This is a genomic window from Stenotrophomonas sp. TWI587, from assembly GCF_039674145.1.
Classification (GTDB): Bacteria; Pseudomonadota; Gammaproteobacteria; order Xanthomonadales; family Xanthomonadaceae; genus Stenotrophomonas; species Stenotrophomonas maltophilia_AY.
This window is the reverse complement of sequence record NZ_JBDJMW010000012.1, coordinates 1-111660: the sequence shown is the minus strand read 5'-3', so window position 1 is coordinate 111660 and position 111660 is coordinate 1. Positions and strand designations below refer to the sequence as shown.

The 111660-nt window shown below is 65.6% G+C and carries 101 protein-coding genes, 2 rRNA genes and 1 pseudogene; 63 read left to right on the top strand and 41 right to left on the bottom strand.

All coding sequences use genetic code 11. From position 1 onward, the window contains the following. Together rrf (ABE464_RS17380) and rrf (ABE464_RS17375) are read left to right on the top strand one after the other, a co-directional pair. Positions 1–103: ribosomal RNA gene (gene rrf / locus ABE464_RS17380) — 5S ribosomal RNA — on the top strand; the annotation flags it as partial. A gap of 131 nt (positions 104–234) precedes the next feature. After that, positions 235–349: ribosomal RNA gene (gene rrf, locus ABE464_RS17375) — 5S ribosomal RNA — on the top strand. Positions 350–783: 434 nt separating this feature from the next. On the opposite strand, the gene ABE464_RS17370 is transcribed toward rrf (ABE464_RS17375), so the two are convergent. Together ABE464_RS17370 and ABE464_RS17365 are read right to left on the bottom strand one after the other, a co-directional pair. After that, positions 784–2514 (bottom strand): M28 family metallopeptidase, encoded by a 1731-nt coding sequence (locus ABE464_RS17370; RefSeq protein ID WP_346472951.1) that lies wholly within the window; start codon positions 2512–2514, stop codon positions 784–786. Positions 2515–2568: 54 nt separating this feature from the next. Next, positions 2569–3231: a hypothetical protein gene (locus ABE464_RS17365; RefSeq protein WP_346472950.1), complete on the bottom strand. Its 663-nt coding sequence runs from the start codon at positions 3229–3231 to the stop codon at positions 2569–2571. Here ABE464_RS17365 and ABE464_RS17360 point away from each other — a divergent pair. After that, on the top strand, positions 3230–4654 hold the full coding sequence (locus ABE464_RS17360) for a peptidoglycan DD-metalloendopeptidase family protein (protein ID WP_346472949.1): 1425 nt from the start codon (positions 3230–3232) through the stop codon (positions 4652–4654). The two genes, ABE464_RS17365 and ABE464_RS17360, sit on opposite strands and share 2 nt — an antisense overlap. A gap of 126 nt (positions 4655–4780) precedes the next feature. Beyond that, positions 4781–6265: a S41 family peptidase gene (locus tag ABE464_RS17355; RefSeq protein ID WP_346472948.1), complete on the top strand. Its 1485-nt coding sequence runs from the start codon at positions 4781–4783 to the stop codon at positions 6263–6265. 94 nt (positions 6266–6359) lie between these two features. On the opposite strand, the gene ABE464_RS17350 is transcribed toward ABE464_RS17355, so the two are convergent. Then, positions 6360–7052, bottom strand: a complete 693-nt coding sequence (locus tag ABE464_RS17350; protein WP_019186003.1) for a rhomboid family intramembrane serine protease — start codon at positions 7050–7052, stop codon at positions 6360–6362. 225 nt (positions 7053–7277) lie between these two features. Here ABE464_RS17350 and ABE464_RS17345 point away from each other — a divergent pair, with 225 nt between their 5' ends. The 3 genes from ABE464_RS17345 (at position 7278) to ABE464_RS17335 (ending at position 10066) form a co-directional block, all read left to right on the top strand. Continuing rightward, the gene (locus tag ABE464_RS17345; RefSeq protein WP_346472947.1) at positions 7278–8621 is read left to right on the top strand and encodes an outer membrane protein transport protein; all 1344 of its coding nucleotides are present in this window, start codon (positions 7278–7280) and stop codon (positions 8619–8621) included. Positions 8622–8819: 198 nt separating this feature from the next. Beyond that, complete coding sequence (locus tag ABE464_RS17340) at positions 8820–9344, top strand: Rossmann fold nucleotide-binding protein (RefSeq protein ID WP_346472946.1); 525 nt, start codon at positions 8820–8822, stop codon at positions 9342–9344. Positions 9345–9433: 89 nt separating this feature from the next. Continuing rightward, positions 9434–10066 carry a hypothetical protein gene (locus tag ABE464_RS17335; RefSeq protein ID WP_346472945.1) on the top strand — a complete coding sequence of 211 codons (633 nt, stop codon included), beginning with the start codon at positions 9434–9436 and terminating at the stop codon, positions 10064–10066. Between the two features lie 55 nt (positions 10067–10121). Here the strand turns inward: ABE464_RS17335 and putA are convergent, their stop codons facing one another. Then, entirely contained in the window at positions 10122–13346 is a 3225-nt protein-coding gene (gene putA, locus ABE464_RS17330; protein WP_346472944.1) for a bifunctional proline dehydrogenase/L-glutamate gamma-semialdehyde dehydrogenase PutA, read from the bottom strand. 276 nt (positions 13347–13622) lie between these two features. Here putA and ABE464_RS17325 point away from each other — a divergent pair, with 276 nt between their 5' ends. From ABE464_RS17325 to ABE464_RS17300, 6 genes are all read left to right on the top strand, one after another. Next, entirely contained in the window at positions 13623–14099 is a 477-nt protein-coding gene (locus ABE464_RS17325) for a DUF2244 domain-containing protein (protein WP_070426473.1), read from the top strand. Positions 14100–14110: 11 nt separating this feature from the next. Next, entirely contained in the window at positions 14111–15058 is a 948-nt protein-coding gene (gene coxB, locus ABE464_RS17320) for a cytochrome c oxidase subunit II (RefSeq protein ID WP_346472943.1), read from the top strand. 64 nt (positions 15059–15122) lie between these two features. Continuing rightward, positions 15123–16733 (top strand): cytochrome c oxidase subunit I, encoded by a 1611-nt coding sequence (ctaD, locus tag ABE464_RS17315; RefSeq protein ID WP_265309792.1) that lies wholly within the window; start codon positions 15123–15125, stop codon positions 16731–16733. Between the two features lie 8 nt (positions 16734–16741). Then, a complete protein-coding gene (locus ABE464_RS17310; protein ID WP_259462181.1) occupies positions 16742–16876 on the top strand; it encodes a hypothetical protein in 135 nt (44 codons plus the stop codon). After that, complete coding sequence (locus ABE464_RS17305; RefSeq protein ID WP_346472942.1) at positions 16873–17460, top strand: cytochrome c oxidase assembly protein; 588 nt, start codon at positions 16873–16875, stop codon at positions 17458–17460. Before ABE464_RS17310 ends, ABE464_RS17305 begins: the two co-directional genes overlap by 4 nt. Before the next feature lie 20 nt (positions 17461–17480). Beyond that, complete coding sequence (locus ABE464_RS17300) at positions 17481–18356, top strand: cytochrome c oxidase subunit 3 (RefSeq protein WP_123731374.1); 876 nt, start codon at positions 17481–17483, stop codon at positions 18354–18356. Between the two features lie 40 nt (positions 18357–18396). On the opposite strand, the gene ABE464_RS17295 is transcribed toward ABE464_RS17300, so the two are convergent. Continuing rightward, positions 18397–18615 (bottom strand): twin transmembrane helix small protein, encoded by a 219-nt coding sequence (locus ABE464_RS17295; protein ID WP_019185993.1) that lies wholly within the window; start codon positions 18613–18615, stop codon positions 18397–18399. Between the two features lie 57 nt (positions 18616–18672). Here ABE464_RS17295 and ABE464_RS17290 point away from each other — a divergent pair, with 57 nt between their 5' ends. The 5 genes from ABE464_RS17290 (at position 18673) to ABE464_RS17270 (ending at position 23016) form a co-directional block, all read left to right on the top strand. Next, positions 18673–19407: an SURF1 family protein gene (locus tag ABE464_RS17290; RefSeq protein ID WP_102788906.1), complete on the top strand. Its 735-nt coding sequence runs from the start codon at positions 18673–18675 to the stop codon at positions 19405–19407. A 27-nt stretch (positions 19408–19434) separates the two neighbouring features. Further along, complete coding sequence (locus ABE464_RS17285; protein WP_102788907.1) at positions 19435–20010, top strand: hypothetical protein; 576 nt, start codon at positions 19435–19437, stop codon at positions 20008–20010. An 11-nt stretch (positions 20011–20021) separates the two neighbouring features. Then, complete coding sequence (locus ABE464_RS17280; RefSeq protein ID WP_346472941.1) at positions 20022–21233, top strand: COX15/CtaA family protein; 1212 nt, start codon at positions 20022–20024, stop codon at positions 21231–21233. 4 nt (positions 21234–21237) lie between these two features. Continuing rightward, the gene (cyoE, locus tag ABE464_RS17275; protein ID WP_346472940.1) at positions 21238–22131 is read left to right on the top strand and encodes a heme o synthase; all 894 of its coding nucleotides are present in this window, start codon (positions 21238–21240) and stop codon (positions 22129–22131) included. Positions 22132–22230: 99 nt separating this feature from the next. Continuing rightward, entirely contained in the window at positions 22231–23016 is a 786-nt protein-coding gene (locus ABE464_RS17270; protein WP_346472953.1) for a calcium-binding protein, read from the top strand. A 42-nt stretch (positions 23017–23058) separates the two neighbouring features. Here the strand turns inward: ABE464_RS17270 and ABE464_RS17265 are convergent, their stop codons facing one another. The 3 genes from ABE464_RS17265 to ABE464_RS17255 form a co-directional block, all read right to left on the bottom strand. Then, a complete protein-coding gene (locus ABE464_RS17265; protein ID WP_346472939.1) occupies positions 23059–24057 on the bottom strand; it encodes a bile acid:sodium symporter family protein in 999 nt (332 codons plus the stop codon). Between the two features lie 100 nt (positions 24058–24157). After that, complete coding sequence (gene dnaG / locus ABE464_RS17260; RefSeq protein ID WP_346472938.1) at positions 24158–25888, bottom strand: DNA primase; 1731 nt, start codon at positions 25886–25888, stop codon at positions 24158–24160. A 63-nt stretch (positions 25889–25951) separates the two neighbouring features. After that, positions 25952–26866 (bottom strand): YihY/virulence factor BrkB family protein, encoded by a 915-nt coding sequence (locus ABE464_RS17255; RefSeq protein WP_346472937.1) that lies wholly within the window; start codon positions 26864–26866, stop codon positions 25952–25954. Between the two features lie 146 nt (positions 26867–27012). Between ABE464_RS17255 and ABE464_RS17250 the strand changes: the two genes are divergently transcribed. After that, entirely contained in the window at positions 27013–27948 is a 936-nt protein-coding gene (locus tag ABE464_RS17250; RefSeq protein ID WP_346472936.1) for a hypothetical protein, read from the top strand. A 69-nt stretch (positions 27949–28017) separates the two neighbouring features. Here the strand turns inward: ABE464_RS17250 and ABE464_RS17245 are convergent, their stop codons facing one another. After that, complete coding sequence (locus tag ABE464_RS17245; protein ID WP_123731364.1) at positions 28018–28464, bottom strand: GatB/YqeY domain-containing protein; 447 nt, start codon at positions 28462–28464, stop codon at positions 28018–28020. 135 nt (positions 28465–28599) lie between these two features. After that, entirely contained in the window at positions 28600–28815 is a 216-nt protein-coding gene (gene rpsU / locus ABE464_RS17240) for a 30S ribosomal protein S21 (RefSeq protein WP_002808376.1), read from the bottom strand. Between the two features lie 167 nt (positions 28816–28982). On the opposite strand from rpsU, the gene tsaD reads away from it, so the two are divergent. From tsaD to ABE464_RS17215, 5 genes are all read left to right on the top strand, one after another. After that, on the top strand, positions 28983–30008 hold the full coding sequence (tsaD, locus tag ABE464_RS17235; protein ID WP_346472935.1) for a tRNA (adenosine(37)-N6)-threonylcarbamoyltransferase complex transferase subunit TsaD: 1026 nt from the start codon (positions 28983–28985) through the stop codon (positions 30006–30008). A gap of 589 nt (positions 30009–30597) precedes the next feature. Next, positions 30598–30966 carry a dihydroneopterin aldolase gene (gene folB / locus ABE464_RS17230; RefSeq protein ID WP_088434566.1) on the top strand — a complete coding sequence of 123 codons (369 nt, stop codon included), beginning with the start codon at positions 30598–30600 and terminating at the stop codon, positions 30964–30966. Positions 30967–30992: 26 nt separating this feature from the next. Then, positions 30993–32267, top strand: coding sequence for a mechanosensitive ion channel domain-containing protein (locus ABE464_RS17225; RefSeq protein ID WP_346472934.1), 1275 nt, complete (start codon positions 30993–30995; stop codon positions 32265–32267). A gap of 137 nt (positions 32268–32404) precedes the next feature. Then, positions 32405–34579 (top strand): glycoside hydrolase family 3 N-terminal domain-containing protein, encoded by a 2175-nt coding sequence (locus ABE464_RS17220; protein ID WP_346472933.1) that lies wholly within the window; start codon positions 32405–32407, stop codon positions 34577–34579. 115 nt (positions 34580–34694) lie between these two features. Continuing rightward, entirely contained in the window at positions 34695–35354 is a 660-nt protein-coding gene (locus tag ABE464_RS17215) for a hypothetical protein (RefSeq protein WP_346472932.1), read from the top strand. A 68-nt stretch (positions 35355–35422) separates the two neighbouring features. On the opposite strand, the gene ABE464_RS17210 is transcribed toward ABE464_RS17215, so the two are convergent. The 7 genes from ABE464_RS17210 to ABE464_RS17180 all read right to left on the bottom strand — a co-directional run bounded on the left by ABE464_RS17210 (position 35423) and on the right by ABE464_RS17180 (position 42585). Then, positions 35423–36577, bottom strand: coding sequence for a PQQ-dependent sugar dehydrogenase (locus tag ABE464_RS17210; protein ID WP_346472931.1), 1155 nt, complete (start codon positions 36575–36577; stop codon positions 35423–35425). Between the two features lie 147 nt (positions 36578–36724). Further along, positions 36725–37072, bottom strand: coding sequence for a hypothetical protein (locus tag ABE464_RS17205; RefSeq protein WP_070471533.1), 348 nt, complete (start codon positions 37070–37072; stop codon positions 36725–36727). Positions 37073–37177: 105 nt separating this feature from the next. Further along, on the bottom strand, positions 37178–38479 hold the full coding sequence (locus ABE464_RS17200) for an amino acid permease (RefSeq protein WP_346472930.1): 1302 nt from the start codon (positions 38477–38479) through the stop codon (positions 37178–37180). Beyond that, on the bottom strand, positions 38476–39234 hold the full coding sequence (locus ABE464_RS17195; RefSeq protein WP_346472929.1) for a L,D-transpeptidase family protein: 759 nt from the start codon (positions 39232–39234) through the stop codon (positions 38476–38478). Before ABE464_RS17195 ends, ABE464_RS17200 begins: the two co-directional genes overlap by 4 nt. Before the next feature lie 17 nt (positions 39235–39251). Further along, the gene (locus tag ABE464_RS17190) at positions 39252–40100 is read right to left on the bottom strand and encodes a MurR/RpiR family transcriptional regulator (protein ID WP_346472928.1); all 849 of its coding nucleotides are present in this window, start codon (positions 40098–40100) and stop codon (positions 39252–39254) included. A gap of 10 nt (positions 40101–40110) precedes the next feature. Continuing rightward, on the bottom strand, positions 40111–41220 hold the full coding sequence (locus tag ABE464_RS17185) for a dipeptide epimerase (RefSeq protein WP_346472927.1): 1110 nt from the start codon (positions 41218–41220) through the stop codon (positions 40111–40113). After that, positions 41221–42585: an SH3 domain-containing protein gene (locus ABE464_RS17180; protein WP_346472952.1), complete on the bottom strand. Its 1365-nt coding sequence runs from the start codon at positions 42583–42585 to the stop codon at positions 41221–41223. Between the two features lie 215 nt (positions 42586–42800). On the opposite strand from ABE464_RS17180, the gene ABE464_RS17175 reads away from it, so the two are divergent. The 9 genes from ABE464_RS17175 to ABE464_RS17135 all read left to right on the top strand — a co-directional run bounded on the left by ABE464_RS17175 (position 42801) and on the right by ABE464_RS17135 (position 53696). Continuing rightward, the gene (locus tag ABE464_RS17175) at positions 42801–44285 is read left to right on the top strand and encodes a transglutaminase domain-containing protein (RefSeq protein WP_346472926.1); all 1485 of its coding nucleotides are present in this window, start codon (positions 42801–42803) and stop codon (positions 44283–44285) included. A 43-nt stretch (positions 44286–44328) separates the two neighbouring features. Continuing rightward, positions 44329–47355 (top strand): TonB-dependent receptor, encoded by a 3027-nt coding sequence (locus tag ABE464_RS17170; protein ID WP_346472925.1) that lies wholly within the window; start codon positions 44329–44331, stop codon positions 47353–47355. A 138-nt stretch (positions 47356–47493) separates the two neighbouring features. After that, positions 47494–49071, top strand: coding sequence for a serine hydrolase domain-containing protein (locus ABE464_RS17165; protein ID WP_346472924.1), 1578 nt, complete (start codon positions 47494–47496; stop codon positions 49069–49071). Beyond that, positions 49025–49762 (top strand): M15 family metallopeptidase, encoded by a 738-nt coding sequence (locus ABE464_RS17160; protein WP_346472923.1) that lies wholly within the window; start codon positions 49025–49027, stop codon positions 49760–49762. The genes ABE464_RS17165 and ABE464_RS17160 overlap by 47 nt, the downstream gene beginning before the upstream one ends. Positions 49763–49805: 43 nt before the next feature. Continuing rightward, a complete protein-coding gene (locus ABE464_RS17155; protein WP_070471525.1) occupies positions 49806–50183 on the top strand; it encodes a hypothetical protein in 378 nt (125 codons plus the stop codon). Positions 50184–50402: 219 nt separating this feature from the next. Beyond that, positions 50403–50819: an EF-hand domain-containing protein gene (locus tag ABE464_RS17150; protein WP_070471524.1), complete on the top strand. Its 417-nt coding sequence runs from the start codon at positions 50403–50405 to the stop codon at positions 50817–50819. A gap of 108 nt (positions 50820–50927) precedes the next feature. Continuing rightward, the gene (locus tag ABE464_RS17145; protein WP_346472922.1) at positions 50928–51680 is read left to right on the top strand and encodes an HAD family hydrolase; all 753 of its coding nucleotides are present in this window, start codon (positions 50928–50930) and stop codon (positions 51678–51680) included. Beyond that, positions 51677–52225 (top strand): hypothetical protein, encoded by a 549-nt coding sequence (locus ABE464_RS17140; RefSeq protein WP_346472921.1) that lies wholly within the window; start codon positions 51677–51679, stop codon positions 52223–52225. The genes ABE464_RS17145 and ABE464_RS17140 overlap by 4 nt, the downstream gene beginning before the upstream one ends. Positions 52226–52322: 97 nt before the next feature. Further along, a complete protein-coding gene (locus ABE464_RS17135; RefSeq protein WP_346472920.1) occupies positions 52323–53696 on the top strand; it encodes a VOC family protein in 1374 nt (457 codons plus the stop codon). 102 nt (positions 53697–53798) lie between these two features. Here ABE464_RS17135 and ABE464_RS17130 read toward each other — a convergent pair whose 3' ends face one another. Next, the gene (locus ABE464_RS17130; protein ID WP_346472919.1) at positions 53799–55313 is read right to left on the bottom strand and encodes an acetyl-CoA hydrolase/transferase family protein; all 1515 of its coding nucleotides are present in this window, start codon (positions 55311–55313) and stop codon (positions 53799–53801) included. 319 nt (positions 55314–55632) lie between these two features. Here ABE464_RS17130 and glnE point away from each other — a divergent pair, with 319 nt between their 5' ends. Next, positions 55633–58473: a bifunctional [glutamate--ammonia ligase]-adenylyl-L-tyrosine phosphorylase/[glutamate--ammonia-ligase] adenylyltransferase gene (gene glnE / locus ABE464_RS17125; protein ID WP_346472918.1), complete on the top strand. Its 2841-nt coding sequence runs from the start codon at positions 55633–55635 to the stop codon at positions 58471–58473. A 66-nt stretch (positions 58474–58539) separates the two neighbouring features. Here the strand turns inward: glnE and ABE464_RS17120 are convergent, their stop codons facing one another. From ABE464_RS17120 to ABE464_RS17100, 5 genes are all read right to left on the bottom strand, one after another. Continuing rightward, complete coding sequence (locus ABE464_RS17120; RefSeq protein WP_346472917.1) at positions 58540–59094, bottom strand: queuosine precursor transporter; 555 nt, start codon at positions 59092–59094, stop codon at positions 58540–58542. Between the two features lie 74 nt (positions 59095–59168). Then, positions 59169–59693 (bottom strand): hypothetical protein, encoded by a 525-nt coding sequence (locus ABE464_RS17115; RefSeq protein WP_070471517.1) that lies wholly within the window; start codon positions 59691–59693, stop codon positions 59169–59171. 42 nt (positions 59694–59735) lie between these two features. Then, entirely contained in the window at positions 59736–60239 is a 504-nt protein-coding gene (locus ABE464_RS17110) for a hypothetical protein (RefSeq protein ID WP_070471516.1), read from the bottom strand. A gap of 35 nt (positions 60240–60274) precedes the next feature. Further along, a complete protein-coding gene (locus ABE464_RS17105; RefSeq protein ID WP_070471515.1) occupies positions 60275–61138 on the bottom strand; it encodes a DUF2145 domain-containing protein in 864 nt (287 codons plus the stop codon). Positions 61139–61195: 57 nt separating this feature from the next. Then, positions 61196–62167, bottom strand: a complete 972-nt coding sequence (locus ABE464_RS17100; protein WP_346472916.1) for a mitochondrial fission ELM1 family protein — start codon at positions 62165–62167, stop codon at positions 61196–61198. A 129-nt stretch (positions 62168–62296) separates the two neighbouring features. On the opposite strand from ABE464_RS17100, the gene ABE464_RS17095 reads away from it, so the two are divergent. Continuing rightward, positions 62297–62887, top strand: coding sequence for a malonic semialdehyde reductase (locus ABE464_RS17095; RefSeq protein ID WP_070471513.1), 591 nt, complete (start codon positions 62297–62299; stop codon positions 62885–62887). An 85-nt stretch (positions 62888–62972) separates the two neighbouring features. Next, a complete protein-coding gene (locus tag ABE464_RS17090; protein ID WP_346472915.1) occupies positions 62973–63674 on the top strand; it encodes a YceI family protein in 702 nt (233 codons plus the stop codon). A 96-nt stretch (positions 63675–63770) separates the two neighbouring features. Here ABE464_RS17090 and ABE464_RS17085 read toward each other — a convergent pair whose 3' ends face one another. The 3 genes from ABE464_RS17085 to ABE464_RS17075 all read right to left on the bottom strand — a co-directional run bounded on the left by ABE464_RS17085 (position 63771) and on the right by ABE464_RS17075 (position 65657). Continuing rightward, the gene (locus tag ABE464_RS17085) at positions 63771–64208 is read right to left on the bottom strand and encodes a hypothetical protein (protein WP_346472914.1); all 438 of its coding nucleotides are present in this window, start codon (positions 64206–64208) and stop codon (positions 63771–63773) included. A gap of 57 nt (positions 64209–64265) precedes the next feature. Then, a complete protein-coding gene (locus tag ABE464_RS17080) occupies positions 64266–65063 on the bottom strand; it encodes a siderophore-interacting protein (protein WP_346472913.1) in 798 nt (265 codons plus the stop codon). A 90-nt stretch (positions 65064–65153) separates the two neighbouring features. Further along, positions 65154–65657, bottom strand: a complete 504-nt coding sequence (locus ABE464_RS17075) for a PadR family transcriptional regulator (RefSeq protein WP_346472912.1) — start codon at positions 65655–65657, stop codon at positions 65154–65156. Positions 65658–66126: 469 nt separating this feature from the next. On the opposite strand from ABE464_RS17075, the gene aceE reads away from it, so the two are divergent. From aceE to ABE464_RS17040, 7 genes are all read left to right on the top strand, one after another. Beyond that, a complete protein-coding gene (gene aceE / locus ABE464_RS17070) occupies positions 66127–68814 on the top strand; it encodes a pyruvate dehydrogenase (acetyl-transferring), homodimeric type (protein ID WP_346472911.1) in 2688 nt (895 codons plus the stop codon). Positions 68815–69075: 261 nt separating this feature from the next. Continuing rightward, positions 69076–69672, top strand: coding sequence for a hypothetical protein (locus ABE464_RS17065; protein WP_346472910.1), 597 nt, complete (start codon positions 69076–69078; stop codon positions 69670–69672). A 169-nt stretch (positions 69673–69841) separates the two neighbouring features. After that, the gene (locus tag ABE464_RS17060) at positions 69842–70561 is read left to right on the top strand and encodes a DEAD/DEAH box helicase (protein WP_346472909.1); all 720 of its coding nucleotides are present in this window, start codon (positions 69842–69844) and stop codon (positions 70559–70561) included. Next, entirely contained in the window at positions 70558–71943 is a 1386-nt protein-coding gene (locus ABE464_RS17055; protein ID WP_346472908.1) for a hypothetical protein, read from the top strand. The genes ABE464_RS17060 and ABE464_RS17055 overlap by 4 nt, the downstream gene beginning before the upstream one ends. 55 nt (positions 71944–71998) lie before the next feature. Next, complete coding sequence (locus ABE464_RS17050; protein WP_346472907.1) at positions 71999–73873, top strand: hypothetical protein; 1875 nt, start codon at positions 71999–72001, stop codon at positions 73871–73873. Next, a complete protein-coding gene (locus ABE464_RS17045; protein WP_346472906.1) occupies positions 73870–74709 on the top strand; it encodes a hypothetical protein in 840 nt (279 codons plus the stop codon). Before ABE464_RS17050 ends, ABE464_RS17045 begins: the two co-directional genes overlap by 4 nt. After that, positions 74709–75446, top strand: coding sequence for a DUF6339 family protein (locus ABE464_RS17040; RefSeq protein WP_346472905.1), 738 nt, complete (start codon positions 74709–74711; stop codon positions 75444–75446). Before ABE464_RS17045 ends, ABE464_RS17040 begins: the two co-directional genes overlap by 1 nt. Positions 75447–75597: 151 nt before the next feature. On the opposite strand, the gene ABE464_RS17035 is transcribed toward ABE464_RS17040, so the two are convergent. From ABE464_RS17035 to dcm, 3 genes are read right to left on the bottom strand one after another with little or no spacing between them, the layout of a single operon-like run. Further along, a complete protein-coding gene (locus ABE464_RS17035) occupies positions 75598–76935 on the bottom strand; it encodes a type II restriction endonuclease (RefSeq protein WP_346472904.1) in 1338 nt (445 codons plus the stop codon). Between the two features lie 19 nt (positions 76936–76954). Next, complete coding sequence (locus tag ABE464_RS17030; protein ID WP_346472903.1) at positions 76955–77386, bottom strand: very short patch repair endonuclease; 432 nt, start codon at positions 77384–77386, stop codon at positions 76955–76957. A gap of 2 nt (positions 77387–77388) precedes the next feature. Beyond that, on the bottom strand, positions 77389–78639 hold the full coding sequence (dcm, locus tag ABE464_RS17025; protein ID WP_346472902.1) for a DNA (cytosine-5-)-methyltransferase: 1251 nt from the start codon (positions 78637–78639) through the stop codon (positions 77389–77391). A 295-nt stretch (positions 78640–78934) separates the two neighbouring features. Here dcm and ABE464_RS17020 point away from each other — a divergent pair, with 295 nt between their 5' ends. Beyond that, the gene (locus tag ABE464_RS17020; protein ID WP_346472901.1) at positions 78935–79234 is read left to right on the top strand and encodes a SymE family type I addiction module toxin; all 300 of its coding nucleotides are present in this window, start codon (positions 78935–78937) and stop codon (positions 79232–79234) included. Positions 79235–79560: 326 nt separating this feature from the next. Then, entirely contained in the window at positions 79561–80700 is a 1140-nt protein-coding gene (locus ABE464_RS17015) for a YncE family protein (protein ID WP_346472900.1), read from the top strand. A 130-nt stretch (positions 80701–80830) separates the two neighbouring features. Here the strand turns inward: ABE464_RS17015 and ABE464_RS17010 are convergent, their stop codons facing one another. From ABE464_RS17010 to ABE464_RS17000, 3 genes are all read right to left on the bottom strand, one after another. Then, the gene (locus ABE464_RS17010; protein WP_346472899.1) at positions 80831–82408 is read right to left on the bottom strand and encodes a serine hydrolase domain-containing protein; all 1578 of its coding nucleotides are present in this window, start codon (positions 82406–82408) and stop codon (positions 80831–80833) included. Between the two features lie 156 nt (positions 82409–82564). Next, positions 82565–84121, bottom strand: a complete 1557-nt coding sequence (locus ABE464_RS17005) for a M56 family metallopeptidase (protein WP_346472898.1) — start codon at positions 84119–84121, stop codon at positions 82565–82567. Next, complete coding sequence (locus ABE464_RS17000) at positions 84118–84513, bottom strand: BlaI/MecI/CopY family transcriptional regulator (protein WP_346472897.1); 396 nt, start codon at positions 84511–84513, stop codon at positions 84118–84120. Before ABE464_RS17000 ends, ABE464_RS17005 begins: the two co-directional genes overlap by 4 nt. Before the next feature lie 569 nt (positions 84514–85082). Here ABE464_RS17000 and ABE464_RS16995 point away from each other — a divergent pair. Together ABE464_RS16995 and ABE464_RS16990 are read left to right on the top strand one after the other, a co-directional pair. Then, positions 85083–85895 (top strand): alpha/beta hydrolase, encoded by an 813-nt coding sequence (locus ABE464_RS16995; protein ID WP_346472896.1) that lies wholly within the window; start codon positions 85083–85085, stop codon positions 85893–85895. A 114-nt stretch (positions 85896–86009) separates the two neighbouring features. Further along, a complete protein-coding gene (locus ABE464_RS16990; protein ID WP_019185714.1) occupies positions 86010–86186 on the top strand; it encodes a hypothetical protein in 177 nt (58 codons plus the stop codon). A gap of 12 nt (positions 86187–86198) precedes the next feature. Here ABE464_RS16990 and ABE464_RS16985 read toward each other — a convergent pair whose 3' ends face one another. Next, positions 86199–87041, bottom strand: coding sequence for an MnmC family methyltransferase (locus ABE464_RS16985; RefSeq protein ID WP_346472895.1), 843 nt, complete (start codon positions 87039–87041; stop codon positions 86199–86201). A gap of 193 nt (positions 87042–87234) precedes the next feature. On the opposite strand from ABE464_RS16985, the gene ABE464_RS16980 reads away from it, so the two are divergent. Beyond that, positions 87235–87720 (top strand): transposase, encoded by a 486-nt coding sequence (locus ABE464_RS16980; protein WP_346472894.1) that lies wholly within the window; start codon positions 87235–87237, stop codon positions 87718–87720. Between the two features lie 146 nt (positions 87721–87866). On the opposite strand, the gene ABE464_RS16975 is transcribed toward ABE464_RS16980, so the two are convergent. Beyond that, entirely contained in the window at positions 87867–88298 is a 432-nt protein-coding gene (locus ABE464_RS16975; protein ID WP_346472892.1) for a hypothetical protein, read from the bottom strand. Between the two features lie 113 nt (positions 88299–88411). Between ABE464_RS16975 and ABE464_RS16970 the strand changes: the two genes are divergently transcribed. Beyond that, positions 88412–88744, top strand: a complete 333-nt coding sequence (locus ABE464_RS16970; RefSeq protein ID WP_346472891.1) for a hypothetical protein — start codon at positions 88412–88414, stop codon at positions 88742–88744. Between the two features lie 67 nt (positions 88745–88811). Here the strand turns inward: ABE464_RS16970 and dmeF are convergent, their stop codons facing one another. Then, positions 88812–89822: a CDF family Co(II)/Ni(II) efflux transporter DmeF gene (gene dmeF / locus ABE464_RS16965; RefSeq protein WP_346472890.1), complete on the bottom strand. Its 1011-nt coding sequence runs from the start codon at positions 89820–89822 to the stop codon at positions 88812–88814. Positions 89823–89873: 51 nt separating this feature from the next. Between dmeF and ABE464_RS16960 the strand changes: the two genes are divergently transcribed. Continuing rightward, a complete protein-coding gene (locus ABE464_RS16960; protein WP_088434604.1) occupies positions 89874–90149 on the top strand; it encodes a metal-sensing transcriptional repressor in 276 nt (91 codons plus the stop codon). Between the two features lie 19 nt (positions 90150–90168). On the opposite strand, the gene ABE464_RS16955 is transcribed toward ABE464_RS16960, so the two are convergent. Next, entirely contained in the window at positions 90169–90540 is a 372-nt protein-coding gene (locus ABE464_RS16955; protein WP_346472889.1) for a MerC domain-containing protein, read from the bottom strand. 68 nt (positions 90541–90608) lie between these two features. Between ABE464_RS16955 and ABE464_RS16950 the strand changes: the two genes are divergently transcribed. After that, positions 90609–91940 (top strand): GTP-binding protein, encoded by a 1332-nt coding sequence (locus ABE464_RS16950; protein WP_346472888.1) that lies wholly within the window; start codon positions 90609–90611, stop codon positions 91938–91940. Between the two features lie 9 nt (positions 91941–91949). Here ABE464_RS16950 and ABE464_RS16945 read toward each other — a convergent pair whose 3' ends face one another. After that, on the bottom strand, positions 91950–93560 hold the full coding sequence (locus ABE464_RS16945; RefSeq protein ID WP_346472887.1) for an ABC-F family ATP-binding cassette domain-containing protein: 1611 nt from the start codon (positions 93558–93560) through the stop codon (positions 91950–91952). Positions 93561–93735: 175 nt separating this feature from the next. Further along, complete coding sequence (locus ABE464_RS16940; protein WP_346472886.1) at positions 93736–94638, bottom strand: LysR family transcriptional regulator; 903 nt, start codon at positions 94636–94638, stop codon at positions 93736–93738. Positions 94639–94944: 306 nt separating this feature from the next. On the opposite strand from ABE464_RS16940, the gene ABE464_RS16935 reads away from it, so the two are divergent. Both ABE464_RS16935 and ABE464_RS16930 read left to right on the top strand, forming a co-directional pair. Then, positions 94945–96147 (top strand): MFS transporter, encoded by a 1203-nt coding sequence (locus tag ABE464_RS16935; protein WP_346472885.1) that lies wholly within the window; start codon positions 94945–94947, stop codon positions 96145–96147. Between the two features lie 79 nt (positions 96148–96226). Next, positions 96227–97201, top strand: a complete 975-nt coding sequence (locus tag ABE464_RS16930; protein WP_346472884.1) for a polysaccharide deacetylase family protein — start codon at positions 96227–96229, stop codon at positions 97199–97201. Between the two features lie 9 nt (positions 97202–97210). On the opposite strand, the pseudogene ABE464_RS16925 reads toward ABE464_RS16930, so the two are convergent. Then, positions 97211–98814, bottom strand: a pseudogene (locus tag ABE464_RS16925) (EAL domain-containing protein). A gap of 280 nt (positions 98815–99094) precedes the next feature. On the opposite strand from ABE464_RS16925, the gene ABE464_RS16920 reads away from it, so the two are divergent. Together ABE464_RS16920 and ABE464_RS16915 are read left to right on the top strand one after the other, a co-directional pair. Next, positions 99095–99868, top strand: a complete 774-nt coding sequence (locus tag ABE464_RS16920) for a lytic transglycosylase domain-containing protein (protein ID WP_346472883.1) — start codon at positions 99095–99097, stop codon at positions 99866–99868. A 160-nt stretch (positions 99869–100028) separates the two neighbouring features. Beyond that, positions 100029–102107, top strand: coding sequence for an NHL repeat-containing protein (locus ABE464_RS16915; RefSeq protein ID WP_346472881.1), 2079 nt, complete (start codon positions 100029–100031; stop codon positions 102105–102107). A gap of 6 nt (positions 102108–102113) precedes the next feature. Here ABE464_RS16915 and ABE464_RS16910 read toward each other — a convergent pair whose 3' ends face one another. After that, positions 102114–102488 (bottom strand): YciI family protein, encoded by a 375-nt coding sequence (locus tag ABE464_RS16910; RefSeq protein WP_346472880.1) that lies wholly within the window; start codon positions 102486–102488, stop codon positions 102114–102116. Positions 102489–102677: 189 nt separating this feature from the next. Between ABE464_RS16910 and ABE464_RS16905 the strand changes: the two genes are divergently transcribed. The 7 genes from ABE464_RS16905 (at position 102678) to ABE464_RS16875 (ending at position 109235) form a co-directional block, all read left to right on the top strand. Further along, complete coding sequence (locus ABE464_RS16905) at positions 102678–103097, top strand: YciI family protein (RefSeq protein ID WP_346472879.1); 420 nt, start codon at positions 102678–102680, stop codon at positions 103095–103097. Positions 103098–103124: 27 nt separating this feature from the next. Next, positions 103125–103547, top strand: coding sequence for a VOC family protein (locus ABE464_RS16900; RefSeq protein ID WP_346472878.1), 423 nt, complete (start codon positions 103125–103127; stop codon positions 103545–103547). 71 nt (positions 103548–103618) lie between these two features. Then, positions 103619–104872, top strand: a complete 1254-nt coding sequence (locus ABE464_RS16895) for a sigma-70 family RNA polymerase sigma factor (RefSeq protein WP_346472877.1) — start codon at positions 103619–103621, stop codon at positions 104870–104872. Between the two features lie 69 nt (positions 104873–104941). Continuing rightward, positions 104942–106591 carry a M28 family metallopeptidase gene (locus tag ABE464_RS16890; protein WP_346472876.1) on the top strand — a complete coding sequence of 550 codons (1650 nt, stop codon included), beginning with the start codon at positions 104942–104944 and terminating at the stop codon, positions 106589–106591. Between the two features lie 247 nt (positions 106592–106838). Next, entirely contained in the window at positions 106839–108098 is a 1260-nt protein-coding gene (locus tag ABE464_RS16885) for a histidine kinase (RefSeq protein WP_346472875.1), read from the top strand. Beyond that, positions 108088–108861 carry a LytTR family DNA-binding domain-containing protein gene (locus ABE464_RS16880; RefSeq protein WP_346472874.1) on the top strand — a complete coding sequence of 258 codons (774 nt, stop codon included), beginning with the start codon at positions 108088–108090 and terminating at the stop codon, positions 108859–108861. The genes ABE464_RS16885 and ABE464_RS16880 overlap by 11 nt, the downstream gene beginning before the upstream one ends. Positions 108862–108890: 29 nt before the next feature. Then, entirely contained in the window at positions 108891–109235 is a 345-nt protein-coding gene (locus tag ABE464_RS16875; RefSeq protein ID WP_346472873.1) for a hypothetical protein, read from the top strand. 39 nt (positions 109236–109274) lie between these two features. On the opposite strand, the gene ABE464_RS16870 is transcribed toward ABE464_RS16875, so the two are convergent. Next, on the bottom strand, positions 109275–109889 hold the full coding sequence (locus ABE464_RS16870; RefSeq protein ID WP_346472872.1) for a hypothetical protein: 615 nt from the start codon (positions 109887–109889) through the stop codon (positions 109275–109277). Between the two features lie 317 nt (positions 109890–110206). Here ABE464_RS16870 and ABE464_RS16865 point away from each other — a divergent pair, with 317 nt between their 5' ends. Then, positions 110207–111124 carry an oxygenase MpaB family protein gene (locus tag ABE464_RS16865; protein WP_346472871.1) on the top strand — a complete coding sequence of 306 codons (918 nt, stop codon included), beginning with the start codon at positions 110207–110209 and terminating at the stop codon, positions 111122–111124. Positions 111125–111660 lie beyond the last annotated feature (536 nt).

Here is a 111660-nt window from a genome sequence, read left to right as displayed (position 1 = left end):
AGCGCTGTGGAACCACCCGATCCCATCCCGAACTCGGAAGTGAAACGCAGCTGCGCCGATGGTAGTGTGGCCTAAGCCATGCGAGAGTAGGTCATCGCCAGGGTTTTTACCCCGAAAACCCCGCTGCTCACGCAGCGGGGTTTTCTTTTTTTGCAGGCACCTGGTTTTTACAGGTATCTGTTTCTCGGAAGAGACCTCTGCTGAGCTGGCGCAATGCGCTGCTCCAACCGTCTCCCTGGTGAAATTAGCGCTGTGGCACCACCCGATCCCATCCCGAACTCGGAAGTGAAACGCAGCTGCGCCGATGGTAGTGTGGCCTAAGCCATGCGAGAGTAGGTCATCGCCAGGGTTTACACCCAAAACCCCGCTGCTCACGCAGCGGGGTTTTTTTTGTTCTTCTCCCAACGGAGGGGAGCGCCTCATTTCACGTGCCACAGCAGATGAGCACGGTCATGCGTATGCGGCCAGTGCGGCGGGTGGCGTCTCCGCTTGCATCTTCCGCGAGCGTAAGGGCCCCGTAGCGACCGGCAGGCCCCTCGGCAAATGTCCCCCGGCCGCCGCCTGACGGCGGCGGCTTCCTCCTTGATTTTGCCCAGGCGCCTACCGGCCGCTACGAGGCTTCGCGTGCTGTGTGCGGACTGACCAGACCAATCCCGGCACTCGCTGTCGCGCTGATGCTGGGCGGCCCAACGCCCGACCAAGCCAGCCGCCAACCCCAAAAAAACGGCGCCCCGAAAGGCGCCGTTTTCATGCAACAGAAATTACATCAGGACGAACAACCGCTCAGCGCGCAGACTCCGCGGCCGGGGTCTCAGCGCCCTTGCCCTTCATCATCGCATCGCGTGCCGCCTTGAACGGATTGCCTTCGTACCAGTTCGGCCACCGATCGCCGCCGGCCAGTTCCTTGCCAACCCCATACAGCAGCTGCAGGTCCTCGACCGTGCCATCCAGCTTCCAGGTGGCCGGATCGAACTCGTCCTTCGGGCCGTGGTAACGGTTGGTGCCATAGTCTTCGGCGGCCTTGCGGCCAGCGTCGACACCGCCGTCGCGCAGATCCTCACCACCGTCCGCATAGAGCGCCGGCACGCCTGCCTTGGCGAAGTTGAAGTGATCCGAACGGAAGTAGAAGCCGCTCTGCACCGCGGTTTCGCCGTGCAGGGTACGCCCCTGGTTCGCGGCCAGCGGCTTGAGGATGTCCTCCAGCTCGGAGCTGCCGAAGCCGGTCACGGTCATGTCCTTGGCACGGCCTGCCACCGACATCGCATCGATGTTGATCACACCGGCGATCTTGTCCAGCGGGAAGGTCGGGTGGCTGACGTAGTACTTCGAGCCCAGCAGGCCCGACTCTTCCAGCGTCACCGCCAGGAACACCACCGAACGCTCCGGTGCCGGCTGCTGATGTACCATCGCATCGGCGACTTCCAGGATGCCGGCCACGCCGGTCGCGTTGTCGACAGCGCCGTTGTAGATATTGTCGCCCTGCTCACCCTCGTGCTTGCCCAGGTGATCCCAGTGCGCCATGTAGAGCACGGCTTCATCGGCACGCTTGCTGCCCGGCAGGACACCGACCACGTTGCGCGACTTCTTTTCGGCGATGGTGCTCTTCAGATCGAAGGAGACCTTGGCCTTCAGCGGGACCGGTTTGAAGCCGCGCTTGCTGGCGTCCTTGTACGCCTTGTCCAGATCCAGGCCGGCCTCGGCGAACAACTGGCGGGCCGCATCGGCGCTCAACCAGCCCTGTGCGGGCAGACGCGCTTCCGGGTCATCCTTGGCCGGCAGATCGTACTGCGGGCCGGCCCACGAGTTCTTGACCACATCCCAGCCGTACGATGCACCGGCGGTGTCGTGCACGATCAGTGCTGCGGCGGCGCCCTTGCGCGCGGCTTCTTCGAACTTGTACGTCCAGCGCCCGTAATAGGTCATGCGCTTGCCGTCGAACAGCTTCTCGTCGTTGACGTGGAAGCCCGGGTCGTTGACGAACATCACGACCGTCTTGCCCTTCCAGTCCTGGCCGGCGTAGTCGTTCCACTTCTGCTCGGGCGCATCCACGCCGTAGCCGACGAAGACCAGATCGCTGGCCTCGACCTTCACGTCCGGCTGCCCGCTGCGGGTGCCGATCACCATGTCGGTACCGAACTTCAGCTCGCGGGTCTTGCCCGCCTGGTCAAGCGTCAATACGGTCGACTCATCGGCCGTGGTCTCGGTCATCGCGACATCCTGGAACCAGCTGTCGCCGTTGCCCGGCTGCAGGCCGATGCGCTGCATCTGGTCGCGGATGTAATTGACGGTCAGCTCTTCGCCCTTGCTGCCCGGCGAACGGCCTTCGAACTCATCCGAAGCCAGGGTCTTGACCAGTTCGGCGAAATCGCCGGCGTTGATCTCGGGCGAGAAGGCATGGCCCGGCGCGGTCGGTGCCGCGTCAGTGGCGGGTGCCGCGGTGGGCGCGGTGGATTCGCCCTTGCACGCGGTCAACGCAGCGGCAGCGGCAAGGCACAACAGAAGTTTGCGGGGCATCATCGGTTCCTGGAACGGGAAAGGCGGGTGCGCAGCGCACCAGCGACCACCATATCAATCCTGTGGCGCGGTGTCGGTATCGAAGGGCACGGCCACGGCGCCAGTGACCGGACCGATGCGGGCGGTGCGGTGCACATACAGGGTCACCTCACGCTCGAACTGCAGGGATCCATTGACCGACGCGTTCGGCCCGATGATTACGCGTGGCTTGCGGCCGGGGGTCAGCGACAGGTTGAAGTTCGGCTTCTTGACCTCGATGCCGCCCTCGACCTGCGAGCCCACCCCGACGGTGATATCGCCGTTCACGGTCTCGATGCCGCGCGACACGCGCGTCTCGACCAGACCGATGCTGCCATTGACGGTTTCCAGGCTGCCCTCGATCTGGGTGCCACGATCCAGGAAGATGCCGCCGTTGACAGTGTCCACCCCGCCGCTGGCAATCACCTCGCGCCCGACGCGCACACTCCCATTGACGGTGGAGATGCCGCCGGTGCGTGCGCGATCGGCGACGCGGATGCCGCCGTTGACGGTTTCAATGCGGCCGGTGGTGACGCTCTCGGCGACCTTGATGCCGCCATTGACGGTCTCCAGGTTGCCGTAGGTCTGGCCGGCCTCGGCGGAGATGCTGCCGTTGACCTTGCTGATGTTGTCGCTTGCGATGGCCGGCGCACAGGGCAGCGTCAGGGCCAGCAACAGCGGAAGCAGGGAGCGTTTCATGAGGACCTCGATGGTGGAGCGCGGCTGGCAGGCCGCCTGCAGGAATGTCACCATGCATCGTTGCAATCCGCATCTGCCTGAAGTCACTGGAAAGCCCTTGCGCCACAACGCCTTTTCCTCACGCCGGGATAACAATCCGACCGACGGACGCGGTCGCACGCAGTGGCTGACCCCGGCGTTGCGTGCGCTGCTGCTGGCAGTGGCCGTTCTCGGTGCCAGCCCGCTGGCTGCGCAATCCTCCAAGGAAGCCGAGCGCAAGCTGCAGAAGCTGCGCAGCGAGCTGAAGGGCGTGGCGCAGGAACGGCGGAATCTGGAAGGGCAGCGTGGACAGGCCTCGCGCCAGCTGCGCGAAGCCGACGAAAAGGTGGCCCGCACCGGGCGTGTCCTGGCCCAGACCGAAACCGCGCTGCAACGCGAGACTCGCGCGATGAGTGAACTGCAGGCCAAGCGCGATGCGCTGCAGGCCGGGTTGGAGCAGCAGCGCACGGAGCTGGCCTCGCTGTTGCGCGCGGCTTACCGCATCGGTAACAACGCACCGCTCAAGTTGCTGCTGTCGCAGGATCGCGTCGCCGACGCCAACCGAAGCCTGGCCTATCACCACTATCTGCAGCGCGAGCGCGCGCAACGGATCCAGTCGCTGACGGCCGACCTCACCGAACTGCAACGGGTGGAGACGGAGATCGTCGAGCGCCGCAAGGCGCTGGAAGGCACCCGTCAGCAGCAGAAGCAGCAGGTCGCCACGCTGGCCGATGACCGCCGCGCGCGCGCGGCCACCGTGGCCACGCTGGACGAACGCTACAAGGACCGCAGCGAGCGTGAGAAGGCGCTCGGCCAGGACGCCAAAGCATTGGAAACACTGCTCGCGAACCTGCGTGCCGCTGCTGCCCGCGCCGAGGCCGAGCGCCGTGCGGCCGCGCGGCGTGCCGCTGCGGAAAAAGCCGCCGCCGACAAGGCCGATCGCGCGGCGGCGGCCAGCGGTACCCGCCCGCCGCCGCGTGCGACCAAAACGCCTCCGGCAGTCGCTTCCGCGCCGGCACCGAAGGTCGGCGGTCTGGGCTGGCCGTTGTCGGGCAATCTGCTCGCCCGTTACGGCGGCAAACTGCCCGATGGCCGCACCAGCAGCGGCGTGCTGATCGGTGCGCCTGCTGGCAGCACCATCACCGCCGTCGCCGATGGCACCGTGGTGTTCTCCGACTGGATGACCGGCTACGGCATGATCCTGATCGTCGATCACGGCAACGGCTATATGAGCCTGTACGCCCACAACGACACCCTGCTGCGTGATGCGGGCGCCACGGTGAAGAAGGGCGAGGCGGTGGCCAAGGTCGGCAATTCCGGTGGGCAGGGCGTGACCGCGCTGTACTTCGAACTGCGCCGCAATGGACAGCCGGTGGACCCGGGCAGCTGGCTGCAGCGGCGATAAACCGCGCCCAACACGGGCGCGCCGTCGTGCAGCGGATTCAACAGGAATTTATCGTCGCTTCGCGCATAATCGGGCGACGCACCCCCGTGCGTGGATAACCGTCCCCCGCTCATCCTGGAGTGCTTCATGCGCGTAGCCCGTTCCGCCACCTTGCTGCTGGCCCTGTTGCCTGCGGTGTCCTGGGCGCAGCAGACCGCCGAAGCGCCGGCACGCGGGGCCGATGCGGCCACCACGGAAGAAGCGGTGACCTCACGGGTTCCGTTGGAAGAAATCCGCCGCTACGTCGCCGTCTACAACGCGGTTCGCGCGGCCTACGTCGATCCGGTCGACGACAAGAAACTGATGCAGTCCGCGATCCGCGGCTTGTTGCTCGATCTGGATCCGCACAGCACCTATTTCGACAAGGAAGACGCCGAAGCCTTCGATGAGCAGGCCAACGGCGCCTATGACGGCATCGGCGTGGAGCTGCAGCAGCAGCCCGACAACAGCAGCTTGAAGGTCATCTCGCCGATCGACGACACCCCGGCGACGCGCGCGGGCATTCTGGCCGGCGACCTGATCATCGCCATCGACGGCAAGCCGATCAGCGCGATCGAAGCGACCGAACCGCTGCGTGGCGCCGCCGGCACCAAGGTCGTGCTGACCCTGGTGCGCGAGGGCAAGCCCAAGCCGTTCGATGTCACCGTCACCCGCGAAACCATCCGCGTCACCAGCGTGCGCAGCAGGATGCTGGAACCCGGCTATGGCTATATCCGCCTGAGCACGTTCCAGGCCGATACCGGTGCCGATTTCCAGAAGCATGTCGCCCAGCTGCAGCAGCAGGCCGGTGGCAAGCTGAAGGGCCTGGTGCTGGATCTGCGCAGCAACCCGGGTGGCCTGCTCACCGCCGCCGTGCAGGTGGCCGACGATCTGCTCGAGAAGGGCAACATCGTCAGCACCCGCGGCCGCATCTCGATCAGCGATGCGCGTTTCGATGCGACCCCGGGCGATCTGCTCAAGGGTGCCCCGGTCGTGGTGCTGGCCGACGCCGGTTCGGCCAGTGCCTCCGAAGTACTGGCTGGCGCGCTGCGCGACAACGGCCGCGCCCGCGTGATCGGCAGCCGCACCTTCGGCAAGGGCTCGGTGCAGACCGTGCTGCCGCTGGATAATGGCGACTCGGTGAAGCTGACTACCGCGCGGTACTTCACCCCGAGCGGCAAGTCGATCCAGGCCACCGGCATCATTCCGGACGTTCTGCTGCAGCCGGAAAAGCGTGCCGGTGATGATGACCTGCCGGCCAGCCTGACCGACTACAGCGAAGCCACCTTGCCCGGTCACCTGCGCGGTGATGAAGAAGGCACCGAGGGCTACAAGGCCGGTGACGTGTTGCCCGGCGATGGCCCGATCAATGACGCGCTGGCCGAGTTGAAGCAGCCGGGTTCGGTGCTGGCCAGGCAGAAGGCAGAGGCGGCGAAGAAGCCGGCAGTGGCAGCGGGCAAGCCGGCAGATACGAAGCCGGCAGATTCGAAGCCGGCAGATTCGAAGCCGACCGAACAGCCTGCGGCGGCACCGGCGACGCCCGCGCCGGCCAAGCCCGAGGCACCGGCCTCGACGGCGCCGATCAAGCCGTGACCGGTAGTGCCGGCCGTTGGCCGGCTCTGCACAAATCCAGCCGTACGTGGCGCCGGCCAGCGGCCGGCACTACCCGCAGGCGATGGCTGTTCTTCTAGAACCCATGCCGCTTGCGCAGTCGCCGCGCGATCGCGGCGCGCACATACACGCCGTAGCCCAGGCCGAACACGAACCCGGCGATATGTGCCCACCAGGCCACCATGCCGAAGGTCGGGCCGATGTAGGCGAATACCACCTGCAGCGCTGCCCACACCCCGATCAGCAGATAGGCCGGGGCGCGCACGAATTCCAGGAACAGGCCCAGCGGGATCACCACGCCCAGCCGCGCGCCCGGGAACAGCGCCAGGTAGGCGCCGATCAGGGCCGACACCGCGCCGCTGGCACCGATGATGATCTGGTCCGGGCTGCCCATGGTGTAGATCGCGGTCAGGTTGGAAATCGCCCCGCCCACCAGGAACAGCAGCATCAACCGCCACGGCCCCAGCACGCGCTCGGCCGGCAGCCCGAAGATCAGCAGGAACACCAGGTTGCCCAGCAGGTGCGACCAGTCCGCATGCAGGAACAGTGCGGTGAACAGCCGCAGCACGCTGCCATCCTGCAGGGTCGCCCACCAGTCCAGCGGGTGGGTGAGACCGGTCGACAAGGCGCCCCAGTCCATCCACAGGCTGCGGCGGGCGTCATCCGGCCGCGAAATCGACCACAGAAAGGCCACCCACAGCGCGGCGAACAGCAGGGGGGTGGCCCAGCGGTAGGCGGCTTTCTTGCGGGAGGGGGTGGACACGAACATTCGGCACTAGCCTAGCGCGGAGGCCGACCTGACGGGGATATGTCGCGTTCAGCATGAATAGCCACAAGGGCGACACACGTTATTGTTTCATTAACCGCTCTCGGTATACTCGCATACGGCGTCGTATGTCGGGAGGGGAATCCGGCGCGTTGTCCTGACCTGCAAAGGAAGGGAAAACGCAGGCGCGCGTTGCCAAACATGATCGCTATCCGGAGAGAACCAACAATGCATACCGCTTCCACGCTTGCCCGCGTCACCGCCCTGGCTGTCGGCATTGCCGGCGTCCTGGCCGTCGGCCACGTCCACGCTGCCGCCTTCCAGCTGAAGGAAAACAGCGCCAAGGGCCTCGGCCGCGCCTTCGCCGGTTCCGGCAGCGCCGCCGGCGATGCCTCCATCATGGCCGTCAACCCGGCTGGCATGCGCCAGCTCGAAGGCATGCAGGTCCAGGGCGACCTGAGCGCCATCAGCTTCTCGGCCAAGTTCAACGGCACCGGCCGCAAGCCGACCGGCCAGCCGCAGACCGGCGGTGACGGCGGCGACGCCGGCATGATCGCTCCGGTTCCGGCCGCGTACTTCCACATGCCGATCGGTGAGCAGGCCCACTTCGGCGTCTCGCTGACCGCACCGTTCGGCTTCAAGACCGATTACGACAATGGCTGGGTCGGCCGCTACAGCGGCATGAAGACCGACATGAAGGCCATCGACCTGGGCTTCGCCGCGTCCTATGACGTCAACCCGTACGTGTCCTTCGGTGCGTCCGTGTTCGTCGAGCACCTGACCATCGAGCTGAGCAACAACATCGACTTCGGCACCGCACTGGCGCAGTCGCGCGTGCCGGGCTTCGCGCCGGGCAGCGCCGATGGCAAGCTGACCGTGGAAGGTGACAACAACGCCGTGGGCTGGACCGTCGGCGGCTTGTTCAGCCCGGACGAGAACACCCACATCGGTATCAGCTACCGCTCCAAGGTCGAGCACAAGATCACCGGCGGCGATGCCACCTTCGACGTGCCGACCAACGCTGCTGCCGTGCTGGCTGTCGCGCAGCCGGGCCGCTTCACCAGCACCTCGGGCAAGGCGACGCTGACCCTGCCGGCCTCGGCCACGCTGAGCGTCACCCACAACGTCAACGACCGCTGGACCGTGATGGGTGACGTCACCCGTACCGCCTGGTCGACCGCGTTCGACCAGGTCACCATCGACTACGCCTCCAACCAGCCCGATTCGGTGCTGGAGTTCGGCTACCGTGATACGACCTTCGTCTCGCTGGGTACCGACTTCAAGCTGAGCGACACCGTGACCCTGCGTGGCGGTATCGCGCTGGATCAGACCCCGACCACCAACGCACACCGCGACGTGCGCGTGCCGGACACCAGCCGCAAGTGGCTGTCCGTGGGCCTGGGCTGGACCCCGTCGGCGAACACCGAATACAACTTCGGTTACACCCACCTGTTCACCAAGGATCCGGACGTGAACATCGCCGGTACCACCAACAACCAGGGCAACTCGCTGACCGGCAAGTACAAGGTCCGTGGCGACGTGCTGGCCGCGTCGTTCAACTACAAGTTCTGATCAACGCAGCACTGATCGGTTGAACGCAGCAGCAGAAAACCCCGCGAAAGCGGGGTTTTTTGTTGTCTGCGCGCTGCTCGTGCGGCATCCGCTGCGCGCAGCGTCCACGGTATCGGCGTTCACGTCGAAGGCGTGACGCGATAGGATCGCACTCCTGTGCCGACCGCTACGCAGGCACGACCATTTAAAAGGAAATGAATGAAGTCTCCGCATCGACGACCGCAGGTCTGCATTCTGGGCAGCGCCGAACCGGGTTCCGCAGCCTACGAACTGGCTGGAGACGCTGGCGCGTTGATGGCCAGACTCGGCATCACTGTCGTCAGCGGCTGTGGAAGTCCCGCCACGCGCGTGGCTGCCGAGCGCGCGATAGCCGCAGGCGGCCTGGCGGTCAGCATCATTCCCCCCGACGAGATGCCGGCGGCTGACTGGCCGGCAACCGTCGTGTTGCCGTGTGGCATGGGCGATGCCCGCAACCTGATGATGGCCTTGGCCGGTGATGCCTGCATCGTCATTGGTGGCCGTGCCGGCACCATCTCGGAAGTCTGTCTGGCGTGGCTGCACAAGCGGCCGTTGTTGCCGCTGGAAGGCTGCGGGGGCTGGTCCGATACATTGCGGACGCATCCTCCGGACGAGCGTCAGAACTCCCCCATCCTGCCGTGGACCAGCCTGCAGACCCTGGAAGCGCAGCTGCGCCAGCTAGACCTGGCATCACTGCCGGCCTAGGCATCTCCATTGAATCAACCTCCCGCTGGAGACGCAGGTCGCCAGTGCAATGCCGTTTCGCCTCCACTCTTCTCCCCACGGGTTTTCCCATGACGTCTACTCTGCTCCGCTCCACCCTTGCCATCGCACTCGCCGCCATCTCGCTGCCCGCAGCGGCCGCGCCGGAGTTCGCTGCCTGTTTCACCCTGACCCCGGGGCTGTCCTGGTCCAACGCAGATGAAACGCTGACCATCGAAAAAGTCACCTTCGCCGGCCAGAACGCCATCAAGGTGCACAGTGCCGGTGGTGGCATCGGCATGGCCAGCTTCTACGATCCCAGCGGCCGCCAGCTGCTCGGCCAGGAACGCTACGGCATGTCCAGCGACGGCCCCACGCGGACCGACGTCTTCAAGCCGGCGCCGACCTTCCCGCAGAGCGCCAAGCCGGGTGAGCGTTTCGAACTCACCGGCACGGGCGAGCGCACCAACCACATCGATGAAACCGTCGAGCCGATCGACTACGACGGCTTCTCCGACTACACCTTCGTCGGCTTCGAAGATCTGGAGACGGACGTCGGCAACCAGCCGCGCACGTTCAAGGACACCTGCCACGTCACCGCCACCTTCGAAGACAACCGCATCGAAGCCTGGTATGCCGCCGGTTTCGGCCGTATCAAGTTCGAGCGCTACATGGGCAATGAACTGCTGATGCACGACGAGATCGAGTCCATCGAAAGCCCGTGAACTACAAAAAACCCCGCTTTCGCGGGGTTTTTCGTTTGCTGCATGACGCCGGAGATCAGTCGCCCAGGGTCAGCAGCGAGGCATTGCCGCCGGCTGCCGTGGTGTTCACGGTGACGGTCTTCTCGGTGGCAAAGCGCAGCAGGTAGTGCGGGCCGCCGGCCTTCGGGCCGGTACCGGACAGGCCCTGGCCGCCGAACGGCTGCACGCCGACCACTGCACCGATCTGGTTGCGGTTGACGTACACGTTGCCGACGTTGATGCGCGAAGCGATGCGGTCGACGGTTTCGTCGATGCGCGAATGCACGCCCAGGGTCAGGCCGTAGCCGGTCGCGTTGATCTGGTCGATCACCGCATCGAGCTGGTCGCCCTTCCAGCGGATCACGTGCAGCACCGGCCCGAAGATCTCCTTGTGCAGCTGGTCCAGGTTCTTCAGTTCGTACGCACGCGGGGCGAAGAAAGTGCCGTGTGCGGCGTCGTCGCTGAGCGTGGCAGCGGCGATCAGGCGGGCTTCCTTCTCCATGCGCACGGCGTGATCCTTGAGGATCTGCAGCGCGTCGGCATCGATCACCGGGCCGACATCGGTCGACAGCAGGCCCGGGTCACCGATCTTGAGTTCGGCCATCGCGCCGGACAGCATGGTCATCACCTTGTCGGCAATGTCGTCCTGCACGAACAGCACGCGGGCGGCCGAGCAGCGCTGGCCGGCGGAGGTGAAGGCCGATCCGATCGCATCCTTGACCAGCTGCTCCGGCAGCGCCGAGGAGTCGGCGATGAACGCATTCTGGCCGCCGGTTTCCGCGATCAGCACACCGATCGCGGCGTCGCGTGCGGCCATTGCGCGGTTGATTGCACGGGCGGTGTCGGTCGAGCCGGTGAAGGCCACGCCGGCCACGCGCGGGTCGGCGGTCAGTGCGGCACCGACGGTCGCGCCGTCGCCCGGCAGGAACTGCAGCACGCCTTCCGGCACGCCGGCATCGAGCAGCAGCTTCACTGCGTAATAGCCGATCAGGTTGGTCTGCTCGGCCGGCTTGGCGATCACGCTGTTGCCGGCGGCGAGCGCGGCGCTGACCTGGCCCAGGAAGATCGCCAGCGGGAAGTTCCACGGGCTGATGCAGACGAACACGCCGCGGCCATGCAGCTGCAGTTCGTTGGATTCACCGGTCGGGCTCGGCAGCTTTTCGGCATGACCGAACTGCTCGCGTGCCTGCTTGGCGTAGTAGCGCAGGAAGTCGACCGCTTCGCGTACTTCGGCGATGCCGTCGGGCAGGCTCTTGCCGGCTTCCTTGACGCACAGCGCCATGAACTCGGGCATGCGCGCTTCCAGCTGGTCGGCAGCGTGCTCCAGGATCGCGGCGCGGCTGGCGGCCGGGGTGCGGTTCCAGGCCGGCTGCGCGGCCACGGCATTGGCCAGTGCCTTCTCGACGGTGGCGCTGTCGGCCGGCTGCCACTGGCCCACCACCTGGCGCGTGTCGGCCGGGTTGGTCACGTTCAACAGCGCGCCGGTGGGGTTGGCACCCGGCACCAGCGGCGCGGCATGCCACGGCTTCACGGCGGCGTTGAGCTGCTCGGCCAGGGCGCGCAGATCGTTGTCGTTGGCGAGATTGACGCCCATGGAGTTCTTCCTGTCATGGTTCTGGCTGCGCAGCAGATCTGCCGGCAGCGGGATTTTCGGATGCGGGATGGACGCGAACGAGGAGACCACGTCCACCGGATCGCGGATCAGGTCGTCGATGGCCACGTTCTCGTCGGTGATGCGGTTGACGAAGCTGGAATTGGCGCCGTTCTCGAGCAGACGACGCACCAGGTACGGCAGCAGGTCTTCATGCGAACCGACCGGCGCATACACGCGGCACGGCACGTTCAGACGGTCGGCCGGCACCACTTCGGCATACAGGTCATCGCCCATGCCGTGCAGTTTCTGGTGCTCGTACTGGCCGCCCTTGGCGATCGCCTGCACGGCCGCGATGGTGTGCGCGTTGTGCGTGGCGAACATCGGGTAGATCGCATCGCTGTGCGTGAACAGACGCTTGGCGCAGGCCAGGTAGGACACGTCGGTGTTCTGCTTGCGGGTGAATACCGGGTAGGCCGGCAGACCGTCGATCTGCGCGCGCTTGATCTCCGCATCCCAGTACGCGCCCTTGACCAGGCGCACCTGCAGGCGGCGACCGATACGACGGGCCAGGTCGGCCAGGTAGTCGATCGTGTACGGGGTGCGCTTCTGGTACGACTGCACGACCACGCCGAAACCTTCCCAGCCAGCCAGCGAGGCATCGCTGACCACGGTTTCAATGATGTCCAGCGACAGCTCCAGGCGGTCGGTTTCTTCGGCATCGACGGTGCAGCCGATGCCGTAGGACTTGGCCAGCTGCGCCAGCTCCAGCACGCCCGGCACCAGGTCGGCCATCACGCGTGCGCGCTTGGCATGCTCGTAGCGCGGGTACAGCGCGGAGAGCTTGATCGAGATGCCCGGTGCCGAGTTGACGTCGCCATCGGGACGGCCGCCGCGGGCCTTGTGGTCACCGCCGATCGAGTGGATCGCGCGACGGTAGTCTTCCAGGTAACGCTTGGCATCCTTCATGGTCAGCGCGCCTTCGCCGAGCATGTCGAACGAATAGCGGTAGCTGGCGTTGTCGCCCTTGTGCGAGCGCGACAGTGCCTCATCGATGGTGCGGCCCATGACGAACTGGTGGCCCATGATCTTCATCGCCTGGCGCACGGCCAGTCGGATCACCGGCTCACCCACGCGGCCGATCAGGCGCTTGAATGCGCCCGGCACATCGGCGCGGGTGGCATCGTTGATCTGGACCAGGCGGCCGGTCAGCATCAGGCCCCAGGTGGAGGCATTGACCAGCACCGAGTCGCTGCCGCCCATGTGCTTCTTCCAGTCGGCATCGCCGAGCTTGTCGCGGATCAGCTTGTCGGCGGTCTCCTGGTCCGGAATGCGCAGCAGGGCTTCGGCCACGCACATCAGCAGCACGCCTTCTTCGCTGCCCAGGTCGTACTGGCGCATGAAGGCTTCGATCGCGCCCTGGTCCTGGGCACGCACGCGCACGCGCTTGACCAGGTCGGCGGCGGTGGCCTGCACCTTGGCCTGCTCGGCGGCCGGCAGACGTGCCTGCTCCAGCAGCTCGCGCACATGGGTGGCCTCGTCCTTCAACCAGGCATCGGTGATCGCCTGGCGGAACGCATTGGGAACGCCCGGCAGCTCGGGGGCGAGCAGCGGCGGGCGGGCGGCGCCGGACGATGCCGGGGCAGGGGGAAGGACAGAGGATGCAGTCATGCCGGTCGGCTCGTGGAGAACTTGACCATTTTAATCGTTTTTTTGGCGAGTCAAGGGGTTTACGTGGCTGTGCCCATGCGGCGCATAGCCTTTCATACAGGGGGATTCGGCGGATTCGACCCGACCGGTATTTATTGTGCTGATTTCGTCAAAATGGCCGCCGCAGTCGATGCTGTGTTGCAACATTCCTGAAACTGTGAATGGACCCTTGCTACTCGCTGGAGAGCGGGGCTACCATCGAGACGTTTCCCGCGGCAGGAAAAACGCGGTTGCGACATGATCGAGGTGCTTATCGCTCCGGACGGATCAGGGACGCAACTGCGGCTGCGCCCCCCACGGGCGCTCGATGCCCGGCAGTTCGTCCTGTTGTTTGCGGTGTTGGCGGGGGTGATGTGGCTGGCGGCTGGCCTGGGCTGGTTCACCGGCAACGTATTCGCCCCCGTGTTTGCTCTGCTGTACAGCGTGTTGCTGGCAGTGGCGCTGCGCACGGTGTGGCGCAGTGGAGAACGGCAGGAAGAGATCCGGGTAGTGCCGGCGTGCGTGGAAGTGATTCCCGCACCCGGGCATTCGCCGGTGTTCAGCGCCCACCCGCACTGGGTGAGGCTGATCGCCGACGAGCGCAGAGTCCGGCTGGCATCCAGCGGTAGGCAGGTGGACGTGGGGAGTTTCCTCGCACCGGCCGAACGCCAGGTACTGGCTCAGAAACTAGAAGGCTTGCTCGCGGCCAATGACGGCCGCAACCGACGACGCTAAGGGTCTAGGCAATGAAGCAATGCAGAAAGTGGGGCAGGACGTTCGGGAAGTCAGTGTTGGGCGGGGCTGCGCTGCTGGCGCCGGCCATGGCGTGGGCCCAGGCGGCCGACCCCAAACCGTGGCAATTGAACATGGGCAAGGGGGTGACCCAGAGCTCGCGGTTGGCGTGGGAGTCCAACCTGTTCTCGCTGTGGGTCTGTACCGTGATCGGCGTGCTGGTGTTCGGCGCGCTGTTCTACGCGATCTTCAAATTCCGCAAATCCAAGGGCGCGGTCGCCGCCACCTTCAGCCACAACACCAAGGCCGAGGTCATCTGGACAGTGATCCCGGTGATCATCCTGGTGGTGATGGCCTGGCCGGCCACGGCCAATCTGATCAAGTTCTACGACACCCGCGATTCGGAAATGACCGTGAAGGTCACCGGCTATCAGTGGATGTGGAAGTACGAATACCTCGGCGAAAACGTCAGCTTCACCAGCCGCCTGGACCGTGAGTCCGACCGCGTGCGCCAGAGTGGGGTGGTGCCGACCCGCGACAGCCATCCGCATTACCTGCTGGATGTCGACAACCGCCTGGTGCTGCCGGTCGATACCAAGGTGCGCTTCGTGATCACCTCCGACGACGTCATCCACGCCTGGTGGGTGCCGGCGCTGGGCTGGAAGCAGGATGCGATTCCCGGCTTCATCAACGAGGCCTGGACCAACATCGAGCAGGTCGGCGTGTACCGCGGCCAGTGCGCCGAGCTGTGTGGCAAGGATCACGGCTTCATGCCGATCGTGGTCGAGGCGGTCTCCAAGGAGGATTACCAGAAATGGCTGGCCTCCAGGAAGCCTGCGCCGGCCCCTGCGCCGCAGGCCGCTCCGGCGCCTGCGCCGGCTGCCCCGGCCGAGGCCACCCCGGCACCGGCACCGGCACCGGCCAGCGAGCCTGCCGTGGCAGCAACAGACAGCAACGCCTGAAATCGAGCCGCGCCCGCCAGCCGGCGGATGCGGGTACCACCGGATACAGTGAGGTGTAGTTGCGATGGCGCATTCCGCAGTTGACCACGACGGGCATCACGGGCATCAGCAGGGGTTCTTCGAGCGTTGGTTCTTCTCGACCAACCACAAGGACATCGGCACGCTCTACCTGCTTTTCAGCTTCATCATGTTCATCATCGGCGCGGCGATGAGCGTGATCATCCGCGCCGAGCTGGCGCAACCGGGCCTGCAGTTCGTCAAGCCCGAGTTCTTCAACCAGATGACCACCGTGCATGCGCTGGTGATGATCTTCGGTGGCGTGATGCCGGCCTTCGTCGGCCTGGCCAACTGGATGATCCCGCTGCAGATCGGCGCGCCGGACATGGCGCTGCCGCGCATGAACAACTGGTCGTTCTGGCTGCTGCCGGTGGCCTTCAGCCTGCTGCTGCTGACCCTGTTCCTGCCGGGTGGCGCACCGGCTGGTGGCTGGACGCTGTACCCGCCGCTGTCGCTGCAGGGCGGCTACAACGTGGCCTTCAGCGTGTTCGCCATCCACGTGGCCGGCATCAGCTCGATCATGGGCGCGATCAACATCATCGCCACCGTGCTCAACATGCGCGCCCCCGGCATCGATCTGCTGAAGATGCCGATCTTCTGCTGGGCCTGGCTGATCACCGCCTTCCTGCTGATCGCGGTGATGCCGGTGCTGGCCGGCGCGGTGACGATGCTGCTCACCGACAAGTTCTTCGGCACCAGCTTCTTCAACGCCGCCGGTGGCGGTGACCCGGTGATGTACCAGCACATCTTCTGGTTCTTCGGGCACCCGGAGGTGTACATCATGATCCTGCCGGCGTTCGGCGTGGTCAGCGAGATCATCCCCACCTTCAGCCGCAAGCCGTTGTTCGGCTACCAGGCCATGGTCTACGCGATCGCCGCGATCGCGTTCCTGTCCTTCATCGTCTGGGCCCACCACATGTTCACCGTGGGCATGCCGCTGGGCGGCGAGATCTACTTCATGTTCGCCACGATGCTCATCTCCATCCCGACCGGAGTGAAGGTGTTCAACTGGGTCAGCACCATGTGGCGCGGCTCGCTCACCTTTGAAGCGCCGATGCTGTGGGCGGTGGCCTTCGTGATCCTGTTCACCATCGGCGGCTTCTCCGGCCTGATGCTGGCGATCGTGGTGGCCGACTTCCAGTACCACGACACCTACTTCGTGGTCGCACATTTCCACTACGTACTGGTCACCGGCGCGGTGTTCGGGCTGATCGCCGCGGTGTACTACTGGTGGCCGAAGTGGACCGGGCGCATGTACAGCGAAACCTGGGCCAAGGTGCATTTCTGGTGGTCGATCGTGTTCGTGAACCTGCTGTTCTTCCCGCAGCACTTCCTCGGCCTGGCCGGTATGCCGCGGCGTATTCCCGATTACAGCGTGGCCTTCGCAGACTGGAACCTGATCAGCTCGATCGGCGCGTTCGGCATGTTCGTCACGCCCTTCATGATGGCCGCGATCCTGTGGCACTCGCTGCGCCACGGTGAGAAGGCCGCTGACCGCTGCTGGGAAGGCGCACGTGGCCTGGAGTGGACGATTCCCTCGCCTGCACCGGCGCATACCTTCACCACGCCGCCGACCATCCGTCCGGGTGATCTGGCCCATGACGACATCACCCATTGAGGCCGCTCATGACCAGCACCACCCGCACGCCGGATGAGCAGGCCCTGCAACGTCGCCGCGCGCATCGCACCGCGTGGGCGGTCGGCATCGTCGCGCTGATGGTCTATGGCGGCTTCATCCTCAGCGGGGTGATCGGGCGATGAGCGAACCGCGCCCGGCACCCGCGCGTCATGCGGGCCTGCCCCGCCTGATCGGGGTGGCGCTGGCGGTGTTCGTGCTGACCTTCTCGCTGGTGCCGCTGTACCGCATCGCCTGCGAAAAGGTGTTCGGCGTGCGCCTGGAGCGCGGCCCCGGCGCGGCGGCAGGCACTGCGGCCGCCAACGGCAAGCGCACGGTGCGGGTGGAGTTCGACGGCGGGGTGAATTCCAAGCTGCCGTGGGCGTTTCATCCCGAACAGCTGACGATGGACGTGGTGCCCGGCGAGCTCAACGAGGCGCTGTATTACGCGCGCAATGACAGCGATCGCGCGCTGGTCGGCAGTGCGGTGCCGTCGGTGGCACCGGCCAAGGCCTCCGGCTACTTCAGCAAGACCGAGTGCTTCTGCTTCACCGCGCAGACCCTGCAGGCCGGCGAGAAACGCGACATGCCCGTGCGCTTCATCGTCGACCCCGACCTGCCGGCCAACATCACCACGATCACCCTGTCCTACACCTTCTACAAGAACGACGCCTTGTCCGCGCAACTGGCTCCAGCCAGCCTGCCGACCGGCGCGCGTGCAGCTCCCTGATCCGGACCGGACCCAAGACCATGGCCCAGCAAAGCCCCGATGCGAACGTGTACTTCGTGCCCACGCACAGCAAATGGCCGTTCATCGGTTCCATTGCGATGATGGTGACCATGGTCGGCGTGGCCAGCTGGCTCAACGATTCCAGCTGGGGCAAGTGGACCTTCTACACCGGTATCGCGATGCTGGTGCTGACCCTGTTCTGGTGGTTCAGCGACGTGGTGCGCGAATCGCAGGCCGGCAGCTACAATCGCCAGGTGGATGGCTCGTTCCGGATGGGGATGGTGTGGTTCATCTTCTCCGAAGTGATGTTCTTCGGCGCGTTCTTCGGCGCGCTGTTCTACACCCGCAACCTGGGCCTGCCGTGGCTGGGCGGCGCCGGCGATGGGGTGATGACCAATGAGCTGCTGTGGGATGGCTACTCGGCGGCGTGGCCGACCAACGGCCCCGGTGCGATCGGTGGGCACTTCCAGACCATTCCGGCCTGGGGTCTGCCGCTGATCAATACGCTGATCCTGCTCACCTCCGGCGTCACCCTGACCATTGCGCATCACGCGCTCAAGGCCGGTCACCGCCGCCAGCTGCTGGTCTGGCTGGGCATCACCGTGCTGCTCGGCGTGGGCTTCCTCACCCTGCAGGTGGAGGAGTACATCCACGCCTACAAGGAACTCAACCTCACCCTGGGCTCGGGCATCTACGGCTCCACCTTCTTCATGCTCACCGGCTTCCACGGCGCGCACGTGCTGCTCGGCACGATCATGCTGGCGGTGATGTGGCTGCGCTCGTCGAAAGGGCATTTCACCCGCGACAACCACTTCGGTTTCGAAGCCGCCGCGTGGTACTGGCACTTCGTCGACGTGGTGTGGCTGATGCTGTTCCTGTTCGTCTACGTGCTGTAGCGTCGGTGCGACGTCCTGCCGCATCGACGCCGGTGCGGCCTCAGCCGCCGATGCCGTGGGGCTTGATCCAACCGCTGTAGATGCCGATGACCACCAGCACGATCAGCGCCACCGATACCGCGATGCGGCGGGTGAGGGCATTGACGGTGCGCTTGGTCTGGCCGCGATCGACCAGCAGGTAATACAGCCCGGCGCCCAGATTCCAGACGATGACGATCAGAAACGCGATTACCAGCAGGGTCTTCAACGAATCATTCATGCGCGGCTCGATGGCGTGGCGGGTGCGCCTATATCACCGCGTTTTGCCGACGTTGTCATGATGCGCAAGCACACACGCCTGATCGGCTGGATCGCCGCGGTGCTCGTCATCCTCGCGTTCTGCCAGCTCGGCCGCTGGCAACTGCAGCGCATGCACGACAAAGAAGCGTTGCTGGCCCAGCAGGTGCCGGCCCGTGCGCAGTCGCTCAGCCTGCGCCAGGCGCTGGCCGCACCGCTGCTGCTGCGCTGGGTGGAGGACCGCGGCCGCTTCCTGCCCGGCACCATCCTGCTCGACAACCAGACCCGCGAAGGCCGCGCGGGCCTCAAGGTGTATCAGCCGTTCCAGAGCGATGACGGCGCACGCGTGCTGGTCGATCTGGGCTGGCTGCCGATGCCGCCGGATCGCGTGATCCCACCGATCACCCCGCGCACCGACCATACGGCCATCAGCGGCCTGTTGGCGCCGCCGCCGGCCACCGGCCTTGCCCTGGGCCCGGCGCTGTCGCCCGCGCCACAGGCGAACGTATGGCTGGCCAGCCGGATGCCACCCGACGACATGGCCCGCGCGCTGTCACTGCCGACGGGCAGCCTTGCCGCGCGCGTGCTGCGGCTGGATCCGGCGCTGCCAGGCGGTTACCCGCGCGATCTGGAGCTGCTGCCTAATACGCTGCCGCCCAGTCGCCATCTGGGCTACGCCGTGCAATGGTTCGGACTGGCGTTGACCGTGCTGGTGGTCGCGCTGGTCCTGGAATTCCGTCGCCATCGCCGCCGGCGTGGCACTCCCCGGCGCTGACCGGCTCAACGTGAGAAAATGCCGCCCATGAATGCCACTTCCCCGGCCCGGCTGCCGTCCCGTTCACGCGGCCGCTGGACCCTGATCGCGTTGTTCGGCGTGTTCTTCGGCGCCATGGCGCTGGCGGGCGTGCTGCGCTTCTCCGGCTGGCAGCCGACCTCGCACCGCAATACCGGGCAGCTGCTGCAGCCGCCGGCCGATCTGCGCGCGCTGCCGCCCACCCTGGCCGATGGTCAGCCGTACCCGTGGAACCCCAACGATCGCACCTGGCGGATTCTGGTGGCCCCGTCTGCCAGCTGTACCAGCGAGTGCGTCACTTTGTCGCAGGGATTGGGCAAGGTGTGGCAGCTGTTCGGCCATAACGCCGATAATGTCGAGATCCTGTGGCTGGGCACGCCGCCGGCCGAGGTCCAGGGCATGCCCGCACTGCGCGCGCTGCGCGCCCAACCGGACCTGCGTGCCGCTTTGCCCGCCGTGGATGACGCCGCCGGCACGCCTGTGTATGTGATCGATCCCAACGGATTCGTGATCATGCGGTACGCGCCGGGATTCGATATGGCCGGTCTGCGCAAAGACCTGGCCACGCTGCTGAAACTGAAGTGAGTTCCGTTTAGATGAGCCTCTCCGCACGCCCGGTGCTGCACCGCAATTTCCACCGTCTGGCGTGGTTTGCGCTGATCATGACGGCCAGCACGATCATGTTCGGTTCGTTCGTGCGCCTGTCCGATGCCGGCCTGAGCTGCCCGGACTGGCCGACCTGCTATGGCCGTGTCACCTGGCCGCAGCATGCCGAGGAAGTGATCGGGCACGAGGCCGCCAAGATCCGTCCGCTGGAAACGCACAAGGCATGGCGCGAACAGGTGCACCGCTTCCTGGCCGGCGCGCTGGGCATCGAGATCCTCACCCTGGCACTGCTGGCCACGCGCCGCCGTCGCTGGGGCAGCACCGCGGTGATCACCGCCTGTGTGCTGGTGGCGACCGGGATACCGCTGTACATGATGGGCATGCACGTTCCCGCGAGCATCATCGCCTTGATCGGCGAAGCGATCCTGCTGATCGCCGCGTTGCGCTGGACCAACATCGACCTGGCCCGCGCCGCGTTGCTGACGCTGGCGGTGGTGATCTTCCAGGCGCTGCTCGGCATGTGGACGGTCACCTGGCTGCTCAAGCCGATCGTGGTCATGGGCCATCTGCTCGGCGGCATGCTGATGTTCGGCCTGCTGGTGTGGATGGCGTGGCGCGCCACGCACATGCCGATCACCCTGGCCGAAGCGCCGAAGCTGAAGTGGCTGATCCGCGTCGGCGTGGCCGTGCTGGTCGCACAGATCGCCCTCGGCGGCTGGGTCAGCGCCAACTACGCCGCACTCGCCTGCGGTGGCGGCAGCGCCTCGCTGGACAATTTCCCGCGCTGCGTCAGCCAGTGGTGGCCGCCGCATGATTTCAAGGAAGGCTTCACCCTGTGGCGTGGCATCGGCGTGGATTACGAAGGGGGCGTGCTGGATGGTGCTTCGCGCATCGCGATCCAGATGGCGCACCGCGTGATGGCGATCGTGGTCGCCGTCTACCTGTTGTGGCTCTCCGTTCGTCTGTTCCGCCTGCCGAGCATGCGCGGCTGGGCGACCGCACTGGGCCTGCTGGTGGTGCTGCAGATCACCCTGGGCATCCTCAACGTGAAGCTCGCGGTGCCGCTGGAAGTGGCCGTCGCGCACAGCGGGGGCGCGGTGGCGCTCCTGTTCGTGCTGGTGACCTTGCTGGCGCGCCTGCGTGCGCCGGATGCCGATGGCGGCAAGGCCAGTGCTGCCTCCCCTGCCGTGCAGGCAGGCTGACGGCATGGCCAGTTACCGTCAGTACTGGGATCTGACCAAGCCCAAGGTCGTCGCCCTGATCGTGTTCACCGCGCTGGTGGGCATGTTCCTGGCCATCCCCGGCGTGCCGACCGCGCAGCAGGCGCTGGACGGCGCCCTCGGCTTCCTCGGCATCTGGCTGGCCGCTTCGGCCGCCGCCGCGATCAACCAGCTGCTGGACGCGCGCATCGATGCACAGATGGCGCGCACCTCGTGGCGCCCGCTGGTGGTGGGCAAGGTCAAGCCTTGGCAGGTACTGGTCTTCGCGGGCCTGCTGATCGTGCTGTCGATGACGATCCTGGTGGTCTGGGTCAACGTGATCACCGCCGTGCTGACCTTCGCCTCGCTGATCGGCTACGCGGTGATCTACACCGTGTATCTCAAGCGCGCGACCTCGCAGAACATCGTCATCGGCGGCCTTGCCGGTGCCACCCCGCCGATGCTCGGCTGGGCCGCGATCACCGGCATGCAGGGCCCGTGGGACTGGGCCTACGCATCGCTGCTGGTGCTGATCATCTTCATCTGGACCCCGCCGCACTTCTGGGCGTTGGCGATCTTCCGCCGCGAGGATTACGCCAAGGCGGAAATCCCGATGCTGCCGGTAACCCACGGCGTGGCGTACACCCGCAAGTCGATCATGGTCTATTCGATCGCCCTGGCCATCGTCAGCATCCTGCCGGTCGTGTTCGGCATGAGCGGCATGTTCTACCTCGGCGGCGCGCTCGTGCTCAACGCGGTCTTCCTCTGGTACGCCTGGCGGATGCTGAATCCGCCGGACGAACTGTTCTCGATGAAGATGTTCGGCTACTCCATCGTCTACCTGATGGCGCTGTTCGCCTTCCTGATGGTGGACCACTGGATGCTGCCCTGGTTGGAGTAACCGCCTTGAATCGGTGATTCGCCGCCGCCATTGCTTCTCTACCGAACAGGGAGTGACGGTATGAAGCGATGGCGCTGGATGGCAGGGTGGGTGATCGGGATGGCGATGGGTGCGGCGAATGCGGCAGCGCCCGCGCCCGCGGAGGACACGGCCGCGCAGATCATGCGGCATGCAGGCGATGGGCGCATGATCGTACTCGGCGAGTACCACGGCACCGCTGAAACACCGCAGCTCGTGGCCGATCTGGTGGAGCGCTACAGCCGCGACAACGCGTCGGTTCGGCTGGCACTGGAGCTGCCGATGAGCGAGAACGTCGCGCTCGCGCGTTACCTGCGCTCCAACGGTGATCTGGACGCACGCCAAGCACTGCGGCGCTCCCCGTTCTGGTTCGTCCAGGACGACCAGCATGACGGACGACGAAGCCGAGACATGCTCGACCTGATTGAGGCCATTCGATCGCTGCGCGCACAGGGACGCGATGTGGGCGTCGCCGGTTATGACGTGGAGACCGGGTCGTCCACGGACAATGAAGTGCGCGATGCCGCAATGGCCACGCACCTGCGGCAGCAGTTCAACGCGCTGCCCCACGGTGCGCAGATGCTGGTGTTGACCGGCAACGTGCATGCGATGCGCGCTCCGCCGGCAGATGCGCCACCGGAGATGCAGCAGCGAACGATGGCGTCATACCTGCTGGATCTGTCGCTCTACAGCGTGCGCTTGGAGGCGTTGCGAGGGCATTTCTGGGCCTGCCTGCAGCCATGCCGCGCCCTACCGTTGATCGAGCGTGCGCCACGAGTCGCCGAAGCCAGCAGTGGCGAGAATCGACCGTACGACCTGTGGGTCTTCCTGCCGGAACTCAGCGTGGGCACGCTGACTGACCTCTAGCGGCCGGCGCGAAAACTCCGCGCAGGCCATGGTGCCGCCGTCTCAATCCTGCCGGATGAGCGGCGTCGGCTCCACCGGATCACGCGCATATCGCTGCGCGATCACCGCGCAGACGATCAACTGGATCTGGTGGTAAATCATGATCGGCAGCACGATCGCACCTAGGCTGCCGCCGGCGAACAGCACCTTGGCGATCGGCACACCGGTGGCCAGACTTTTCTTCGAGCCGCAGAACAGGATGGTGATCTCGTCTTCGCGGTTGAAGCCCAGCCGGCGCGCGATGAAGCGGATCAGCGGCATCGCGATGCCGAGCAGCACGGCTGCCACCACGGCCACACTGAGCAGGGACAACAGCGGCGTCTTGCTCCATAGCCCTTCGTTGACCGCTTCGCCAAAGGCGGAGTAGACCACCAGCAGGATCGTGGCCTGGTCGGTATAGCGCAGCAGCGCACGCTGCCGCTCAACCCAGCGGGCGATCCACGGGCGCAGCAGATGGCCGGCCACGAACGGCACCAGCAGCTGCAGCATGATGCTGACGATGGCCTGGCCGGGGTTGTGCATGCCGCCTTCGGTGCCGGCCAGCAGGGCGAGCAGCAGCGGGGTCAGGAACACGCCGAGAATGCTCGACAGCGAGGCGCTGCACACCGCCGCAGGGACGTTGCCGCGGGCGATCGAGGTGAACGCGATCGAGGACTGCACGGTGGACGGCAGCGCGCACAGGAACAGCACGCCGATGTACAGCTCGGGCGTCAGCAGCCAGCCATCCAGCGGTTTGAACATCAGCCCCAGCAGCGGGAACATCACGAACGTGCAGGCCAGGATGGTCAGGTGCAGGCGCCAGTGCAGCAGGCCGGCAACGATGGATTCACGCGGCAGGCGCGCGCCGTGCAGGAAGAACAGCGCGGCGATGGCGACGTCGGTGACATCGTCGAGCACCATCGCGGCGGCGCCGTGCATCGGCAGGAAGGACGCCAGCAGCACGGTGCAGAGCAGAGCGAGGGTGAAGTTGTCCGGTCGCAGGCGCGACCACCAGCGGGTCATGGTGGGCAGGCTCCTGTAGAGCAGGGAAGTAAGCGGGGGAGCGAAGACGGCATCGCTGCAGCGGGACAGGCGAGGTGGGATGCCACGGCAGCTCCGTCAGTCAGAAGCGAAGGGTGCTGCGCGCCTTGAGCAGTTCGCGCAGCTCGTACTTGTCAGTATCGTCCAGACCCTGCTGGCTCTGCTTTGCCTGAAGCTCGTCCAGACGTTGCATCAGCAGCTGTTTCTCCAGCTGGGCCACGGCGTCATGCAGTTCCTGGGTCCACATCGCCTCATCGCCGGGCAGGGTCTGCGCGGCCAGCTTGTGCAGCGATTCCTGCTCCTCGCGGCCGTCGAAGTGTTCCAGCAGCGCGCCGGTACTGATGTCCGGGCGCTGCTCGACCAGGGTCAGCAGCTCGCTCAGCAGCTCGATGCCGGGCAGGCGCAGGCCGTTGAAGTGATGGCCTTCCAGGGTCATCGCCAACGAGGGCTGCTGCAGCAGGATCGCGATGGCCGCGCGCACCAGGCTGCGGCGCTGTGCCGGGGCGACCGCGCGCTGCGGTTGGCGCGAGGGCGGCGAGGACGCGCTGGGCTTGGCGCCCAGGCCGGTCAGCGTGGTCAGCTGCTGCTTCATCAGGTCGCCGAAGGCGCCATCGGGAATCTGCGCCAGCATCGGCTTGGCCCGTTCGGCCAGGCGTGCCTTGCCGTCGAGCGTGCCCATGTTGACCTCACGGGTGAGCTCGTCGAAGAAGAACTGCGACAGCGGCGTGGCCTGCTGCAGGCGGGCATCGAAGCCCTCGCGGCCTTCCTTGCGCACGATGGTGTCCGGGTCTTCGCCGTCGGGCAGGAACAGGAAGAAGGCCTGGCGACCGTCCTTCATGCGCGGCAGCACCGACTCCAGCGCACGCCAGCCGGCACGACGGCCGGCGGCATCGCCGTCGAAGCAAAAGAACACGTCCGGCGCATTGCGGAACAGCAGCTCGGCATGGTCCGGCGTGGTCGCCGTGCCCAGCGTCGCCACCGCCTGGGTAACGCCGAACTGGAACAGCGAAACCACGTCCATGTAGCCCTCGACCACAATCAGCCGCTCGATCTTCTGGTTGGCCTGGCGCACCTGCCACAGGCCGTACAGCTCGCGGCCCTTGTGGAACAGCGCGGTCTCTGGCGAGTTGAGGTACTTCGGGCCGTCGTCCTTCTCCATGACCCGGCCGCCGTAGGCGATCACGCGGCCACGGCGGTCGAAGATCGGGAACATGACCCGGTCGCGGAACTTGTCGTAGACGTGGCCGCGATCGTTCTTGGAGAACAGGCCGGCGCGGTCGAGCAGCTTCATCCGCCGCTCGTCCTTGCCCAGCGCATCCTTCAGCGCGCTGTAGCCGTCCGGTGCGTAACCGATGGCGAAGCGCTCGCGGTTTTCTTCATCGACACCGCGCTGATCCAGGTAGGCGCGCGCCTTGTCGCTGCCCTTCAATGCGGTCTGGAAGAAGCGCGTGGCCGCGTCCAGTGCCGAGTACAGATCGCGGCTGTCGTCCTGCTGCTGGGCGGTGCGCGGCTGGGTATCGCGCGGCACCTCCATGCCCACGCGCTTGGCCAGCTCATCGACCGCGTCGAGAAACTCGAGGCGGTCGTAATTCATCAGGAAACTGATCGCCGTGCCATGCGCGCCGCAGCCGAAGCAGTGATAGAACTGCTTGGTTGGCGAGACCGTGAACGAGGCCGAGCGCTCGTCATGGAATGGGCAGCGCGCCGCGTATTCCTTGCCCTGGCGCTTCAACGGCACACGGCTGCCCACCACCTCGACAATGTCGGAGCGGGCCAGCAGGTCGTCGATGAATGCGTCGGGGATACGGGCCATGGGCAGCAGGCGGGGGCATGGCCGGTCACGGCCACGCGCGGAAGCGGGGGTACCGCTAGTCTACTAGCTGCTGGCCGGTTCGCCCGGTTTCGGTGGCTCCACGCCAGCCTCGGCAAGCACCGCATGGGCGCGCAGGCGCTCGTCGATCACCGAGGTCATCAGCGCGCCGACGAAGAACACCACGGTGGCGTAGTAGATCCAGACCAGCGAGATCACCAGTGCGCCCATTGACCCGTATGCGCTGCCCGGTGCGACGGTGGCGATGTACAGGCCGATGCCGTAGCGGCCCAGCGCGAACAGGGCCGAGGTGATCGCACCGCCGATGAAGGCTTGGCGCCACGCGACGCGGCGGTCGGGCAGGTAGTGATAGAGGAAGGCGAAGCCCACGGTGTAGAGCGCCAGGCTGGTCAGGTAGCCGATCGCCGGCAGTACCGAGGGCAGGTGCGCGAAGACGACCTGCAGCATGGTGGTCGCGGTCATCGACAGGATCAGCAGGAACCCCAGCGCCAGCACCACGCCGAAGGAGAACACGCGCTTGCGCAGCCACGGCACGATGCCGTCCAGGCGCTCGCCACTGGTGTTGAAGATCAGGTTCAGGGCGTTCTGCAGCTGGGCAAACACCGCCGTGGCACCGATGAACAGCAGCAGGGTGCTCCACACGCCGGCCAGCGTGCCGATGTCCGGCTGGTTGTTGGCGTTGCTGAGCACGGTCTCCGCCACCGAGGCGGCGCTGGTGCCGGCCACATCATTGATCTGGCCCAGCAGCGCTTCCTGCGCCGGCGGGTACAGCGAGGCGGTCAGCCACAGCAGCAGGACCAGCAGCGGGGCCATCGACAGCAGGGCATAGAACGCCAGCGCAGCGGCCTGTGTCATCACGTCCGCATCGATGAAACGGCGCAGCAGCACGGCGGGGAAGCTCTGCTCCAGCCGCGCCATGTGCTTGCGGATCCTGGAGAGGGAATGGCTCGGCGTGTGCATGGACGGCGTCGGATCGGGAACGAGGGCCCGTTCTAGCAAATGGCCGGGCTGCATCGGGTGAAGTGAGCCGATCAGGCCATGGTCTTGACGGATATCGCGCTATCCTTTCGCCCGGTTTTCCACCTTCACAGCAGAAAGGACGCTTCATGAAAGGAATGGTCTACACGACGATGGTGCTGTTGGCCGCTGCGGGCCCGGCGGCGGCTTCCGGGGCCTGCGACAAGGCCTTCAAGACGGTAGGGGATGCGCGCAACGGTGCGCTGTACATGGCCGATGTCACGGTGCCGGGCCTGAAGGTGCAGAGCGCACTGGACCAGCTGCGCAAGATCGGCGGCGATGACAAGTTCGAAGTCGCGGGGCAGCTGGTGGACGGCGATACCGGCGACCAGTACCTGATCCAGCGCACGGGGCTGCGCGTCCCGTTGGTCCTGGTGGGCACCGCCGATCGCACCGGTCGCGTCACGCTGGCGACCAAGCTGGCGCGCGGTCAGTCGATCGAGCCGGCGGCGGCCAAGCAGTCGATGTGCGGGATGCTGGACAAACTCAAGGCGGGCAGCCAGGGCGACACGATTGCCGCAGCCGGACGCACCCAGTACCCGATGCCGGCCATCGAGGCAGTGGCGGCCCCGGATCTGTCCAAGAAGATGGGCAAGGAAGTCAAAGACACGATGGCGCTGTACCGCAGTGCCGGTGCGTTCAAGGATCTGATGCTGGGGACCAACACCAACAAGGAAGACAAGGGCGACCGCTCGGCCACGTTCCTGCCGCTGTACGCGACGTACGTGGGGCGGCGCTATCAGATCGATGGCCAGATCTATACGGTCAATCCAAACACGTATTCGACCAAGCCCGGTGACATCGGCTCGATCAACTACCTGGTCACGCCGACCCGCGGCCTGCTGCGCGTCCGCCAGAACGACACGTACAACAACAACAACTACACCATCCGCTGCGAATTCGCGTCGGACCAGGCCGCCAACTTCACCATGCTGCGCGAGCGCGACTGGGCGAAGCTGGAAGGTGAGATCAGTTCGATCGAGGAAAGCTCGATGACGCTGCGCAACTGTCGCCAGGCCACGTAAGCACCGGCCTGCTGGAACGGAAAAGGCCCGCGAAATGCGGGCCTTTTCACTGCGGCGTGGCGGCGTGATTCAGCCGGCCAGCTGCTGCTTGACCAGCTTGGAGACCAGGCCCATGTCGGCCTGACCGGCCAGTCGCGGCTTGAGCGCACCCATCAGCTTGCCGATGTCGGCCGGGGTGGTCGCGCCGGTTTCCGCGATGGCGGCCTGGATGGCGGCCACGATCTCGGCCTCGCCCAGCTTGGCCGGCAGGTACTGGTCGATCACCACGATTTCATCGCGCTCGATCACGGCCAGGTCTTCGCGGTTGGCGGCTTCGAACTGGGTGACCGAGTCCTTGCGCTGCTTGACCATCTTTTCCAGCACGGCGAGCACGGCGGCGTCGTCCAGCTCGATGCGCTCATCGACTTCGCGCTGCTTGATCGCGGCGTTCATCAGGCGGATCACGCCCAGGCGGTGCTTCTCGCCGGCCTTCATGGCGGCCTTCATGTCATCGGTGAGCTGCTGCTTCAGGCTCATGGGAACACCTCGTGTCGGTGGAAAGGAAAGCGGGGCGCCGAAGCGCTGGAACGCAAAAAGCCGGTAACGCTCGCGCGTTCCGGCTTCGGCTCCGTCACGACAGGCCAAGGCCTGCCGTATCGAAGTTGCGTCCGATCAGTACAGGCGCTGACGCTTGGTAACGTCGCGCGACGAACGGCGCAGCTGACGCTTCACAGCAGCGGCAGCCTTACGCTTACGCTCCTGGGTCGGCTTTTCATAGAACTCGCGCTTGCGGGTTTCGGCCAGCACGCCGGCCTTTTCGCAGGTGCGCTTGAAGCGACGGAGCGCAAACTCGAAGGGCTCGTTCTCGCGGACTTTAACGCTGGGCATGGAATCTCCGGGACACAGTAGAACCGGGTCACGCCCGGTGAGAGCCGCACATTATAGCGGCGAGAAAAGAAGTTGCAACCCACCCCGGCGAACTTCTTGGCCACGGGTGATGCGCAGACAGGCCAGCGTACGTCTGCCGGGGCCTGAAGAGGTCCATAATACCCGTTATGCGAGTCCTTGGTATCGAATCTTCCTGCGATGAGACCGGCGTGGCGGTGTATGACACCTCCCTGTCCGGGATCGACGCCCTGCGCGCCCATGCGGTCTACAGCCAGATCGCCCTTCACGCCGAGTACGGCGGGGTGGTGCCCGAGCTGGCCAGCCGCGACCACGTGCGCAAGCTACTGCCGTTGATCCGTCAGACCCTGGCCGAGGCCGGCATGACTGTGGCCGACATCGACGGGGTGGCCTATACGGCCGGCCCCGGCCTGGTCGGCGCGCTGCTGGTCGGGGCGGGCGTGGCCCGTTCGCTGGCCTGGGCGCTGGAGGTGCCGGCGGTCGGTGTCCACCATATGGAAGGGCATCTGCTGGCCCCGCTGATGGAAGACGACCCGCCGGAGGCACCGTTCGTTGCCCTGCTGGTGTCTGGCGGGCATACCCAGCTGGTGGCGGTGGACCGGATCGGCCAGTACCGCCTGCTGGGCGAGACCCTGGACGACGCCGCCGGCGAGGCCTTCGACAAGACCGCCAAGCTGATGGGCCTGCCTTACCCCGGTGGCCCACAGCTGGCCGCCCTGGCCGAGCGCGGTACCCCGGGTCGGTTCAAGTTCACCCGCCCGATGACCGATCGCCCCGGGCTGGATTTCAGCTTCTCCGGGCTGAAGACCCAGGTGCTGCTGGCCTGGCGTGACAGCGACCAGAGCGAGCAGACCCGCGCCGACATCGCGCGGGGCTTTGAAGATGCGGTGGTGGATACCCTGGCGATCAAGTGCGAGCGTGCACTGGATGCGGCGGGCACCGATGTGATCGTGGTGGCCGGCGGGGTGGGGGCCAACAAGCGCCTGCGCGCCAAGCTGCAGCAGATGGCCGCCCGCCGTGGTGGCCGCGCCTGCTTCCCGCGCCCGGCGCTGTGCACCGACAACGGCGCGATGATCGCCTTCGCCGGCGCGCTGCGTCTGGAAGCTGGCCAGCACAACCCGCCGCAGGTGCAGGTCACGCCGCGCTGGGACATGGCGACGTTGCCGGCGGTGTGAGGGTGGTGGCGGCGCTGCTTTATCACGTCGGCCGATCCACCAGAAGCTGAGTCACTGATTCATGGTCAGACATCCACTCCGCAGTGCGTCCGCACCGCCGGCCGATGACCCGCAGGATGGCGGCGAAGTCGTTCGCAAGGGTGCGGGCGAAAGGTGCGCAGCCGGTCAGCAGACAGCGCGTGTTTCACGACATCTTCGATCTGCACGATCGCTTACATCCTCGTCCTTGGCGTGCATCAACACTACGGGCCTCGAGGCAGGCCCGGCATCAGGAATCCGGGCATTGTTCTGCGGAAAATTGCACAGCTTTGTGAGCTCTGATTAATCTGATCAATTCGACTGAAAAAATGGCGGGCAACGTCTCATTTGGCGTAACCAATCATTGACTCCACTCGCCCCCGGACGTAGCTTTGCCCCACGCGCCACCGGGACTCGCGGATGGAATTCCCATCTCCGCCCGGGGACAAGAAGTAAGCAGAGGGCCCCGCAAGGGGCCCTTTGTCTTTCTCAGGGGCGCCCATCGCTCCTGTTCCCGGCACATTCCCGACAGCCCCGTTACCATGGTCGCCATCTTCCACGTGGCATGGCTATGGACAAGGTATTCATTGAAGGGCTCGAGATCGATGCCCTGATCGGGATCTACGATTGGGAACGGCGGATCCGCCAGACCCTGCGTTTCGATCTGGAAATGGGCTTCGACAACCGCCGCCCGGCGGCCAGCGACGACATCGCCGATACCCTCAACTACAAAGCCGTCAGCAAGCGTATCGAGCAGTTCGTGCGTGACTCGGACTACGGCCTGGTCGAAACCCTGGCCGAGCGCATCGCCGAGATCGTGCTGCGTGAATTCAACGTGCAATGGCTGCGGCTCAAACTCAGCAAGCCCGGTGCGGTGCGCGGCGCGCGCGCGGTTGGCGTGATCATCGAGCGTAGTGCGCAGGACCTGGCAACCCCCTGATACCCCTGATAGGAGAGCGACACACGATGTTGGATGCGGTAGCGGCAACCCGATGGCTGGACGGCCTGCAGAACACACTCGAACCCTGGCCTTGGGCGTACACCCTGCTGGTGCTGGCTGCGCTGGCCTTCGCGGCCTGGCTGGCCAACTTCGTCACCAAGAAGATCCTGCTGCGCGGCCTGCGCAAGGTGGTCAGCCGCCTGCCCGGCAACAGCGCGGGCAATGAAGGCGGCAACAACCTGCGGGTGATCTCGCGGTTGTCCAACGTGGTGCCGAGCATGGTCATCGCCGCCGGCATCCGGATCGTGCCGGACCTGCCGCCGGAGCTGGTGGAGTTCGTGATCGGGGCGTGCCGGGCGTGGGCGGTGCTGACCGTGGCGCTGGCCGTCTCGCATGCGCTGGACGCCGCCAACGATCTGTACGAGCGCCGCCCGGATGCGCGCAACAAGCCGATCAAGGGCTACCTGCAGGTTGTGAAGATCATCGTCTTCGTGATCGCCGGCCTGTCGATCGTGGCGACCCTGCTGGGCGTGAAGCTCGGCCCGCTGGTCACCGGCCTGGGCGCGGCCACCGCCGTGCTGATGCTGATCTTCCAGGACACCATCCTGTCGCTGGTGGCCAGCGTGCAGATCAGCGGCGACGGCCGGGTGCGGCTGGGCGACTGGATCGAAATGCCCAGCCAGAACGCCGATGGCGATGTGATCGATATCGCGCTGCACACCATCACCGTGCAGAACTTCGACAAGACCATCACCACCATCCCGACCAAGAAACTGGTGACCGAGTCGTTCAAGAACTGGCGCGGCATGCAGGAAGCGGGCGGGCGCCGGATCAAGCGCGCGCTGTACCTGGACCAGCACAGTGTCGGCTTCGTCGATGCGCCGATGCTGGCCGAGCTGGAACAGTTCGCGGTGCTGGGCGATTACCTGCGCGAGAAGCAGGCCGAGCTGCAGCAGTACAACGCCGGGTTGCAGGCCAAGGGCATGGCAGCGGTCAACGCGCGCCGGGTCACCAACCTCGGTACGTTCCGCGCCTACGTGGAGCGCTATCTGAAGCAGCATCCGGGCATCCATACGGAGATGACCCTGCTGGTACGGCAGCTGCAGCCGACCACCGAAGGCCTGCCGCTGGAGATCTACTGCTTTACCCGCAGCACCGCCTGGGGTGAGTACGAAGGCGTGCAGTCGGACGTGTTCGATCACCTGCTGGCGATCCTGCCGGCCTTTGGGCTGCGGGTGTTCCAGGCCTCCAGCGATGCGATGCTGATGGTCGGGCAGCAGCGGCTGGCGGCGGAAGAGTAAGCTCCTCTGCCCCTGTCGGCGTGCCGGCGGGGGCGGAGTTCTTCCCCCGGGGAAGAAAAATGAACACAAAAGTCATTCACAACCGCCTCGGGAACGCTAGAATCCCGGGCTTGTAAACGTTTTCATAAGGACAGCCGGTGGCCGCCGATCGTATCGAAACCCTCATTGCCCAGATGACCGTCGAAGAAAAAGTCGGCCAGCTGGGTGTGTTCGCCGACATGGTCCGCCCGTTCGCGCCGGATGTGAATCCGGAAGCCAATGTGCTCAACGCCGACCAGGTGCTGCAGCAGGTGCGCGAGGGCAAGGTGGGCTCGCTGTTCAACGGCGTCGGCGTGGAAGCCGGCCGTCGCATCCAGCAGGTGGCGATGGAAGAAAGCCGCCTGAAGATCCCGGTGATCCTGGCGGCCGACGTGATCCACGGCATGCGCACCGTGTTCCCGATCCCGCTGGGCGAGGCTGCCAGCTTCGAGCCGGACCTGGCCGAGCGCACCGCCCGTGCCACTGCGGTGGAAGCCACCGCCGCCGGTCTGCACTGGACCTACGCGCCGGCCGTGGATATCGCCCGCGATCAGCGCTGGGGCCGGGGCGCCGAGGGCGCCGGTGAAGACGTGGTGCTGGGCTGTGCGTTCGCCGCCGCCCGCGTGCGTGGCTTCCAGGGCCCGGACCTGCGCGCTGCCGATGCGTTGCTGGCCACCCCGAAGCATTTCGCCGCCTATGGCGCGGTGATGGCCGGCATGGAATACAACATGGTCGACATCTCGCCGCAGACCCTGCGCGACGTCCACCTGCCGCCGTTCAAGGCCGCTTTCGAAGCGGGCGCGCTGACCGTGATGTCCTCGTTCAACGACATCAACGGCGTGCCGGCCAGCGCCAACGCCGAGCTGCTGACCGACATCCTGCGTGGGGAGTGGAACTTCCCGGGCGTGGTGATCTCTGATTACACCGCCGACATGGAACTGGTCGCGCACGGCTATGCCGCCGATGACCGCGACGCCACCGCCAAGGCTTTCACTGCCGGCCTGGACCTGAGCATGCAGAGCGGCTTCTACGCCGAGCATCTGCCGGGTCTGATCGAGAGCGGCGAAGTGCCGATGGCCACGCTGGATGAATCGGTGCGCCGCATCCTGCGCCTGAAGGACGCGATCGGTCTGTTCGACGACCCGTACCGCTCGCTGGATCTGGCGCGTGAAGCGGACACCTCGCACATCGCCGCGCATGACGCGCTCTCGCGCGATGCCGCGCGCCGCTCGATCGTGCTGCTCAAGAACGCCGAGTCGGTGCTGCCGCTGAAGAAGGCCGGCCAGAAGATCGCGCTGATCGGGCCGTTCGTGCAGGACCGCGAGAACATCGAAGGCTGCTGGACGCTGTTCGGCGACAAGTCGCGCTACGTCACGCTGGAAGCCGGCGTACGCGCGGCGATCAACGATGAAGCGCTGCTGGAAATCGTGCCGGGCTGTGATCTGGAAGCGGCCGTGCAGGACGGTATCGAACAGGCCGTGGCCGCCGCGCTGCGTGCCGACGTGGTGGTGCTCGCCCTGGGCGAACCGCAGCGCTACAGCGGTGAAGCGCAGTCGCGCGTTGAGATCACGCTGCCGCCGGCGCAGCAGGCGCTGGCTGAAGCGGTCGCGATGACCGGCAAGCCGCTGGTCGTGCTGCTGCGCAATGGTCGCGCGCTGGCCCTGCAGGGCGCCGTGCGCAATGCGCACGCCGTGGCGATCACCTGGTACCTGGGCACCCAGACCGGGCACGCCGTGGCCGATGTACTGTTCGGCGATTACAACCCGTCCGGCCGTCTGCCGGTCAGTTTCCCGCAGGTGTCCGGCCAGCAGCCGTACTTCTACAACCACCCGCGTACCGGTCGCCCGGAACTGCCGACCATGTCCGAGTTCAAGGCGCGCTGGCGCGAGATCCCGAACGAGCCGGCGTACGCCTTCGGCCACGGCATCGGCTACACCACCTTCGCCTATGGCGTGCCGCAGCTGAGCAGCGCGCAGCTGGGCTGGGACGACACCCTGACCATCACCACCATGCTGACCAACACCGGTGATGTGGCGGGTGAGGAAGTGGTGCAGCTGTACATCCACGACCGTGTGGCCAGCCGTGTGCGGCCGGTGCGCGAGCTGAAGGGCTTCGACAAGATCGCCCTGCAGCCGGGCGAAAGCACCGAGGTGCAGTTCACCCTGGACCGCCACGCGCTGGGCTTCACCGGCCGTGACGGCGTGTTCCGCGCCGAGCCGGGCCAGTTCGAGCTGTGGGTGTGTGCGTCGTCGGTCAGTGGCGAGCCGGTGATCTTCGAGCTGCTGGCTGCCTGAGCCGGCATCGCGTCACCCGGTAGTGCTGGCCGCGGGTCGGCACTACCGTATCCATCATCGGCGGCTGACGTTTCGGCAGTTACGCTGGCTCCTCATCAAACCGATGGAGCCACCCATGCGCCTGACCCGTACCCCGTTGCTGTTGGCCCTGGCCAGCCCGTTGTGGCTGGCCGCCTGCAGCCCGTCGACGCCGCCGCCGGCCGATACCGCCGCCGCGGACCCCGCACAGGGCCCTGCCACGGCGATTCCCGAAGGCCGCCCGACGCCAGGTGATACCGTGCCGTCATCCGGCCTGTCGCCGGATGCGGTCACCGCCGGCAGCCCCGCGCCGGATGCCGCTGCGCCTGCCGCTGGCGGTGCCACGCCACCTGCTGCGGATGCCGCCGCGACACCGGGCACACCGGCCGCACCCGCCGCCAGCGACGTCCGCGAGCGCATCGATCAGGTCCTTGGCGATGCTGCCCAGTACGAAGCCGTCTTCAACGCCTTCCAGAAAGCCGTCAGTGGCGGCGATCGAGCCGCGGTGGTCGAGGAAGTCCGCTTCCCGTTGAACATCGCCAATGGCGCCAAGATCACCGGACCCGGCGAGTTCCAGCGCAACTACGAGCGCATCCTGACCCCGGCCGTGCGCAAGGCCATTGCCACACAGAAATTCGACGACGTCATGGTCAACCAGCAGGGCGTGATGATCGGCGATGGCCAGGTCTGGCTCAGCGGTACCTGCCTGGATCAGGCGTGCAGCCGCACCGAGGTCAAGGTGGTGACCATCCAGTAAGCACGTGCAGCGCTTGAACGCGCGTGAGGTGTGCAGGCTGCCGGCGATGCGCCGGCAGCCTGTCTGGCTCAGGCCTTCGGCGTGAGCTTGAGCAGCTTGCCGTTGCTGCCGTCTTCCAGCAGCCAGATCGCGCCATCCGGACCCTGTTCGATCTCGCGGATGCGCTCGCCCATGTCGAAGCGCTCGGCCTCGCGGGCGTTGTCGCCATCGAAGGCCACCCGCACCAGCGCCTTGGAGGACAGGCCGCCGATGAAGCCGCTGCCCTTCCACGCCGGGAACTGCGTACCGTTGTAGATGATGAAACCGGCCGGGGAGATCACCGGGGTCCAGGTGACCTTGGGCGCAGCAAATTCCGGGCGGGTATCGTGGTCGGGGATGTCGCGCCCATCGTAGTGGCTGCCGTTGGAGACGATCGGGTAGCCGTAGTTGGCGCCGCGCTCGATCAGGTTCAGCTCGTCACCGCCCGCCGGGCCCATTTCATGCACCCACAGCTTGCCGCGGGCGTCGAAGGCGATGCCCAGCGCATTGCGATGGCCGAGCGACCACACCTGAGCGGCCACGCCCCCCTGCGAAGCGAAAGGATTGTCGGCCGGCACGCTGCCGTCGTCGTTGAGGCGGATCAGCTTGCCGAGGTTGCCGCTCATATCCTGGGCCGGATCGAACTTCTGGCGCTCGCTGGAGGTGATCCACAGCTTGCCGTCCGGGCCGAAGGCGAGACGATGGCCGTAGTGTCCCTTGCCGCTGACTTTCGGGGTCTGGCGCCAGATCACCTTGAGGTCTTCCAGCGTGCCGCTGCCATCGGCCGCCAGCGCCAGGCGCGCACGCGCAACAGCCGCACCACGGGTATCGTTTTCGCCTTCCTCGGCGTAGCTGAGATAGATCAGCTGGTTTTTCGCGAAGTCAGGATGCGGCAGCACATCGCCGAAGCCACCCTGGCCGCCGTAGGCCACTTCGGGAACACCGGTGATGGTGGCGGTCTTGCGGGTCTGCACGTTGAAGTGCTTCAGCGCGCCTTTCTTCTCGCTCACCAGCAGACTGCCATCGGGCAGGAAGCTCATCGCCCAAGGTTCGTCGAAGCGGGCGAACTCCGTGGCGGCGAATGGCCACTGGGCCTTCTTGAGGACCGGCGCGGTCGGGCTGGCCGTATCGGCAGCGACGCAGGCGGTGGTGAACAGGGCGGGGGTGAGGCTGATAGCGAGGGTGAGCAACAGCTTGCGGGTCATGGAAGTCTCCGTCGGGGAGGCGATGGCCAGCCCCTGTTGTACACCATGGCCATCAACGTGGCGTGGACCAAAGGTACTGCGGACATGACAACGGCGACCCGAAGGCCGCCGCTGCCGTGTTCGCTGTCGCGGTGTGGTCAGGCGCGATCAGGTGCCGCGCGGCACGCCCTTGTCCAGGTGCGCCTGGCGCAGCGCGGTGGATTCATCCCAGCCGCGGCGGACCGCATTGCGGGCCTGCTCCCAGCTCAGCTTGCTCTGGCCATGTTCCTGCGCCCAGCGGGTCTGCAACTCGGCTTCCACTTCTTCGTAGGCACGGATCATGTCGTCGGCGCGGGTGCGATGACCGAGCTGATAGGCCGGCTCGTAGTCATCGAAGAACTGGTTGTTGTCGTAGTACGGTTCGCTTGGAAAGCGCTCACGCCAGTAATCCGATACCGCCTGGCGAGGGACACCGTCTTCCGGCACCCGGCCGGGAATCTGATAGTCAGTGCTCATGTGTTGGCTCCGGTTGGGTGAGGCTTCACCGTACCCAAAGCCGGGTTAACGTCATGGACCCGCGAGGTGAATGACAGATCAAGCGCCATTCATCTGCGCGTCTGCTCAGCCCTGATGATCGCGGCGCGGGAAGTTGTAGATGACCGCACCGACGGCAAATGCGATGCCGGCTGCGGCGATGTTCTGCCAGCTCGCACTCGCGAACAACGCCAGGCACAGCAGCAGCGCGAGGATCGGAATCAACGGGCCACCCGGCAGCTTCAGTGCTCCCGGGCGGTCGCGGAAACGACGCGCCAGCACCAGCACCGCCGCCGCCGTCCCGATATAGGCGAACAGCCGCGTAGTCATCGACAGCAGCGCCAACTGCACGAACGACCCGGACAAGGCCAGCGCCAGCGCGATCAGACCCTGCGCGATGATCGCCGCGGCCGGCGTGCGGAAGCGCGGATGCACCTGTGCCAGGATCTTCGGCCCGTAGCCATCGCGCGCCAGGGCGAACAGGAAGCGCGGCCCCATCATCATCGTGTTGCTGTTGGTACCGAGGATGGAGATCGTCGCGCCGACGGTCAGGATCAATGCCAGCGTGAGCCCACCGAAGCTGGCGGCGGCATCGGCCAGGGGCGTCGGCGAGCTGGCCAACCCGGCCAGCGTGCCTTGGGCGATGAACTGCACCGCGCCGTAGATCACGGTGACGGTGATGATCATCGTGATCAGCGCGAACGGAATATCGCGGCGCGGGTTCTTGTACTCACCGGCAGCGGCCGGAATGTTCTCGAAGCCGGCGTAGGCGTACAGCAGCAGCAGCGCGGCTTCGCCCATGCGCTGCAGATCGTGCGGGTCCGGGCGAACGCCGGACAAGGCCAGGTCGGTATCGACGTAGAACACGCCGATCGCCACGAACAGCAGCAGCGGCAGCAGCTTGCCGATCACCAGGATCACACCGGTGCGTGCGGCCGAGCGGACGCCGGCCACGTTGACCGCAGTGAGGAAGCCCAGCGAGACCACGATGATGGCGACGCGGCCGACGTCATGCCCGGCCCACGGCCAGAAGCGTGCCACCGCATCGGCCAGTGCATTGCTGAGCGCCGCTGCCGAGCTGATCCGGGTCAGCCAGATCATCCAGCCGATCTCGAACCCGGCAAACCGGCCGAACGCCTCACGCGCATACAGATAGCTGCCGCCGGGCTCGTCGAAGTAACTGGCCGCCTGCGCATAGCAGAGCACCAGCAGCGCGACGACGATGCCGGCGGCGACCACGCCCCACAGGCTGAAGGGGCCGAGCAGGGCCACGGTGGCGGCCGGCAGCAGGTAGATGCCACTGCCGATCACATCGTTGATGGAGAGGCCGACGATCTGCCAACGGCTGACCGCGCGTTCCAGCTGCGGATCGGGAGGCGCGGTGCTCAATGCGCGCTCCCGGTCAGCACGGGCAGCTGCCAGTCGGCCTGAAGGCGCTGGTATTCCGCACGCGGCAACAGCACGAAGCGAGGCCGGGCGCTGGCGTTCAACCAGGCCAGCAGTGTCGTCATCCGCGCGGGCTCCATCGCGGTGCAGCCAGCAGTCGCCTCACCGGGCGCGCGCCACAGGTGGGCGAAGATGCAGCTGCCACGGCCGGGCGTGGCCTTGGGGTTGTGCTCGATGACGAAGCCTTCGCGATAGCGCACGTCGCCCTTGTTGTGCAGGTCCAGCCGCATCGGCTCGGTCGAGCCTTCCACCGCCTCGGCGCCCACCACCTCCGCATCAATGATGCGGTTGTAATACGGCGAATCCGGCACGTCCATGCAGTAGCTGGTGTCGCGCATCGGCTGGTAGGGCAGGCCGCTGGTGACGCCGGGCGCATACCCGAACGCCGGGCCGATCGCGAAGATGCCGGCTGGGCTGCGGCCGTCGCCTTCCTGCTTCTGCGGGGCTGCGGACTGGGCCGGGTGCAATCCTTCGCCCCAGGCGCTGCCGCTGCGGCCCACGGCCACATCGAAGGCGGCGCCATGTGGCTGCCAGCCCGTGTCGGTGCGCTCGAAGGCCTGCAGCGTGCCCTGGGTGGCATCCCAGCCATCAGTGGTGACCACGACCAGCTGCGTGCTGCCGTCCAGTGTGGTGGCGAAGACGGGCGCGCTGACGACCAGCAACACGGCGGCGGTGACGGAACGGAGCAGCGGCATCATCGTGGTGGACTCCGGGATCAGCTGTCGATCAGGTGTTCGATCCGTTCCAGGTTCACCCCGAGCTGGCGGTGGCGGTCCGGGTTGGCGTGGCAGAGCAGGACGAAGACGAAATCCAGCAGGGACTGCAGAGACGAACGGTACAGCAGTTGCGCCACGTGCGGTGCCGGGTCATGCGCGCACAGCACCAGGCTGGCATCGGCATGCGCGCGCAGCGGGTTGGCACTGTGGCGGGTGATCGAGACCACCTTGCCGCCCATGTCCTGGAACTGGCGCGAAAGCTGGAACAGCTGCGGCAGCTTGCCGAATTCGGAAAACACCAGCATCGCATCGCCGGGCCGCGCGGCCGAGAGGTTGGCCATCATCAGGATCGGGTCGGCGTGGTGCACGGTAAGCATGCCCAGCAGCGACAGCCGCATGGCGAACTCGCGCGCGTACAGGCCGTCATCGCCCAGACCGTAGACGAACACCTTGGGCGCCCCGTCGATCAGCTGCACGATGGCTTCGATGTCGGCCTGGGGGTTGGCGAGCCAGGTTTCTTCTTCCGCCGCGGCCTTGCTCACGCGCAGCCGCTCGGCGATCAGCGTGTATTCGTTGGCGGCGTCGGGTGCGGGCGGGCGGCTGTGCGGGTCGTTGCCGGCGCGGGCGACGGCCTCACCGATGGAGTACTTGAGGTCCGGGTAGCCCTTGAAACCCAGCTTCTGGCTGAACTTGACCACGCTGGACTGGCTGATCCCCAACGCGCTGGCCAGCTGCTGGGACGAGTAATCGCGCAGGAGGTGGGCGTTGTCGAGGATGAAGTCGGCGATGCGACGTTCGATCGCCGACATGTGGTCACGCTCGGAGCGGATTTTCACCAGAGGCGGCATGGGCACGGTGTCAGGACCACCGCCGCGGCGTGATCATTTCCAGCCCCCGCACCTCGGTGATGCCCAGCCCAGGCGCATCGCTGATAGTGATCTCCGATTCGTTGAAATTGACCCCACCGGTCACCGGATTGAATTGACCCAGCGACGGCCCATCCAGATCCACCTTGGTGATGATGTCGCTCTTGGCAACGGCCAGATGCACGGCGGCCGCCACCGAGATACTCGATTCGATCATGCAGCCGATCATGCACGGCACGCCGTAGATCGCGGCGATGTCGGCGATGCGGATCGCGTTGGACAACCCGCCGGTCTTCATCAACTTGATGTTGATGATGTCGGCAGCGCGCTGCTGGATCAGGTCGAACACCTGGCCGGGGTTGAACACGCTTTCGTCGGCCATGACCGGCGTGTTGACGCGGTCGGTGACGTACTTCAGGCCACTGATGTCGGCGGCCTTGACCGGCTGCTCCAGCAGTTCCAGCACCACCCCGGCTTCTTCCAGCGCACGCATCGCATGCACGGCCTGCTTGGCGGTCCAGCCCTGATTGGCGTCCAGCCGCAGCAGGGCACGACCCTGCACCGCGGCATGGATCGCCTTGACCCGCTCGATGTCCAGGCCGATGTCCTTGCCGACCTTGATCTTCAGCGACTCGAAGCCGCGTTCGATGGCCGAGAGTGAATCGGCCACCATCTTGTCGATGTAATCCACGCTGATGGTGATGTCGGTGGTGATCACTGGGTCGCCACCGCCGAGCATGCGGTACAGCGGCGCGTTGTGCAGCTGCGCCCACAGATCGTAGACCGCGATCTCCACCGCCGCCTTGGCGCTGGTATTTCGCTCCATCGAGGTCTGGATCAGGCCGCAGAGCCTGTTGAGGTTGGCCACGTCCTCGCCGATCAGGCGCGGTTTGATGAAGCTGTCGATGGCCTCGATGATCGAGCCGTGCGTATCGCCGGTGATCACCGCCGTCGCCGGCGCCTCACCGTAACCGGTGTGGCCGCTGTCGGTACGGATCAGCACCACCACGTCTTCGACGGTGTCCACGGTGCGCAGCGCGGTCTTGAACGGGGTCTTCAGCGGCACGCGCAGCATGCCGAGTTCGATGTCGGTGATCTTCATTCAGGGGTTCTGTGGCCGAAGGCGCTGGATGTTGGTGATGCGGTCGATGTAGCTCACGGTATCGCTGGCCATCATCGGCTCCAGCGGGGTGACCGACACGCCGTTGAGATGCGCCTGTACGCGCTTGCCGTCCGCACCGATCCAGCCGCCGCCGGCGGTGTCGTGGATCAGCCAGGTGCGGCCGTCGATGTGGCCGATCGCCATCATCACGTGGCCCGGGATGTAGACCAGATCACCCACCTGCAACTGTTTGACGGCAGCGTCGCGGGTGGCCTTGCCATCCTTCGCGGTGAAAGCGATACGGTCCAGCGCCGGGCTGACCGCCTGCGCGCTGGTATTGCGCGGCATCAGCACGCCGACGCTGCGGTAGATTTCCGAGACGAAGCCGCTGCAGTCGCGCGTGTCGTAGTCGTGGCCCCAGCCGTAGCGCTCGCCGAGAAACTTGAAGGCCTGGGTCAGCAGCGTGCGCGGGGTCAGTGGCAGGTAATCATCGGCAGTATCCTGCGAACGCGGCAGCAGCGCCGGGATCAGCGTCAGGCGGCCATCTGCCTCGCGCACCGGCAGCTGCACCACATGCGCGGCATGTGCCTGCTGTCCGTTGACGGTCTTCTCCACCGGCCAGTCGGCGATCAGCGGCAGGCGCACGCCCATGTCCAGGTGCAGCCGGGACACGCGCGGTTCTTCGGGTGTGTAGGCGGTGAATGCAGTGGCACCGGTGACCACGCGGTATGGACCGTGCTGGCCGTAGCCGAGCACGGTGTCCGCATCGCCGATGCCCACGAAGCGCTTTTCGATCCACGCCGAATAACGTTCGCTGGTGATGAACAGCCAGCGCCCGTCGGCGCTTTCATGCAGCACCGCCACCGCGTCGCCGGGGAACAGCGCCGACTCCTGGAAGCGGTCGATGTCGGTGTCGCCCTGGCTGCTGAACACCCTCAGTGATGTCGGGAACGCGCGCAGCGCGGCGCGATGGGTGACCAGGCCGTACTGCAGCGGCCGCTGTGCCGGTATCGCCGCGAGCGCCAGGTTGGCGACGGTCTCGCTGCGCTGCCGGTCGCTGATGGCTTGGCCATCCTGGCCGTATAGCAAGCGCTCCGGCCACGTGGACAGCGACTGGATGCTGCCCAGCACCTGCTCGCGGGGCAGCTGCGCCGGCAATGCGCGCAGATCGTGGATGGCGGCATCCTTGGCACGCATACGGGCGTTCTGCGCGGCGATAGCCGCGCGATCGAGGATCACCCGGTCCGGATCGGGCAGGCGATCGGCCCAGAAGCCGGGATCGAGATAGGCCTCGCGCAGGGCGATGACCCCGCCGAAATCGGCGGCGGGCGCAGCACGCGGCGCCTCGGCCCACACTGGCGCCAGCGTGGTCGCAAGGACCGCCGCCAGAAGCGTGCGCGACAGCCAGCGGGACCGCACGGGGCGGTGGGGGGAAGCCTGGATCATCACGCGGTCACCCTCCTCGGAAGCATCAGGAATATTTATTCCTTTTTTCGGCGAAAGCAAGAATAAATTATTGACCGGCTATCAGGCCCGTGTTACACAGCGATTACCCCACCCGCACCTTGGGAAGTGTCGCCGTGGATCCTGTGTTGCGCAAACCGCGATTGCCTCTGCCTGCTGTCTGGTGCCTGTGCGCTGGCCTGCTGGCAACGCCGTGGGGGCTGGCCGCCGCGCCAGCCGCGCTGCCGACGGTGATTTCCGGGATCGACCGCGGTGCGTTCGCGCAGGCCGAGGCCGACATCGCCGCGGCGCTGCAGGATCCGGCCCTGTCGGCAGCGGACCGTCAGGCTTATGCCTTCGAGCGCGAACGCATGCGTCGCATGCGCCTGGACTTCACCCTGGATGCGACGGCCGCCAAAGCGCAGCTGCGCAAACAGATTCCCGATCTTCGCGATGAGGAGTTTGCACGCTGGGAGGCGGCCGGCCTGATCGAACACCTGGATATCGATGGCCAGCGCCGCTACTTCAAGCGCGCGCCATCCAACCTGTTCCGCATCAGTGCCGAGGCGCGTGCCCGGCGCGCGCCCGATGCGCCGGTGCCGAAGGACGGCCCCTACGAGCACCTGCACCCGCACCACGAGGAGATCGTCGCCGCCGCTCGTGCCACAGGCGCGACCAGCCTGGTGCCGCGTCGCATCGAGGTGACCCAGTCGCTGGTGGTCAAGCCCGATGCGGTGCCTGCCGGAGAAACCATCCGCGCGTGGATTCCGTACCCGCGCGCCATTGCCGGCCAGCAGCAGGACATCACCTGGATCGCGAGTACACCTGCCGGCGCGCAAGTGGCGCCTGAAGCCACCCTGCAGCGCACCGCCTACCTGGAGCGCAAGGCGGTGGCGGGCACGCCCACCGAGTTCCAGATCCGCTATGCGGTCACCGTGTATGCCCGGCACATCGTGATCGATCCGGCCAAGGTGCAGCCCACGCCGAACGATCCTGCGCTGACCCCGTACCTCGCCGAGCAGGCGCCGCACATCATGTTTACCCCGGCGCTGCGTGCGTTCTCGCAGCAGGTGGTAGGCACGGAAACTGATCCGTACCGCATCGTGCAGAAGCTGTTTGATGCCGTGGACCGCATTCCATGGGCCGGCGCGCGCGAGTACGCGACGATCTCCAACATCAGCGATTACGCCCTGCACGCCGGCCACGCGGACTGCGGGCAGCAGACGCTGCTGTTGATCGCCCTGCTGCGCTTGAACGGCATCCCCGCGCGCTGGCAGTCGGGCATGGTGTATTCGGACGATGCGGTCGGCTACAACAATCTGCACGATTGGGGCGCGGTGTATCTGGCGCCGTACGGCTGGGTGCCGATGGATGTCACCACCGGGCGGCTGGACAGCCCGCAGCCGGCACTGCGTGATTTCTACCTGGGCGGGCTGGATGCGTACCGCATCGCCTTCAACGACGACTACGCGCAGTCGCTTGTCCCAGCCAAGCAGCATTTCCGCTCCGACACGGTGGACTCCCAGCGCGGTGAGGCCGAGTGGTCCGGCGGCAACCTGTACTTCGATCAATGGAATTACGACGTCCAGTCGCACGTGGTGCCACTGGAGGCAACGCGGTAAACGGCGGTATCCACGATTCCACATCTGCAGGAGAGAGCAGGGAATGAATGCACATCGATTGAAGCGCGCGGCGTTGTATGCCGCACTCGGGGTATGTCTGGGCACGTTGGTGCCGATGGGCGTCTCGGCACAGACTGTCAGCGGTGCGGTGGCCGGGCGTGCGACCGCGGGTGACCAGGTCACTGTGGTCAGCACGGCTACCGGCCTCACCCGGACGGTGACGGCCAGCGCCGATGGCAGCTATCGTCTTGGCCAACTGCCGGTGGGCGACTACCAGCTGCAGGTCAGCCGCGATGGCCAGGCGCTGGGCGAGCCGTTCGCGGTCAGCGTGGCGGTCGGCGGTACCACCACCGTCAACCTGGCCAGCAGCGGCGGCGTGGTCAACCTCGATGCACTGCAGGTGGTCGGCACCCGTGTGGTCAATCGCGTGGATGTGTACTCCACCGAGACCTCGTTCAACGTCAACCGCCAGGAGCTGTCGCGCCTGCCGGTGGCGCAGGACCTCTCGGCGGTGGCGCTGCTCGCACCGGGCGTGGTTGGCGGCAACTCCTCCTTCGGTGGCCTGTCCTTTGCCGGTTCTTCCGTGGCCGAGAACGCGGTCTTCATCAACGGCCTGAACGTCACCGACATGTACACCCGCCGCGGCTTCTCCAGCGCGCCGTTCGGGTTCTTCAACGAATTCCAGGTCAAGACCGGTGGCTACTCCGTCGAGTTCGGCCGCTCCACGGGCGGGGTGATCAATGCGGTGACACGCTCGGGCACCAACGAGTTCCAAGGGGGCGTGGAAGTCACTGCCGAACCAAGCGCACTGCGCTCCAGCCCGCGTGACCATTTCCACCGTGACGGCACGCCGCACTCCTATGCCAGCCGCGACAACAACTCGTTCCTGAAGACCAACGTGTGGGGGTCCGGCCCGATCATCAAGGACAAGCTGTTCCTGTTCGCGATGTATGAGGACCGCAACGACACCGGCCACAACACCTCCTCCGATGCGCTGAGCTGGTTCAAGAACAAGAGCGACAACGGCTTCTGGGGCGCCAAGCTGGACTGGAACATCAACGACAACCACAGCCTCGCACTGCTGGCCTTCTCCGACGAAGGCGAGATCACCAATGGCGCGTACAACTACGACTGGGATGACGACCAGATCGGCGCGTGGGGCGGTGATTCGGTCACCGAAACCGGTGGCAAGAACTGGTCGGCGACGTACACCGGTCACTTCGGCGAAAACTTCACCGCGCGCGCCATGGTGGGCGAGAACAACCAGCGGGCCTTCACCAACTCCTCGCTCGATGAGGCGTGCAGCCCGGTGTTCACCGATGCCAGCTATGCCTCCCGCCTGGGCAAGCTCAACGGCCTGCGCGCAGGCTGCCACCCTACCGGTGCCGCGGTTGCCGAGCGCGATGACACGCGCGAGGTGGCCCGCCTGGACTTCGAATGGCAGCTGGGCACGCATCTGCTGCGCTTCGGCGTGGACCGTGAGTTGATGACCACCGAGCAGTCCACCCGCTACCCGGGCCCGACCCAGCTCAGCTATACCGCCTACGTGGCCCGCCCGGGTGATGAGGTATGGGACGGCGCCAATGCCTATGTTCCCGCGGGCGTGACCGAGATGCTGCGCGCGCGCAACCGCGTCTCCGGTGGCACCTTCGAGACCGAGGCCAACGCCTTCTACCTGGAAGACATCTGGAACATCACCCCGAACCTGATGTTGAACCTCGGCGTGCGCTGGGACCGCTTCGAGAACCGCACCGCCGATGGCGACGCCTTCATCAAGATGGATGACCTGATCGCACCGCGCTTCGGCTTCTCGTGGGACATGAAGGGCGACGGCAGCACCAAGCTGTTCGGCAACGCCGGCCGCTATTACCTGCCGGTGACGAACAACATCAACGTCAACTTCGCCGGCGGCCTCACCGACGAATATTCCTACTACGTGCTCAACGGCTGGCAACAGCAGGCCAACCCGGTCACCGGTGCGCCATACATGGCGCCGGTCATCGGCCAGCAGATCGGCCCGGTCGATACCCGCATGAACACCGGCGCGGCCGACCTTCGCCAGAGCGTGGACAAGGACCTGAAGGCGGTCTACCAGGACGAGTACATCCTCGGCTTCCAGACCATGATCAACCAGGCCTGGTCGTGGGGCGTCAACGCGACCTACCGCAAGATGGACCGCGCGCTGGACGACATGCGCATCAACCACACCCCGTGCGGGCCGACCGGCACCACCCTGTGGCCGATCGCCAACCCCGGCGAGAGCCTGACGATCTGGGGCGACTCCAGCATCGGCTGCGCCACCGAGGGCTGGATCACCATCGACACCTCGAAGGATGGTTACCGCAAGGGCGGCAGCCTGGAGGTGGTCGGCTACTCCAAGCCCAAGCGCACCTACAAGGCACTGGAGTTCCAGATCGATCGTGCATGGGATGAGAAGTGGCTGTTCAACGCGTCCTACCTGTGGTCGCGCAGCGATGGCAACTTCGAAGGTCCGGTCAACTCGGACACCAACTACGGCGACACCGGCATGGTCCAGCACTGGGATCATCCGTCCAACAACCAGCGCTATGGCCCGTTGTTCAATGATTTCCGCCATCAGTTCAAGTTCCGCGCCGCGTATGCGTTGAACGAGCAGTGGTCGTTCGGCACCACGCTGCAGGTGTTGTCCGGTGGCCCGATCACCGCCTTCGGCGTGATGTGGCCCAACGACACCGTGGCCGGTGGCAGCACCTCCAGCGAAGGCAGCGGCGGTGGCACCGGCTGGCTGTGCGTGGCCAACTGCTCGGGTCCGTACAACCTGCGCCAGTTCGAGTACAGCCCGCGCGGTGCCTTCGGTCGCCTGCCGTGGACCTGGACCATGGGCGCCAATGTCACCTGGCGTCTGCCGGTGGAGGGCATCGACCTGAGCGCGCGCCTGTCGGTCTACAACCTGTTCAACAACCAGACCGTCATCAACGTGCACCAGCGCTATGAAGCCCAGCCGGGCCAGGTGCGTGAGAATACCTTCAACACCGGCACCCGCTGGCAGGCCCCGCGGTACACGCAGCTGATGGTGACCTGGAACTTCTGATCCGGCCCGCACGTGGCAGGTGCCGACAGTGCGTCGGCACCTGCCTTCACCGCCATCCGGTAGGTACCGACCGTTGGTCGGTACAGCTTTCAACCGGCGGCCAAAGAAGCACGCCTTCCGGTCATGACGAGGGAACCCATGCCGTCACGCGCTTCAACACACAGTCGCTCCCGCCTTCTCACGCTTGGCCTGGTCTGCACCCTGGCCATCGCCCCGAGCGCACGGGCAGCCGATCCCGCCGACACCTTCAACCGCCTGCTCGATCAGACCGTCGCGCACGAACACCTGCCGGGCATCGCCATGGCCGTGGTCGACGACGGCCACCTTGTCTTCACCGGCACCCGCGGTGAGCGCCGCAGCGGGCAGGGTGAGGCCATCAACCCGGACACTCTCTTCAAGATCGCCTCCAACAGCAAGGCGATGACCGCTGCGCTGCTGGCGCGCCTGGTCGACCGCGGCGCACTGCGCTGGGACGACCCGGTCATCAAGTACCTGCCGCAGTTCCGCATGCACGACCCATGGGTCACGCAGCAGATGCAGGTCCGCGATCTGCTGATCCACAACAGCGGCCTGGGCCTGGGGGCGGGCGATCTGATGCTGTGGCCTGAGCCGAACGCGTTCACCCGGCAGGACATCATCGCCGGGCTGGCCCATCTCAAGCCGGTCACCAGCTTCCGCAGCGGCTATGCCTACGACAACCTGATGTATGTGGTTGCGGGCGAAGTTGCCGCCGCAGCGGGTGGCAAACCCTACGATCAACTGCTGCGCGAGGAAGTCTTTGTGCCGCTCGGCATGGACCGCTGCCAGGTCGGCGCGTGGTCGGTCGCGGCGGTCGGCAACGTCGCCCAGCCGCACACGCGCAAAGACGGCCGCAACGTGGTGCGTGGTGCCGATGGCGAGACCAGTGCCGATCTGACCTCGATGGCCGCCGGTGGCATCCGTTGCAGCCTGCGCGACATGACCCGCTGGATGCAGGTGTTGCTCGATCCGGCGCTTGCGCCCGGCTGGCTGGATACCGCGCAGCGGCGCGCGCTGTGGACCGCGCACATGCCGATGCCGCTGGGCGAGCGCCAACGCCGCTGGGATAATGCGCATGTTTCCGCCTATGGCTATGGCTGGCGCCTGTCGTACATGGACGGGCACTGGAAGGTGGCCCACACCGGCACGCTGTCGGGCATGTATTCCTCGCTGGCGCTGCTGCCGGACCGCAAGATCGGCGTGGTGATCCTGATCAACAGCGACGCCGAGGACGCCCGCACCGCGCTGATGCAGGCAGCGTTGAAGCACTACACCGCACCGGAGGACGGTGCTGATGTGGATCACTATCTGACCCTGCTGCAACGCGAGCGCACCGAGCGCCGCGATGCGGGGCAGGTACGGCCGGATACCCGCGCGCGCCAACCGGCCTCGCTACGTGTGACCGCTTCTGCGCAAGGTCGGTATCGCGACCCCTGGCTGGGCGAGGCCCTGCTGTGCCCGGAACAGGGACGCCTGCGTTTCAGTGTCGCCAAGTCGCCGATGCTGCGGGGTCAGGTCATGCAGCTCGGCGCGCGCTGGCTGGTGCAGTGGGATACGCTCGGGGCCGATGCCGAGCCCTGGTTGCAGCAGCAGCCAGGCGCGACGCCCGCGCTGACCTTGGCCCCGATCGATCCGGAGATCGACTTCAGTTATGACTACCAGGACCTGCACTTCACCCGCATCGGCGATTGCCCGTAGCGCGCTGCTGCTGGCGCTGCTGGTCGGCAGTGCCCACGCGGCGGCGCCAGCGGTCACGGTCTCGCCCGCGCGTGATGTCGCCGAGGCCGGGCTGGTCGACATCCGCACGCTGGCACCGGGGATCGAGCAGGACATCCGCTACGCCGGCCCGGACAACTTCACCGGCCAGCGTGTGCCCGGCTATGACGCACCCAAGTGCTATCTGCTTGCCCCGGCCGCCACCGCGCTGGCGCAGGTGGAGACCGACCTGCGTCCCGAGGGGTTCGCGCTGCGGATCTTCGATTGCTACCGCCCGGCCCACGCCGTGACGGCCTTCGTCGCCTGGGCACATGATCCCAAGGAGCAGTCGCGCAAGGCGCAGCAGTATCCGGACATCGACAAGCCGGCCCTGCTTGGCGACTACATCGCCGAGACCTCCGGCCACAGCCGGGCTGCCACGGTCGACCTGACCCTGCTCGATTGCCGCAGCGGATCCTGCGCCCCCGTGGACATGGGGACCGACTTCGACTTCTTCGGCCCGCGCGCACATACCGACGCGCCGGAGATCAGCGCGGCCCAGCGCAGCCACCGCCAGCAGCTTCGCCAGGCAATGGCTCGCCGCGGCTTCGCCAACTACCCGATGGAGTGGTGGCATTTCACCCTGCAGCCCGAGCCCGCGCCGAGCACCGCCTACGACGTGCCGGTCCGCTGAGGCGCGCCGTTACACTGTGCGCTGACCGCCTGACCGGACCACGATGAACCTGCCACTGCACTTCGGATTGCTGGGAACGCTGGAGGCAGGGCTGATCGCGCTGTTGGTCGGGCTGCTGGTGTATGCGCTGTGGCACCGGCTGTGCCGCTGGGCAGGCTGGACCGACGGGCATGCGATCGGCTGGGCCTGCGTGATCGCGGTGGTGGCCTCGGCCGGCATCGACGCGTGGAATCTCTTCTACATGGGCATGATGCGGCTGGAGTCGCCGCTGTATGCGCGGTTGTTCCTGGCCGGTATTCATGATCCAAACGAGCTGGGCTCGCGCGTGGTGCTCGAAGTGGCCGGCGCGATCGGTGGTGTTGCGCTGGGGTGGCTTGTGTTCAGTTCCCGCTCAGGCGAAAAAAACAGCAACACCGCGTGAGATTGCGTTCGCATCCGGTTAAATCCGGGGCCAATGAATGGGCGCATTACCAACCGCTCACCTGCGGCTAACCACCGCGGTAATGCACGCTTTCGTGGGGGTGGTTAAGACGGCGTGCGCAGGGCGGTTGAGGCCCAATATCGATTCACAAACAGGGTGGCAGTGTGGGGCCGTGCGGAAACAACAGGCCGCGCAATACCTACCAAGGAGACCACCCCAATGACTATTCGCAACCGCAAGCCCCTGATCGCCCTGATCGTCGCCGCAGGCAGTGTGCTGGCCATTCCGGCGATGGCCCAGTCGGCACAGCAGAGTGCCGCGCAGGCGCAGAATCAGGCCGCCCAGGCACAGCAGGCGGCAGCGCAGGCCGGTGACGCAGCCGATACCGCGGCCAACGCCGCAGCGCAGGCCTCCGCGCAGGCCGGTGGTGGCGGTGGCCAGACGTGGGCCAGCGTGGATACCGACGGCAACGGCACCATCAGCAAGGCCGAGGCCCAGGTGAACGCGGGTCTGGCCCAGGTGTTCGACCAGGCCGACACCAACAAGGACGGCGAGCTCTCGCCGGATGAGTACAAGGCGTATGTGGCCGCCCAGCAGGGCAAGCCGGCCGGCAACGGCGCCCAGCAGAGCAAGTAAGGACCGGGACACCGGTAGCGCAGTGAGGGGGAAAGGGCGGCTTCGGTCGCCCTTTCTTTGTGCGCCGCCGGGGTGGGGCCGCTGGCCCGCTGTTGGTATCCTTGGCCGATGATGACTTCCCTGCCCACGCCGCAAGGCGCTATCGGCCTGGTTGGTTTTGACGGTGATGACACGCTGTGGAAGAGCGAGGATTACTACCGCAAGGCCGAGCAGGATTATCTGGACATCCTGTCGCGCTACATCGACGTGCACGACACCCAGACCGCGCGCCATCTGCTCGAAGTGCAGCAGCGCAACCTCGGCGTATTCGGCTACGGCGTGAAGGGCATGACCCTGTCGATGGTCGAAGCCGCGATCGAAATCACCAACCAGACCATCAGCGCCCGCGATCTGCAGCAGATGCTCGATATCGGCCACGACACCCTGCGCCACCCGGTCGAGCTGATCGACGGCGTGCTTGAATCGGTCACCGAGATCGCCCGCGACTATCCGGTCGTGCTGATCACCAAGGGCGACCTGTTCCATCAGGAGGCCAAGATCAAGGTGGCCAACCTGCGCGACCTGTTCCCGCGCATCGAGATCGTCTCCGAGAAAGACCCGGAAACCTATGCCCGCGTGCTGGAAGAGTTCGATCTGCCGATCCAGCGCTTCGTGATGGTCGGCAATTCGCTGCGCTCGGACATCGAACCGGTGATCACCTTGGGCGGCTGGGGTATCCATACCCCGTACGCAGTGACCTGGGCGCACGAGACCCAGCACGGCGTGGCCGATGACGAGCCGCGCATGGTCGATGCACCGACTGCTTTTGATTGGCCGCAGGCACTGCGGACCATCGAAGCCAAGGCCGCGCAGGCCGGATGATGCGCGCCGGCCTGCTCGCGCTGCTGCTGATGCTGCCCTGGGCAGCCGTGGCCGAGCAGACCCCGGAGAAGTCCGCTGCCTACGTGGTGGACACCGGCGATGCCTGGGTGGACACCCAGCTGCGCGACATCAACCACTACGCCGAACGCTACCCGGACAGTTTCCTGGACGAGGTGTCGCGCTACGCCGGCGTCTCGCGCGGCTACATCGCCGCGCTGATGCACACCCATGACTGGCAGGCCGGCGACATCTACTTCGCCTGCTTCTGGGCGCACGTGATCGAACGTTCCTGCCGCGAGAGCGTGCAGGTGTGGTCGCGCGCAGTGCCGGAGGAGGGCGGGGCCAAGCGCTGGGAAGCGGTGGTGGCCGAGCTGCCGGTCACGCCGACCAACCTGCACTGGCGTGCCCTGCGCCACGCCATCGTCGCCAGCCACGACCACTGGGATCGCCCGGTGACGCTCGACGCCACGCTGCAGCGCCAGCTCGGCAACCGCGAGCAGCGCCAGCGCACGGCGGCCAATCCGCCGGATGCCGTCGCGCGCTGAAGTAGGTCTTTGCTGCTGTGCAGATCGCCGCGCGCTCCCGCCTCGGCGACAATGGCGGATTGCTGCCCCCTCCCCGTGATCCGTTGCCGAGTACGTCATGAGCGCCGACCGTTTCGTTTCACCCGACGATATCCGCAGCCTGTTCGCTCAGGCGATGTCCACCATGTACCGCACCGAGGTGCCGCTGTACGGCACGCTGGTCGACCTGGTGGCCGAGATCAACGACGCTGTGCTGACCTCCAACCCGGCGCTGGCCGAGCAGTTGGACCGCACCGACGAACGCGCCCGCCTCGACCAGGAGCGCCATGGCGCGATCCGGGTCGGCACCGCGGAAGAACTGGCCACGCTGGGCCGCCTGTTCGCGCTCATGGGCATGTACCCGATCGGCTACTACGACCTCTCGGTGGCCGGTGTGCCGGTGCATTCCACCGCCTTCCGCCCGCGCACCGCGCAGGCGCTGGCGCGCAATCCGTTCCGGGTGTTCACCTCGCTGCTGCGGCTGGAGTTGATCGAGAACGCCGCGCTGCGTGAGCAGTCCGCCGCCATTCTTGCCGAGCGACGGATCTTCACCGACACCGCGCTGGCCTTGATCGCGCAGGCCGAACGCGACGGCGGTCTTGACGAAGCCGACGCGCGCCGCTTTGTCATCGAAGCGCTGGAAACCTTCCGCTGGCACGGCGATGCCACGGTTTCGCTGGCCACCTACCACGCGCTGCATGATGCGCACCGGCTGATTGCCGACGTGGTCAGCTTCCGCGGCCCGCATATCAATCACCTGACCCCGCGCACGCTGGACATCGACGCTGCGCAGGCCGGCATGCTCGCCCGCGGCATCGACGCCAAGGCCGTGATCGAAGGCCCGCCACCACGCCGCTGCCCGATCCTGCTGCGCCAGACCAGCTTCAAGGCGCTGGAAGAGACCGTGCACTTCCCCTCCGGGGACGCAGGCGATGCGGGCACGCACACCGCGCGCTTCGGTGAGATCGAACAGCGTGGCCTCGCCCTGACGCCCAAGGGCCGCGCGCTGTATGACCAGCTGCTGGCGCAGGCGCGCGACAGTGGTGGTGCCGGCAGCACCGGCCAGGACTATCCGACGCGTCTGGCCGAGGCCTTCACTGCTTTCCCGGACGACCACGACACCCTGCGTCGCGAGGGCCTGGGTTATTACCGCTACGCGCTGACCGACGCCGGTCGCGGCAACCCGGCCGCCGTCGGCGACCTACCGGCAGAAGCGCTGATCGCTGCCGGCCTGGCCAGCGCCGACCCGATCGTCTACGAGGATTTCCTGCCGGTCAGCGCCGCGGGCATCTTCCAGTCGAACCTCGGCGGCCACGAACAGCGAGCCTACGCTGCACATGCCAACCGCGATGCTTTCGAGCAGGCGTTGGGCATCAAGGTGGAAGACGAGTTCGCGATCTACGCGCGGCTGCAGGCCGAGTCGCTGGCGAGCCTTCGTACCGCTGTACGGTAGTGCCGGCCGCTGGCCGGCTCCGCATGTACCAAACGCGCATCCGGGCTTGCGGACGGTGATGCGTGGTGCCGGCCAGCGGCCGGCACAACAACCCGTGGGCGATTACGCCGTCATCGTCCCGGTATACACCCACCCCAGGTGCCACGACAAGGCTTCCGGCAGAAGATGCGGGGTGTGCTTGCCATAGCTCTCGCGGCTGGCGCGGTCGAAGTAATCGTTCAACTGATCGCGGAAATCCGGATGCGCGCAGTTGTCGATCACCACCCGCGCCCGCTTGCGCGGGGTCAGCCCGCGCAGATCGGCCAGGCCCTGTTCGGTGACGATCACCGATACATCGTGTTCGGTGTGATCCACATGGCTGACCATCGGCACGATCGCCGAGATGCTGCCGTTCTTCGCCGTCGAAGGACTCAGGAACGCGGACAGGAAACCGTTGCGCGCGAAGTCGCCCGAGCCGCCGATACCGTTCATGATCCGGCTGCCCATCACGTGGGTCGAGTTGACGTTGCCGTACAGGTCGGCCTCGATCATCCCGTTCATGCCGATGCAGCCCAGGCGACGCACCAGCTCCGGATGGTTCGAGATTTCCTGTGTGCGCATGATGATGCGCTCGCGGTAGAAATCGATGTGTTCCTTGAAGGTCTCGTTCGCCTGCGGGCTCAGCGCGAAGCCGGTGCACGAGGCGTAGCTCAGCACGCCATCGCGCAGCAGATCGAGCATGCCGTCCTGGATCACCTCGGTGAACGCGCTCAGATCGCGGAAGCCGCTCTTGGCCAGCCCGGCCAGTACGGCGTTCGGAATGTTGCCCACGCCGCTCTGCAGCGGCAGCAGGTTGGCCGGCAGGCGGCCCTTGGCCACTTCGTGCTTGAGGAACTCGATCAGGTACTGCGCGATCTGCTCGCTGGTGGTGTCGATCGGGCTGAAGGGGCTGTTGCGGTCCGGGCCGTTGGTGCGCACCACGGCCACGATCTTGTCCGGGTCGCAGCGCAGCGCGGTCTCGCCGATGCGGTCGTTGGCGTGCACCAGCGGGATCGGCTTGCGGTGCGGCGGCAGTGCGGTGCCGTAGTAAATGTCATGCATGCCGTCCACGCCGGCCGGCTGCCATTCGTTGACCTCGACGATCACCTTCTTGGCCAGGTCCAGCCAGGTCTTGTTGTTGCCGACCGAGGTGGAGGGCACCAGCGAGCCGTCCTCGCGGATCGCCGAGACCTCGATCACCGCTGTGTCGATATCGCCGTAGAAGCCGAACCACACGTGCTGGGCGACATGGCTGAGGTGGATGTCGATGTAATCCAGCTTGCCCTCGTTGATGCGGTTGCGCGCATCCGGGTCGCTCTGGAAGGGCATGCGCATCGCGATGCCATCGGCCTTGGCCAGCGCGCCATCCAGCTCCGGCGCGGTCGAGGCACCGGTCATCAGGCTGATCTGGAAGGGCAGGCCCTGGGCGTGCACCGCCTCGATGCGCTGCGCCAGCGCGACCGGCACCGCCTTGGGGTAGCCTGAACCGGTAAAGCCGCTCATGGCGACGGTTTCACCCGGCTGGATCAGGGCGGCGGCAGCTTCGGCGGAGACAACGCGGTCACGCAGATGCGCGTTTGCAATGCGATCGACAGACATGACGACAACGTTTTTGGGGGGATCTCCATTATCGGCGATCCGCGCAGTGGCAGGGGTTCTACCTTGGTGGGATGGCGTTTTCACGCCACTGCCTCCCTGTTCAGGTATTCCACCTTCTTCTGTACCCGCAAGTATTGTTTTGCAGTGCAGCGTGCAAGTTCGTCGCCGACCCTAGAAGATCGACCTGCATCCCGACGTGGGGGAGGGAGCAGAGCCCGCTGGCAGTTCGCTGCAAGCGGGCTTTTTTATGTCTCGCCTCCGGAGTACCGGGGTGCCGATGGGGTCTCCCGTGTCGACACGCGACCGGCATAATCCCCCCATGCCGATTTCCGACCTTGCCGCGCCCGCGCGCGTCCCCGACGCCCTTGTTCCCCTGGTTGATCGCGCCCTGGCCCGCCTGGCCCTGTCGCTGACCGATGGCGGCCACTGGCCGCCCCCGGCGCCGGTACTCGACACCGTGCGCGCGCTGGCCGTCACCAGCGATTTCGCCATCGACACCCTGTGCCGCCAGCCGGCCCTGTTGTCGCATCTCACCCAGGACGGCTGCCCCCCGCTGCCGCTGCCGGAACTGGATCCACTGCAGCCCAGCGAATGGCAGCAGCGCCTGCGCCGCTATCGCACCGCCGCCTCCACCCGCCTGATCTGGCGCGACCTGACCGGGCTGGATGACGTTCCGGCCACGCTCGCCGGTGCCACCCGCCTGGCGGAGGAATGCCTGCAGCTCGCGCTTTCCGCGCTGGAGCAGGAATTCACCGGCCGCCATGGCGTGGTCCGCGCGGCCGACGGCAGCGCGCAGCAACTCGTGGTGTTCGGGCTGGGCAAGCTCGGTGGCGGCGAACTCAATTTCAGTTCGGATGTCGATCTGGTCTACGCCTACCCGCAGGGCGGTGAATCCGATGGCGCGCGCCCGCTCGCGGCCGAGGAGTATTTCGCACGCCTTGGCCAGCGTCTGGCGCGGTTGCTGGATGACACCACCGTGGATGGCTTCAGCCACCGCGTCGATCTGCGCCTGCGCCCGTTCGGCAATGCCGGGCGGGTCGCGCTGTCGTTCGCCGGCATGGACCAGTACTTCCAGCGCGAAGGCCGTGACTGGGAGCGCTATGCCTGGCTGAAGGCGCGCGCCGTCGCCGGTGATATCGCGGCGGGCGAAGCGTGGCTGCAGACGTTGCGCCCATTCGTGTACCGCCGCTATCTGGATTTCACCGCGCTTGATGGTCTGCGCGAGATGAAGGCCGCGATCACCGCCGAGGTCTCGCGCCGCGAGATGCACGATGACATCAAGCGCGGCCCCGGTGGCATCCGAGAGATCGAATTCCTCGCGCAGGCCCTGCAGCTGATCCGCGGCGGCCGCGAAGCGCCGCTGCGCGAGCGTCGCCTGCTGCACGCGCTGCCGGCGCTGGTTGCCTCCGGCCAGATGGCCGAGCAGGACGGCGCCGACCTGCTGCATGCCTACGGTTTCCTGCGTCGCCTGGAAAACCGCCTGCAGATGCTGCGCGACGCACAGACCCACGCGCTGCCTACCGACGCCACCGACCGCCTGCGCATTGCCAGTGGACTCGGTTACGACGACTGGGACGCGCTGGTCGCCGCGCTGGATGTGCAGCGCGAGCGGGTCAGCACCGAGTTCGCCGCGCTGCTCGCACCGCGCCGTGGTCAGGCAGCGCCGGATGCGCTGGCCAGCTACTGGCGTGGGCTGCCCGACAACGGCAGTGCCGAGGTGCTGGCCGAGGCCGGCTTCTTCGACGCCGGCAGCGCCGATCAATCGCTGCGTGATTTCGCGCAGAGCTCCGGGGTGAAGTCGCTGTCCGACGCCGCGCGTGCGCGCCTGGACCGCGTGCTGCCGGCGCTGCTGCACTCAGCCACGCGCTCACCGCAGCCGGATGCCGCGCTCAAGCGCGTACTCGGTCTGCTGCAGGCGATCCTGCGCCGCACCAGCTATCTCGCCCTGCTCGATGAACAACCCAGTGCATTGGCGCGCCTGGTCGACGTGCTTGCACGCAGTGCACTGCTGGCCGAGCGTCTGGCAGCCTATCCGCTGCTGCTTGATGAACTGCTGGACGTACGTGTCTCCGGCCCGATGCCGGATGCGGCGGGCATGCAGGCCGAGTGCGCTGTCGCGCTGACCATCGACGATCCCGAAGCCGCGCTGCGCCTGCTCAACGAGACGCGGCTGGCGCTGAGCTTCCGCATGGCGATGGCCACGCTGGATGGCCGCCAGCGCGCTGTCGATACGACCCGGCAACTGGCCGAACTCGCCCAAGCTGTCGTCGTCACCGTGCTCGCGCTGGTGCAGGCCGACATGCAGCGCCAGCATGGCGGCATTCCCGGCGGGCGTTTCGCGATCATCGGTTACGGCAGCCTGGGCGGACTGGAGCTGGGCTTCGGCTCGGATCTGGATCTGGTCTTCCTGCACGACCATCCGGCCGATCAGGACAGCAGTGACGGCCCGCGTCCACTGGATCCCGGCCGTTGGTACGCGCGCCTGGCGCAGAAGGTGATGGCGATGCTTGGCGCGGTCACCGCCGCCGGCCGCCTGTACGACATCGATGTGCGCCTGCGCCCGGATGGCGGCAAAGGCGCGCTGGTGTCCTCACTGGCGAGTTACACCGAATACCAGCGCGAACGTGCCTGGACCTGGGAGCATCAGGCACTGGTACGGGCCCGCGCCATCGCCGGTGATGCCTCGCTGCTGGCCGATTTCGAACGGGTGCGCGCGGAAACGCTGGCGCGCCCGCGCGACAACGCGGTGCTCTACGCCGACGTGCTCAAGATGCGGGCGCGCATGCGTGCCGAACTGGACCGCAGCGATGCCGCACGGCTCGATCTCAAGCAGGGCGCCGGTGGCATTGTCGATCTCGAATTCCTGCTGCAGACCGGCGTGCTCGACAGCGCCGGCACGCACCCGCAGGTGGTGCTGCCGCGCGATACCCCCAGCCTGATCGATGCACTGGCCGACATCGCCTGGCTGCCCGGCGGCACCCGCGATGGCCTGCACGAGGCGCATGCGGCGCTGCTGGATGTGGGCCTGGCCTGCACGCTGGACCGCCGCCCGCGGCTGGCGCCACCGACACCGGCATTGGAAGCGGCGCGCGCGATGATCACCGCGGCAAGCGATGCGGCGGGGCTGCCGTTCCAGGTGCGGATCGACGTTGTGAGCTGACGGCGGTTTGTCCGGGCATGGCCTCGCGGTGCTCTGGCACCGGTAGTGGGCGATCGGCGCCCAATGTCACACCGGGCGCGGTGCCATCTTCCACAGCAACGCGCGGAACGGCGCCAGCAGGAACACGCCGATCATCAACTTCACCGCCAGATCGCCCAGCGCCCAACTCACCCACGGCAGGCTGGAACCGGCGAAGGCGATGCTCCAGAAAATCGTCGTATCCAGCGTTGCGCTGCAGGTGGTCGCCACCATCGGCGCGCGCCACCAATGCCCACGGCGCAGCCGGTCGAACACGGTGATGTCCAGCAGCTGCGCGGCGATGAAGGCCAGGCACGAGGCCACCGCGATCCGCGGCGTGGCGATCCAGATCGACAGCAGCACCGCCAGCGCAAAGCCCGCCCAGGCCACCTTGCGCGCGGCCTGCGGGCCGAAGCGGCGATTGATGAGGTTGCTCACCAGGAACGCCACCGGGTAGCTGAAGGCACCCCACGTCAGCCAGTCGTTGATCGGGTACTGCACCAGCACGTTGCTGCCCAGCACCACCACGCCCATGGCCAGCACCGCCAGCAGCAGCGACGGCACGGTCAACGGGGCAAAGGCAATGGCAGGACGCGCGGACATGGCGAGCCGGGGAGTGAGGGAAGCGGCGGATTATCCGGGCTTGGCCACCCCAGGGCCAGCCCGGGCCGGTTTGCCTACCAGCGTTCGCTCAGGTTGCTGGCGGCAGCGTCGGTGGTCGGCAGGAAGGCCAGGGCCGCGCCGTCGACCGCAGTCACGGTCCAGCCGGCACCGGCCGGCGTCGGCTCGAAGGCCAGCACATCGCCCACTGCCACCGCGGGCGCGGGCGTGTCGCTGCGGGCCGGCCACTGCAGCAGTGCCAGGTCGTCTGGCGCGTCGGGGTTCTTCAGCGCCACTTGGAAGCCGCCATCGGCTTGGGGCTCGATCCGCTCCACGGTCAGCGGCGGCAGCGGGCCGGCCTTTTCCGCGCGGGCGACGCGCGCCCGGCTGCGTTGGACCGATCCGTCGTGCAGCTTGCCGATCCCGGCCGAGGTCAGCCAGATCGGCGCGGTGACGACGACCAGACTTACCACCGAGGTCACCGCCACGCTGCTGGCGACCGGGTGGCGATAGACGGAGTACTGCGCCTGGGCCGGCAGGCTGGCGGCGAACAGCGCCACGACCAGTACCGGGGCGATGACGCGCGGGGAGAGCGGTTTCATCTGATCACTCCGTTCACAGAAAGAGGAGAGGGCAACCGGCGCTTACCAGCGCTCGCTGGATTGTCCGGCGGCCGCGTCGGGCGTCGGCAGGAACGCCAACGCCGCACCGTCGGCGGCCTTCACGGTCCAGCCTGCACCAACCTCGGTCGGCTCGAAATGCAGCACATCGCCCACCTTGAGCGTCGCGGCAGGATTGTCCGCGCGTGCCGGCCAGTCGATCAGCGCGGTCGCATCGGGGGCGTCAGGCCGCTGCAGCGCAACGTGGAAACCCCCGTCGGGCTGGCGATCGATCTGCTGCACGGCCATCGGTGGCAGCGGCGCGGCCTTGCCGGTATCAGGCTTGGTGCGCTTGGAACCTTCGCGGACGCTCTGCGACCCCTTGGCCACCAGCAACACCGGCGAGGCGGCAATGAACGAGACGGTGTAGACGCTGATCACTGCGCTCACGCCCGAGGCCTGATTGCCGTTGAGATTGCCGGCCGATGCAGGGAGCAAGGTAAGCGCAGACACAGCGAGCAGGCTCGCGCAGAGAAGGGATTTCGTCATGACGCAGTTCCTGGGGAGGGTAGGGGATGACGCGCTCATGGTTTCGGTGCCGCAGCGCCGTCCACCGGCACGTGGGCCACGGTGAGTTCCTGCTGCAGCGCGTGACGCTGTGCAAGGAAATCAAACACGGACTCGACGGTCACCACCGAGTAATTGCCCGAGATGCGTTCGCTGGCCGGATGATCGGTCACCGCAGCATTGGGCACGAAGAAGCGCGCGCCCAGCCGCTTGGCCACGCCGATATGCAACGTGCTGGGGCGATAGTCGCGCTCCTTCAGCCAGACCTGCGCCTGAGCACGCTTGATCAGCAATGTCCCGTCGTCCTCCTGCGCCAGTGCAGCGGCCAGCACCTCGAGCACCCACTGATTGGAATTCTGGTACTCGTCGCGGAACGGGTAGGCGACCACGCTGTAGCGGGGCTCATGCAGCGCACGCGCCTGGATGGCCGGCGGGGTCAGCATCGCGATCAACGCCTTGCGAACCGCCGGCGTCGGCACCCCGATGCGCAGATCGGTATGGCTGCCACTTTCACCGATGAAGGTACTCAGTCCTTCCCGGAACAGCTCGGACTGCGGTGATTTGCAGTGGTTGAGCAGGTGCACCGCGCGCCAGTTTCCATCGGCCTCACGCAACAGGAAGGCCAGGTGGCTATGGCGCAGACCGTACTTGCTGAGGTCCTGGCCACCGCGGGCGATGATCACCACGTCCACGCCGTCCAGCGCGTCGAGTGTTTCCCCGGCGGTCAATGCCACATCGAACATCGCCGCCAACGATTGCGGGGTGGGATGACGCTCCACGCACTGCGGTTCGGCCTGCGCGGTCAGCGCAGCGCCAAGCAGGGCGCCACAAAGAAAAAGCGGGCGCAGGCGTTTGATCCGGGCAGCGAAAGGTACATCCATGTCACACAGTCTCCGGCGGCACCGGCCGCGGCCGCATCATAGCGCTGTGCGACAGCGTCAGGCCTGAATCCCCAACCGCGCCCGTACTTCATCGGCAACACGCGTGGTCTCGCGCAGCGGTTCGATGCGGCCCTGCGTCTGCCAATCCAGCCAACGCGGCTGCAACCGGCCCCGTTCGCGCAGCGCGTGCTGGAAGTGCCCCAGCCGCCCCTGCGCCTGGTCGGCCAATGCTACGGCGACCGGCATGCGCGTCGCGCACGCTTCAGAGAGCAGGTTCACCGAATCCGGCGAGACCACCACACGGTTGGCCCACCCCAGCAGCCCGGCATAGGGATTCACGCCGTCGCCGCCGTCGCCCCAGATCACATTCGGCACATCGGCGAAGGCACTGCGCAACGCTCCCACCAGGGCCGGTGGGGTACGCCGCGAGGTCGTCGCCAGCAGGCTGCCGCCTTCCTCGCGCAGCTGGGAAGCGAGCTGCTGGAAGACCTGCACCATGTCCGGCTCGTGCCAGGGCGCGTGCGGCGTGGGGCCACCCACCAGCAGCGCGGTGCGCGGGCCGGGCAGGGCGCTGAACGCTGCGAATGCCGCACGGCCACAAGCCAGCCAGTCATCGTTGACCGGATTGAGGCTGCCGAGCAGGGTGAGCACGTTGCTGCCGCGCAGGCGATCATGCTCGGGCACCACCAGCAGGTCCCAGTGACGTGGGCTGAGGCGAGGGTCGAGGATCTGGACCACCTTGGTGCCACGGCGGCGCAGTTCGCGCAGCGCACCGGCCGCCTGGCGGCCACAGCCAATGGCCAGCTCGGGTACCTCGGCGGCAAGCGTGGCGAAGGCCTCGCCGTAGCCGTTGGCCCCACCCGGCAACCAGCGCGGGGCCAGCCAGCGCCAGGGCGCACGCGGTGCGAGCACCAGCGGACGATGCGCCCCCAGCTTCAATGCCGTGGCCAAGGCCACCGCCTGCCGCACATTGCCGGCACGGCCGTCAGTGATCGTCCAGGGCGGACTCCATCGTTTCACGTATGGCATTAATTCGTTTCAGTCAGGCTGGGTGTTGCAACTGTCGCGACACTCTACACTGCCAGCCTTCGCCGTTCGCGCGGTCGCCCTGCCACGGTAGCCGATGCGCGAACGATTCCCCTTATTTCCGGAGGCTTCATGTCCCACGTCCTTGACGATGCTGCGCTCGATCAGTTGTTCCGTACCGCCCGCACCCAGAACGCCTTCCTTGATAAGCCGGTGGAAGACAGCCAGCTGCAGGCGCTGTACGAGCTGCTGAAGTGGGGGCCGACCGCCGCCAACGGCAGCCCGGCGCGCTTCGTGTTCGTGAAAACCCCGGAAGCCAAGGCCAAGCTCGCCCCGGCGCTGTCCGAAGGCAACCACGACAAGACCCTGGCCGCCCCGGTCACGGTGATTGTCGCCTTCGACGAAGACTTCCACGAGAAGCTGCCGTTCCTGTTCCCGCACACCGACGCCAAGGCGTGGTTCGACGGTCCCCGTGAAGGCCGTACCGAAGGCGCGTTCCGCAATGGCAGCCTGCAGGGCGCCTACCTGATCCTGGCCGCCCGCGCGCTGGGTCTGGATGCCGGCCCGATGTCCGGCTTCGACAACGCCAAGGTGGACGAAGCCTTCTTCAAGGGCACCGCGATCAAGTCGAATTTCCTCGTCAACCTGGGGTACGGTGACGCCTCGGGCCTGTTCCCGCGGCTGCCTCGCCTGTCCTTCGACGAAGCCGCCCGCATCGCATAAGCGTTACCGCCGGATCGTGGCCCGTCCGTGCGGATGGGCTGCATTACCTTTGCTTCTTTTCCCTTCGAAACGAGAGAGACCTGACATGACCGTGACCCGCAAACTGCTGCTGCCGCTCGCCCTGACCCTGGCCATCGCCGCCTGCTCCAAGCCGGCCGACGAAGCCGCTGCTCCGGCCGCTGACGCACCGGCCGCCACCGAAACCGCCGCCCCGGCTGCGGACGCTGCCGCTGCCGCCCCGGCCGCCGAGGCGATCCAGATCGCTTCGGGCACCTACAAGCTCGACCCGACCCACACCGACGTGCTGGTCCAGTGGAGCCACTTCGGCTTCTCGCACCCGACCGCGCACTTCGGCGCCGCCGAAGGCACCCTGGTGTATGACGCCGCGGACGTGACCAAGTCCACCGTGGAAGTGAAGCTGCCGCTGACCGGCCTGAACAGCTTCACCGCCAAGTTCGACGAGCACCTCAAGAGCGCCGATTTCTTCGACGCCGCCAAGTTCCCGGCTGCCACCTTCAAGAGCACCAAGGTTGAAGCCAACGGCACCAACAAGCTGACCGTGACCGGCGACCTGACCATCAAGGACATCACTAAGCCGGTGACCCTGGATGTGACCATCAACGGCGGCGGCGAGCACCCGATGGCCAAGGTGCCGGCGGCGGGCTTCGATGCCACCACCACCATCAAGCGCAGCGATTTCGGCGTCGGCGCGTACGCCCCGAATGTCAGCGATGAAGTGAACATCCGCATCACCACCGAGGCCACTGGCGAAAAGCCGGCTGCCTGAGTTTCTCCTCACTCGTCGTGAGAAGGCAGAAAGCCCGCCAATTGGCGGGCTTTCTTTTAGGGCGAGCCGGCCAGCGGCCGGCACTACCGTTTCGGGTCAACCCGCCGCCACTTGCGCGATTACCTTGCCCAGCCACAGCGTGGTGAAATCGGTCGGCGTGCGCCGTGCCGGGGCGGTCAAGCCGCTCTCCCGCAGGAACGCATGGGTGGCCTGCGCATAGGCCTGGCGGGCCAGCAGCGCGGCCTGTTTCACCGAGGCCTGCTGCTTGCGCAGCTGCACGATCTGCAGGCTCGGCTTACCGGGCATCGCGTACTTCTGGTAACGGCGCAGCTCATCGGCGACGAGGTCGATATCGATGTTCGCCTGCACCAGCGCCGCCTGCGCGCGGGCCAGCGGCACCAGGGCGGTGCGCAGCGGGGCGATGTTCTCGCCCACGGAAGGCGCCAGCGCCGCCAAGGCGGCATCCAGCGCGGGATCGGCGCGCTCGGCGCGGTCGATCAGATCGGTCAGTGCCGAAAGAGAAGAGGCTTGCATGAAAGGCACCGGCACAAAACGCGATTGTCGCATTCGCGGCCGGTGCCCGTCGCGGGCTCAGTCGTCGTGGTGCTCGCTGCCGTGGGCCTTCCAGTAGCCGGTCGAGCGGATCCAGTCCTTGGGCACGCCCAGGTGACCCTCGATGTACTTGCGCATCATCCGGGCCCGGCGCGATTCGGCCGCGATCCAGTAGAAGGTGTCGCCGTCCGGTTCCTCGAAATCGGTCAGCACGTCTTCCAGCAGGGTGCTGGTGGCGGCGTCGAAGCCGTTGCGCTCCAGCCACGAGATGCGGATGCGGTCGTCCTCCGGCAGCTCCTGGCGATCGCCGGATTCGGGGATCTCGATGTAGACATCGGCATTGGCGCCGTCCGGCAGCGTCTCCAGCCAGCGGCCGATCGCCGGCAGCGCGGTTTCATCGCCGATCAGCACATAGGTGTCGAAGTCATCGGCGGTCATGTGCGAGCCACGTGGGCCGCCCACGGCGATCGCATCGCCCGGCTGCGCGTTGGCGGCCCAGGTCGAGGCCAGGCCGTCGCCGTGCATGACGAAATCCAGCGCCAGCTCGTGGCTCTCCAGATCCCACCAGCGCGGGGTGTAATCGCGCGAGGGGGAGGGCGTCTGGCCTTCCGGGTAGCGCGGGCCCTCCGGGGTCATCGTCGGAACCACGAACTGGCCCTCGGCGTTGGGGAAGAACAGCTTGACGTGGTCGTCCGGGGAGGGCGAATCGAAGCCTTCCAGCGCCTCGCCGCCAACGATCACCCGGCGCATGCACGGGCTGATCTCTTCGGTGCGCAGCACCTGCAGCGGGCGGAACGTCACGGTATGACGGAGCAGTCGGTTTTCATGCAGAGCCATGGGAATACCTGGATCAGTGCCGCAGCGCGGCGTTGAGAGAGAAGGACCTGGCGGGCGGTGGCTGGCTGGGTCTGAAACGAAGAAGGGAGGTCAGCGGCCCTGCGCACGGATCCGCGCGGCGGCCTCGCGCAGCGCCTCGGCCACGGCAGCGGCGTTGTCGTCCTGCCAGCGGCCGTGGCACAGGCCCAGCGCGTGCTTGAGCTCGCGCAACGCATCGCGCACGGGCGGCGGCAGGTTGGCCTTGGTGATCGTGCGCGCGCTGTCGCGTACCCGGTGTACCGCTGCATCGACCTCATCGCGCTGTGCTTCCAGCTCGGCCTGGCCCAGCGCGCTGAGTGCGTAGCGCTTGCGCCCCCCGTCCTCGACCGCGTCGACCCAGCCGGCGGCCTCGAACTGCGCCAGCACCGGGTAGATCGAGCCTGCGCTGGGCGTGTAGACCCGCACGAACATGTCGCTGATCAGCTGGATCAGCTCATAGCCGTGGCGCGGCTGGTCGGCAAGCAGGGACAGCACCAGCAGGCGCAGGTCGCCGCGGCTGAGGGGCCGGGCGGTCAGCGGGCGGGGAGGGCGGTCGAGGTCGCGCGGAGAGGTCATTTCGATATATCGAATGCAGTGGCGGAACGATATATCGAAAACTCCGTTTCGGCCAGCAACCGCGCACGCATGGCAGGGATGCGTTCAGGTGAATCCAGGGTGCGACGGTGCGTGCTTGTGATGGAACACTGCACTCGGTTGCCGCCTCCCAACGGTACCGATGATCCACGCCGATGCGCGCTCAAACGCCCCGTCGCCGCGCACGATCCACGCCAATCGCCCGCGCCGCAGCGCCTGCGCTGTCCATCGGTGTCCCGCTGACGCGCCGGTGTCATCGCTGCCGGGCAGGCTGAAATGCAGCGTGGAACCTTCCAGTGCGGCCCGCGCGCTGTCGCCGGCTGTCCTTCCGGACACGCCTGGATGGTTCCATACGCAACCGTAGCGAAGTAAGCAAACCCCTTGGTGCGCTACACTTTGCGGCTAGAAATCTAAAACAGTCGCGCGCGTGCGTGCGGTCATGGGAGCGCAAATGAACTGGTTGAACGAGGTGCTGAACAACGACCCGAATCCTGTGGAAACCCAGGAATGGATCGAGTCGCTGAAGGCCGTTATTGATGTCGAGGGCCCCGAGCGCGCGCATCAGCTGTTGGAAGGCATGGTGGAACTGACCCGTCGTTCGGGTGCTTACCTGCCGTTCTCTCCCACCACCGAGTACGTGAACACCATCGCGCCGACCCTGGAGGCCAAGAGCCCGGGCAACGCCGAACTGGAATGGCGCATTCGTTCCATCATCCGCTGGAACGCGATGGCGACCGTCGTGCGCGCCAACCGCAAGCCGGGCGACCTGGGCGGCCACATCGCCTCGTTCGCCTCCGGCGCCACGCTGTATGACGTGGGCTTCAACCACTTCTGGCGCGCCCCGAGCGAAGACCACCCGGGCGACCTGCTCTTCATCCAGGGCCACAGCGCCCCGGGCATCTATGCGCGTTCCTTCCTGGAAGGCCGCATCGACGAAGCCCAGCTGGACAAGTTCCGCATGGAAGTCGACGGCGGTGGCCTCTCCAGCTACCCGCATCCGTGGCTGATGCCCGATTACTGGCAGACCCCGACCGTCTCGATGGGCCTGGGCCCGCTCGCCGCGATCTACCAGGCGCAGTTCCTGCGTTACCTGGAAAACCGTGGCCTGATCGAGAAGTCCGACCGCAAGGTGTGGTGCTTCATCGGCGACGGCGAGAGCGATGAGCCGGAAACCCTCGGCGCGATCGCGCTGGCTGGCCGCGAAGGCCTGGACAACCTGATCTTCGTGGTCAACTGCAACCTGCAGCGCCTCGACGGCCCGGTGCGTGGCAACGGCAAGATCATCCAGGAACTGGAAGGCGTCTTCCGTGGCGGCGGCTGGAATGTCATCAAGCTGCTGTGGGGCGGTTACTGGGATGCCCTGCTGGCCAAGGACACCAACGGCGTCCTGCGCAAGCTGATGATGGAAACCGTCGACGGCGAATACCAGAACTGCAAGGCCTTCGGTGGCGCGTATACCCGCGAGCATTTCTTCGGCAAGTACCCGGAAACCGCTGCGATGGTCGCCGGCCTGTCGGACGACGATATCTGGCGCCTCAACCGTGGTGGCCACGATCCGCACAAGGTCTACGCCGCCTACCACCAGGCCGTGAACACCAAGGGCATGCCAACCGTGATCCTGGCCAAGACGGTCAAGGGCTACGGCATGGGCAGCGCGGGTGAAGCACTGAACCCGACCCACCAGACCAAGAAGCTGGATGACGATGCCGTCCGGCACTTCCGCGACCGCTTCAACATCCCGGTGACGGATGCGCAGCTGGCCGACGGCCAGGTGCCGTTCTACCACCCGGGCCCGGATTCGCCGGAAGTGAAGTACCTGCAGGAACGGCGTGCCGCCCTGGGTGGCTATCTGCCGCAGCGCCGCCGCAAGGCCGAAAAGAGCTTCAACGCACCGAAGCTGGAAAGCTACGAGCGCCTGCTCAAGAGCAGCGGCGAGCGCAGCTACTCCACCACCATGGCCTTCGTGCAGAGCCTGAACATCACCCTGCGCGACAAGGAACTGGGCCCGCACATCGTGCCGATCGTGGCCGACGAAGCCCGTACCTTCGGTATGGAAGGCCTGTTCCGCCAGATCGGCATCTACGCGCCGTTCGGCCAGAAGTACAAGCCGGTCGATGCCGACCAGCTCATGTTCTACCGCGAAGACCAGAGCGGCCAGGTGCTGCAGCAGGGCATCAGCGAGCCGGGCGCCATTGCCTCGTGGATGGCGGCCGGTACCAGCTACTCGGTCAGCAACGTGCCGATGCTGCCGTTCTACATCTACTACAGCATGTTCGGCTTCCAGCGCGTGGGCGACCTTGCCTGGCAGGCTGCCGACATGCGTACCCGTGGCTTCCTGCTGGGCGGCACCGCCGGCCGCACCACCTTGAACGGTGAAGGCCTGCAGCACGAAGATGGCTTCAGCCATATCGTGGCCGGTGGCATCCCGAACGTGCGCAGCTATGACCCGACCTTCGGCTTCGAAGTGACGGTGATCCTGCAGCACGGCACCAAGGCCATGATGGAAGATCAGATTGATGAGTACTACTACATCACCCTGATGAACGAAAACTACACCCACCCGGAAATGCCGGAAGGCGCGGCCGACGGCATCGTCAAGGGCATGTACCTGCTCAGCGACGCCGGCAAGCCGAAGAAGGGCGAGCTGCGCGTGCAGCTGCTGGGTTCGGGCACCATCCTGCGCGAAGCCATTGCCGCGGCCGAGCTGCTGGACAAGGACTTCGGCGTGACCGCCGACATCTGGAGCTGCCCGAGCTTCAACGAACTGCGCCGCGACGGCTTCGACGTGGAGCGCTACAACCGCTTCCACCCGGAAGCCGAGCCGCGCAAGGCCTACGTGACCGAGCTGCTGGAAGGCCGCCAGGGCCCGGCGATTGCCGCGACCGACTACGTGCGTGCGTACGCGGACCAGATCCGCTCGTTCGTGCCGATGTCTTACACGGTGCTGGGGACGGATGGCTTCGGTCGTTCGGATACGCGTGCGAATCTGCGTCGCTTCTTCGAGGTTGACCGGTACTACATCGCGCATGCCGCGATTGCGGCGCTGGCGAAGGAAGGGAAGATGACGGGTAAGGATGTGGCGCGGGCGATCAAGCAGTACAAGATTGATCCTGAGAAGGCTAATCCTGTCGGGGTTTGACTAGTCAAATATTTGACGAGAAAGGAGCGGCCTTGGTGCCGCTCTTTTTTTATGGAAAGTTGACGGCTTTCACATCTTGTATACACTCCAAAGTTCGGCCAAGGCTGTTCTGGAAGGGTGACTAGGATGTCTACTCCGGGCAACGCACTCTCTGATCCCGTTTGGGGATGTGAATACTGGGAGATTCCCAGCCTCGGGGACAGCAGCCTCCGAGTCTGTCAAGTGAGCGTCGGAAACATCGAGGCGCTAGCGACGTCGATCGTGAATACCGTGATTGATAAATCGTGGATGGCCGATATCGATGGTCTGACTCGCAAGGGCTATGAGGCGGCTGTCTCAATGACGGCGCCCTTACTGGTCGCGCTGGTTAGCGACGTGGCATCCTCGGGCTCTTTGACAGAGGATTTTGGCGAAATAATGATTTCAGTTGGCTCGTCGAGAGCGCTATCTGCCATGTACGGGCACCTCCCGCTACCGATCTCAGAGCTCTGGAAGCCAAAATCGAGAAACAATGAAGGATTTGACTTCCATACAGTGTGTCCCAACGAACTCATTAATTTCGGTGAGGCGAAATACTCCAGATCATCAAGCCCTCACGGAATAGCCATCACCCAAATCTCAGGGTTCTTGCAAAACAAGAAGCACCTGATGGATGTCCATTACTTAGGCACGCTATGCTCCCCAGCATCTATGGGGCGCCTCGACCTCGATGAATTCGGCATCATTGCCGCATTCTCGGTAAACGGGCTCGACCACGGGGTGATCCTAGCTAACGCTTCGAAGACGGCGAAACAGCTGGCCGAATCTCACGAGTTAGCACAAGTTCTGCTAGTAGGGGTGACGTATGCTGCTAAATAGGCTGCGAAGCATCCATGCCGATGACCGACCCAGACAAAAGCTGGACGAAATTATCGACTACGTCCACAGAAATGGACCGGACTCCAACGAGATTTTGCAGCAAATTAGTTTGTACAAGGAGTTCAGCCCGCTGGAGTTTGCAGAAGGGGAAGAGCACCTAATATCATCCATGGGGCTGTTCTACAAAATTGGAGACGCCGAAACTATCTACTCCTTGATCATGAAGTCTGTCGGGAGTGCAAATACCACTACTTCAGGGGACATTCTCACGCCGGTTCAGGCCAGTGTGCGGAATGCCATCAACGCCAATAAATACGTTTCGATATCAGCGCCAACCAGCGCGGGTAAATCATACGCAATCCGAGATTATCTGGTTGAAGGTAATGGGGATGCAGTCATCGTCGTGCCATCAAGGGCCCTGATTGCGGAGTACATCTCGTCACTCAGGGAGCAGTTTTCCGAGCAGCGCGACGTAATGATCATGCCATTCGTCGATAGTATCTTCACCGACCGCATACGCAGAAGAGTATTTGTGCTGACTCCCGAGCGTGCGCGAGAGGTCGTGTCGAAGAAGAGGTCGCTGGATGTAAATCTATTCTTCTTCGATGAGGCGCACGTCTCAGAAGAAGAGGGTCGGGGGGTCGTGTTCGATCTCTTGTTCGCAGGGTCATCAGGAAGTTCCCAACGGCAAAACTCGTGTTCGCGCATCCGTTCGTGGAAAATCCATCTGCTCAGCTACACAAGCATGGAATCGATCGACATTCATCGTACTCCAAGGCGTACTGCCATGGCGCCGTCGGCAAAATTTTCATCTACCGACATAAAAATGGTGACGATTACTATTTCTCGCCATTCGAAGACAAGGGTCACCTGCAGAAGAATTCGGTGAAGTTCGATGGGGACTTCTCAGAGTTCGCACTTGATCCAAAAAGAACCTTGCTTGCGTATGTCTCCAAGGCCTCAATCTACAATGGTAAGTTCTTAGACACATTCCGTTCGACGATCAGGAAGTTCAAGCCTGTAGCGGATCCGGGAGCCATAGCAATAATTGACGAAATCAAGAGGCTGATTGGAGCCGATGGTCGGAGCCAGCGTTCGACCATGGTGGAGCTGATGAAGGTAGGAGTAGTAATTCATCATGGCTCGGTTCCACTCGAGGTAAGGTTTCTGATTGAGCGCTTTATTCGGCTCAAGCACGCCAGAATATGCTTCGCCACGAGCACTCTCGCTCAAGGCATTAATATGCCATTCGACGTGGTTTGGCTTGAAACAATGCACCTCTCCGATACGACGTCGAAGAAAAGATCCTTGTCCTTCAAGAACCTTATTGGGCGAGCGGGCAGGCTCACACGGGAGAAGAAGTTCGACTATGGCTGCGTTTACACAAAGAATCCACTGTTGCTAAGCGAACGGCTCCTCGACAGCTATGAGCTATCCTCCGAATCTGTACTCGATGCAGAAGAAGAGGATGTATCCAGAGACGATTGGGAGATCGTCCAGGCGGTTAAGGAAGAGACCTACGACGATGAGATGCAGATGCCGGAGAGCAGGAAGTCAAGACTTGGATCCGAGCGCGCACTGGAGGCGATGAAGAGCATCCTCGATACCGTTTACCCGAATGGTGTAATTGGTCTTGAGCATCTCCGTGGTGTTCCTGGACGACTCGCGCGAGAAGGCCTCAGAGCAGACTTCAAGGTCATCTATGAGACCTACCTCGGTCGAAACCTAAAGGCGGGCGAAGCTGCAGTATTTCATGAAGCAATTTCCGTGCTTTCTCAGGTCTTCGCGGGGCGATCCTTCAAAGAGATAGCGGGAACAAGATTCGCAAGGGTTAGTCGTCGCGATGAAAGTGACCGAACTGACGCGCAGTTCTCGCAAATGGCGGCCGTTTTGCCGAATGCCGAAATGGAAAGGTCATTTCCCGTTTACCAAGGGCCGAAGGAAAAACTCCCCTACGACACAATTGTGTTCGACACCTACGACTATATGGACAAGGTTGTCTCCTTTTGCCTCGCGGACACGTTTTCAGCTGCCGCCGAGCTTTTCTACATGAGAGTGCGTGACCAACGCGCGCTAAAGCTGGTCGAGATGTTCCGATATGGAACAAACGATCATCTATCCATCCTGTTGATGCGCTACGGCTTCCAGCCCGAAATCGTGGACGAGCTAAAGTCGGTCGTGAAGCGGGTCGATGAGGCGGGAATTGTTTTCAAGCCAGAGGTGCACCGTGCTCGCCAAGCGGTTCGTGATGCAGTCGAGTGGTATCTATAGCGAGTATCCCGGGCCTCTTGGGGTCCATTAAGAAAGAAAGGCGGCATTCAAGCCCATGATTAGATTTCTAAAGAACCAAGCAAGGAAAGTAGAAGGCCTCGGGTACTCTGGCCTCGAGACCTTTAAGGGAGACCCCTACGCAAGCTGCGTTCGGGAGACCGGTCAGAACAGCATGGATGCGCGTTTGGGCTCGGGTACCGTCAGGATCGACATTCGGCTCCATGATATCGACAGAGATCAAATTCCGTTTGCTGATGAGCTGGCGGAGGTAGTCGACGCGTGCTTGCGTGAGAACACTGATGAGCGCACGACGGAACACTTCGAGTCCGCTCGACACATAGTCGCAGCCAAGGTATGGAAAGTACTAGAGATCTCGGATAGCAATACAACTGGGCTGACAGGCCCACTGGATGACATGCATTCTGTGTTCAATGTGCTAGTCAAGGGGGATGGCGTAACTAACAAGCTGGACCCTACGTCTGCCGGTTCGTACGGAATCGGGAAGAACGCTGCCGTTGCTGTCTCATCGCTTCAGTGCGTCATCTACTCGACGGCCGCGGATGCTGAAGGCGAGCAGATGTTTGCAGCTCAAGGAAGGGTGCGTGCCATATCGCATAAGCGGAACGACGTGTTCTATGGCGCAGAAGGGTTCTGGGGTGGCGAGGAATTCAGCGCAATATCGAAGCTAGATGGGGTTCCACCTTGGATGCGGAGGACTGTCGTCGGTACCTCGATATTCTCCGTTGGCTTCAGGCAGGAGAACGGGTGGGAGGACCGCATCAAGCTTGCTGTGCTTTGCAACTTTGTAAGTGCCATTGACGCGGGCGCAGTTGAGTTCAACGTGAATGGAGCAATCATCAGTCGGTCCACACTTGATTCCCAGTTGCTCTCGCCCGACCTCGAGGAATCAGCTGTCGCCTTTGACCTAAAGTCTCAGCTGTTGGTTGCCCGGAGGCTGCTGGAGAACCTGAGGTCCGAAATTTCGGTTGAGCGACGCATCGACGATGCTTACCTTGGCTCATTCATTCTTCGAGTTCTACCTCGGCAAGGCATGCCAAAATCGGTCCATGTGATAAGAAACGGAATTTACATAACAAACAACTTTAAAAAGTTTGCGCAGCCTATGGCGAGCTTCAATGGGACGTCTGACTTCATTGCCATGCTTTCACCCTCCCACGATGAGGAAGGTGCCAAGGCCAGCCGGATACTCAAGTCGCTTGAGAATCCAGCGCATGATGCATTCGAGCCAGATCGCATCGTTGAGCAGGCAAAGCGCGATCAAGTTCGGCTTGCGATCAAGCGCGTTGTGGAGAAGATTCGAGCTCTACTGAAGGAAATCGCCAAGGTAGACGAAGGCGGGACGCTGCAGCTCGACGATCTTTCTGAAGTACTAGCAGCCAACGGAGGTGTTGGGTCTCCGCACACCGAACCCTCCGATGAGCTGGATCCTGTGACCCTTGAGTACTCAGATGCCAGGCGGTCCACTAGCAAAGACCCACCACCAGGAGCTGGTCGTAGTGGTCTTGCGGTTCAGAAGGGGGGGGCGGATCGCTCCAAGCTGGGCGGGCGCCAATCCAGCAAAGGTCGCGGAACTGGGCTAGGTAGCCGTGAAGCCATGGCGCTTGAGGATGTTGTCTTTACCATTGACTCGAAGCGTGGGCCGTTCAGTCGGCGGCTTCATTTCACAAGTGTGTCGGGAGGAGTAGCGAAGGTATCGCTTCACGTCTCGGGACTGTACGGATTGGAGCCGTTGGCAATAGTCTCGACTTCGCATGGAAGCATCGCCAATGGCTCTATCATCATGGATCTGAGAGAGGGGGAGCGTGTATCGATCGACGTCGATATCGATGAGCCCTACGCTGGAGGAGTTGAGGTGCAGATGTTCTCGGTTGGGGGCGCTGTCGGAGACAAAGAGGTGGTTGACCGATGAAAATATCAGAGAACATCAACTTCCAGCATCCAGTGTTGGCGCCATGGTTGCATGATGTGGTCGGGTACACCTTTGAGGTAAACCTTCGCACCGCAGAAGAAAAGACCACGAACAGTCTCCACATTGAATGTGAAGTGGCAATGGATCAGCCAGAGATCTTGGCGCTACTGGATAGTGGTGTCGCGAAATTCGGAATTCTCGTTCGCTGTACGGATACCGGTTATCGAAGGGTGCTAGCGTTAGGATTCCCGCGCGGCATTCACGAGTTCGGGCCTGGCGCGCTGCTGGGGCGTGTTCAGATCAGACCCATGATCTGGCTGTCTTCTGAGCATGCTGCGTACTCGCCTAGCGGCAGGCGAGTAGAGTTTGAGGCGCCGGTGTATCTTCCTTCCGGTCAGATTCTTGCACTAGAGGAGGAATTTCAAGTTGACGTATCGCGGCCGCCGCTGCCCTCAATTGAGTCACTATTCGAGCTTAGAATCGCGCCTAACGTCGAGGATGGTTTGTTCGATATCGACTTAAACTCCGACAAGGTGATCATCGATGTCTCCGAGCCAACATTCAACGTAATTCATTCCGTGCGGAGCGGTGCAATCACAGGGGTCGGCAGCATCCAGAACCTCCTGTACTTCCCGATAATCATGCATCTGCTGCATGAGGCGGAGCGTCGTAGTTCAGAGTTGCTGGGCTACAGGTGGTGCACTGCACTCCACGCAACCGTTGAATCGCTCGGTCGAGAGATTGAAGGGGCGTGCAAAATTTCCTTGGCACAACTAATACTGAAGAAGCCGCTGCTCGCAATTGAGTTTAGCCAGGCGATGGGGGAGGAGCTCTGATGGCGGAAATCAAGATGGTGTCCACGGCGATAGTCGAATCATTGGCGTCCAGTATTCCGTCAAACATGGACTCGTACCGTGGCATCGGCTTTGGAGGCGCGAGCTCGGCAGTCGGCTGGAACGTAGACGTGCCCGGCGTCTCTTGGGACGACACCATTCCTATGCATCTTCTAGCGGCGGACAATGAGTCATCGGAGATCGAGAACTCCCACACAGTCTACTTAGCTCTATCCGGCATGACTCCCGCGATTGCGAGAGATGAAAGGATTTGGGTTCGCCTTTGTCACGTAGAGTTGTTCGAGTACGCAAAGCAACGATGGATGACCTCGGCAGGACTCAGCGAGGGCTCTGTCAAAAAACACTTCTTTGCGTCGGGAGTCGTTGGGAGTCGTGATGACAACTCAATTGGTCGCCTATGGTGGAACGGGCACGTCGCGTCTATTGCGTTCCCATCCGACATCCGAAGGGGGCTGGTTGCGCTACTCCGAAGAGCAAACATTAGGAAACAGGTTATTGACCGAGCCGATAGTGCTTTTAGGTCTGCGTTGATTGGTCCACTTCTAACCGTGATAGAGGGTAGCTCATGGATCAACGAGAATGACAAGGCGATTGCTACGTTCATGAAGCATGTAAATCGACAGTTTGGTGGCGTTGTCCTTGAGGATGTCCGTGAGCAGGAGCTGTTACGCGTCTTGGAGCAGTGCCTTAAGGCCGCAGAGTTTGCTCATGAGCGATAGCCGAATTTTGGAACATCGAATTTGAGCGCTGAGGCTCCCAGCCTCGCATTTGTAGCCGTTCGGTTTAGTCACATAGCCTGATTTAGAGAAAGTTAAAGCAGGGCGCTAAGAAATTCGCGCCTTGTGCCCTCTTTGGATGGCGTGTGAAACCTCAGCCAGCGAGAAGAAGCGATGGTCTTTTGCGTGCCAGTTCTTCGTCGAAGAACTCACGGAAGGAGATCACGTTCGAGTCGTGATAGTAGAGAGATTCATTGGTCTTCATCTTCAATGATTCCGGCACTACGAGGGTGATCTCAGCCCTTTGAAGGTCTGCCAGTGCTTCCTTTGAGATGCGATCGTCCACGGTCGCGAGGAAGATGGCGCAGTTGAATCGCTCATGAGTGATCTGCTTCCAGCGTTCACGCAAGGTGGTCTTGGCGGAAAGAATGGCCGCATCTTCAAAATTTCGGCTCTTATCCAAAGCGACCGTTGCCTGGTCCGGAAGCACGAAGTCAGGGCGTCGCTGCCCAAGAATTGCCTGTGCTTCGAACTTGACTCCACCAGCCGTCAACATCGCTGCCAAGTGTCCTTCGAACGACTTGCCTGCACGACTCTTTCGCTGTTGACTGGCAGAAAGAAAAATGGAATCCATCGAGGGGAAACCGCGTACAGCGGCCGTCGCGGTGCGGTCATACCCGGACAGTACCTTGGCGACTTCAACTGCTCTCATGCGAAGCTCGTACCGCCGGTAGATGGCGAACTCGATGTCCCGGCTGACACGCATAAGTGCGTCGCCGGGCTTCTTGATCGCCCAAGGATCAAAAGCCTTTGCTTTACCCGAACTGAGAAAATCTGCCCGCGCCGCGTTTGCAAGCATATCCGGACTAGGAAGCTTGGAGTACTTTGCGACGAGGGATTCAATCGTGCCAGTCCGAAGCGCTGCATCAATCTCCTCGATCAGATCAGCGGCCTCATCTGCCTCAATGGATGACGCCCGCTTGAAGTCCGAAGGACTGAAGAGTCCAAAATGGAAGTTCGCTTGAATATCGAGGCGACTTTCAAGAAGCTCTGCCTCCGCGGATGCTGAGTCGATCACCATGAACCAGTGATGCGCGGTTCCTTCCGGTTCCGTAAGCGTTCCACCCAGTAGCCAGGAAGCTGGATTCAGGCCCCTAAACAGCTCTGGCGGAATCCTAGTGAAGTGACACTCGGACTGCTTGTTGCTGTAGTACTTGACGCCGGAATCCTGTCTGATCTCTCCGGTCTGAGGCCAGAAGGAAGGGCATTCGGCTTCAAGAATGTGGGGGATGTCTTCCCTCGCATGAAGTTCGGGAAAGAAGCCAGACTCCCGCACAGCGCGGGGAACATAGAAACCGTACTGATGGCCCCCGCCCTCATTGGCCCACGAAGAGTCATTACGCGAGAGCTTCTTCAGGAACAGCTTGCAACTGCGGGCGAGTAGCGCGTCTACCAGCGACCACTGGTCTGAGGTCTGTTCCATGAAATTCATCTCCACTCCTGTCTCCTCTTCACTGCGTGGCTTCTAGCAATTGTCTGGCCAAGCTATCAAGGAATGAAGTCTGTTCACTCGCGGACTTGCCGCGCAGGGAGCATTCCCAAACCGTCAGTACCCGCCAGCCCGCCGATTCGAGCTCCGCAACCACCCGCTCGTCTCGCGATCTGTTCTTTCCAATCTTATCTGCCCAGAACTCTGGTCGCGTCTTTGGCAGCCTATAGAGTGGGCAGCTGTGCCCATGCCAGAAGCAGCCGTGTACGAACACCACGGTTCCATACTTGGGCAGAACAATATCGGGCCGCCCAGGCAGCCCGGCCCCACCTAACCGATAGCGGAATCCCCTTGCATGGAGGGCCTTGCGGACAAGGACCTCCAGCTTGGTGTTCGTCCCGCGAATGCGAGACATCTGCGCGGATCGTTGCTCCGGAGTGAGGCTGTCGACCAACGTCAGGCCTTTGTCTTCTTCTTTGCCGGCTTCGCCGGCTCAGCCGCCGCGCTGTCAACCAGGTAAGGCACCATGATGCGGGCCACCTCACTTATGACGGGAACGACCACCGAGTTGCCGAACTGCTTATAGGCGCGAGTGTCGGAAACGGGAATCCGGAAATTGTCATCGAACCCCATCAGGCGCGCGCACTCGCGCGGCGTGAGGCGGCGAGGATTCTTCTTGGCACCTTGCGAGATAAGGATTTCCGACCCGTCCTTGTAGTAGCGGGCAGAAAGCGTGCGGCAGGTGCTTTCGCTGTTCACGAGCCCGAAGCCGAAGCCGTTCCCTTTGTCGCGATGCTTCGTAGCGTAGTTCTGCAGGTACTCCCAAAGCTTGTCTGACAGGGTGTACTTCTCAAGAACCTTGCCCTTTGCGCCGTCAATGTAAGGGGAGTCAGTAGCTTCCGTTCCATCTTGGCTGTGTAGAACGGAGCCCATCTTCGGAGCATCCTCAATGCTCGGTAGCTCAACTTTGTTGATGTCGAAGTCGTTTGGCTCACGGAAGCCCACAATGATGATGCGTTCACGGTGCTGAGGACCGAAGTGCTTGCCGTTGATGACCTTGTGCTTGACCTGGTAGCCCAGCTCGTTCTGCAGCACGTCAATGATGGTGGAGAACGTGCGGCCCTTGTCGTGGCTCATCAGGTTCTTCACGTTCTCAAGCAGGAACGCACGCGGCTTCTTCTCGGCGATGATGCGGGCCACGTCAAAGAACAGGGTTCCTTGGGTCTTGTCGGAGAAGCCGTGCGGGCGGCCAAGCGCGTTCTTCTTGGAAACGCCTGCAATGGAGAAGGGCTGACATGGGAAGCCAGCCAACAGCACATCATGGTCCGGCACATCGGCTTCATGGACCTTGGTGATGTCCTCGGCAAAGGTATGACCCGGGCCATCATGGAAGTTGGCCTTGTAAGTCTTTACTGCATAGGGGTCCCATTCGCTGGTGAACACACAGCGGCCACCCTGCTTCTCGAAGGCCGTGCGGATGCCGCCGATGCCGGCAAACAGGTCGATGAAGCGGAACTTTCCTTCGCCGTTCGGCGGGTCGCCGAAGGGAAGCAGGCGCTGCCGGATGGCGTCCGCAATGTACGGCTTGGGCTCGGTCTCGCGAACTTGCCAGCGTTTGACGGTCTTCGGATCAACTCCAAGGGCTTGGGCGACCTCCTTCGTTGAAAAGCGCTGGAGGGAAAGGTCGATCAGCTCGTACGTATTCATGGATGCTCCGGGAATTCAGTGGACAGTATGTCCAATTTCGTCCCGTGGGTGAAGAGGGGGTATCGCTGGAGGCAGCGCTGAGGGGTCAGGGAAGCCCGGGTGGGACGTTGACACTGCGCCGTCTCAAAGACTGCGACCGCAACTGGTGCAGTCGATGGAGCTTTGCCGATCAAGAGGAACAAACGATTTCCAAAGCTCTTCACCATCCCGAATGATGTTCACCGAGCGTAGAAACTCCTCTGGCACCCACCTTCCTTGCCATCCCGGCAAGGGCAAGCCCTGCAGGAGGTCCAACATGTTGACGCCGTGGGAAGACGAACCCGATGACCCGCGCCCCAAGCGCAAACCCTACGCCCGCCCCGCACGCAGCTACCGCGTAGGCGCGCTGACGTACCCCGACCGCGAAGAGTGCGGTCCCACCGAGATTGTTCCCTATCTCAAGCTGCGCGGCCGCTGGCTGGACAAGCTCGGCTTCGACGTAGGCGCCCGCCTGAAGGTGGAGGCCACGCGCGGCATCATCACCCTTACGGTGGTGGAGCGGCCCGTGCCGGTGGTCAAGAAGATCCCCCGCAAGTTGCAGCGTCGCACCGGCTGAGCGCCCGCGCCCAACGACGTGTATCCGTTGTATACCGAGTTCTCTCGGGGCCTGCCCGTGTTCGCTTTTGAAGCCAAATTTGGGTTGTGCGTGATGCCGTTTGGTCTGGAGCAGGCGAAACCAGTGATGACAGAGGGTTGGTAGACACGCGTCCCAGGCTTGTAGGTGTTGATGGTAACGGTGCAGGCCATACCCGCAGCCCATCCTGCTACCATTCCCCCGCAAACCCAGCCAGCCCACCCAGCGCAGACAGATGCGGGGCCGGCCGTCAAATGTACGGCCCAGCGAGCCAGGACACCCTCCCGTGCCCCTTCAAGGAAGCTCGCATGTACCGCAATTCCGTAATCCGCTCGGCCGCTCTGGCCTTCGCCATCTCCCTGAGCCTTGGCGCGCCGTCCGCGTTCGCCGCTGATCAGACCACCGCATCCGCCAGCACCACCGCCGTCCAGCGCAAGGCCGTCGCCCAAGGCCTCTATGAGCTGGCCTTCAGCCCCAAGCAGAACGCCTTGTTCGTCGCCTCCTCGGGCGGCTTCGGCGACGCCGCCGGTCCGTCCCAGGTGCTGCGCCTGAACCCGGAAACCCTGGCCGTCGAAACCGCCATCCCGCTTGAGCGCAAGGCGTTCGGCGTAGTGCTGGACGATGCCAACGACCGGCTGTACGTCGGCAACACCGTCGATACCTCGATCACCGTGGTCGACACTGCCACCAACAAACCGGTCGGCATCGTGCAGTTGATGGAAAAAAAGGTCGGCAAGGATGGCAAGGCCGCCTACACCCACGATCTGCGCGAGCTGGTCGTCGATGGCGCCAACAACCGCCTGTACGTCACCGGTCATTCGGGTGAGGGCAGCGTACTGTTCGTGGTGGATACGCAGTCGCTGAAGGTCATCAACACCATTCCGGGCCTGGGCAACGCCAAGGCACCGGGCCTGGCGCTGGATGCCAAGGCCAAGCGCGTTTACACCTCCACCCTGCTGGCCGAGGTCGTCACCGTCGGTACCGACACCGGCAAGGTTGAGCAGCGCTTCAAGGTCAGTGCCGAGCAGCCGATGAACATTGCGCTGGATCCGGCCGGCAAGCGCCTGTTCGTGACCGACCAGGGCTCGGAGATGATCCGCAAGTACCAGGCCAGCAGCTCGGGCTTCGAATCCAAGCACCCGGGCCAGCGCGTGCTGGTGCTGGACCGCACCACCGGCAAGGAACTGGCCAGCATCCCGACCGACGCCGGCCCGCTGGGCATCCTGCTGGACGCACCGCGCAAGCGCCTGTACGTGACCAACCGCGATGGTGGCACCGTCACCGCATACAACAGCGATACCTACAAGCAGGTGGCGACGTACGCGGTGCCGACGCACCCGAACAGTCTGGCGCTGGATGCCAAGAAGAACGTGCTGTACGTGACCGTCAAGAACGGTGACAGCGAGCCTAAGGGCAGCGAAGAATCTGTTGCGCGGATTGCGCTGTAACGTGTTGTAGCTGGACCAAGGGCCGGCCGCCTCGCGCGGCCGGTCCTGTATTCGCTGCGTCGGAAGCTCTAGTCCCGCGCGCCGTGATGCGAGACTGGCGCAAAGCCCTCGGCGTCGGCCCCAATCGTCATCAAATATCCCGCTTCCGCCGCACGTAATATCCCCGCCCCTCCCCAAACACCACACTCAACGCGTCCACCTTCCCGAACGCATCCCGATGGAACTCTATCTCCAGCCCATCGATATCTGGTGACACAAACCGATTCGGCGACACTGGCAGCACGCGCCCATCGCGTTTCGTCCCAGCCACACCCACGCGCACCTCCCCACCAGCCACCTTCACCTCCAACGCCGGGATGTCGAAGATGTCGGCCAACGCACCGCGCTGCGCCATCGGCACGCGCTCGTCCTGCTCGAACACCCCGGCATAGTCCGCATACCGCGGCTCACGAAGGTCCAGCGCAACCGTGCGCACGGCAGGATTCACGCCACGCCCGATCGCATCCGACAGTGCATTGCGGATCTCCGTCGCCAGCGCGGCGCCATTCTCACCATTGGTAAGAATCACAAAGCCATCGCCCGTCTCCAGATACCCCTCGATCCACGCCCGGTAACTGTCGTTGGAGCCGCCATGGTGGAAGATCCGGGTCTGCCCGCCACCGTCCAGACGCGGGCCAAGGCCGTGCCAGCTTGGCGACACCTCGGTCATCATGTCGGTCGCAATGGGCCGCGGCAGGAAATTTCCTTGGCCACGGTAGCTGGCCGTAAGAGCAGCAACGAACGCGGCCAGGTCGTTGGCGCTGGTCCATAGGCCGGAGGCGCCCTGTTCCGGGAAGGACTGCCAGCCGCGCGGCAGGGCGGTGAGCTTGCCGTCGCCGTCATGCGCTTTGGCGATGTTGTCGGTGTTGGCGGGTGGATCGGTGAACCGGCTGCGCTGCATGCCCAGTGGCTCGAACACCTGCTTGCGTGCGAGCGTGTTCAGCGGCTGGCCAGTCACATCTTCGAGCACGAGCTGTTCCACCATCACACCACCACCAGAGTAATCGCCCCGTTCGCCGGGTGTATGGATCAGACGTATAGGTTTGTTCTTGGCCGGGACGATGCCATCCAGCGTCTGCAGCAGCGTGGGCAGCGGCTCGCCTGGCAAGTAGTCGGCGAATCCATGCACGCCCAGCCCGGCGGTGTGCGACATCAACATGCGCAGGGTCAGCTGCGGTGCCGGCACCGACGGGGTAGCCGGGACTTTCCAGCTGCGCAGGTAGGTGGCGATGTCCCGGTCCAGCGCGAGGGTGCCGTCGGCGACCAATCGCAGTGAGGTGGCGGCCGTAACCACCTTGCTGACCGAGCCGACCGAGAACAACGTGTCGGCATTCACGGCAGCCTGCGTGCCCACCTCGCGCGTCCCGTAGCCGGCGCTGTGCACGAGCTTGCCATCCCGTAGGACAGCGATGGCCACACCGGGCACATGGTGCTGGGCCATGCGTTCCTGCAGCGACCAGTGCGGCAGCCCGGTATCGGCCGGCACCACCGTGGGGCGCAGGCCGGAGGCGAGCGCCGTGCGGATCGTCGCGTCTTCGCGGTCCGCCGCTGCTGCGGGGCCAGCGAGCAGCAGTAGCAGCGCGGCGCACAGTGACGCGCGCAGCAGGTCTTTCTGAGCGCGGTTGAATCGCAATGGATTTGGTGCCTGTGGAGTGGATGCGTCAGCCATGCGATACCTCACGAGGGAGTGATGCCGAAAGACCGGCGTGCGCCTGCACGCCGCAGTGAGGGGCGATACGGTGCAGCGAAGGAGGGCATTGCAGGGTGGGCGATGGCCGCAGGGGCCATCGCACCGATCAGCGTCACCCGTGGGGAGTGCGGCCGGTCAGCGTCTGCCGGCGACCGCACCACGCCGGGTAAGGTAGTCACGGACGCGATCGTTGCGCGCCTGGTTCAGCGGCGAGCGCCACTGCCCGAAATCGGCCACCACGCCCAGGTTGACGTCGGCACCGTGCTCGACCAGATAGGCCACGGTGTCGACGTCACCGGAGCGGGCGGCATTGATCAGCGGGGTTTCGTCCAAGGCGACGATGCGGTTGACGTCGGCCCCGGCGCCGACCAGGCGCTCGACGACCGGCAGATGACCGCGACGTGCCGCAGCGATCAGCGGATTGCCATCGCCGCGCGAGGCCAGGTCGGGCTGCGCGCCGAGCACGAGCAGGGCATCCACCATCGCCAGTTCGCCTTGCTTGGCGGCGATGATCAGCGCGGTGCCGTCGCCACTGACCTGCGTATCCACGGCAACACCCGTCTTGACCAGCTGCTGCACGCGGGAAATGTCGCCGTTGCTGGCCGCGCTGAGCAGCTGCTCGGCGTGCGGCGAGACGGTGCGCGACGTGGTGGCGGTCTCGTTCTCTGCAATGACGATCGCGTTGCCCAACCGCGGCGTAGCGGCCACGGTGACACCCACATGCGCGACCAGTGCAACCGCACACAGTGCGCCCCAGCCGGAGCGCGTTGTCCAGCGGGTCGAGCGCGTGTCCAGGCGCAGCAGCCCGTCGATGCGCTGGCTCAAGCCACTTCGGGTGGCGGACATGCCTACGGCCAGAGGCGCGCTGCGCCCCCGCTGTGTCATCAGTCCGGCGATACCGGCCAGCAGGGAATCGGCATAGCCGCGGCCACTGCCGGTGCGCAGGGCCGCCTGCTCATCGCACGCCATCTCGCGGGCGAGATCCAGCCGACGGCCCAGCAGGCGCAGGAACGGGCTCCACCAGTACACGGCGAGCAGTGCACGCTGTGCAGCCGTGATCCACAGATCATGCCGACGGATATGCGCGGCTTCATGCAGCAGCAGATCACGCAGCGCGGCCGGGGGCAGGGTGGATGCCATCGTGGTCGGCACCAGAATGCGCGGCGACCACAGGCCAACCACCATCGGGCCCGGGGCGATATCGGATAGTGCAACGCTGGCACCCGCAGGCAGTTCTCCACCCAGCAGCGCTTCGTGCTGGGGCGAATGCCGCGCGCTGCGATGCAGGCGACGCGCTTGCCATGCGCCCTGGCCCAAGCGGGTCAGGCCCCAGAGCGTGCCGAGCAACCAGATCAGTACGGCGCCGTGCAGCAGGGTCGGCGTGGTGGAGGCGGGAATCGTGTTGGTGATGCCGTCCACTTTCTGCGCGACAACCGGCACTGGAGCCTCAGTCGCTAAGGGCAGTACGGCCTGCTGCGCGACCTCAACAGTCGTCGGGGCGGTGCGAGGCAGCAGGACCAACAGTGGTGATGCCGCAGCCAGCACAAAGGCCACGCAGAGCGCCCAGGAGCGCGCTTCTGCATTGATCCGGCTGCGCCCCACTACAAGGGCAGCCAGCGCGAACAACAAGGCGCTCTGCCAGAGGTGTTGCACGGCCATCGTCGCCACGGCTTGGGTCCAATGCACGGTCATTTGGGCGTCCTCGAAGGAGATGCGTCGTCCACGCGCTGCTGCAGCGCTTTGAGCTCGTCAGCGTCCATGTCGTGCTCATCGATCAGGTGCTGGGCCAGCACGCTGGGCGAATCGTTGAAGAAGGACTTGAGCAGATTCTCCAGCGCCTGCTTGCGCGCGTCGCTGCGGGTGATCGCGGCGCTGTAGATGAAGGCGCGACCCTCGCTGCGATGGTTGACCAGTCCCTTCTTGTCCAGCACCTTGAACATGGTCAGCACGGTCGTATACGCGACCGGCTTCTTCCTGGACAGCTCATCGGTGACCTCACGCACGGACGCCTCCTTCTTCTTCCAGAGCACCTCCAGAATGCGGCGTTCGGCGTCGGTCAGGGCAGGCGATACGGGGCGGGCCATGGCTATCTACTGGTTCGTTAGTTGACGCCCGCATCGTGCGCCCGACGGATCGGGCATGTCAACTATGTAATTAGTAATGGCCGGCCTGCGCGGCGAACCATGGCTACGCCGCGGCCACGTCGCCGGCACACATCTATGGGTTGTCATGGCCACGCAACAGCGCGCAGCTGGCACAGCACTCGCCCTCCGGTCTCTGCCGCAGGGCAGCACGCAATGCCGCATGGGCTGCTGGATGCGCGCCGAGGCCATGCAACAACAACGTAAGTGCCAGCCCACAGCAGGTGCCGGACGGGCTCGGTTCCACACGATGCGCAGCCGCTGGCGTGATCTCATGACAGTCCATGTACCGGTTCCCAGCGTCGACGTGCCCCATGGCAACTATCGTCCGCAGCCGTCTCGGAGGCTGAGATCGCTGCCGAGTGATGCCAGCATCTCACCGCTGAACACCCGGGCCGGTATCAGTCAGCCCCGTGCACGTCACGTCAGCGACACCGCGATTTCTTTCACGGCTCACCCAACCCCGTCTCCCTACGATCGAGCTTCCTTCCCCATCGCTCCAAGGAGTTCCCATGGCTGCTTCCCGCGTTCGCCTGCACGTTGAAGATTTCGGTGGTACCGGTCGCCCGGTGGTACTGATCCATGGCTGGCCGCTGTCGGCCGATTCGTGGAAGGAACAGGTCCCCGCGCTGCGCGAGGCGGGCTACCGCGTGGTGGCCTATGACCGCCGCGGCTTCGGGCGTTCGGACAAGCCGGCCGATGGCTACGAGTACGACACGCTCGCCGATGATCTGGCCGGTGTGATCGAGGATCTGGACCTGAAGGACGCCACCCTGGTCGGCTTCTCCATGGGCGGTGGTGAAGTGGCGCGCTATGTGGCCAAGCACGGCGAATCGCGCCTGCACAGCGTGGTGTTCGCCTCGGCGGTGCCGCCGTACATGCTCAAGACCAGCGACAACCCCGAGGGCCCGCTGACCCAGGAAAAGGCCGATGAAATGCGCGAAGGCCTGGAGAAGGACCGCGACACGTTCTTCGATGGCTTCACCAAGGATTTCTTCAGCGCCAACGGCGAGCTCAAGGTCAGCGAGGAAGAGCGCCAGGCCGCCATCAAGCTCTGCCAGCAGTCCGACCAGACCGCCGCGCTGGGCTGCATGAAGGCCTTCGGTACGACCGACTTCCGCAGCGACCTCAAGAAGGTGACGGTGCCGACCTTGGTGCTGCACGGTGACAGCGATGGTACGGTCCCGTTCGAGGGCTCGGGCAAGCGCACCCATGCGGCCATCGCGGGCAGTGAGGTGGTGGTGCTGAAGGACGCACCGCACGGCTGCAATGCCAGCCATGCCGATGCGTTCAACAAAGCACTATTGGACTTCCTGAAGAAGTAAGTCGCAGCTCGCTCTTCGCAGTACGCGCCCGGCACGTTGCGATGACGTGTCGGGCGTTCTTGCACGTTGCACCCGCTGAGCGAGAATGCAGCGCTACGCCACACGAGACCACCCATGCGCCAGTCCCAGACACCGCCCTGGAAGAAGCCCAGTCCCAATGGGAAGAAGAAGTCGCAGCCGCTCTCCGAGGCGCAGAAGGATGCGGCACGTCAGCGCGCCGAGGAGAACGGGCGGCGCTATCCCAATCTGGTCGACAACATGTGGGCGGCCAAACTGCCACGCGGCAGTTGATACGCCCCTTGCTCAGCGCTTGACCGCTAGCACCCCATCCATCGCCAGCTCGGCCTTGAAGCCCGCCTTCTCCAGCCGCTTGGCGACCTCGCGCGGTACATCGCGGCCGCTGGTCAGTTTGTTCGGCGCACCGGTGTAATGGAACATCCGGCCGCCCTTGCGGATGACGCGTGCGAGCTGGTCGTAGAACACCTGTGAGTACAGCTCACCGGCGATGCCAAAGCGCGGCGGATCGTGCAGGATCGCGTCGACCGAGGCGGTCTCCAGCGTTTCGATCTCCTGCGACACGTCACCCTGGCTCAGCGCCAGCCGACCGCCGCTGCTTTCCGCGTCCGGATCCGGCGACCACGGGTTGAGCGTGCGCAGCCACAGCACATCCGGATTCTTCTCGAACGAGCGAATACGCGTGACCCCACCTTCCAGGCAGCACGCCGCGAAGTAGCCCAGGCCGCCGCAGGTATCGAGCACGATCTTGCCGGCCGGCGCGATCAACGCGACCTTGCGGCGGGCATCCTCGAACGGGGAGACCTGCGCGCTGGGCAGCATCTTGATGCCGTCGATCTCGAACGTCGGCGCGTCCCAGTCGGTCGGCACCAGCTTGATCAACGCCGAGCCGAAGCGCGAGATCGCCAAGAACTCCTCGCCGTCCCAGTAGTACAGGGTGCGGTCCTTGGTCTTGCCGGGATAGGCGTAGGTCTCGCCCTTCCACTGCCAGTGGTCGGCCGCCAGCGTCGCGGTGCTGGTGGAGCGGCCGAGGTCGAGCGAACCGGTCCATTCGCCGGTGCCGGCATCGCGGGCGCGGGTCAGGCTCTCGGCGAGCGGGCGGGTCAGCAGGGGGCCGGTGTAATGGGGCACGGGATCTCAGGCCGCGGCGCGAGCGCCGGACGGTAGGGCAGTCAGGGGTGGGCATCGTACCTGAGAAGGCCGGGGCGGGCTCTCATCCGGCCCTGTGGTGGCGGGAATCCGACCCGCCAATGCGCCGGTGTCCGAGGGGTTCGCAGGGAGTGCGCTGATCGCGTGGTGGGTGGGGGCTTTGGATACTTGGGCCATGTCCTACGACCACATCCTCTGGCCGACCGGCACCGCCTACTTCTTCAGCGCGCACCTGCGCGATCGCAGCAGCAGCCTGCTGGTGGAACAGGCACAGACCCTGCGATTGGCGTTCCGCGTGGCGCAGCAGGCCAGGCCGTTCCGGATCAACGCGATCGTGGTGCTGCCGGACCATCTGCACGGCGTGTGGACGCTGCCGGAGGGCGATGAGGAAGGCCATCGGCGCTGGGCGCAGATCCAGGCGATCTTCGACCGCCAGTTGCCGATGACGGATCCACGGCTGCAGCTCCGGCGTGATCGCAGCCTGCGACCACTCTGGCACAACGGGTTTCGCGAGCATCGCATTGTCGACGCCGAGGATCTGCAGCGGCATGTGGCCTATGTGCACCATAACCCGGTCAAACATGGCCATGTGAGGGATGCGACGCAATGGCCATACAGCTCGATTCATCGCGGCCGCCGCGAGCAGGAGGAGGGCGACTGACGTATGGGGATGGGGGCCTGCCCGTAGAAGCGTGCGGCAGGCGTTATCGGGGGATGGGTGTTGCGGACCGGGCTACTGGTGCGGGCGTGCGGTGGACCGCAGCGAGCACCCGTGGCCCGGTAGGCGGGCGTGACGCACGTTGGCGATCAGGGGCACTTCACCGGGAACACCGGCCCGGCGCCGATCAGGACCAACGCCATGTAGTCGCTATCCTTGGCTTTGCCCTTGAGTGTGGCACCGGGGTTGAACTTGAAGATGCCGAAGCCGCCACCGGGGCGCACCAAGGCCTTGTTGATCTGGTCGGCATCGTCGCGGAAGAACTGGGCGATCTCGGCGCGGCTGGATTCCTGCAGCGGCGTGGCATCGCGCTGCCATTGCTCATCGCGGTTGAAGGACACGTAGTACTGGCCCTGCTGCTGCTCGATCCGGAATTCCGCGGGCTTGCGCGCGTGGGTGGAGAAGCAGCCGAGCATCGGATCGGAGGAGAACACGCCGGCGCTGTTGTCCTTGCCGCAGCCGGTCAGCAGGAGCGGGGACAGGAGAAGCAGGCTGGGCAACAAGCTGGGCAACAAGCGCATGGCGGTTCCTGTCGGTGGATGTTGAGGGCATTGTCCAACACGGCATGAAAAGATCCCGTCTGTGTGCGTCGCGGGCGATGGTGTACGGTGATGCGATCCTCAGGAGACACCCCGTGCTGCCAGATTCCCCGCAGGCACCCCGCTCACCATCGACGGCGCCGATCTCGGCCCAGCGACTGCCGCTGCTCGGCCTGGTCAGCTTCCTCGGCCTCCCCATCGGTGCCTTCGCCGCGCACATCGCCACTGCGGCCAACCACGGTGTCACCGCAGGCGCCAGCACCACCGGCGTCTCGATCGGCGTACTCGCCTCGGCCGCCGTGGGTCTGATCGCCACGGTGGGCTCGCGCGTGCGTCAGGAACGCTGGCCGTGGCTGGGCATCATCGGCGCGGTACTCAGCGCCGCGCCGCTGGTGCTGTTCCTGGTCGGGATGTTGTTCAAGCACTGAGGTGTTACTCAGGCAGGCACTGTGGCACCGCTGGCTCCGCGCGGCCAATCGGCCGTCCGTGCGTTGATCAAGCAGGCAGCGCCGCATCCAGTCGGTGCACTTCCACCGTGACGTGCACCAGCTCCTCATGCACTGAAAGCGCCTCGCGGATCTGGTCAGCACTGAGCGGATCGGCGCTGACCAGGCTGGCCACGACCGCGTACTTGCCGCGGCCAACCTGCCACACGTGCAGGTCGGACAGCTGCGCCGACCACGGCCCCTGATCGATCACCTCACGCACCTCCGCCACCACGGGCGCGTCCATCTGCGCATCCAGCAGCACGCGGCTGGTATCGCGCAGCAGGCCGATGGCCCAGACGGTGACCAGTACCGCGCCCACCAGGCCCATCACCGGGTCCAGCCATGCCGAGCCCCAGACCTTGCCGCCGATCAGGGCGGCGATCGCAAGCACCGAGGTGGCGGCGTCGGCGATGACGTGCAGGTACGCTGAGCGCAGGTTGAGGTCCTGGGTGCCATGCGCTCCATGGCCGTGGCCGTGGTCGTTTGAGTGACCGCCGTGCTCATGCGCATGGTGGTGCCCATGTCCATGATGATGGCCATGCGGGTGATGCCCGTGGTCATGGTTGTCGCGCAGCCACCACGCGCACAGCAGATTGACCGCCAGTCCGACCACCGCGATCGCGATGGCTTCGTTGTAGTGGATGGCACTGGGCACGAACAGCCGCTGCCCGGACTGCACGGTCATCAGCAGCGCGACGCCGAGCAGGGCAATGGCGCTGGTGTAACCGGCCAGGATCTCGACTTTCCAGGTGCCGAAGGTAAAGCGATGGTCGTGTGCATGGCGGCGCGCGAAACCGTACGCGAACACGGACAGCCCCAGCGCCAGCGCGTGCGAGCTCATGTGCCAGCCGTCAGCGAGCACGGCCATGGAGTTGAACCACCAGCCGCCGATGATCTCCACCACCATCATTACGGCGGTCAGCCAGAGCGCGCGCCGGGTGCTGCGCTCGGCGAGCGGATTGCCATCGTCGAAACGATGGGTGTGGCGGCGGGCGTCGGCGGCAGCGCTGAGGACCATGGGCGACTCCGGAGTGGGAATATACCCCCATAGGGTATATGCTCTGGCCCCATGTCGCATGTTCAACACCACCGTAAGCCGTTGCTGGCCCGCGTCCGCCGCATGGCCGGCCAGGTCGCCGCCCTCGAAGCCTCCCTGCAGTCGGCCGAAGCCGATTGCACCGATGTCCTGATGCAGGCCTCCGCCGTACGTGGGGCCGCCCACGCGCTGTTGATGGCACTGCTGGATGAGCACCTGCAGGAGCACGTGGTCGGGCCGGATGATCCGGCCGAGCGCGCGGCCGAGGCGCAGGTGCTGGTCAAGCTGCTGCGCGCCTACGGCAAGTAGGCGCATCGCGTACGCCCGCTCAGTGCCGGTGCCGCCGCCAGGCGTTCCACACATGCGTGCTGGCCAGCAGCAGGCTCCCGACCACCGTCATCGGAGTCTCGGCCTCATGGCTCGGCCAGCCCACGGCGCCGGCCAGCAGCAACAGCAGCCCGATCAAAGCGCCGGCCATCGCCAGCACGGGCAGGCGATGCTGGCGGTGCGCGCGCCACAGCGCGAAGCCGGTCACCGGCGCGGCGATGGCCACGAACAGGGCATGCACCCACTCGGCTTCGGCCCACACCCCCATCAGCGGGAGCATCGCCGCCAGCAGCGGCAGGGCCAGGCAGTGCAGCAGGCATAGGCCGGAGAGCGCGATGGCGCCGGCATCCAACAGGGCAGAGGATCGCTTCATGGGGCGGGGGTCTTGGTCTGTGAATGTTATATAGTAACATTTCAATTCCCCTCCAGACCTGCTCCGCCATGACTGCCTCTGCTGCCCTTCATGATTCCCGTCTGCCGGTGACGGTGCTGTCCGGCTTCCTCGGTGCCGGCAAGACCACCCTGCTCAATCAGCTGCTGCGCAACCGCGAGGGCCGCCGGGTGGCGGTGATCGTCAATGACATGAGCGAGATCAACGTCGACGCGCAGCTGGTCCGCGATGGCGGCGCCGCGCTGAGCCGCACCGAGGAGACGCTGGTGGAGTTCAGCAACGGCTGCATCTGCTGCACGCTGCGCGATGACCTGCTGCACGAAGTGCGCAGGCTTGCGGCGGAGGGGCGCTATGACTATCTGTTGATCGAATCGACCGGGATCGCCGAGCCGATGCCGGTGGCGGCGACCTTCTCGGTGCGCGATGAGGCCGGCTTCAGCCTCAGTGACATCGCACGGCTGGACACGCTGGTGACGGTGGTCGATGGTGCGCAGTTCCTGCATGACTTCGGCTCCAGCGATCGGCTGATCGACCGCGGCCAGCAGGCCGGTGAGGATGATGACCGCGGCGTGGTGAATCTACTCGCCGAGCAGATCGAGTTCGCCAACGTGATCGTGGTGAGCAAGTGCGATCTGATCGATGACGACACGCTGCAATCGACACTCGCCGTGCTGCGCGCGATGAACCGCGATGCACGGCTGGTGCTGTCCGAGCACGGCAACGTGCCGCTGCACGAGGTGCTCGATACCGGCCGCTACGACTTCGTCAAAGCGCAGTTGGCGCCAGGCTGGATGCAGGCGCTGCGTGGTCAGCACACGCCGGAGACCGAGGAGTACGGCATCACCAGCTTCGTCTACCGCTCGCGCCGGCCGTTCCATCCGCAGCGCTTCGCGCGCTTGCTCGAAACCGGGTTGGGCAGCGTGATCCGCAGCAAAGGCTTCTTCTGGCTGGCCAACCGCATGGACTCGGTGGGCGAGCTGTCCAGTGTCGGTGCGGCCACGCAGACCTCGGTTGCGGGCGTCTGGTACGCCTCGCGCGAGCGCATGGAGGCGGGGCTGGAGAACACCGTGCCCGAGCTGTCACCCACGCGCGTGCCCTACACGGATATCGGCTGGGCCCGTCAGCAGGCGGCGTGCTGGACCGCGCCGCTGCCCACCGTGGATCAGGTCGGCGATGCGGGCGAGTACCAGGCGATGCGCAGGCTGTGGCATCCCTGGTGGGGCGACCGCCGCCAGGAGCTGGCGGTGATCGGCGTGGCGATGGACGAGCACGCGGTGCGCGCCGAGCTGGATGCCTGCCTGCTCAACGATGAGGAACTGCGCGCCGGACCGCTGTTGTGGCAGTTGCTGCCGGACGCGTTCCCGGCGTGGGCGCGCCCCTAGCCGCCGGCGCTACACCGGCGTCAGCTGCCAGCCCTGATCGGATGCGCGCAGGGTATGGCTCAATCCCACCGCCTCCAGCAGCGCGGCGTCGTGCGAGACGATCATCAGCGTGCCGCGATACTGGCTGAGCAACTGCTCCAGCGCGGTGAGCGAGGGCAGGTCGAGGTGATTACCGGGTTCGTCGAGCAACAAAAGCTGCGGCGGCATCTGCGCGTACAGCACCGATGCCAGCGCCGCCTTCAAGCGCTCGCCACCGCTGAGCGTGGCCAGTGGCCGCAGGCTGCGCTCGGCGTCCAGGCCGAGCAGGGCCAACTGGGTACGCAGGGTGCCTTCGCTGGCCAACGGATGCGCGCGCTGCAGCAGTGACAGGGCCGAGGACTCATCGGGCAGCATCGTGAGCGACTGATCGAGCAGGGCGACGCTCGCCGCCACATCGACGTGGCCCGACACGGGCGGCAACGTGCCCGCCAACACCCTCAGCAGCGTGGATTTGCCACTGCCGTTACGGCCCTGCACGCCGATCCGCTGGCCGCGCTGCACGGTCAGATCCAGCGTCTTCCAGGGTCCCTGCACCCACGGCAGTTCGGCGGCGGTGAGCTCGGCCACGCGCTGCGGCCCGGGCTGATGGATCACCGGGGCGAGCAGGGCGATCTCGATGTGCTGCTCCACCTCGCCGGCAGCCTCGCGCACGCGCGCATCCAGTTCGGTACGACGCTCGCTCTGCTGTACCTGCCAGCGACCGGCGCTGTGCTCGCTGCGGTTCTTCATGCCACCGAGCAGGATCGGTGCCTGGTTGGCGGTGCGTGCCTCGCGTGTGGCGCGCGCCTGCCGATGCGCCATCTTCTCGCGCTGATCGCGCAGCTCGGTCTGCTGCTGGCGCCGCTCGCGTTTGCGCAGGGCCAGCTGTGCCTCGGCACTGCGCCGCTCGTCCTGTTTCTGTTCGGCGTAGAGAGCGTAGTTGCCGCCGTACTGGCGCAGCCCGCTTGGTGACAGCTCGACGATGCGCGCCATGTGCCGCAGCAGTGTGCGGTCGTGGCTGATCACGATCAGGCCACCGTGCCAGCGCTGCAGCGCCTCGATCAGGCGTGCGCGGTGGGCGGCATCGAGGTGGTTGCTGGGTTCATCCAGGATCAGACCCTCGGCACCGGACAGGAACGCACCGGCCAGCGCGACCTGCATTGCCTGGCCACCGCTGAGCGTGGCGGCGGGCCGCAGGGGATCGAGCGCAGGCAGCCCGAGCAGCTGCCACTGTGCCTGCAGTTGCTCGCGGAGGTCCCAGCGCTCACCCACGCGGGTGAAGTCGTCCGGATCCACGCTGCCGGCTTCGATGCGGTGCAGGGCATCGAGCACCGCACCGACACCGGCCAGATCGGCGATGCGGCCTTGGTGTGTGCCGCTGTGCTGCGTGAGCAGATGCACCGGGCCGCTGCGCAGGATGCGGCCGGAGCTGGGCGTGAGATCGCCACTGAGAATGCGCGCGAGCAAGCTTTTGCCCACGCCGTTGCGCCCGACCAGGCCGGTCGGGGTGCCGTCGAACGCGGCGGACAGGTCGGAAAACAGGACCCGGCCGTCGGGCAGGGTATGCGTCACGCGGTCGAGCGTGAGAGCGAATGCGGTCATGCGACCTCCATTGGATGCCAAGGACTCCCCTCCTGCGGAACAGGCGGGTGGAGACGGGCCGTCAGACGACGGCGGCATCAATGGCGCATGTAGGCCTACCTCGGCAACAAAGGCGGCTGGCTGCCGCGCGCCCAGTATAAAACCGCGCGGCGCCAGGGCGATGAACGCGGCCTGCTCAGCCGCTCACCCCGGTGAGCCGCGCGCTGATGAAATCGATGAAGACCCGCAGTTTGGGCAGCACATGGCGGCCGGAGGGCCACAGCAGGTAGAAGGTGCCACAGGCATGGATGCGGTCGGCCATCACCCGCTGCAGGCGGCCGTCGGCCAAGGCCTCGCGCACCGAGTGCTCGGGGATGTAGGCGATGCCGCGCCCGGCCAGCGCGAAGGCCAGCCGCGCTTCGATCGTGTTGCTGACCATGGAGACCGGCAGTGCCAGCGGAGCGGCGCCCGGCGTCTGCGGCAGTGGCCACGGTTCCAGCTTGCCGCTGCTCGGGAAGCGGTAGTGCAGGCAGTCGTGCTGCAACAGATCCTCGGGCACGCGAGGCGTGCCGCGACGGGCCAGATAGTCGGGTGAGGCGACCAGGTAACGCGGAAACACGCCGAGCTGCCGGGCGCTCAGGCGCGAGTCGGTCGGCTCGCTGACCCGCAGCACGGCGTCGAAGCCTTCCTCGATCACATCCACCAGCCGGTCATCGAAATCCAGCTCCAGGCGGATGCCGGGATAGGCGGCCATGAACTCGGTCAGCAGCGGCAGCGAGATGTCGCCCACCAGCGGCAGACTGACCCGCAGCACGCCCGTCGGTGCTTCGGTCTGCTGGACCAGCTCATCGCGCGCGGCATCGCGCTCATCAAGGATGCGCCGGCAGCGGACCAGAAAGCGCTCACCCTCGGCGGTGAGGGTGACGCTGCGGGTGCTGCGATGGAACAGCCGCACGCCCAGCGCCTGCTCCAGCCGCGACACGGTCTTGCCGGCGGCCGAGGCGGAGATGCCGAGCATGCGGCCGGTCTCGACGAAGCTGCGGGTGTCGGCGACCTGCACGAAGGTCTGCAGGTTGCCGAGGTTGTCCAAGGCTGACATGGGCGGTCGCAGGGAGGAAAGCGGGCACTGTAGCGGTCGGCAGGGCCTGCGGGGCGGGAGGCGGAGGCATTGGGCCGAAACACTGCGGTGCGCCGGCGCTTGGTTCCGGCCGAAGACCTTGCGGGGAGGGCAATTCCCCGATTGCGGCCTCGCCAGTCCGGAATGTACGGAGCGCTGACCCGCTGTTTCCCCGGCGGCTTAGCGCCTACGGTGGCGCTCCCCCACTTACGGCGCCTCCATGTCTTTCTTCCCTGACGTCAGCGGTTCCACTGTCGCGCTGGATGCGATACCCACCCGGGTGCACCCATGAGCGGTCACGCGGTCGATTCCACCGCCGTGCCGCTGCCCAACGCGGCCACTCGATTGCCCTTCGGCGGCCTGCTGGCGCTGGCCTGCGCGGGCTTCATCACCATCCTCACCGAAGCATTGCCGGCCGGCCTGCTGTCACCGATGAGCGCCGATCTCGGTGTCAGCCGCGCACTGGTCGGCCAGCTGGTCACGATCTACGCCTTGGGCTCGCTGGTGGCCGCACTGCCGATGACCGCATTGACGCGGCGCTGGCCACGCCGCCCGCTGCTGCTCACCGCGATCGCCGGCTTCGTGGTGGTCAACACCATCACCGCGATGACGCACCACTACGGCCTGATGCTGGTCGCACGTTTCTGCGCGGGCATCAGCGCGGGTCTGCTGTGGTCGCTGGTGGCGGGCTATGCCAGCCGCATGGTGGTGCCGCAGCTGCAGGGCCGCGCGATCGCCGTGGCGATGGTTGGCACGCCGCTGGCGCTGTCGCTGGGCATTCCGGCCGGTACGCTGTTGGGCCAGACCATCGGCTGGCGGTGGGCGTTCGGGTTGATGTCGCTGCTCAGCGTCGGCCTGCTGGTGTGGGCGCGGCTGGCGCTGCCGCCGCTGCCGGCCCCGGGCGCGGCGGCCCAGCAGCCGTTGGGCAACGTACTGCGTCTGCGCGGCATGCGCACCGCGTTGCTGACGATGTTCCTGTACGTGCTGGCGCACAACGTGCTCTACACCTACATCGAACCGTTTGCGGCGCTGTCCGGCGCGGCGGTGTGGCTGGATCGTCTGCTGCTGGTGTTCGGCGTGGCAGCGCTGGTCGGCATCTGGATCACCGGGCTGCTGGTGGACCGGTGGCTGCGTGCGCTGGTGATCGCCAGCACAGTGGCGTTTGCGCTGTCGGCGGTGGCGTTCGCGCTGTGGCCGGGCTCGCCGTGGGTGCTGGTGATCGGGACGGTGGTGTGGGGCATCTCCTTCGGTGGCGTTCCCACGCTGTTCCAGACCGCGGTGGCACGCCGGGCGGACGAGGCCGGGGATATCGCGCAGTCCTTCGTGGTGACCGGCTGGAATCTGGCCATCGCGCTGGCAGGCATTCTCGGCGGCGTGATGCTGGAAACCGTCGGTGAGCGCTGGCTGCCAGCGGTCCTGCTGGTGCTGCTGCTGGCCACGTTGATGGTGGTGCTGCGTCAGCCGCGCGCCTGGGCGCCGATCACGCACTGAGCCCAGCCGCCGCACCCGGCAAGGTGGACCGTGATACCCGGCGCTATGCTGAGGCCGGGTATCACGATGGGAGTGACGGATGCACAAGGGAGTCCTTCGGAGTGGGGTGCTGGCACTGCTGTGCCTGGCCGGCATCGCGCACGCGGCCGAGCCGGGGCGGCGCATCGCGCTGACCATCGACGATCTGCCCTGGCAGCGTCTGGACGAACGCGTTGAACCCGAGCTTGCCGCGCGCCATGCGCAGTTGATCGCGGCCCTGAAGCAGGCCGACGTGCCGGTGGTGGGCTTCGTCAACGAAGTCAAACTCGAGGTGGATGGACGGCTGAAACCCGCACGGGTGCAGATGCTGCGTGACTGGCGCGATGCCGGATTCGAACTGGGCAACCACACCTTCGGCCATGTCGATCTGCATGCGATCGGGCTGGCCGCCTACGAGCAGGACATCCTGCGCGGTGAGACCACGCTGCGCCCGTTGCTGGCCGAAACCGGGCAGGCGCCGCGCTGGTTCCGGCATCCGTATCTGCGTGCCGGGCAGTCGCCGGAAGAACGTGCTGCGCTGGGCGTGTTCCTGCAGCAGCATGGCTACCGGATCGCCCCCGTCACCGTCGACAACAGCGAGTGGATCTGGGCGTTCGCCTACGACCGCGTGCGCGACACCGAGACCGATCCGGCCGCGCGTGAAGCCCGCCTGCGCCAGTTGCGCCGTGGCTATGTGCCGTACATGCTCAACAAGCTGGATTACTACGAGCAGCAGGGGCAGCAGCTGCTGGGCCGGTTGCCTGCCCAGGTGTGGCTGATCCACGCCAACGCGCTCAGCGCGGACTGCGTGGAGGAACTGGTGGCCGCCACGCGCCGCCGCGGCTATCGCTTCATCACGCTGGAGACTGCACTGCAGGATCCGGCCTACCAGCACGCCGACGGCTACAACGGCGCCGGAGGCATCAGCTGGATCCAGCGCTGGGCGATGGCCGAAAACAAACCGAAGGCGTTCTACGCTGGCGAGCCGCAGGTACCGGCATGGGTGATGACCCTGGCCGGCCTCGACGCCGAATAGCGCGTTGGCTCAGGCGGGCACGTCGCTGCCGGGCTTCTGCATGTCTTCCGGCGCCTGCCCGTACTGCTGCTTGCGCTGCTGGTGGAAGGCCATGAACTCGTCCGGCGGCAGGGCCTTGGAGAACAGCCAGCCCTGCCCGAATTCCACCTGGCGCGCCTGCAGGTAGGCGAGCTGCGCAGGCGTTTCCACGCCTTCGGCCACGGTGAACAGGCCCAGCGTCTTGGCCATGTCGATGATGTGCGAGGTGACCGGGCTGGTGGCGCTGTCGGTCCCGATCGCATCGATGAACGACTTGTCGATCTTCAACGCATCCAGTGGCAGTTGCTGGAGGTACTGCAGGCTGGAATAGCCGACGCCGAAATCGTCGATGGCCACGCAATGACCGATGCGGCGTGCGTTGGCCAGACTGGTGCGCGCACGGCGGATGTCGATGAAACCGCGCTCGGTCGCCTCCAGCCAGATCTGCTGGGGATGGATGCCGGTGCCCTGCAGCTTGGCGCTCAGTACCTTCAGTGCGCGGCCGCTGCTGACATCCTCGGCGGCCAGGTTGATCGCGATGTGCGCGGTGCGGTCCTGCACCAGCAACGCGCGCATGTCCGCGATCACATGGTCGATGACCTGATCGGTCAGCGCCTCGATCAGCCCTGCCTCTTCAGCCAGCGGAATGAACAGGTCCGGCCGCACCAGGCTGCCGTCGGGACGGCGCCAGCGCACCAGCGATTCAGCGCCCACGCAGATGCCGGTGTCCAGCTCGATGATTGGCTGGTAGTGCATGAAGAACCACGCCTGCGCACGGCCGTGGCCAGCTCACCGCGCAGTGACAGCCGCCGCCGGGACAGCCAGACCACGCCGCCGATCGCCGCCAGCGCGCCGATCACCCCGAGCGGGATGAACTGGCCGATCTGGTGGCGGAACGCAGCCACCAGGTCGGTGCGCGGGGCGGTGGCGACGGCGAGCCATTCCTGGTCCTGCGCGGTGGCGTACAGCGTCTGTCCTTCAGTACCGCTTGCCGGCTCGCGCAGCAGCCGCTGCAGCAAGGCCTGGTCCTGGATGTCCTGCTGGGCGATCAGCCGCCCGTCGGGGCTGGCGACGGCCAGCCGCACGTTGGGATCGACGATCACATCGATCAACCGGGCCGGGTCCATCAGGATGTCGTAGTGGCCATAGCTGAGCGCCATCAACGGCTGCTGCGGTGTGCCGGCCAGCGGACGGATGTCCAGCGTGATGCCGGCGCCCTCGGCGGTGACATAGGCAGGCGCGGGCTGCACGATCCCGGCGTCCATCGGGCCCCACGAGGTGCAGGCCAGCCGTCCGTCCTTGAAGTAGCCGATCTGCTCGGCCGAGTGGGTGCGCATCACCAGCCCGCGCATCAGCTGCAGGTGCGCGGGCGAGCAGGGCGCCAGGGTGCTGCGGTTGAGCTCGCGCAGGGTGTTCAGCGCGCCCTCGTAGGCGCGGTGTGCGCGCTGCAGGGTGCGCTCGGCGGTGGTCTGCAGCCGCACCTGCTCGGACTCGCTGGCGCGGCTCCAGGTGAAATAGAACACGGTGGCGATCGGCACGAGGGCACCGATCAGGGCCAGCAGGATGGTGACGGCGATGATCCTGGCGCGGTTCAAGCAGATCTCGATGCCTCGTCGAAAGGGGATTCCATGGCAGCCCGGCGGGCCAGGGCGGTCGCGGCCCCGAGCCGCTATATGACCATCAGTGCGTGAGGATTGAAACAGCGCAGACGTGGAAGGGCCATGATGTGCGGCGGGCCACCCCGCCAAGGTGTTGATTCCGACAGTGACGGGCAGACCACGGCGTCGGCCGCCCCGGCGGCCCGGTATTCACCTTCGGTTCGCGCCCCCGGCCGGATGATCGCGCCGCACCCTTCCGTGCCCCGATCCGAGCCCGATGAATCCCACCCTGCCTGCCGCGTTGGCCCTGTTGTCGTTGCTGCTGCCCAGCCTGGCATCGGCGCGCACGGTCTACCGCTGCGTGCAGAGCAACACGGTCAGCCTGGCCACCGCACCGGAGCCGGGCTCCAAGTGCACCCCGCAGCAGATCGACGACAACGCCGTGCAGACCCCCAACCTGTGGGGAAACATGGGCATCTTCAGCGGCACCCTGTACGAGCGCGAGCAGGACGGTGCCCTGGTCTATTCAACCCGCAACCTGCCCGGCTCGCGGGTGTTCCTGAAATTCACCGTCGCCACCCCACCGGGTGAACCGGCGCATGAAGGTCTGGGCAAGGTCGGCACGCCGCAGTTGAACCGGCACGCCAAGCAGTTCAAGGCCGCAGCGAAGGCCACCGGGGTGGACGACGCCTGGCTGCGCGCGATCGCCCATGCCGAGAGCAATTTCGATGCCGGTGCGATCTCGCCCAAAGGCGCGCAGGGCGTGATGCAGCTGATGCCCGATACCGCCACCGAGTACGGCGTGGCCGACCCACTCTCGGCCGAGCAGTCGATCAGCGGCGGCGCGCGTTACATGAAGGCGCTGCTGCGTCGCTACAAGGGCGACCGTGTGCTGGCCGCCGCGGCCTACAACGCCGGCATCGGTGCGGTGACGCGCTACAAGGGCGTGCCGCCCTATGCCGAGACGCTGGCCTACGTGGAGAAGGTCAGCGCGTTGTACGTGCGCTATCGCGAGGCGATGGGGTTCAAGCTGGAGACGCCGGCGAAGTAGGGCTGCGTTTCAGCGTGAGCATCCTGCGCCGAACAACGCGTGCTGCTCGCTTCGGCCGACGGCGTTCAGAGCGGTCTGCACGTCCGCGCGTTCGACCCACAGGGTTTGCAGATGCGCACGCAGCCCTTATCGTCGTGCCCTTCGAACGACAAGGATGGCAATGGGACGCAACGCTTGGGCAGGGATGATCGCCGCAGCCACCGCTGCGTTGCTGGCATGGACGTTCCTGCGCGTGCCATCGCCGCCCCTGCCGCCGCCCGGACCGATACCCACCGTGCTGGGCTGGTCACCGCGCATCGACAGCGTCGCCGGCGACGGCGTGGGTGGCAGCACGGAAGGCCCCGCCGGGCAGGCGCGCTTTGCCGATCCGTACGGCTTGGCCGTGGACGCGCACGGCGTGGTCTACATCGCCGATGCCGGCGACAACAACCGCATCCGCCGCCTGCATCCCGATGGCCGCGTGGACACCCTGGCCGGGCAGGGCGAAGGCTGGCGCGATGGCGCTGCCTTGCAGGCGCAGTTCAACACGCCTTCCGGGATCGCGCTGGATGCCAGCGGCAACGTCTTCGTCGCCGATACCGGCAACCACGTGATCCGGCGCATCGCGGTGGACGGCACCGTGAGCACGCTGGCCGGTGATGGCCAGCGGGGCTTCGTCGATGGTCCAGCCGCGCAGGCGCGTTTCGATGGACCGATGGGCGTGGCGGTGGACGCGGGCGGCCGCGTGTACGTGGCCGATACCTACAACGACCGCATCCGTGTTATCGAGTCCGATGGGCGGGTCCACACCGTCGCCGGTGGCGAGCGCCCAGGGATGATGGATGGCATCGGCGTGGACACCCGCCTGGACACGCCGGTCGCGCTGGCATTGGATCCGCAGGGCAACGTCTTGATCGCCGATCTGTTCAACAACGCGATCCGACAGCTCGCGCCGGATGGCACGCTGAGCACCCGCGTCGCCGATGGCGGCCTGCTGAGCGGCCCGCTGTCCTTGGCGGTGACCCATGACGGAGTGATCTACGCCAGCGACATCAACGGCAAGGTGGTGCAGATCTCGGCGCAGGGCCATCAGCTCGCACTGGCCGGCGTGCCACCGCAGCCGCGCTTCGCCCGGCCTACCGCGCTCGCGCTGGATGCCCAGGGTGGGCTGTACCTGGCCGATGCTGCGTCCTACCGTGTGCACCGGCTGCGCGCGCTGGCGGTTGGCCAGACCGCACCGCCGGCGCTGATCGGCCCGGCGCCGGATGCCCCGCTGCCCGAGACCGCCGGCCGTTGGCCGCTGGCGCCGCAGGATGGTTGGCACGAAGTGGTCGGCACGCTGGGTGAAGTGCGCGGTGACTTCAAGGGTGAAAGCCGCCACCACCTGCATGGCGGCTTCGACATCCGGGGTGATGTGGGCCAATCGGTGCTGGCGATTGCCGATGGCAAGGTCGATACGCCGTTCGCGGCATGGTCGGTCGGTGGCCAGGCCGAAGGCCTGTCGCTGGGCCGGCTGAAGTACATCCACATGAAGGTCGGCCGCGATCCGCGTGACCGCCCGTTCGATGCGCGCTGGCAGCAGCTGCTCGGCGAGGACGGCAAGCTCGAGCGGGTCCGTGTGCGTCGTGGCACGCGCTTCGCGACGGGCGAATCGCTGGGCAGCATCAACCGCATGGCGCATGTGCACCTGAGCGTGGGCGCCAGTGGTTTCGAACGCAATGCGGTGGCGCTGGGCTTCACCGGGTATGCCGATACCTTTGCGCCGCGCATCACCGAGGTGGCCGTGCTGGACGATCTGGATCAGCCGATCAAGGGGGGCGCCGATGGCCGCGTGGCGATTCCCCGCCAGGGACCGGGCGTGCAGATCGTGGTGGAGGCGTGGGATCAGGTGGACCGCAATCTGCCACGCCGGCGGCTGGGGCTGTACCAGGTGGGTTATCAGGTGCTGGATGCGCAGGGTCAGCCGCTGGCGGGGTACGAGCAGCCGCGCTTCAACATCGTGTTCAACCGGATGCCGCGCGAGGACAGCGCCACCCGCGTTGCCTATGCGCCAGACAGCGGCATCACCGTGCATGGCAGTGCGGTCACGCGCTTCCGCTATCTGGTCACCAACACCGTGCGCGATGGACTGGTCGAGACCGGGCGCTGGCAGCCCGACGCGTTGCCGGCCGGCGACTACATCCTGCGTGGCAGTGCGCGCGACTACAGCGGCAACGAAGCGATCGGGCCGCGTGATCTGAAGGTCACGCTGCTGCCCTGAGCGGAATCAGGCGCCGACGCGCACGCGCTCGGCGTCCATGTCGGCCAGCGGCCGCACCTCGATGCTGCCGAAACGCGACCACGGGAACTGCTGGGCGATGCGCATCGCCTCGGCGTGGTCCGGCGCGTTGATCAGGTTGAAGCCGGCCAGTAGCTCGTGGGTCTCGGCGAACGGGCCATCGGTGATCCGGGTCTGGCCCTGGCGCACGCGCACCGTGCGCGCGCTGTCCACCGGTTCCAGCTTCTGCGCCAGCACGAGGGTGCCCTCGGCCTGCAGCCTGTCCGCGTGCTGCAGGCAGTCGTGCATCAGGCGGTCGTATTCGTCGCTTGGCAGGGCCTGCAGCAGACCCTCGTCGATATAGATCAGCAGAAGAAATTGCATGGGCGGACCACGAGGGACGGTGAAGTCGCATCATGCCCCAGCTCCCGCAGGCACGGTGTTGCAGCGCCGCAGGAACGCCCTGTTCAGGCACGGCAGAAATAATTTTTACGGGCGTGTCGATTTCCATCCCGTTGGCACGTTGTATCCAGTGAACGGCCCGCGCTTCGGGCTGGCAGACAGGAGCACCCCGTGAAAGTCATGGTTCTGGTCAAGGCAACCGCGGCCACCGAGGCCGGTCAACTGCCGACCGAGCAGGAAATCCGCGCCATGGGCGCCTACAACGAACAGCTGGTCCAGGCCGGGATCATGCTGGCCGGCGAGGGCCTGCACCCGACCTCGCATGCCCGGCGGGTGGCCTTCGGCAATGAAGCGCCGCGGGTGATCGACGGGCCGTTCGCCGAAACCCGCGAGCTGGTCTGCGGCTTCTGGCTCTGGCAGGTCCGCTCGCTGGACGAGGCCACCGAATGGCTCAAACGCGCGCCGTTCGCCGCCGGCGATGTGGTGGAGCTGCGCCCGATTCTCAGTGCCGAGGATTTCGGTGATGCCTTCACTCCTGAATTACAGGCGCAGGAACAGCGTCTGCGCGACCAGATCGGCACCGACGCTTGATCCATCCCACATCCCTGGAGCATTCCCATGAAACTGATTCCGTTCCTTGGCTTCAACGGCAAGACCCATGAGGCGATGGCCTTTTATGCGCAGGTGCTGGGCGGCAAGGTCACCTCGGAAATGAGGTACCGCGACATGCCACCGATGGAAAGTCAGGAAGGCTGTGGCGAGATGCCGCCGGAGACCCTGGACCACGTCGCGCACAGCCAGCTGGAGGTGGGGTCGGCGATCCTGATGGCCGCCGACGGCCCCTCCCCGGACGGGCAGGGCAGCACCACGATCAACATCGATGTCGACTCGATCGAGGAAGCCGAGCGCGTGTTCAATGCGCTGGCCGACGGAGGCGAGATCAAGATGCCGATCACCGAAACCTTCTGGGCCCATCGCTGGGGCTTTCTGATCGACCGCTATGGCAAGCCGTGGATGGTCAACTGCATGAAGCAGCCCTGATCCCGCACCGGCGCGATGGCACCCCGCCGCGCAGCTTGTACCTGCCTCGCCCCGGTGGTCTGATCAGCTGCATGGACACGGCACTGACGCAACGACTGGAGACGATCTGGCGCATGGAGTCGCCAGTGCTGACCGCCCGCCTGACCCGCCTGCTTGGCGGCGATGTCGGCCGTGCCGAAGAGCTGGTCCAGGACACTTGGCTGGCCGCGCTGGAGCGCTGGCCCAGCCAGGGCGTGCCGGACAATCCCGGAGCGTGGCTGATGACCACCGCGCGCAACCGCGCCATCGATGTGCTGCGCCAGCACCAGCGTGTCGCCGGCCAGCATGCGCAGTACGGCAGCGAGCTGGAGCCGCTGCCATTGCCGCCGCCGGATGACAGCGACGCGCTGGAAGACGACATCGGCGATGACCTGCTGCGGCTGATGTTCGTCGCCTGTCATCCGGTGCTGGCCGCCGATGCGCGGGTGGCGTTGACGCTGCGCCTGCTGGGGGGCCTGACCACTGATGAGATCGGGCGCGCCTTCCTCGCACCCGAGCCGACCATCGCCCAGCGCATCGTGCGTGCCAAGCGTACGCTGGCGCAGAAGCAGGTGCCGTTCGAAGTGCCACGCCAGGCTGCATTGCCGGAGCGCTTGGCCTCGGTGCTGGAGGTGATCTACCTGATCTTCAATGAGGGCTATGCGGCCAGTGCCGGCGATGACTGGATGCGCCCGGCGCTGTGCGAGGAAGCACTGCGTCTGGGGCGCGTGCTCGCGCATCGCCTGCCTGCCTGGCCACAGGTGCAGGGGCTGCTGGCCCTGATGGAACTGCAGGCTTCGCGTACCGCAGCGCGTACCGATAGCACCGGCACGCCTGTCCTGCTGCCCGACCAGGACCGCACGCGCTGGGACTGGCTGCAGATCGCCCGTGGCCAGGCGGCCCTCCAGCAGGCGGTGGTGCTGGGCGGCAGCGAGGATCCCTATGTGCTGCAGGCCGCCATCGCCGAGTGCCACGCGCGCGCGCGCCGCGCCGAGGACACCGACTGGGCACGGATGACCGCGCTCTACGCGCGGCTGGCGCAGGTGCAGCCCTCGCCGGTGATCGCGTTGAATCACGCGGTGGCCCTGTCGCGTGCGAACGGCGCGGCGGCGGCGTGGCCACTGGTGGAGGCGCTGGGTGACGATGCACGGTTGCGCGACTATGCGCCGCTGGCCGCGGTGCAGGGCGATCTGTTGGCCCAGCTGGATCGCCGTGAGGAGGCCCGGGCAGCCTTTGCGCGTGCGGCGGCGCTGACCGCCAACGCACGCGAGAAGGCGATGCTGCTCGCCCGCGCGGCGGCTGTGTAGACCGGCACTGCACCCGGCCACGGCTCTGGCCTACACTCGGGCGATTGTCGGTCAGTCATGAGGTGCAGCGTGAAGCGTGTGGTAATCAGCCTGTTGGCGTTGTCGGTGTCGTCGGCCTTGATGGCCGCCACCCCCAAATTCGATGGCGCGCGGATCTCCGCAGACGTCAAGGAACTGGCCTCCGATGCCTACGAGGGCCGCTCGCCTGCCACGGCCGGTGAAGAAAAGACCATCGCCTTCCTGAGCAAGCAGTTCGCCGCGGCGGGCCTGCAGCCGGGCGGCGACCTCAAGGACGGCAAGCGCCTGTGGACCCAGGCCGTGCCGCTGCTCAAGGGCGACATCGTCGGCACCCCGAGCCTGTCGCTGAGCAACAAGGGCACCCCGCAGACGCTGAGCCAAGGCAAGGAAATCGCCGTGCGCGCCGCGATGAACGGGGCCAGCGAGGTGGACATCAAGAACGCGCCGCTGGTCTTCCTGGGCTACGGCGTCAAAGCCGGCGAGCGCAACTGGGACGACTTCAAGGGCGTGGACCTGAAGGGCAAGATCGCGGTCGTGCTGATCAACGACCCGGACTTCGAAACCGGCCAGGGCGACTTCGACGGCAAGGGCATGACCTACTACGGTCGCTGGACCTACAAGTACGAAGAGGGCGCGCGCCAGGGGGCGCTCGGCGTGCTGATCGTGCATGAGACCGCGCCGGCCTCGTATGGCTGGGCCACCGTGGCCGGCTCCAACACCAACACCATGTTCGATGTAGTCCGCGACAACCCGGCCGAAGCGCATCCGCTGCTGGAAGGCTGGATCCAGCGCGATCTGGCGGTTTCGCTGTTCAAGCGCGCGGGCCTGGATTTCGAGGCGCTGAAGAAGCAGGCGCAGACCCGCGACTTCAAGCCGGTCGAGCTGAAGGGTGAAACCTTCTCGGCCAAGTACGCGGTCAAGACCGAGGTGATCACCTCGCACAACGTGGCCGCGCGCCTGGAGGGCAGCAAGCATCCCGACGAGACCGTGATCTACAGCGCGCACTGGGATCACATCGGCGTGGGCAAGCCCGATGCCAACGGCGACACCATCTTCAACGGTGCGCTGGACAACGCCAGCGGCACCGCTTCGCTGGTCGAGCTGGCGCGCGGCTTCGCAAAGGCCAAGCGCCCGGAGCGTTCGGTGCTGTTCCTGGCCGTCACCGCCGAGGAAAAGGGCCTGCTTGGCTCGGAGTACTACGCCACCCACCCGCTGTATCCGCTCGGCAAGACCGTGGCGCTGATCAACATGGATGGCATGGCGCCCTTCAGCCCGTCGCGTGATTTCGGCATCTACGGCTCGGCCAAGCTGGAACTTCTGGACCAGCTCAAGGACGTCGCCAAGGGCTGGGACATCCGCTACACCCCGGATCCGAAGCCGGAAGCCGGCCTGTTCTTCCGCTCCGATCACTTCCCGTTCGCCAAGCGCGGCGTGCCGGCGGTGTCCTACTCGGCGGGCCAGGACTGGGTGGAGGGTGGCGTCGCCGCTGGCAAGGCGGCCTCCGATGACTACACCGCCAAGCGCTATCACCAGCAGGGCGACGAGTGGCAGCCGGACTGGACCTTCGCCGGTGCCTCGCGCGATCTGGAGGTGCTGTACACGCTGGGCAACCAGCTGGCCAACTCGCGCGCCTGGCCGAACTGGAGCGAGGACTCCCAGTTCCGCGCCCCGCGTGACGCCAGCGCCGCCGAGCGGAAGTAGTGCCGCGTCCGGCCGGCATCGCCGGCCGGACCCCCAACCCGGCGCTACGCCATGCGTGGCCAGGCAGTCCCGGACCCCGATGTAGAGCCACGCCATGCGTGGCTTCGCGATCCCGGAACGAACGCCAGCCACCCATGGGGTGGCGCTACGCGGCTTCATCCCCCCAAACCCCGCCTTCGTCGCATGCCGCTTGTTCGCACTCGCGGCAGGGCTATGCTCGCCTCACTCCCTATGTGATGACGCCGCCGTGTTCGCCAGCCTCTCCCTGATCTTCCGCAATCTGTTGGCCTGGGCCGCCGCCATCGTGGTGGCGGGGTTCGTCTGGAGTGGCTTCTTCCATGGCATGGACGAAGGCCCCGGCTGGGTGTTCGGCTTGCTGGCCCTGTTCGTGATGGTGACCGCCCTGGGCAGCTGCATCGCCCATATCCGCCGCGTGCAGCACGCCGCCGGGCGCCTGGACGCGGCCACCTTGTCCAGCCGCCAGCGCCGCCAGATCGAGGTGCCGATGGACGCCGGCCCGGCCTTCGCCCTGGTGGAAGCCGCCATCGCCGAGCTGCCACGCGTGGAAGACATCGAAAGCGCTCCGGGCAGCCTGCAGGTGCGCGCCTACGTGCGCCGCGTGGATCCCTACAACGGCCGCCCGCCGTCCCGCTGGAACCTGCCTGCGCGGCTGGCGATCAAACGCAACAGCGTGCTCGCCACCGTGACGCCGGGGCAGGGCACCAGCAGCGTCACCCTGCTGTTCGAGCCCGATGCGGGGGTCTGGGCCGATCTGCTCGCGGTCGACGAAGGCAGCAACCATGAGAACGCCGAAGCGGTCGGCCGTGCGATCACCCGCCGGGTGGCCGAGCAGCGCCGCGACGAACAGGCCGCCGCCGAACAGACCGCGACCGAGAAGGAACTCTCGGTGGCCAGACTCAACCTGCTGCATGCGCAGGTCGAGCCGCACTTCCTCTACAACACGCTGGCCAACGCGCAGGTGCTGACCCGCACCGATCCGCCGCGCGCCGACCAGATGCTCGGGCATCTGATCCAGTACCTGCGCAGCTCGCTGCCCAGCGTGGATGAATCCATGTCCACCCTGGGCGTGGAGCTGGAGCGCACCCAGGCCTACCTGGAAATCCTGAAGATCCGCATGGGGGCACGCCTGGCCCTGCAGGTGGATGTGCCGCCGGCACTGACCAGCCTGCCGCTGCCCTCGATGGCGCTGCAGACCCTGGTTGAAAACGCGATCAAACACGGGCTCGAACCCAAGCCCGGCGGCGGCACGGTGTGGATCATCGCGCGCGCCTTCGACGACCATGTCACCCTCACCGTCGCCGACGACGGTCTCGGTTTCGGGCAGGGAACCAGTGGTACCGGGATCGGCCTGAAGAACCTGCGCGAACGCCTGCGCCTGACCTGCGGAGAGCACGCTGGCGTGGCGATCGTGTCCAATTTCCCCACCGGCGTGGCAGCCACCATCACCCTGCCGCGCGATGCCCGCGAGGCGATCCATGCAGCTTGATGCCCTCATTGCCGAAGACGAAGACCTGCTGCGCCAGTCGCTGGTGGCACAGCTGCAGCGGCTGTGGCCCGAGCTGCGGCTGGTGGCCGAATGCGAGGACGGCGCCAGTGCGCTGGAGCGCCTGGCCGAGTTGAAACCGGACCTGGCCCTGCTCGACATCCGCATGCCGGGCATCACCGGCATCGAGGTGGCCCGCGCGCTGCCGGAGATCAGCCCGCGCACCCAGGTGGTGTTCGTCACCGCCTACGACCAGTATGCGATCGATGCCTTCGAACAGGGCGCGATCGACTACCTGCTCAAGCCGGTCAGCGATGAGCGCCTGCTGGCCACGCGCGAGCGGATCCTGGCGCGCATGCAGCTGGGCCGGCCGGACAGCGGCATGCTCGAGCAACTGCTGCAGCGCCTCGGCAATCAGCCCACCGCCGCCTCAAGCGCACCGCCTTTGGCCTGGATCACGGCCAGCAACGGACGGGACACGCAGCTGATCATGCTCGAAGACGTGATCTACTTCCGTGCCGACAGCAAGTACACCACGGTGGTCACCGAACAGGGCGAAAGCCTGCTGCGGACCTCGCTGCGTGAATTGTTGGATGCGCTCGATCCGCAACGGTTCCGCCAGATCCACCGCTCCACCATCGTGAACATGAAGGCGGTCGCCGCAGTCACCCGCGACGACACCGGCCGCGGCCAGCTGCGCTTGAAGCATCGCACCGAAGTGCTCAACGTCAGCCAGCCCTTCATGAGCCTGTTCCGCGGGATGTAACGCGCCTTTTCTTTCGTCTGGAGCCTGCCATGCGTATCGCCGTTGTCGCCAGTCTCTGCGTGTTGATGCTGGCGGCCTGCCAGCAATCGAGCAACACCTCCGTCACCCGCATCCGCGCCAACGGCGTGGATACGCTGTACAGCAAAACCACGGTCGACAACGGCGTGGCCAACTTCGACTGCATCGCCAGCAGCAGCGGCCGCTGCCATTACCTGGTGCTGGATGCGCGCTGCACGAAGGACACCGACTGCCCCTATCCGCCGCTGCACCGGTTGGCGGTGGCGGTGGGCAAGACGGAGCAGATGGCCGGGCTGCCGGCCGGCTTCAAGCACTGCGTCAGCGCGCTCCAGAAAGAACAATGCCACCGTGAGTGATCACGGTGGCATCGTGGCTCCCCCCTCATTTCGATAGGGTCAGAACGCCGGTTGCAGATGCAGGTTGGTGCCGTTGGGCTGCTCGCCGACGTGGTTGAGCTGACCCACTAGTTCGGTGTGCTGCTTCATCCGGCCGATCTCGCGCATGATGCGGATGTCCTCGTGGCGCAGCTCGCGCTTGGCGCTCACGGCCTGCTTGTAGTCCAGCACTTCCGGGTAATGATGGGCCATGTCCAGCGCTTCGGCGACGCACTCCACGGTGTCCGCATCGGAGGTGATCCGGGCGCGGCTGTTGAAGGCCTTCATCCAGCGCTCGAAGCCGGCGGTGTGATCGAACATGTTGGCCATGAACCAGATCACGAACAGGATCGACACCCACGAACCGAACACGATCACCACGCGGGTGAAGGTGATATGGAAGTCATCCTTCCACAGGTAATTGCTGATCAGGCCGAGGATGAGCAGCGAGGACGCCTGCCAGCCGACAATCGAGGCCATCAACCACTGGCCCTTGGCCTTGGCGAGCAACGCGACTTCCTCGCGGATCTGCTGTTCACTCTTGTTACGCCAATGCGCGACCTGTTTTTCGAACGGGCTGCTGTACAGCTCGTTGTCCTGCAACAGCAGACCCAAACCTTTGAACAAAGCGATCATGACGAGCTCCTTCTGGAACGTGCGGCAGCGCATTGGACGACGTTGTGGCAGCTCCAGTTCTAGCACTTTCACCGCGCTTGGCAATGGGCAAAGCGCAAAGATCCGGCGTCATTCCTGCCTGAATGGGCACACTCGCAGCGGATTTGCGCACTGCGGCACGTAAATCGCCGGGTAAATAGGCGCCGGACGGTCCTTTCCATGCTGCATCTGCACATTGCCGGACCCCTGTTGGGCGAGGTCCTCGCCAGCCCCACCGGTATCACGCAGAATTGACGCATCCGCGCGAAACGCCGGTCCGCTCCGCCTCGGTACTGCTGATGTCCTCCCTGCTGCATTCGCTTGCCCGCCCCGCCACCGCCCCGATCCGCCGCTGGGTGCTGGGTGCCTTCCCCCGCGGCCAGAGCGGGATCGATTACGACCATCCCCTGGGCGACCCCGGCTGGTTCGGCCCGGACAGCATCACCTGGCGCGTGCACTCCGAATTCCCCGGCATGCTTGCCGGCGGCCTGTGCGCCCTGATGCTGCAGACCCTGCATCCGCTGGCATTGGCCGGCGTGTACGACCATTCCAACTTCCGCGCTGACCTGGTGGGCCGCCTGCGCCGCACCACCGCGTTCGTCGCCGGCACCACCTACGCACCGACCGCGGAAGTCGAGGCGCTGATCGCCAAGGTGACCCGCATCCACGCCCAGGTACGCGGGCATACAGCCGACGGCCGCGCCTATTCCGCCGACGATCCAGCGCTGCTGACCTGGGTGCACGTCACCGAGGCCTACGGCTTCCTGCAGGGCTGTCGGCGCTATTGCCGCGACGTCCCCACGGCGATTGCCGATCAGTACTACCGCGAGTACAAGCGCGTGGCCGAAGCCCTCGGCGCCACCGATGTACCGGCGTCGGAAGCAGAAGTGGACGCGTACTTCGCACAACAGCACTCGGCGCTGCTGTTCGACGCGCGCTCGCGCGAGGTGCTGGAGGTGCTGTCCGGCATCCGCCTGCCGGTGCCGATGGCGGGGCTGTCGCGTGAGCTGTTCCTCGGTGCGGGCGCGGCATTGTTGCCGGACTGGGCGACGACGATGATAGAGCGCACGCCGATGCAACGTGCGCAATCACGGGCGTCTGCCGTGGTGTTGAAGGGCATGGCACCGCTGTTCCGGCGTGCACTGCAGGATGGCCTGGCGACGCGGGCCTGCACGCGGATGGGTGTGCCGGCTGGCGTGCTTGCTGATTGGCCTTGAAGCGGTGAATCGCGAGTGCCTGTGGCCGATGGTTGGGGCGGGCACGCACAGGCTTCCGGGACCCGCTGCAAGTACGTCCCGTAAGCTCGAATGCCGCCATCCATGGCGGCATACGGTCCCTCCAGCCTGCACGTGCCCGCCCCCCGACAATTGGCCGGTGGCCATGCTGAGATCAAAAGCCAGTAGGCGGAGCTGAGCGGCATCGCGGAATAGCAGCGCTGCAGGAACGCGAGCAGTGACGCTAAGTAGCGATGCCAAGCAGTGGATCGGAATGGCGATGCTGGGCAGAGGAGCAGTGGAGCGGCACTGTTCTCCTCACTACCGCAGCTGCGGATATCGCACCCGCTTTTCCCTCGCGCACCAGCCCATTGTCAAAGGGTGGGCATGGGTGGGGTGGCGGGACCGTATGCCGCCATGGATGGCGGCATACGAGCTTACATGGACGTACTTGCAGCGGGTCCCGACACCCCGCGCCGGCCCGCCCCAGCGCGCGCCAACGCCCACCCCAGGCGCTGCGCCGCGCCAGCTCAGCAGGG

Excerpts from the sequence above, each read along its gene's own strand:
- ABE464_RS17370 (WP_346472951.1), bottom strand. The coding sequence starts at position 2,514 with ATGCCCCGCAAACTTCTGTTGTGCCTTGCCGCTGCCGCTGCGTTGACC.
- ABE464_RS17360 (WP_346472949.1), top strand. The coding sequence starts at position 3,230 with ATGAGGACCTCGATGGTGGAGCGCGGCTGGCAGGCCGCCTGCAGGAAT.
- ABE464_RS17365 (WP_346472950.1), bottom strand. The coding sequence starts at position 3,231 with ATGAAACGCTCCCTGCTTCCGCTGTTGCTGGCCCTGACGCTGCCCTGT.
- ABE464_RS17355 (WP_346472948.1), top strand. The coding sequence starts at position 4,781 with ATGCGCGTAGCCCGTTCCGCCACCTTGCTGCTGGCCCTGTTGCCTGCG.
- ABE464_RS17350 (WP_019186003.1), bottom strand. The coding sequence starts at position 7,052 with ATGTTCGTGTCCACCCCCTCCCGCAAGAAAGCCGCCTACCGCTGGGCC.
- ABE464_RS17345 (WP_346472947.1), top strand. The coding sequence starts at position 7,278 with ATGCATACCGCTTCCACGCTTGCCCGCGTCACCGCCCTGGCTGTCGGC.
- ABE464_RS17340 (WP_346472946.1), top strand. The coding sequence starts at position 8,820 with ATGAAGTCTCCGCATCGACGACCGCAGGTCTGCATTCTGGGCAGCGCC.
- ABE464_RS17335 (WP_346472945.1), top strand. The coding sequence starts at position 9,434 with ATGACGTCTACTCTGCTCCGCTCCACCCTTGCCATCGCACTCGCCGCC.
- putA (WP_346472944.1), bottom strand. The coding sequence starts at position 13,346 with ATGACTGCATCCTCTGTCCTTCCCCCTGCCCCGGCATCGTCCGGCGCC.
- ABE464_RS17325 (WP_070426473.1), top strand. The coding sequence starts at position 13,623 with ATGATCGAGGTGCTTATCGCTCCGGACGGATCAGGGACGCAACTGCGG.
- coxB (WP_346472943.1), top strand. The coding sequence starts at position 14,111 with ATGAAGCAATGCAGAAAGTGGGGCAGGACGTTCGGGAAGTCAGTGTTG.
- ctaD (WP_265309792.1), top strand. The coding sequence starts at position 15,123 with ATGGCGCATTCCGCAGTTGACCACGACGGGCATCACGGGCATCAGCAG.
- ABE464_RS17310 (WP_259462181.1), top strand. The coding sequence starts at position 16,742 with ATGACCAGCACCACCCGCACGCCGGATGAGCAGGCCCTGCAACGTCGC.
- ABE464_RS17305 (WP_346472942.1), top strand. The coding sequence starts at position 16,873 with ATGAGCGAACCGCGCCCGGCACCCGCGCGTCATGCGGGCCTGCCCCGC.
- ABE464_RS17300 (WP_123731374.1), top strand. The coding sequence starts at position 17,481 with ATGGCCCAGCAAAGCCCCGATGCGAACGTGTACTTCGTGCCCACGCAC.
- ABE464_RS17295 (WP_019185993.1), bottom strand. The coding sequence starts at position 18,615 with ATGAATGATTCGTTGAAGACCCTGCTGGTAATCGCGTTTCTGATCGTC.
- ABE464_RS17290 (WP_102788906.1), top strand. The coding sequence starts at position 18,673 with ATGATGCGCAAGCACACACGCCTGATCGGCTGGATCGCCGCGGTGCTC.
- ABE464_RS17285 (WP_102788907.1), top strand. The coding sequence starts at position 19,435 with ATGAATGCCACTTCCCCGGCCCGGCTGCCGTCCCGTTCACGCGGCCGC.
- ABE464_RS17280 (WP_346472941.1), top strand. The coding sequence starts at position 20,022 with ATGAGCCTCTCCGCACGCCCGGTGCTGCACCGCAATTTCCACCGTCTG.
- cyoE (WP_346472940.1), top strand. The coding sequence starts at position 21,238 with ATGGCCAGTTACCGTCAGTACTGGGATCTGACCAAGCCCAAGGTCGTC.
- ABE464_RS17270 (WP_346472953.1), top strand. The coding sequence starts at position 22,231 with ATGGCGATGGGTGCGGCGAATGCGGCAGCGCCCGCGCCCGCGGAGGAC.
- ABE464_RS17265 (WP_346472939.1), bottom strand. The coding sequence starts at position 24,057 with ATGACCCGCTGGTGGTCGCGCCTGCGACCGGACAACTTCACCCTCGCT.
- dnaG (WP_346472938.1), bottom strand. The coding sequence starts at position 25,888 with ATGGCCCGTATCCCCGACGCATTCATCGACGACCTGCTGGCCCGCTCC.
- ABE464_RS17255 (WP_346472937.1), bottom strand. The coding sequence starts at position 26,866 with ATGCACACGCCGAGCCATTCCCTCTCCAGGATCCGCAAGCACATGGCG.
- ABE464_RS17250 (WP_346472936.1), top strand. The coding sequence starts at position 27,013 with ATGAAAGGAATGGTCTACACGACGATGGTGCTGTTGGCCGCTGCGGGC.
- ABE464_RS17245 (WP_123731364.1), bottom strand. The coding sequence starts at position 28,464 with ATGAGCCTGAAGCAGCAGCTCACCGATGACATGAAGGCCGCCATGAAG.
- rpsU (WP_002808376.1), bottom strand. The coding sequence starts at position 28,815 with ATGCCCAGCGTTAAAGTCCGCGAGAACGAGCCCTTCGAGTTTGCGCTC.
- tsaD (WP_346472935.1), top strand. The coding sequence starts at position 28,983 with ATGCGAGTCCTTGGTATCGAATCTTCCTGCGATGAGACCGGCGTGGCG.
- folB (WP_088434566.1), top strand. The coding sequence starts at position 30,598 with ATGGACAAGGTATTCATTGAAGGGCTCGAGATCGATGCCCTGATCGGG.
- ABE464_RS17225 (WP_346472934.1), top strand. The coding sequence starts at position 30,993 with ATGTTGGATGCGGTAGCGGCAACCCGATGGCTGGACGGCCTGCAGAAC.
- ABE464_RS17215 (WP_346472932.1), top strand. The coding sequence starts at position 34,695 with ATGCGCCTGACCCGTACCCCGTTGCTGTTGGCCCTGGCCAGCCCGTTG.
- ABE464_RS17210 (WP_346472931.1), bottom strand. The coding sequence starts at position 36,577 with ATGACCCGCAAGCTGTTGCTCACCCTCGCTATCAGCCTCACCCCCGCC.
- ABE464_RS17205 (WP_070471533.1), bottom strand. The coding sequence starts at position 37,072 with ATGAGCACTGACTATCAGATTCCCGGCCGGGTGCCGGAAGACGGTGTC.
- ABE464_RS17195 (WP_346472929.1), bottom strand. The coding sequence starts at position 39,234 with ATGATGCCGCTGCTCCGTTCCGTCACCGCCGCCGTGTTGCTGGTCGTC.
- ABE464_RS17190 (WP_346472928.1), bottom strand. The coding sequence starts at position 40,100 with ATGCCGCCTCTGGTGAAAATCCGCTCCGAGCGTGACCACATGTCGGCG.
- ABE464_RS17185 (WP_346472927.1), bottom strand. The coding sequence starts at position 41,220 with ATGAAGATCACCGACATCGAACTCGGCATGCTGCGCGTGCCGCTGAAG.
- ABE464_RS17170 (WP_346472925.1), top strand. The coding sequence starts at position 44,329 with ATGAATGCACATCGATTGAAGCGCGCGGCGTTGTATGCCGCACTCGGG.
- ABE464_RS17165 (WP_346472924.1), top strand. The coding sequence starts at position 47,494 with ATGCCGTCACGCGCTTCAACACACAGTCGCTCCCGCCTTCTCACGCTT.
- ABE464_RS17160 (WP_346472923.1), top strand. The coding sequence starts at position 49,025 with ATGACTACCAGGACCTGCACTTCACCCGCATCGGCGATTGCCCGTAGC.
- ABE464_RS17155 (WP_070471525.1), top strand. The coding sequence starts at position 49,806 with ATGAACCTGCCACTGCACTTCGGATTGCTGGGAACGCTGGAGGCAGGG.
- ABE464_RS17150 (WP_070471524.1), top strand. The coding sequence starts at position 50,403 with ATGACTATTCGCAACCGCAAGCCCCTGATCGCCCTGATCGTCGCCGCA.
- ABE464_RS17145 (WP_346472922.1), top strand. The coding sequence starts at position 50,928 with ATGATGACTTCCCTGCCCACGCCGCAAGGCGCTATCGGCCTGGTTGGT.
- ABE464_RS17140 (WP_346472921.1), top strand. The coding sequence starts at position 51,677 with ATGATGCGCGCCGGCCTGCTCGCGCTGCTGCTGATGCTGCCCTGGGCA.
- ABE464_RS17135 (WP_346472920.1), top strand. The coding sequence starts at position 52,323 with ATGAGCGCCGACCGTTTCGTTTCACCCGACGATATCCGCAGCCTGTTC.
- ABE464_RS17130 (WP_346472919.1), bottom strand. The coding sequence starts at position 55,313 with ATGTCTGTCGATCGCATTGCAAACGCGCATCTGCGTGACCGCGTTGTC.
- glnE (WP_346472918.1), top strand. The coding sequence starts at position 55,633 with ATGCCGATTTCCGACCTTGCCGCGCCCGCGCGCGTCCCCGACGCCCTT.
- ABE464_RS17120 (WP_346472917.1), bottom strand. The coding sequence starts at position 59,094 with ATGTCCGCGCGTCCTGCCATTGCCTTTGCCCCGTTGACCGTGCCGTCG.
- ABE464_RS17115 (WP_070471517.1), bottom strand. The coding sequence starts at position 59,693 with ATGAAACCGCTCTCCCCGCGCGTCATCGCCCCGGTACTGGTCGTGGCG.
- ABE464_RS17110 (WP_070471516.1), bottom strand. The coding sequence starts at position 60,239 with ATGACGAAATCCCTTCTCTGCGCGAGCCTGCTCGCTGTGTCTGCGCTT.
- ABE464_RS17105 (WP_070471515.1), bottom strand. The coding sequence starts at position 61,138 with ATGGATGTACCTTTCGCTGCCCGGATCAAACGCCTGCGCCCGCTTTTT.
- ABE464_RS17100 (WP_346472916.1), bottom strand. The coding sequence starts at position 62,167 with ATGCCATACGTGAAACGATGGAGTCCGCCCTGGACGATCACTGACGGC.
- ABE464_RS17095 (WP_070471513.1), top strand. The coding sequence starts at position 62,297 with ATGTCCCACGTCCTTGACGATGCTGCGCTCGATCAGTTGTTCCGTACC.
- ABE464_RS17090 (WP_346472915.1), top strand. The coding sequence starts at position 62,973 with ATGACCGTGACCCGCAAACTGCTGCTGCCGCTCGCCCTGACCCTGGCC.
- ABE464_RS17085 (WP_346472914.1), bottom strand. The coding sequence starts at position 64,208 with ATGCAAGCCTCTTCTCTTTCGGCACTGACCGATCTGATCGACCGCGCC.
- ABE464_RS17080 (WP_346472913.1), bottom strand. The coding sequence starts at position 65,063 with ATGGCTCTGCATGAAAACCGACTGCTCCGTCATACCGTGACGTTCCGC.
- ABE464_RS17075 (WP_346472912.1), bottom strand. The coding sequence starts at position 65,657 with ATGACCTCTCCGCGCGACCTCGACCGCCCTCCCCGCCCGCTGACCGCC.
- aceE (WP_346472911.1), top strand. The coding sequence starts at position 66,127 with ATGAACTGGTTGAACGAGGTGCTGAACAACGACCCGAATCCTGTGGAA.
- ABE464_RS17060 (WP_346472909.1), top strand. The coding sequence starts at position 69,842 with ATGGGGCTGTTCTACAAAATTGGAGACGCCGAAACTATCTACTCCTTG.
- ABE464_RS17050 (WP_346472907.1), top strand. The coding sequence starts at position 71,999 with ATGATTAGATTTCTAAAGAACCAAGCAAGGAAAGTAGAAGGCCTCGGG.
- ABE464_RS17045 (WP_346472906.1), top strand. The coding sequence starts at position 73,870 with ATGAAAATATCAGAGAACATCAACTTCCAGCATCCAGTGTTGGCGCCA.
- ABE464_RS17040 (WP_346472905.1), top strand. The coding sequence starts at position 74,709 with ATGGCGGAAATCAAGATGGTGTCCACGGCGATAGTCGAATCATTGGCG.
- ABE464_RS17035 (WP_346472904.1), bottom strand. The coding sequence starts at position 76,935 with ATGAATTTCATGGAACAGACCTCAGACCAGTGGTCGCTGGTAGACGCG.
- dcm (WP_346472902.1), bottom strand. The coding sequence starts at position 78,639 with ATGAATACGTACGAGCTGATCGACCTTTCCCTCCAGCGCTTTTCAACG.
- ABE464_RS17020 (WP_346472901.1), top strand. The coding sequence starts at position 78,935 with ATGTTGACGCCGTGGGAAGACGAACCCGATGACCCGCGCCCCAAGCGC.
- ABE464_RS17015 (WP_346472900.1), top strand. The coding sequence starts at position 79,561 with ATGTACCGCAATTCCGTAATCCGCTCGGCCGCTCTGGCCTTCGCCATC.
- ABE464_RS17010 (WP_346472899.1), bottom strand. The coding sequence starts at position 82,408 with ATGGCTGACGCATCCACTCCACAGGCACCAAATCCATTGCGATTCAAC.
- ABE464_RS17005 (WP_346472898.1), bottom strand. The coding sequence starts at position 84,121 with ATGACCGTGCATTGGACCCAAGCCGTGGCGACGATGGCCGTGCAACAC.
- ABE464_RS17000 (WP_346472897.1), bottom strand. The coding sequence starts at position 84,513 with ATGGCCCGCCCCGTATCGCCTGCCCTGACCGACGCCGAACGCCGCATT.
- ABE464_RS16995 (WP_346472896.1), top strand. The coding sequence starts at position 85,083 with ATGGCTGCTTCCCGCGTTCGCCTGCACGTTGAAGATTTCGGTGGTACC.
- ABE464_RS16990 (WP_019185714.1), top strand. The coding sequence starts at position 86,010 with ATGCGCCAGTCCCAGACACCGCCCTGGAAGAAGCCCAGTCCCAATGGG.
- ABE464_RS16980 (WP_346472894.1), top strand. The coding sequence starts at position 87,235 with ATGTCCTACGACCACATCCTCTGGCCGACCGGCACCGCCTACTTCTTC.
- ABE464_RS16975 (WP_346472892.1), bottom strand. The coding sequence starts at position 88,298 with ATGCGCTTGTTGCCCAGCTTGTTGCCCAGCCTGCTTCTCCTGTCCCCG.
- dmeF (WP_346472890.1), bottom strand. The coding sequence starts at position 89,822 with ATGGTCCTCAGCGCTGCCGCCGACGCCCGCCGCCACACCCATCGTTTC.
- ABE464_RS16960 (WP_088434604.1), top strand. The coding sequence starts at position 89,874 with ATGTCGCATGTTCAACACCACCGTAAGCCGTTGCTGGCCCGCGTCCGC.
- ABE464_RS16955 (WP_346472889.1), bottom strand. The coding sequence starts at position 90,540 with ATGAAGCGATCCTCTGCCCTGTTGGATGCCGGCGCCATCGCGCTCTCC.
- ABE464_RS16950 (WP_346472888.1), top strand. The coding sequence starts at position 90,609 with ATGACTGCCTCTGCTGCCCTTCATGATTCCCGTCTGCCGGTGACGGTG.
- ABE464_RS16945 (WP_346472887.1), bottom strand. The coding sequence starts at position 93,560 with ATGACCGCATTCGCTCTCACGCTCGACCGCGTGACGCATACCCTGCCC.
- ABE464_RS16940 (WP_346472886.1), bottom strand. The coding sequence starts at position 94,638 with ATGTCAGCCTTGGACAACCTCGGCAACCTGCAGACCTTCGTGCAGGTC.
- ABE464_RS16935 (WP_346472885.1), top strand. The coding sequence starts at position 94,945 with ATGAGCGGTCACGCGGTCGATTCCACCGCCGTGCCGCTGCCCAACGCG.
- ABE464_RS16930 (WP_346472884.1), top strand. The coding sequence starts at position 96,227 with ATGCACAAGGGAGTCCTTCGGAGTGGGGTGCTGGCACTGCTGTGCCTG.
- ABE464_RS16920 (WP_346472883.1), top strand. The coding sequence starts at position 99,095 with ATGAATCCCACCCTGCCTGCCGCGTTGGCCCTGTTGTCGTTGCTGCTG.
- ABE464_RS16915 (WP_346472881.1), top strand. The coding sequence starts at position 100,029 with ATGGGACGCAACGCTTGGGCAGGGATGATCGCCGCAGCCACCGCTGCG.
- ABE464_RS16910 (WP_346472880.1), bottom strand. The coding sequence starts at position 102,488 with ATGCAATTTCTTCTGCTGATCTATATCGACGAGGGTCTGCTGCAGGCC.
- ABE464_RS16900 (WP_346472878.1), top strand. The coding sequence starts at position 103,125 with ATGAAACTGATTCCGTTCCTTGGCTTCAACGGCAAGACCCATGAGGCG.
- ABE464_RS16895 (WP_346472877.1), top strand. The coding sequence starts at position 103,619 with ATGGACACGGCACTGACGCAACGACTGGAGACGATCTGGCGCATGGAG.
- ABE464_RS16880 (WP_346472874.1), top strand. The coding sequence starts at position 108,088 with ATGCAGCTTGATGCCCTCATTGCCGAAGACGAAGACCTGCTGCGCCAG.
- ABE464_RS16875 (WP_346472873.1), top strand. The coding sequence starts at position 108,891 with ATGCGTATCGCCGTTGTCGCCAGTCTCTGCGTGTTGATGCTGGCGGCC.
- ABE464_RS16870 (WP_346472872.1), bottom strand. The coding sequence starts at position 109,889 with ATGATCGCTTTGTTCAAAGGTTTGGGTCTGCTGTTGCAGGACAACGAG.
- ABE464_RS16865 (WP_346472871.1), top strand. The coding sequence starts at position 110,207 with ATGTCCTCCCTGCTGCATTCGCTTGCCCGCCCCGCCACCGCCCCGATC.